We start from the raw sequence: 90577 nt of genomic DNA, 5'->3' as shown, positions 1-90577 counted from the left end.
GTAAATACTGCTTCAGTTCCTGCTGTCGCTTCATAAGTGTAGCTACCGTCGCCGTTTGCGGTTTCAGTCAGCGTGACGGCCACACCTTGTGATGTTAGACCATCAACTGGCGTTGCAGCAGCATCCAATTGGTAGCTTACTACCCCATCAGAGCCTTGCGTTGTAGTGAAGTTGCCATCGATCGAAATTGGATCTGAGCCGTCGGAGCCAATCGTCGCTAAGTCATCTTCATCCACGCGGATTGCGTCTACGTCAGTGATGGTTGGTTTATCATCAACGATGGTGACAGGTAACGTCTTCGATGAGGTGTCGCCATCAAAGTCTGTTGCGATAATCGGGAAGTCGATTTGCAGACTGTCGCTATTCACCGCATGGTCTAGTGGGCCCTGCAGAGTAAAGGTGTAGCTGCCATCTGGCTTCACCACCAATTCAAATACGGCATTGCCATCTGCTGTGGCAGTGTAAGTAAAGCTGCCATCACCATTTGTTGTCTCAGCAAGTACGACAGGCTCACCGTGAGAGGTTAACCCTGCTACTGGATCTGCTGTTGCATCAAGCTGGTATTTAACAACGCTGTCCGAGCCTTCAGTTGTGCTGAAAGAACCCGACATGAACGCATCATCGTTTTGGTCTGAGCCAATTGTAGCGAGATCATCTTCGTCTACTGTCAGTGGAACAACGTTATTAATGGTTGGAACGTCATCAGTAATCGTGACTGGAATGGTCGCGGTCGTCGTATCGCCATCAAAGTCTGTTGCAATGATTGGGAAGTTCAGTACTAACTCGTCGCTGTTTAACGCATGATCCACCGGACCTTCTAGACGGAAGTTGTATGTGCCGTCTGCATTCACGTTCATGGTGAAGACAGGATTGCCATCCGCGGTAGCCACGTAAGTAAAGCTGCCATCGACATTCGCAGTCTCTACCAAAGTAACAGGCTCACCTTGGGAGGTTAATCCCGAAACAGGATCAGAAGTTGAATCAAGTTGGTAACTCACCACTCGGTCTGAGCCTTGAGTAGTAGTGAACGCGCCTTCAACAAACACAGCGTCAGTTTGGTCTGAGCCAATGCCTGATAAATCATCTTCATCCACAGCCAGAGGCACAACATTATCGATGATTGGTGCATCATCCGTAATTGTAACTGGAATGGTTGCCGTGGTCGTATCACCATCAAAATCGGTGGCAATAATAGGGAAATCAATCGTCAGGCTGTCGCTGTTTGCTGCATGGTCAATCGGGCCTTGCAGCGTAAAGTCGTACGTACCATCTGTTGCTACATTCAACGTGAAGACAGGATTGCCGTCAGCGGTCGCAACATAAGTAAAGCTGCCGTCGCCATTCGCGGTTTCCACCAAGATAATCGCCTCACCTTGAGAGGTCAGCCCCGCAACAGGATCTGCGGTTGAATCCAGTTGATAGCTCACCACTCGGTCAGAGCCTTGAGTGGTCGTAAACGCCCCTTCTACGAACAGATCGCCGCCTGGATCTGAGCCCACACCGCTAAGGTCGTCTTCATCAACACTTAACGCATCCACCGCTGTGATGGTCGGTACATCATCAACAATCGTAACTGGAATGGTTTCAGTAACGGTGTCGCCATCAAAGTCGGTTGCGATAATTGGGAAGTTCAGTGTCAGCTCATCACTATCCACCGCGTGATCAATCGGCCCTTCAAGCGTGAAGTTGTAAGAGCCATCAGTATCTACTGTCAGAGTAAATACTGGGTTACCACCCGCAGTCGCTTCATAAGTGAAACTACCATCACCATTTGCGGTTTCTGTCAGTGTGACAGCCACGCCTTGCGAGGTTAAACCGTCCACTGGTGTTGCTGAAGCATCGAGTTGGTAGCTCACCACTCGGTCTGAACCTTGTGTGGTGGTGAAGTTACCATCAATAGAAATCGGGTTGCTTTGGTCTGAGCCAATTGAGGCTAGATCATCTTCATCAACCGTGATTGCGTCGACGTCAGTAATCACTGGCTTATCGTCCACGATCGTCACAGGGATAGTGGCATTTGTGGTGTCGCCATCAAAGTCTGTTGCGATGATTGGGAAGTTGAGTGTCAGCTCATCGCTATCTACCGCGTGGTCGATTGGCCCTTCAAGCGTGAAGTTATAAGAGCCATCAGTGTTCACTGTCAGTGTAAAGACCGACTCGGTGCCTGCTGTTGCTTGATAGGTAAAGCTGCCATCGCCGTTTGCGGTTTCAGTTAGCGTGACTGCCACGCCTTGTGATGTGAGTCCAGCCACTGGTGTTGCAGAAGCATCGAGCTGATAGCTCACTACTCGGTCCGAGCCTTGTGTGGTGGTGAAGTTGCCATCGATTGAAATCGGGCCAGTCTGATCTGAACCAATCGTACCTAAGTCATCTTCATCAACGGTAATCGCATCAACATCGGTAATGGTCGGTTTATCATCCACGATGGTGACTGGGATCGTTTCTGTGGTGGTATCACCATCAAAATCCGTTGCTATGATTGGGAAGTTCAGTGTCAGCTCATCACTGTCTGTCGCATGGTCGATTGGACCTTGCAGCGTGAAGTTGTATGAACCATCCGTATTAACGGTCAGCGTAAATACTGCTTCAGTTCCCGCTGTCGCTTCATAAGTGTAGCTACCGTCGCCGTTTGCGGTTTCAGCCAGCGTGACGGCCATACCTTGTGATGTTAGACCATCAACTGGCGTTGCTGCAGTATCTAATTGGTAGCTTACTACCCCATCAGAACCTTGCGTTGTAGTGAAGTTGCCATCGATTGAAATTGGATCTGAGCCGTCAGAGCCAATCGTCGCTAAGTCATCTTCATCCACACGGATTGCGTCTACGTCAGTGATGGTTGGTTTATCATCAACGATGGTGACAGGTAGTGTTTCTGTCGATGTATCGCCATCAAAGTCTGTTGCGATAATCGGGAAGTCGATTTGCAGGCTGTCGCTATTCACCGCATGGTCTAGTGGGCCCTGCAGAGTAAAGGTGTAGCTGCCGTCTGGCTTCACCACCAATTCAAATACGTCATTGCCATTTGCTGTGGCAGTGTAAGTAAAGCTGCCATCACCATTTGCTGTCTCAGCAAGCACGACAGGCTCACCATGAGAGGTCAACCCTGCTACTGGATCTGCCGTTGCATCAAGCTGGTATTTAACAACGCTGTCTGAGCCTTCAGTTGTGCTGAAAGAGCCCGACATAAACGCATCATCGTTTTGGTCTGAGCCAATTGTAGCGAGATCATCTTCGTCTACTGTCAGTGGAACAACGTTATTAATGGTTGGAACGTCATCAGTAATCGTGACTGGAATGGTCGCGGTCGTCGTATCGCCATCAAAGTCTGTTGCAATGATTGGGAAGTTCAGTACTAGCTCATCGCTGTTTAACGCGTGATCGATTGGCCCTTCCAGACGGAAGTCATATGTACCGTCTGCATTCACGTTCATGGTGAAGACAGGATTGCCATCCGCAGTTGCCACGTAAGTGAAGCTGCCATCGGGATTCGCAGTCTCTACCAAAATAACAGGCTCACCTTGAGAAGTTAAACCTGAAACAGGATCAGAAGTTGAATCAAGTTGGTAGCTCACCACTCGGTCTGAACCTTGAGTGGTCGTAAATGCGCCTGCCACAAACACTGCGTCAGTTTGGTCTGAGCCAATACCTGATAAATCATCTTCGTCTACAGCCAGAGGCACGACATTATCAATGATTGGTGCATCATCCGTAATCGTGACTGGAATGGTTGCCGAAGTCGTATCACCATCAAAATCGGTGGCAATAATTGGGAAATCAATCGTCAGGCTGTCACTGTTAGCTGCATGGTCAATCGGGCCTTGCAGCGTAAAATCGTACGTACCATCTGTTGCGACATTCAACGTGAAGACAGGATTGCCGTCAGCGGTCGCAACATAAGTAAAGCTGCCGTCGCCATTCGCGGTTTCCACCAAGATAATCGCCTCACCTTGAGAGGTCAGCCCCGCAACAGGATCTGCGGTTGAATCCTGTTGATAGCTCACCACTCGGTCAGAGCCTTGTGTGGTTGTAAACGCCCCTTCAACGAACAGATCGCCGCCTGGGTCTGAACCCACACCGCTAAGGTCGTCTTCGTCGACACTCAACGCATCCACCGCTGTGATAGTCGGTACATCATCAACAATTGTGACTGGAATCGTTTCTGTGACGGTGTCGCCATCAAAGTCGGTTGCGATAATTGGGAAGTTCAGTATCAGCTCGTCACTACCCACCGCGTGATCAATTGGCCCTTGTAGCGTGAAGTTATAAGAGCCATCAGTATTCACTGTTAGCGTAAAGACTGCTTCAGAGCCCGCTGTTGCTTCGTAGGTGAAGCTGCCATCACCGTTTGCAGTTTCAGTTAATGTGACAGCCACGCCTTGCGATGTTAAACCGTCAACTGGTGTTGATGTGCCATCGAGTTGGTAGCTCACCACTCGGTCTGAACCTTGTGTGGTGGTGAAGTTACCATCAATAGAAATCGGATTGCTTTGGTCTGAACCGATTGACGCTAGATCATCTTCATCAACCGTAATGGCATCCACGTCAGTAATAACTGGCTTATCGTCCACGATCGTCACAGGGATAGTGGCGTTTGTGGTGTCGCCATCAAAGTCGGTCGCGATGATTGGGAAGTTCAGTGTCAACTCATCGCTATCTACTGCATGGTCAATTGAACCTTCAAGCGTGAAGTTATAAGAGCCATCAGTGTTCACTGTAAGCGTAAAGACCGCTTCAGTACCCGCTGTCGCCTCGTAAGTAAAGCTTCCATCGCCGTTTGCGGTTTCAGTTAGCGTGACTGCCACGCCTTGTGATGTGAGGCCGTCAACTGGTGTCGAAGAAGCATCGAGCTGATAGCTCACTACTCGGTCCGAGCCTTGTGTGGTGGTGAAGTTGCCATCGATTGAAATCGGGTCAGTCTGATCTGACCCAATCGTGCCTAAGTCATCCTCATCAACGGTAATCGCATCGACATCGGTAATGGTCGGCTTATCATCCACGATGGTAACAGGCAGTACGATTTGGCTTGTGTCACCATCGAAATCAGTAGCAATAACATTAAAATCGAGGGTTAAGCTGTCGCTATTTGCCGCATGGTCAATTGGACCTTGCAGCTCAAAACTGTACGAGCCGTCGGTATTCAAAATTAATGTGAAAACTGCACTGCCATTTGCCGTTGCGCTGTAGGTGTAACTGCCATCTGCATTTTGCGTTTCGGCAATGGAAACGGTTTGACCTTGAGATTGCAGGCCATTTAAAGAATCAGCGTTTACATCCAACTGATACTGTACGACGCCATCAGAACCTTGAGTTGTCGTAAACTGACCTTCGACCAGCGTTGACTGTGATTGGTCAGAGCCTACCAAACTTAAGTCATCTTCATCGACGGTAAGAGCGACAACGTCATTAATGGTTGGCACATCATCGGCAATGGTTACCGGTAGAACAAGTGAACTGGTGTCACCGTCAAAGTCCGTTGCGACAATAGTGAAGTCTAGAGTTAAGCTATCGCTACCCACAGCATGATCGATTGGACCTTCAAGGGTAAATGAATAAGAACCGTCAGGGTTCACTTGTAAGGTGAAGATAGCGTCCCCTTCTGCCGTTGCAGAATAGGTAAAGCTGCCATCTGAATTGGTTGTTTCCGTCAGAGAGATAGATCGCCCCTGCGATTCCAACCCATTGAGTGGATCAGTGCCGCTCTCTAATTGATAACTTACAACACGGTCTGAGCCCTGAGTCGTCGTGAAGCTACCTTGCGCGAACACAGAGTCGCTTTGATCGGAGCCAATGCTTGATAAATCGTCTTCATCGACGGCTAGCGCATCAACGCCATCAATCGAAGGAACGTCATCTTGAACTTGAATGACAATTTGCGCAGCTTCTGGTGTGTTCGAACCTTCGGTAATAGAGGAGCGGTCACCATCCGCATCTACCGCGTAAACTGGCAGTGAGAAAGTGAGCGAGTCATCGTTAGCACCCGTATGGTCAAGTTGTTCATACAAGTTGAATTGGTATTCGCCCAATGCAGGTGCATCAATCGCCACATCAAATACGGTAATACGCACACCATCCAGCTCGATGAAGCCTTCGTAAGTACGTACGCCGTTACTCTCGGACGCTAGTTCTAGTTGAACAACCTGCCCTTGAGATTGGAGTTCTCCACCAACATTGAACTCTGTAGGTTCCAACTCATAGTGATCAATGATGTCACTTCCGACCGCTGTCGTGATCGACCCAGTACCACTTGTTACTGCCGCGCCTGCCTGTGAACCTTGGTCAACCCCCGCCTCATCTAAAGACAAGCCCGTCACGTTCTCAATCACTGGGTTATCGCCATCGAGGATGGTCATCGTAAAGGTGTTGCTTGCCGTATCTTGGTCGAAATCGACGATTGTGGTTGGCAAAGAGAGCTCAATCGTATCTTCACCGTTTGTTTGTTCTAACGGCTTAAATTGCTCAAATTGGTAGGTACCATCAGTATTCAACCTGATGGTTAAGACGGTCTCATTCGAGCCCGCAATGGACAAGGTGATAGTACTGCCGTCTTCAGAGAGTACCGCTTCTGTCGCCTGATTATCACTCAGTAGGCCATCGAACTGACTAAGTCCTTCTTGATTAAACGTGACCGTTGCCAATTGATCACTACCAATATCAACAAAAGTGCCAGTAATTGGTGTAGAAGAAGATTCAACGTTTTCAAAAGTAACGTTCTGCGGCGCAGGATCATCGCCATCAATAACGGTTGTCGTAAAATCGATAGGCGCTTGAATGCTATTACCACCAATATCTGCGCCTGTAATGTCAAAAGCGATATTGATTTGATCACCGACGATAGATACTTGGCCATCAGCGATGGACGCCACATGGTCAATACCCTGGCTAATCGTGGTAACGACCTCTAACTCTAAATCACGGCCTAAAGATGTCGCTTCGATCTCGATACGAAGCACTTCGTTACCACCTTGAGTGCCGATAATGGCATTTTGCGCTTCGTCGTAAACAAACGCCACTGGCTGACCACCAGAGGTAATGTCACTATTTAACTCGGTTAACAAAGACTCTAATGAGGACGTTTCAGGTACAAATGAAGCAGTATCAAGTGCGAGATCCCCTGCTTCAACCAGCACACTAGAAGAAATGGTTTGCGGGTAGCTAGATAGAGAAATTGAGCCTTCTGTTACGCTAGATTGCAGTGACTGCCCACCATCAGCAAAAATCGTGACATTCAAACCGTCATCTTCGTCGCGATCATCTTCTCCGCTGCGAGTCGCAGACGTTTCAAAAAAAGTAGAAGCGAGTACTTCCGGGTTATTATATTCAACCGTCACGTAGCCAGCATTAGCCGAGCCTTCAGCACCTGCGCCAGCAGCTGTTGCTTCTAAGATAGCGGTAGGGTCAGCTCCGTCTAAAATAGCTTGCTGGATAGCGGCAATATCGTTGGCGTCGAAGTCAGCACTTCCAATAGCCGTTGGGTCAAAAGTCACTAAGCCATTAACTGGAGATTGTACCAATACTGGTTCTAACGGTTCAGAAGAAGGCACAGGAAGACAAGCAACACAATTTGCATCGACCAGATAAAGCTCATTATTTATCTGTACGTCGAGAGAAGCATTATTTTCTGTGATAATAATCTCGCCAGGTCTTAACTCATCCCCCGCTTTTATGACCTTAACGTTTCCATCCAGGCCCAAAACCAAAACTTCACCTTTGACAGCATTTACAATCGCGCTCTGCGGTACCGTGTGCGTACTCATCTGACCTCCGCTAATGGCTTACGTTTCCCATTAACCTTTTTAGATAATTTCTTATTAATTTAGTGCGGCATACTGCACACCTTTATACGATTAAACTAAGTATTGAATCATTAAACAATCGATAAATACCCTACTACCAAGCAACATAAGTAAAACTTACTCGTAGTCACAGAAATGTGACACATGTGCTGACGCGTAGATATCGAATAATTATATGAAATTGATACCTTATTCTGATTAAGTGTAGTTGTTTTAAGAAAAGAAGAGAGATGAAATCATTCAGCTAAACGCCAGACTGCCGGTTGCGATCAATAATGGAAGAAAAGCAATGAGAATGTTGTATACACCGGAGCGTGATGACAGCTTAATCAATATCGGTGACGAAAAAAACGTAACGATTAAATATTGAACAACATAAATTGCAGGACAAAATGCAACGATAAAAAAGTGGCTTACGATATGAATCCCCGCACACCACGAGTTCGGTTTTGTTCTGATATACAGCAAAAAAAACACGAGCAAGCTAATAATAAAATACATAAACACAGCACTTGAAAATAATTATCATTTTCAATGATATGTAAATATTCCCTTACTTTCAATGGTGTTTGAGCTATTAATGTCATCGTTATTATCAATCAACACAATAAGTAAAATTATCAGTAATTCCAGTCCTAAACGTTTGCGTAATCGCTAACCTTCTCTTAACCTTGATTTGAGGCTTTTATCACGGTTTTTCCATTGATATAGTGCGTCCTTACAACAAAAAAAGACCATTCGAGGCATGGAGCTTCCTCATTAATCTCAAGATGAGAAGAATTGGTACCGACAAAATTCGGCAGATTTTAAGAGGGTCAAAAAATGGACATGAATATGGTTGAGATTTTAGGTTATGCAGCTTCAATCATGGTCGCTATTTCGCTAACTATGAAAGATATTGTTAAGCTTCGTATCCTTAACTTTATTGGTTGTGCGCTATTTACCGCTTACGGACTAATGATTGATTCTTGGCCTGTAGTATTAACTAACGGTTTTATTGCTTGCGTTAACATCTACTTCCTAGCAAAAATGCAGCAGGAAAAAAAAAGCCTAGAGCCTGAGAAAGCGCAATAGCATTCAAACAATAAAAGCCCGCAAATCATAAGATTGCGGGCTTTTGCTTTTAATATTCCACTTCTATCACAGCATCCCTAAACGAGCGCTAACGAACCCAGCTAAGTGCTAATGTTTCTCGACGAGAAAACATGTCCACATGCGATGAAATGATCGCCTTAACCGTATTCAGTTTCTCTTCTGAATCCGCCTCACAGGTTATAGTTAGGCTAGATGCACAAAGGTTAAACTCCGCTTTTCCCGTCGGAAATGTCACCAAACCGCTATTTTCATTCCAAGTAGCAGGAACCTTTCGTCCAAAATGCCGACAAAGCGTCACTAAGTATTTGTCAGCGTGTTCACTATCTATTCGGGTGCTTTCTTTAATCATGAACTTACTCGTTACTTTGAAACGTCCTATGAAGAACCTTGTTAGAATTGATAAGCTGCAGAGAGCTTGAAGTTGCGACCCGGCTCGTAGTCATCAAGCGTGAAGCCACGTGCAGTACCCGAACGAGACGCATGAGAGCTGTACAACTCGTCAAATACATTATCAATACCAAAGGTCACCGACAGTCCATCAATATCAGACGGCACCCATTGAGCGTATAGATTATGCACATCATAACTTGCTTTCTTTGGCTGACCATCAAAGACGTTGTCTTCCTCTAGAACAAACATTGAGTTCCACCCGAAGATCGTTTCTAAAGCGTCTGACTGGTAATCCAAAGTTAGAGCAATGCTATCACCCATATCAATGCTACGCCCATTGCCCCCAGCAACAGGACCACCAGTATTCTTGTTTTTGGTGTCCGACTTAGAGTAAGAAAGTTTGCTGTTAAACTTGTCGTAACCATAAGAAGCACTTGCCTCAAAGCCTTTAATCTCAACATCACCTAAGTTGTAAATCAGGTAAGTTTGAGTCGCGTTTTGGTACTGGTCTGCAATGTAATCATCAATTTCCGTTTGGAATATCGTAATATTCGCCCCAAAGAAATGCTTATCAAAGGTTTTATCAAAACGAACACCACCCTGCGTGTTCAATCCCGTTTCTGGCTTTAACCCATCCTCTAAAAATGCAACGTCTTGGTAAGCAATAAAGGTTTCCATTAGCTCTGGACCTTTAAATAGAGAGCGTGCACTCGCAAACAACGTCCAATCTTGCGTCACCGCCCATTCTGCTGCTAGAGCCCAAGTCACATCATCATAATTACTGTTTCCTGTCTCAGCTTTGCGTTTGTAATCATCAAAGCGCATACCTGCAGTAATAAAGAAGGCATCAGAGAAGAAGAACTGATCTTCTACAAACAGTGCGGTTGAAATCGCCGATTCGTCCATAAACTTACGACTACCGTAGTAACTCGAAGACGTTTTATCCATGTAGTCGAAGCCATAAGTGACTCGATTATCAAACTCACCTAACATAACATCTGACTGGAATTTGCCATTCAAACCAAAGTTTTGGTTTTTGGCGGTGTTCTTTGATAAACGGTTCGAGGGCCAACGAGGGGCCATCACCGTTTCGTCACGTTTAATTTCTGTCTCGGTATTATAAAGAGTGACGTTTCCTTGGTGTTGTTCGCCTCGCAACTCGTAACTCAAGGTAACGGTATCGCGGTCATAATCCGTAGGGATAAGTAACTTGCTCGACAGGCTATTATTTGCACTACCCGACATATCAGGACGCGGACTGTAATCTCCACTGTCTCGGTACATGTCATAAGAGAGCTCAAAACGATGGATGTCATTTAGTTCATACCCCAGCTTAGCCAGAATGTTGTAAACATCACCTGCAGCACCATAGGTTTTATTGCCATCACCATCTTCAAAATCATCACGCGTAACGTAATGGCCATAGACCATCGCATCAATGTTTTCGGACAAAAGTCCGTACAGTGTCAACGAACCTTGTTGGTTGTCGTTGGATGCATAGCCGCCATAAACACGCGCACCAAACTTTTCATCGTAACGAAGTAAGTCACGAGCGTCTTTCGTTTCAAAGTAGACCGAACCGCCTAACCCGTTTTGAGTCACAGAGTTATTACCTACCTGAATGTCCGCAGATTTGAGAATGTCAGGGTTCAACGTCAAGTTACCAATATGATGGAACATGCTCGCATGCTGAGAAGCACCGTCAAGACGAATGTCCAAATCGGTTTCGCTCAAACCACGAATCGTAATACGTTGATTCACAGAGTGTGTGCCACCAACATCCACACCGGGAATATCGCGCAGTAAATCAGACATATGATCCGCTTGCTTCAGTGACATGTCGTCCGCAAACATCGACTCAGTGTTGCTGGAAACTTTCGTTCCCCATACAACGACCTCTTCAAAATGTGACTCAGTATCTTGAGCTAAAACAGGGGTTGATAGCGCCATTCCCACTGCAAGGCAAAGGCTTGAAAGCTTGATAGGTGAACAAGCAGGGCTTTCCATAACTTAACTCCTAAATATTAATGATAATAATTCTCAGGTATAATAAGCATGAGTTTTATAAATACAAAGGCGATTCGGTTATGCGAAATCGCACAAGTGTTATGAGGAAGTGTCAAATGCAGGAAGTCACAACAAAACGAACTAAAATTGCCAAGATAGCTTTAACCCAAAGACTAGAGGCGACAGAGAAACAATGGATTGTCACGCAAGGCCAACCTTGTCAAACTCAACTGGCCGAAGGTAAGTTCCTATCATATCAGTACAATGATCAAATTTTTGTTCATGGCGGGTGTTGTCTAGAACTTATTGATTCGAATATTGTTTCTACTGCACACGCCTCACTGCTGGTCACTATTCTTTTAGAAGGTAGACTCTCGTTTGGCTACGACGATTTGCAATTTGATTTAGACGCGAGCGACGGCCCTAAGGGTGTAGTGGTGAACTTACTCAAACCTGCAAATTTTCGTCGTTCACTGCTCAAAGATAACCTCATTAATAAGATCAACATATTGGTTAAGCCCCAATGGCTAGAGGCCCGCCTTGAGCAAAATTGTAGTCATCGAGCCTTTTTTAACTCTCATCAGGCGTTTCAACAGTTGGAGCCTAACCAGACGCTATGCGAGCTGGCCGAAACGTTAACAAATAGAGAAACACCGCAAGAGTTCCAAGAAAAGCTAGAGGTCGAAAGCTTGATCTATCAAATATTACATCAAGCCACCAAGCAAATTCCTAAGAATTTCAGTGCTAAAAACAGCAATATTGAACGACACATTGATGGTCGAATTGAGGATATTGTCAGCTATATTGAAACTCACCTTGATCAAGAACTACGCTTGGAAAAGTTGGCGAGCCAATTCTCAATGAGTGTTTCAAACCTGCAGCGTCGATTTAAACAATCACTTAATATGACCATAAACGGCTACATTCGTTTTCGACGTCTTGAGATTGCTAGGCAACATTTGGAACGTGGCCTAGTGACGATAACAGAAGCCGCCTATGAAGCCGGATACCACCACCCTTCTAACTTCACTTATGCCTTTAAAAAGGCATTTGGTGTGCCACCACATGAAGTGATTAAAGAGTAAGGGGACTCTAGGTAACTGACTGTTATTTAGGAGTGTCTTATCCACAACATCGGTATATACTCGCCTTAAACGTTATGGAGGTTAAACATGAATATTGGTGCCGTCGCGAAGCTCACTGGGCTTTCATCTAAGTCGATTCGATTATATGAAGACAAAGGGATCATATCTCCACCAGCGCGTAGCGACTCTGGCTATCGCGAATATTCAGATAATCATATTCAAGAGCTTAACTTGGTATCACGCGCAAAAAGCGCAGGCTTTTCGTTGCAAGAATGCAAAGAGTTCGTACAACTTGCTCATAACCCCAATCGCAAAAGTAGCGAAGTAAAAGCAAGAACCATGGACAAACTGAGAGAGGTTGAAGAAAAAATTGCACACCTCATGGAGATCAAAACGCAACTTGAAGGTTGGGTTTCTTCTTGTCCTGGAGATGCAGAGAGCCGATGCCCAATCATAGACGAGCTCACCAAGTAAGCCCGCCTATCTATTGATCTCGTTAAAAACGAACTAGCTCGCTTAATGATAAGTACACATGCGCTTACCGTTTAACTCTATGATGTTAAATGGCGTTTCATAGATGTCCTCTAGCGTAGACGCTTGAATAACATCTTCAACCGCACCACTCGCCACAACTTTACCTTTCTTAAGCGCCAATATGACATCTGAGTAACACGCCGCGAAATTAATATCATGAATCACGACCACCATGGCTTTATTCATGTCATGGGCTAACTGCTGCACAACTTTCATGATCTGAAGAGAGTGTTTGATATCTAAGTTATTAAGAGGTTCATCAAGAAAGACATAATCTGTATCTTGTGCAATCACCATAGCAATAAATGCAAGCTGTCGCTGACCACCACTTAATTCATCCAAGTATTTGTCTTGAATATCTTGCAAATCTAAGTAGTCGATCGCTTGTTCTATGACCTCATGATCTTCTTTAGTCAGATTTCCTTTAGAGTATGGGAAACGACCAAAAGAGACTAACTCTTTTACGGTAAACCGCATTGTAATCGAGTTAGCTTGGCGAAGTACTGCCAGTTTTTTCGCTAGCTCTTTTGTGTCCCATTCCGCGATTTCCTTGCAATCAATGATAACACTACCGCCATCTCGCTCCGTTAAGCGCGAGGCCATAGATAACAGCGTGCTCTTTCCCGCGCCATTTGGACCGATAATCGATGTTACCTTGCCCTTTTCAAACTGAGTATTGGCCTCGTCTACGACTTTGTTTGAACCGAAAGCCTTCGTTAATTTGTCTATTACTATCATATTTATACAACTTTGTTTTTCAGCAGCAGGTATAAGAAATACGCACCGCCGATAAAGTTAATTACGACACTCAACGTCGTCTCAAAACTGAACACGTTTTCGATTATCCATTGCCCAGCAAGTAATGAACTGATGGATAGAAACGAACATCCGACCAATAGCGTTTTATGTTGGTAACTTCGGAACATTTCTCGGCTTAAGTTGGTCACTAGTAAACCAAAGAACATGATTGGCCCTACCAAAGCCGTAGAAATAGCAATCAAAACCGCCGAGATAATAAACACATTTCTCGTCACTTTAGGTACATCAACACCCAAACTTTTCGCATTGTCTTGGTCGAGCCAAAACACATCTAAAGTGCGATGCATCCTAAACAACAACCAACATGCAAACATCAAAGCCGGAGCACTAAAGTAAACCAAGTTCACTTTGACATTATTGAAACTGGCGTACAGTTTCGACTGAACAATTGCATATGTGTTTGGGTCCATCAGCAAAGAAAAGAATGACGCCGCATTGGAAAATAGCTGACCAAAGATCAAGCCGACCAATAGCAACGTAATCAAGTTCTTGCTGCCTTTTGAAAAGTAAAACCCAAACAGCAGTAGCGAAAACGACACCATTACAATTACTGCAATCGCGAAATTGACGTACAAGTTAAGCACTAAGGTACTCAACCCACCAAAAATCAACACGATCAAAATTTGGGTTAACACATACAGCGCATCAAAACCCATGATACTTGGCGTTAAAATTCGGTTGTGCGTAATGGTTTGAAATACAAGTGAAGACTGAGCAATGGCCACACCCGCTAGCACTATCGCCAATACTTTAGGAACTCTACGAGACAAAAAATATTGGTAGTTGTCAGCCGTTAGCCCAATACCAATAAACAGACACGCGAAAAGAATCGCAATGCCACCTAGCAGCAGGATTTTCGTTGAATCACGCATGTTGCTTACCTCGCAACAACATAGCGATGAATACCACGCCACCCAATATGCTGATCACGATAGAGATTGGCATTTCATGAGGGAAAATAATTAAACGACTCACCAAGTCGCAACACAACACCAAAATCGCCCCATACATGGCCGTAAGCGGAATGTTCTTTTTGAGATTATCGCCATAAAAGTGACTCACGAGATTCGGTACAATCAGCCCTAAGAATGGCAACTGGCCAACAATCATCACGACACTTGCTGACATGATGGACACCAATAGCACGCCAATCGTCACAACCTGCTGATAATTCAAACCCAAGTTAATCGCGAAATCTTTTCCGATACCTACGGCAGAGATCCTTGCGGCAAAAAGATAGCTGAGGATAACCATTGGTACCGCGATGTACAGCAGTTCAAAATCACCACGCAAGATGTTAGCGAAGTTTGCGACTGTCCAAGCATTCAGACTTTGAAGTGCATCATATTTGTAAGCGATAAACGTAGTCATGGATTGGATGACATTGCCGAAAATAATCCCGACAAGTGGCACAAAAACCACGCTCTTAAATTGAATGCGCTGAATAAAGAAAACAAACGCCAGCGTCCCAAATACCGAGATGCCGAACACGAGCCAAAGGTGATTATCATTACCAAAGAAAACCACGCTCAGTACGTAGCCCAGCATGGCACATTCGATCGTACCAGTTGTAGAAGGTGCCGCAAATCGGTTCTGGCTGATTTGCTGCATGACAAGACCCGCAATACTCAAGCCAGCACCAGCAAGCAATATGGCAAATAAACGTGGTATACGGCTGGTAAAGAAAAGTTCTAATGCTTTCTCATCACCTGAAAAGAGTTGTTGGGGTGTCATGTTTGCCACCCCAACAAATAACGAAACCGTGCTTAAAACCACAAGGGTTAGCAATAACTTCTTCAAAGTTAACCTCTGCTATCTTGGATTACAGTTCAACGGTTTGCTTTATCTCACTGACCATTTTTTCTGTTGCTGTCACACCAGACATCGACAAGTACCAAGCGTCCACATCTAAATAGGTGATTTTATGATTTTTATATGCCGCAGTCGCTTTGACTAAGTCGTTATCCATGGATTTACGAATATCGTTATCCGGCGTACCTGTCAGAGAATTTCGGTCAACCACGAGAATATTTTTCGGGTTAGCTTCACGAATAAACTCATAAGAAATGACATCTCCGTGAGTGCCCGTTTTCACGTGCTCAACCGTTTCCAAGAAGCCAAAGTCGTTATAAATGACGCCAAATCGCGACTGGGCACCAAACGCGCTGATGTTGTCACCCATGCTCAAAATCGTTAATGCATCATTTTTGTTCGATTGGTTGTAGTCACGGATTGCTTTGAATTGAGCATCTAGCGCTTCAATTTTCTGCTCTACTTTTTCTTCGATATTGAAGATCTTACCAATATTGCGCCATTGCGCTTGCGTGCCTTCCCAATAGCCTTGGTTCTCTTTCGCCGCAAAAACAACTGTAGGGGCAATTTCACTCAGCTCTTCATATTTCGCAGACGCTCGCGGACCAACCAAAATCAAATCCGGCTTTTGCATGTAGATAGTTTCAAAATCAGGTTCAAACAAACTACCCGCAGAGGTGTAGTTATCTTTGCTGTATTTTGAAAGGTAACTAGGAAGATTAGAAGAGTTAGATACTGCAACAGGATCGATACCAAAGTTGTCCAGCGCATCTAGCGGGCCAAAGCCAATCACAACCACACGCTCTGGGGATTGTTCTAGCTCTGTTTGACCCATGTAGTGGTCAATCACAACTTTAGCAGCGAAAGAAGGAGAAACAGTAAATAACGACAGCATAGCCGCACCGACGAATTTTTTCATTTTGTTAAGCCTTAATGAGATATATTATCATACGCGTTCGCAATATAACGCTACTCTTTAATGCATTCAACAAAATTTAAGGTACTTTACATTAGTTACGTTTACTCAAGACCTAGATATATCAAAGACTTATAAAACCCATCAGTTCCAATACCTGGGCGTATCATTCATGCGCTTCAATAAACGCTTTGAGTGCCAGCTCATCAATAATCTCCAAACCGTTGTCCGTTTTTGTAATCAATCCCTTTTCAATCAAGTCCTTAACTGCACGTCGATAGACTCGGCCTGAGGTACCAAACCGCTCAGCCTCTTGGTTCACTTTATCAAAACCACCAAGCAGCTTATCCGTCTGATTACGGACGAGAAGATCATAGGCAATGTTGTAAGTAATGGGATGCAACAAACGATTAGTGTAGATATCCATGGAGTCTTGATAATCCTCAGCCAATGCTGAAGCGAAGAACACCATCATTTGGGGATGATTTTGCAGTGCTTCGGTTAGTTTTTGGATACAGATAACATCAACCTGCATATGTTCATCTGCTATCACATTCCATTGACAAGGAGTCTGAGTGAAGAACTCCATTTCACCATAAATATGATAGTCGCAGTTAGCTTCCCCTAATTGAAAACGTCGTCCATTTGCGGCCAATATGTTCATCGAGACTCGACCTACTGGCACAACATACAAGTACTGAAGTTGCTCACCTTGGCGGAGAATTGCTTCCCCAGCATCAAAGTAACGCGAATTTATTTGGCATTGATAAATCAAATCGCGAAAGGTGGCACTCTTTTCTTCAAGGTATGTTTTGAAGCGACCAGTCGGATAAGGGCTGATTTTCATTTTCTGCTCTCTCAGAAAAAGTTACGGACAACTATTTAAGGTGGATTGTACCCCGTAACTCCAAATAAAAAAGCGACAGTGACCTGTCGCTTTACATCTATTCTGTTTATGTGACTTACTGAGATAGAGACTGGCTAACGCTGAGCAACCAAGGCTTCTAATGCCGTAATCGCGGCGCTCTTCTCACCTTGCATCATTACTTTGGCCTCATCAACGTACTGACCAACCCCTTCTTTCACATCTTGTTGATACAGCACCACGTTGTTTAATATCGAAGCCACATGAAGGCCTCGTAGTCGACCGACCGTAAACAGCGCAGAGGTTTCCATATCGGCACCTAAGATGCCTTTCTTGTTCCAATGTTGGCATATTGCATCCTCGTCATCGGTATAGAAACTGTCGTGAGAACGTACCACACCAAAATGATAATGCACTTTTTGCATCGACAAGTAACGCTCAACTTCCTTTAACAGTAAAAAGCTTGCGTAGGCTGGATAAGACGAATCGACATACGCTTTAGAGCCGCCCTCATCTCTTACCGCGCCTTCGGCAATGATCAACTCGCCAAGATGAATGCCTGATTGCATTGCCCCCGCAGATCCAACGCGTACCACATGAGTCACACCGCACTGTTTTAGCTCTTCCACTGCGATGATCATCGATGGCGCACCTATACCTGTACTACACACTGAAACAGGCTTGCCTTTGTAGTTGCCGGTAAACACACGATACTCGCGGTTTTCCGACACCATTTCTGCATCATCAAATAATGCCGCGATACGATTCGCTCTATCTTGCTCGCCGCATACAATAACGAGGGGAGCGATTTGTGTTTCATCCACTCCGATATGAGGTTGTTTGGCCATTTTTCGTTCCTTACGCAGCAGCGTGCGCTAAGGTTTTATCGCCATTGCGCTTAGCGCTACGAGCCCACTCACGCGTGCCATTGGCAGCGATGAACATAAGAATCGCGTACTGAACAGACATTGCGTAAACACCTTGCGTCGCGTAGATACCCACACTGATAATGTTAATCACAACCCATAGAATCCAGTTTTCGACGTATTTACGTGTCATCAGAATTTGTGCAACAACAGACAGTACTGTCATGGTTGCATCCCAGAACGGGAACGCATCAGGTTCAAGCACCGGTTCAGCCAAGCCAGCACCAAAGAGATTCAAGCTATCAACAGCAATGTTTGCTAGCGCAAAGAAAAATGGGTCGATATAGATCGTTAATAATGCGATACATGCAACGTTAATAGAGGCAGTAGTAATAAGTTTCTGTTTATTTAACCAGCGAACTTCCAGCGTTTCACCTTGTGCGTTTGGACGGGTCCACGCATACCAGCCGTAAATGTTCGCACAGAAGAAAAACAATTGAAGAAGCAATAATCCGTATAACTGAATTTGAAAAAAGATAACGGCAAAAAGCGTGACATTCAGCAAACCGAATAAGTAGTTGATGGTTTTTTCTTGGCTGGCAAACCAAATGCAAAGCAGTCCAAAAACGGTACCGAAAGCTTCGATCCAACTCATTGCGTAGCCGTCGCCGATCGGAATGTTAAAGAGGGTATTATTAATATCGAGTAAAGCAAAGAGGTCCATGGTGATGTCCTTTATTATTTTGTTTGGAATACGCTTATATTAGAGCGTGATCCCCAACAAAAAGGAGGACATTTGTCCTCCTCTTGATGCACTCGATCATAATTCAGATTCATTACTTACTTGAAAGTACCTATTTATCTCAATTATTCATTCCAAATGAACTAGGACTCGTGTCCTAGGTAGCGCTTTTTGAACGTCGATGCTGACGCGAACAGTAAAGTCGAAGCAAATGTAAACACCACGCCAGCCAAGTATACATACTCTTCATTCGCAAGTAGTTCATAAACACTCACGACAAACACCGTTAATACTAGTGAAATATTGAAACGGTGAAACCACGGCCTCTTTACTGAATACTGTGCATATCTCTTAACTAACATAAAGATTTTCCATTCATCTCAATAATTTATAAATCTAATTATAGGCTTTATTAATAATAAGCTTTTTAAGCACTATCGACACGAAATCTTTCGAGTTACTCGCAAAAAATCACACTTTTCAAATGTTGAGTTAATAAATTCGAACATCTGTTTTGCATGCTTATTTATTTTTTAGCCCATTTTTTATAAATTATATGCACTAAATTTGTTAACCATGCGTTTGTTTTTAATTAAGAGAAATTCGTCACACTGTTGCGTACAACCAATGTTGGTTCCAGTTGAACGACTTGAGCGTCGTTAGATTTGTCGTCCAGTCTTCGGACAAGAGTCTCAACGGCAGCCTGCCCCAAACGGTACTTAGGCTGATGAATGGTAGTTAGCGATGGCGACATAAATTTCGCGATATGGATGTCATCGTAACCAATAATGGACAGGTCGTCCGGCACTTTAATATCGAGCTCATTTGCGGCGTTAATCACCCCCATCGCCATCATATCGTTAGAGACGAAAATCGAACTAGGTAATGCGCCACGCTGAGCCATTTTTTTGAACGCTTGATACCCACCCTCACATTCGAAGTCCGATTCAATGATCCAATTGGCATTAAATTCCAAGCCCGCTTCGTTCATTGCTCGCTTATAACCTTCGTATCGCATTTGCGCTTGGTGTTTAATCAAAGGGCCAGTGATGCACCCAATTTCAGTATGGCCGCAATCAATTAAGTATTTCGCTGCTAAGTAACCGCCACGAAGTGAGTTGTCTTGGATTTTATCACTTGTAAATAGCATCGGCCCCCAGTCCATTACCACTACTGGGATATCTGGGTAACGCTCAAATACATCGATACGCTCTCCTTCTAGCGACGAACACATCAAAATCAAACCATCGACACGCTTTTGCAATAGCGTATTAATGGATTGACGCATACGTTCGTTATCACCCTCGGTGTTACATAAAATGAGGCTGTAGCCTTTTTGGTAACAGCTACGCTCTACGCCTTTTACGACTTCGCCAAAGAATGGGTTGGTTGAGGTTGTCACGAGCATACCAATGGTTTTGGTACGATTGACTTTGAGGCTACGCGCCAATGCAGAGGGCGCGTAGTAGTTAAGCTCTTTTGCGGCATTGTTAACGCGTTCAGAGATCTCTTCGCTCACAAAACGCGTCTTGTTAATAACATGGCTCACTGTTGAAGTGGAAACCCCTGCCAGTTTTGCGATGTCTTTCATCGTCGCCATGTTACTACTCCTATTTTAATGAGGCGTTGTGCGCCTTATTGTTCAGCGAGAAACGCGTCCACCTCTTCGCGGGTTGGAATCGACGTTTGCGCGCCAAAGCGGGTCACAGAAATTGCAGCCGCCGCATGTGCAAACTTAATCGCTGATTCTAAAGGTAAATCTTCTAGGAGACCAGTGACGAATGCCCCATTAAATGTATCGCCCGCAGCGGTAGTATCCATCGCTTCAACGCGGAAACCCGAGATGATTTCGCCTCGACCGTTTTGGCTTAGCCAAACGCCTTTTGCACCGAGTGTGATCATGACAATTTCTATACCTTTACCATGTAGCACATTCGCCGCTTCTTGCGCGCTTTCGTTGTCTGTTACAGTAATACCTGTCAGAACTTCAGCTTCCGTTTCATTTGGCGTAATCACGTCAATGTAAGACAGTAATTCATCTGACAATTCACGAGCTGGCGCAGGATTCAAAATGACATTGGTTTTGGCATCTTTCGCGATTCGCGCGGCTTTCTCAATGCCGCACATCGGCGTTTCCAATTGCATTAGCAAGTAATCTGCTTGGTGAATACGCTCTAAATCTGGCTCAATCGCTTCTGCTGTCAGTTTGGCGTTTGCTTCAGCTGAAATGCAAATGCTGTTCTCACCACTGTCCGACACTTGAATCATCGCGATACCTGTCGGGCAATTTGGCTGCATCTTCACACCAGTGATATCGATGCCGTCCATTTTGAAGTTTTCGCGAATGTTAATGCCGAATGAGTCGTCGCCCACACAAGCGATAAAACCTATGTCTGCATTTAATCGCGCCGCCGCGACGGCTTGGTTGGCACCTTTGCCACCTGGGATAACTTGATAGTTGCGACCATGCAGCGTCTCGCCTGGGCGAGGGAAAGAAGGCACTTGAAGAACATGGTCAGCGTTTACACTACCTAACACCACTAACTTATTCATACGGTTATCCTCGGTTCTGAATGAACCCTTTTTAAAAACTGTTTAGGAAAATACATTAGATGACTTTAACTTCTCTTCCTGATGAAGGAGTCTCGATAAAAAGCCAAAGGCATCTATACCCCACACTTTGCAGTATTTTGGGTAAGTTTGCCCTCACCTCCTAAACGACAGATATAAACGGAGGAGAGAGCAAAAATTAGGATGATTTATTGAACTTAAAACTTACTTAGTGACTACTTTTAGTGGTACTGGGATGTACTCTTCTACTTCTTCACCTTTCAAAACTTTGTCAGCCGTTTCAACACCTAAAGCACCGATAAGGTCTGGTTGCTGAGCAATAGTTGCCGCTAGTTTGCCACGGTTAACTGCTGCAATGCCGTCTTCCGTACCATCAAAACCAACGATAACGACATCTTTGCCAGAAGCTTGAACTGCGCGAAGTGCACCTAGCGCCATTTCATCATTCTGTGCAAATACCGCTTGTACATCCGGGTTAGCCGCTAGCAGGTTTTCCATTACGTTTAGACCTTTCGTGCGGTCAAAGTCAGCCGGTTGGCTAGCAAGAAGATCCATATCGCTGCCCTTCACGGCATTCATAAAGCCTTCACCGCGCTCACGCGCTGCCGATGTGCCCGCAATACCTTCAAGTTGAATGACTTTTGCTTTTTCGCCGACTTTTTCCATGATGTAGTGGCCTGCCATTTCACCACCAATTACGTTGTCCGACGCGATGTGACTCACGACTTCACCACGGCTTGCACCACGGTCTAATGTCAACACAGGGATCTTAGAACGGTTCGCCATACGAATTGCATTAGACACTGCATCAGAATCCGTTGGGTTGATAAGAATTGCTTTTACGCCGCGAATACTTAAATCCTCGATGTTCGACAGTTCTTTACTCGGGTCATTTTGCGAGTCCAGTACAATTAAGTCGTACCCCAATTCTTTCGCTTTTGCTTCCGCACCGTCTTTCATCGTTACGAAGAACGGGTTGTTTAGCGTCGAAACCACAATCGCCATGGTATCTTGAGCTTGCGCCGCTACCGATACGGTTGAAGAAAGAAGTGCAGCAGAGATAAGAGTTGCAAGTTTTTTCATCGTTCTAGTCCTTTGTGTAGGGTGAGCCAGTACACGTCCCCTGACTCGGTTTGTATTCACTGTTTTATATATACAGATTGTTATGAATTACTTGTTTTTGTTGTCTACCAATACCGCCAGCAAGATAACCACTGCTTTTGCAATCATTTGGTAGTAGGAAGAAACATCAAGTAGGTTAAGTGCATTGTTCAAGAAACCGATGATCAGCGCACCAATCAAGGTACCCATGATACGACCTTTACCGCCCATCAAGCTGGTACCGCCAAGAACAACCGCTGCGATAGCGTCTAGCTCGTAGCCCATACCCGCTGTTGGCTGCGCCGAAGAAAGACGAGACGTTACAATAATGCCTGCAAGCGCTGCTAACATACCGCAGATGGCGTAGACACCAATCTTCACTCGGTCTACATTGATACCTGATAGGCGAGTCGCAGACTCATTGCCGCCTAGTGCGTAAACATAGCGACCAAAGCGCGTGTGGTTAAGTAAATACCAAGCCGCTGCAAACACAACCACCATTAACCAAACAGGAACCGGAATGCCTAGCGCGTAGCCAGTACCAAACCATGCGAACGCATCCGCGGTGTCAGTAAAGCCTGTCGAGATTGGACGACCTTCGGTGTACACCATGGTCACACCGCGTAGTAACGTCATGGTAACCAGCGTAGCGATAAATGCCTGCACCTTACCCTTCGCAATAATGATACCGCTGATCGCACCTAACGCTGCACCTGCGACTAAAGCAGTTGGAACCGCCACCAGCACCGGAACCTCAAGCGCAATCATGCTTGCCGCAAAGGCACCACACAATGCCAATACCGAACCAACACTTAAGTCTATGCCTGCTGTTAAAATAACTAATGTCATACCCACTGCGATAATGGCATTCACGGAGGTTTGACGAAGAATGTTGAGAATGTTGTCGACCGTAAAAAAGTTCGGGTTCAAAAATGACACAACAACGATCAGAAAGATCAAAGCTATCAGTGATTTTTGTTCAATCAGCCACTCTTTTGTGAACAACTTCTTGTTGCCAGTTTCGGTTGGTTTGCTCATGGTATTCGTACTCATGCTGCTTCCTCATTGATCTCTTTGCCCACGGCACAGGCGAGTAGTTTTTCTTGATCGGCGTCTTTCGCATCGAATTCGCCAGTGATACGACCTTCATGCATCACTAAAATACGGTCGCTCATGCCAAGCACTTCAGGCATCTCGGAAGAAACCAAGATGATGCTCATACCTTCGGCCTTAAACTTGTTGATGAGCTGATAAATCTCTTTTTTTGCTCCGACATCAACACCACGTGTCGGCTCATCCAGAATCAGAACTTTAGGTTTCGTCATTAACCCTTTCGCTATCGCAACTTTTTGCTGGTTACCACCAGATAAGTTGCCGATGATTTGATCTCGCGTTGGGGTTTTAATGTTGAATAACTTAATAAAATCTTCCACAGCAATCACTTCGTCGCTGTGTTGAATCTGGAAGCCTTTGGTCAGCTGGTTTAGCGAACAAAGTGACATGTTCTCCTTAACCGAAAGACCTAAAACCAAACCATCGCCTTTGCGGTCTTCAGAGATGTAAGCGATACCATTTGCCAAGCCATCTTGCGGGCTAACCGGGTTAATAGTTTTGTTATCAAGATTGATAACACCATGCTCACTAGGTAATGCGCCGTAAATGACTTTCATGAGTTCAGTGCGGCCTGCGCCCATCAAGCCAGAAATTCCGAGAATCTCACCGCGCTTGAGAGTAAAGCTCACATCCTGAACGCCAGACCCAGTCAAACCAATGACTTCAAGACAGGTTTCGCCATGTTGTACATCAATACGTGGATATTGCTCTTCTAATTTTCGGCCAACCATCATTTCAATTAGGCCATCTTCATCAGTGTCGGACACCTTGCACTCACCGATAAACTTACCATCACGAAGCACCGTAATATCATCACAGATTTCAAAGATTTCTTTGAGACGATGCGAAATGTATACGATGCCGCATCCTTGCTCGCGGAGCTCATTAATCACTTTAAACAGTGATTCCGTTTCGGTATCGGTCAATGCGTCCGTTGGCTCATCCATAATGATGACTTTCGACTCAAACGAAAGTGCCTTTGCAATTTCCACCATTTGTTGTTCACCAAGGCTTAAATCGCCAAGCAATGTTTTTGATGAATGCTTTACATTGAGACGTTTTAAAAGCTTGTCAGCTTCGTCATACATTTTGCCCCACTGGATACACCCTAAGGAGCCAGTGAACTCTCGTCCCAAGTAAATATTTTCGGCAATCGTCAGTTCAGGAATCAGGTTCAGCTCTTGGTGAATAATGCTAATACCAGCTTCCTGTGAATCGCGTGGACCTTTAAAGGCCGCCGGCTGACCTTGATATTGAATGCTCCCCGCATCCATGTGGTAAATGCCTGTCAACACCTTCATTAACGTTGACTTGCCTGCTCCATTTTCACCCATCAGCGCCATAACACGGCCTGGATAAACATTCAGGCTTGCTTTGTCGAGTGCTTTTACGCCCGGAAACGCCTTCTCAATTTCGCTTAGTTGTAGAATGGCTTGAGTCATAATCTGTCCTCAATATCTCTGGCTTAAAAAACCACGCCCGCTTGGAAAATAACGTTCGCATATGGCGAGCATTCGCCGGTTCTTACGATAGCGCGACTTTGCGCCGTACGTGCTTTAAACGCTTCATGTGACACGTAGCTCACTTCAATAGATTTGCCCGTTTCTTCACTCTCTTTGCTCAGTTCGTTGAGCAACGCTTCATGCAAAACTGGGCTTGCATCAGAGAACTCTTCCGCAATGATGACCCCTTCGATTTGGGACTCAGATAGAATTACGCGAACAGTATCAAGAAAACTTGGTACCCCATGCGTTAGCGCCAAATCGATTCGCTGAACATGCTCTGGGATTGGTAGACCAGCATCACATATCGTGATCTCGTCGGTGTGGCCTAGCGTCGCCACCAAGTAAGAAATATCTGAGTTAATTAGGGTACTTTTTTTCATCTCATCGACCTTTCGGTTACACGTTCATACAACCATGAGCGCCTGTTTTAAAGTGTTTTCGTTATTAACAGAAAACTCATCGAAACGTTTCGATGAAATAATAATTCGTCATCGCAATTTGACCAGTGTGAGATCGATAAGGTGTGAGAATGATCTGTAATTCAATTGTCATTGAATAGGAAAAGTGCACTTGAGTCACACTTTACCATCGAAACGTTTCGATGACGGTATTTCCCTGTCATTACGGTTAGGTTTTATACAGGGAGGAAGGAAAAGGGACGTCCAACTACTGAGAAAACCTCTAGTTAATAAGTTCGAAACCTTTCACGTCATCACAATTCTTAGATAGCTGCCTGATTTTGGAGAACGCTCACCTTACAATCTGGTTACAATTTGCCAAAACACATCATCCGTTCAGTACCTTACCTGGTACGCGACGTTTGTAGGGACACAAACGGAAACTAAGAACCATAATGAAGTTAAGCAATAGAGTCATTTTGCTTGTCGCGCCAGTGATCTTATTAAGCGCGTTAGTATCTAGCTATATTATTTATAGCATTCAAAAAGTGACGCTCATCAAGCGGGAAGACAGCTATATTCAGTTGCAAATGGAAAAGCTCGCCGGGCAGTTTCGACAAGCGAATATTTTTCTTAATAGTTATGCCTATACGCTCAGTAAAAGTGATGTATTACAAGACTATTTGGTAAATCATAACAACCCCTATCGTGAACGAGTCTTGTTTAACCGATTAGACGAGACCGCTGAAGTATTGAGCCATGGTTACAAAGGCGATGCGAGCATGGCGATCCTCGACGGCAAACAAAACCTTCTCTACTACACAGAAAACAAATATTACGAATCATCAGGCGTGGTCGACCCAAAGGTGTTAGAGTACATATCACGAAGTTTCAATGAGAGAGAGGCTTTCAGTCACACTGGCTTTATTTATAACTCCAGTGGACAAAGCATTCTTCTTCAATATGAGGTCGTCGACAAAAGAACGGGGACTCACCCTTTGAGCTTTGACTCGAAAAATGTGTTTTTTGTGATAGTTTCCGTATCACTTGAAGCCTTTAACGAGATTAAGCATGAAATCGAGTTTGACACACACAGCGTGATTACTTTCGCCGACAAACCCATTTATCTTGATATTCCTCTCGCTCAAACCATTGAGCTGCTGCCGCACTTTTATGCCGTGCTTTCTCCTGCCGAATATTTAATGTGGAACAAAGTCGATAAAGTGTGGCTAGAACTTGCTTTCTCCTTTGGCGTAGCGGCGTTTTTCACCATCACATTAATCATTTTGGTGTTGTACCGCTATGTGTTGCGCCCTGTTTCTCGCCTTGATAAGCAGCTGAACGAACTTGAATCTAATCAACGTGACAATATTGAAAAGCTAGAAACAAACGATGAAATAGGACGCCTCTCTGCACGCTTTTTTGATATGTATGAGGAACTTAATGTCATCTATAAAAAGACAAAACGCCTAGCTGAAACGGATCACCTGACGCAACTCGCCAATCGCCATCGTTTTCATGAGCTTGCCACTCGTGAACTTATCTCCCCTTCGCAGTTTCTGTGGGTTGTTTACGTCGATCTTGATAACTTTAAATACGTGAATGATAAATACGGGCATGAATTGGGAGATAACTTATTAAAAGTGTTCTCATCACACATCAAGAATGCCTGTCAAAAGTTCTCGCACGATTACAACAGCCCCTGCTTTGCCGCCAGGTTATCTGGTGACGAATTTGCAATTTTGCTGAGCTCAAATCAAGAGGTAAAACGCTTGCCTGATTTGCTTGCATCAGAGTTACTAAAACCAATTAGTAATCTCAGTTCATCTTGGAGTAATTCATTTCCCGTTACGGCAAGCGTAGGTATTGCACAATATCCTCAAGACGGTACTGACATCGCGAAGTTACTCTCCAGTGCCGATGCGGCTATGTATCAAGCAAAACGGGCAGGGAAAAATCAATACGCCTATTATTCAGCCGCTCTCAATATTGAGTCTCAAAGACGAAGTCAGCTTGAACGTGCGCTCCGAAAAAGCAATGTAGAGGAAGAATTCCACCTTGTTTTTCAACCCTATATGAACAATCGAAGCAACGAAATTGAGGGGTTAGAAGTCTTGTTGCGCTGGGAAGCCGAAGGTATCGGCCCTATCCCCCCAAAGGAGTTTATTCCAATTGCAGAGCAAGCCGGATTATTTGATAAAATTGACCGCTGGGTTTTCGCCAATGCAACGGCGGAATACCATCAATTAAGGAATATTTTCGGTAAGGATATTGTTCTTTCGGTCAATCTTTCATCAGCAGAGCTAAACTCGATAGAAATGGCAAACTACATCCATGAACAAGCGACACTGCACAGTGTTAAACCAGAATGTATTGAGATAGAAATAACCGAAACCTTTGCCGCAGAACAACAAGGCACGGCTCTACTTGATGAGCTATCAAAACGTGGCTACCGTCTTGCAATTGATGACTTTGGTTCTGGTTACACATCGTTAACTCAGCTCGTTCAGTATCCGGTTCAAAAAATCAAATTTGATCGAGAGTTCCTCGTTACATTGATGAACACCAACAACGGCCATGTGATCAAACCTATTATTGAGCTATGCCATGCCCAAAATAAAACGGTTACAGCAGAAGGTATTGAACACAATATGATGCATGAATGGCTATCGGCATACCGCTGCGACTATATGCAAGGCTATTTATTTGGCAAACCAATGACTAAAGAACAATTGAGCTTGTGGTGGCAATCGGCAAATGACGACAGTCGATTTGATGCGTCCATGGTCAGCTCAATTAGGGTTTCAAGAACATAAGTTAAGGGGAGACGTACAGCAGTCACAACTGTGGCGGCTGTATTTAGCTGTATATGAGCTTCATTGATAGATGCTCAGCTTTTGTTCCCCCATACCTATATCTATGACTTTAGTTGAGTAAATCACTATTTATTCGTTTTTAAACCAGCACTTCCTTGAAATCCAAACCGGTCAAATTCAGCGCTTTGACGCTATCGTACAAGCCACCTTTTTTGTCCGTGCAAAACGTTCTAAGCCCAGCACCTTTTACTCTGAACAAGTCAGATTCATTAACGGCTTCTCTATTCAAAACGAGTTTCTTAAACGGTCTAGCACGACTTAGCTTACCATGACGAAGATTATACTCGGTAGCAGAGGTATCAATGGCATCAATTTGAGTGACAATGTTTAATGCTCGCCAAGGCTTTCCTTGTAGATTTAATGGTAAAAATTCGACATTCTCGCTCAACACATCGAGCTTATCCGCAATAGAAGCGGATACAGCAAGAGTAAAAGATCCCCATGCTGCAATATCAGGCCTGGGCAATGGCTTTTCACCCATAACGTCTAACCATTCAATATCAATACTTTTCCAACTGGCTTTAACAGACTCTCCATAGAGTTGGATAGGTTTGCTTGCCGTTACTTGAAGAGACATTTCCAATGGCGACTCTTGCAACATTGCAAAATCATTAACATTGGGAGTGACAATAAACACTTTATTAAATGCTGTCATAACCGTCCTTAAATAATTTTGAGCGTTTTTCTTAATGAGACGAGCGCTTTCACACCAAACCAAACCAAACCAAACATAATAGATAGAGTTTACTTTCATGTTCAAAAATTTAATGAATTAATATCTGGCGCTCTTATCTTTTAATTTCGAAGTTTTATTATTTATATACTTTAATCCACACGATAGAATTATTTTTTCAATTTTTACTATGTACCCTTCCTTATGTAATCGAATAAATTAGAGAATAAACAATAGCACGCGTCACTTCACTTTTGTCGAGCTCATCACTCTCACTTAAACGACACATTCACAAGTTCAATTTTTGAACGACTTAGACTTAGCTTTGTCAATCGTGAATTAAAAACAACCGATTCACCGCTGTTTTACTGCCTTTTCTTACCACCCTGTTGTTTATTCATACATTATAAATGCACTTATACACATAACGATTCGGCGTTACGATTTGTTACGAGTTAAGTCACAAACTTTTGAGGTATTGGATAAAGTGTAGAAAAAGAAAACACATTGAAATAAAAAGAGTTTCTAAAGTACGAAAAATAAAACGCCGTTTTTATAAATTAGCAACTTCACAAATATCCTTAAACACAGTTTTATTAATTACATATATCAGATATTATTTACGCCGAAGTTTATAGAAACCATCGTTAAACTTCATATTTTATATAAGTTTCAATCAGTTAGTTTTTAACTCGAAAACTTATCGTCAACCCAATATCAAGCACCTAAGCGTGCAATAAGAAACATTGGGAATAGAATTATATTGATGTGCATGTTGTTTTAACGAATGCATGAAGCAATCGGTAAATTTGTAACACCATAGAGTTTTATTTAGCCAAGATGAAAAAATTAATTATATTATTTACATGTGCGCTGTTGTCTGTATCACCTTTTGCTTTTGCAAAACAATCAGATAACGAACCCAGGGATCATTTACGACCAAAGCAAGTTGAACATGTGTTTAAACAAGCCAAGCTAGATGGCATAGTAGACTTTAAGTTGTTCAGTGACGCTTACATCGCTTATCAGAAGACACCCGATAGAAAGAAGTCGGTACTAACGATCATCGACTATAGTAAACCATCAACTGAAAAGCGTTTTTATGTGGTTGATTTAGATAAAAAGAAGCTAATCTACAATACGTATGTTTCTCACGGCGTGAACAGCGGAAAGAAAACAGCGACACAGTTTTCAAATGTCGTGAACTCGCGAAAAACATCATTGGGCACTTTTTTGACTGATACCACTTACTACGGCTCAAATGGCTATTCACTTCGATTAGATGGGCTAAGCTCTGGATTAAACGACAAAGCTCGCGAGCGTTACATTGTCGTGCACGGTGCCGATTACGCAAACCCTTCCTTCATCAAGAAGAATGGATACCTCGGACGCAGCTGGGGTTGCCCTGCTTTGCCAGAGAAGTTGTCTCGCGAGATCATTGACACCATAAAAGGCGGCAGCGTTATTTACGCAAGCGCATAATATCGATGCGACGAATATGGGGAAGAAAAAGAAGATTCTATTTCTTCCCCAGTAATAATCCTGTTAGCTTAATCGTCCTTGTGCAACGACTCTCTTTCCATTTTCGCTTACTCGAAAGCGAAAAATTATTGTGTTATTCGCTGATATACCTAAGTGCGATCAGAAAACTCTGTTCATCCCCCTTCCATCTCGTTAGTATACGCGGAGTTCATCAGACACTGGCTTTCATCGTTATCATAGTTCCACTAAGATTCCTTAATCATGGTGGGTAACTGTGGCTTTATATGTTTAGGGTTACTTCTTGCGTTATCTACACCGTATATTATTGATGCTTTCTTTGTCCCTGCTTTCAGGGCTCATCACAGCTTCATATGCGCATGAGTGGCACCACACCAAACATTACACTTCCGAGCGCCTACTTAAACTCTCTCAACAAGACGATTTTGAGCTAGCACACACTGATTTTCATGCCTCAGCTTCTCTGAGCTCTTGGGGTTCAGAAAGTTACTACCTACATATAAAGCGCGAGTTGTTCGGGCTTGTCTCCTGTCGCCGAACATCAGCTACTGATGGCGTTTTATCATCAGATTTTACTCCTGATTATTTTTTACTTATTGCTTTCTCTTCTCCACCACTACTGGAGTTGGCAAAACAAGCATCTCGCTTACCTCTAGACAGTTATGGCGGACTCATGAGTCAACGCTCTCTTTATCGCCTCTCAGGAAGAAAGGAAGCGAACTTAATGTACGTCTTTACTCATGGTCGCAACGCCTTCTCTGTTGTTTAACTTTTTATGACATACAGAGAACACGAAAATGTAACGATAAGAACCAATATGCTCATTGTTACTAGAACCAATTTGAGGTCCATATAATGACAAGAATCGCTACAACCATCGCACTAGCATTACTATTTGCAGCGGGCTCAACCTTAGCAAACACAGAAACTAAGCCAGAAGAAATGAGTAACGACACTCTGTTAGAGTGTGCCAACGTTTCTAACGCACGTATTGCAGTTCCGGAACACAGAGCGATGTTCAGACACTACTTAATGTCTGAGAGAGACTACAGCTTTGACCAGCTATCGTCTGCCGAACTTGAATTTAAAGCAGCAGATAAGAATGAGTCTGAAGTAGAGAACATCTACAAGTCTCAGTGCAAAGAAGTTGGCGAATACTTATATAGCATTGGCTATTAAATTCGAAACCCTAACGACACTCAAAAAGAAAGGCGCAATGTATGCGCCTTTCTTTTTACTGATAAAAACCTGTCGATTAGATGTCTAATCTGCATACAAGCTTAAAAGTGCAAATCAAGTAAACTTACTGAGAAAACTCAGACACATCCTTGGGTTTACAGAACGCTCGACGTGCTTTAACAAACAAGAAACTAAGCACTCCAATCACAAGAGTAATTATTGGTGCCGCCATTAATAGCATTGTGATTGCTTTGCTCATATTTTCCGGTAGCAAAGGAAGTAATGAACCAAAACCGCATAATATCAGCGTCCATAAAATCGCACTCAGCCACGCAAAGTAATGGAATTTACTAATACGTTTCACTCGCAACCCCATCATTAATGGCAATAGGGAACGAACAACCGGAATAAACCGCGCGCACAAAAGCGCAACCAATCCATGTTTACTGAGTAATACGTCGACTTGTTCCAAACGCTTTTGAGGAACCGCACTCACCCAGCCTTGGACCTTAGGTAAGCGATTTAGCCACTTGCCTTGTAAATAAGCCGCCCAACTTCCCAACCCCGCACTAACAGCTATCACCAACATGATCATAATTGGGTCAAGGACGCCAACCGCCGCCAGCGTACCGGATAATACGACGACACTGTCGCATGGGAAAGGTGCAGCAGGAATAAAACCACTTTCCAAAAAGATAATCACAGCAACAACAAAATAAACCAAACCTGCACTGCCTGGCGCCATTAACGCCGTGAAATCTTGATGCCAAAAAGCACTCAAGACCTGAATGATCGAATCAAACATAAACCGCTCCTAAGCATAATTAACCAAAAGTTGCAAAAACATGGAATGTGTTAGCGAGCATGTATAAAGCGGTATATGAAATTCGATTCTTTTCTCACGCCGATTCTGTATTTAAAGTGAGTAAAAATACTTTTAATACAACAACCTAAAGTCTCAATGCCGATGCGTTTTAGCCGCTTCATCGAGTAAATTGCCGAACGATGCGCCCACCATGCTACATCAAGCATTTCAAACCATTCGGGTTCTACATCGTCGTTCGAGCTCATTTCCTTAGCATGGCTAACCCTCAATATGTTCCGGCTGTTTAAACTCGGATAGTCTTGTTGTATTGGAGAGATAGGATGTTCTGAAAAGCGCTTCGACTTAGCGTCAACAGCGATATTCTGGTTATGAACGGAAAGAAAATTTGGGTGTGAGTGCGCCAGGCTCATGCTCGGAGCCAGCAAGCAGAAAAGTAGTCCGAGTAAAGCAATCAGAGTCGTACGCACAAAGATAACCAAAACCAAAATAATAAGTTCTTTTAACCCTGTGCGTAACTATTGGCAATTAGTATTCTTAATCGTTAAGAATACTAATTATTTTTCACCGTAAGGGTAGCTTTCAAACATCTTCGCGATTTCTTCTTGGATGAGAGATTCTCTTTTCTCAGAGCTCATTGACTCAGACAGTTTACGACTTGAAACGCCTTTCCAAACGACTTGATTAGCCTTTGCATCAACCAGTTCAACCACCAACTTCCCATACTTACGTTCTTTATATCTTTCTGGGCTTGAAGTGATCACACCAAAGCTATTCCAGCCATAGCCAAAGCTCACCGACGATCCTGAAGAAACAAGCTCGGATTCTTCTACGATATCATGATGTACGTAAAGGTCACCGCCACTATTTACCTTAATTAAACCCTTACTCTCAAGCTGTTCAGCAAGCCCTTGCTCAATACGTCGACCATCAATACTGGTAGGAGCTTCCGCCTGAGCACCGAAGTCAAACGTTCTGTAAGCTGAAAAGTCGGCTTGTTTATCTACATCGGTTGTAACGGTAGTACAAGCAGATACCAGCATCACCACCAGCCCTAATATCAAACCTCTCATCATGTTAAATCTCCTTTGGTTAAGCTGACTGTTTCAGCAGAATTACCCTGTGTTATACATACGCATCAACAGTAAAAAGTAATCATTTCAATATCTAGTCTTGACCATGAAACGTGACTGTTCAATAAACGAGATTAACCTTTACACAGAAAATCTTGAATATCATCAACATCTAAACACCTAAGAATTCGGTGTTTACGACCTAATTGGAAGCCCCTAGGCTTAGTAGCGGAATCGCGAGTGCCACAAAAAACCAGAGACAATGAACACTTTAACATCAGTCCGCTACTTTTTTAGGCAACTGACAAACATTTGATGAGAAAAGACTTTTCTTTTTCGTCCAGTGTGGCATATTAACTGAGTCCTATCGATGCGCGGGCATCGTATAATGGCTATTACCTCAGCCTTCCAAGCTGATGATGCGGGTTCGATTCCCGCTGCCCGCTCCAATCTCTTTATCCCAATTTACTCATAAAAATCCGATGGCGGAGCGAACAAACGGCGGCAGCGTTGTTTCCATGATAAGTTTGGTCGAGTTACGTCATAAAACATGTCTTTCCATTCTGCAAACGTCACGCGGATGGGATTAAAGCTGTTTACAGGTTTAGAAACCCCATATCGAACCGTTTCCACCTCTGGTTCAAACGTTCCGAACATTCGATCCCAAATAATTAATACACCCGCATAATTTTTGTCGATGTACTGACGGTTCACACCATGATGAACGCGATGATGAGACGGCGTGTTAAATACCCACTCTAGTGGCCCGAGCGAACGAATTGATTGGGTGTGAACAAAAAACTGTAAGCCCAGATTAAACAACACAACGAAGACAACCCATTTTGGCTCAAAACCAATAATCACCAAGGGCAACCAAAAAATCCACATCCCCGCTAGCGGATACATTAAACTTTGACGAAATGCGGTACTGAAGTTCATTCTTTCCGAACTGTGATGAACAACGTGCGCGGCCCACATCCAACGAATACGATGGCTAGCCCGATGAAACCAGTAATAGAAAAAATCTTGCAGGACAACAAGTAAAAGAAAAGCTGAGACGCTCATTTCGATATCAAACAAACGCCAATCAAACCACCACAAATACAACTGAGCAATCAGTAAACCCGTGAGTATGTCTGTCGCTTGGTGTAAGCCCGCAAGAACAAAATTACACGCTACTTCAGGGAAGTAATACGTCGCGCTTTCAGGCAAGCGTCCCCTTCTTTGTCCGAACCAATATTCGGCAAGCATGCAGAAAAAGAAAACTGGAGCCAGAATCATCAGAAGTAATTCTGGGCGGTCCATCAACTGCGTCCAATCCATTATGTTTCTACCATTTTGCATAGTGATCTTCAGTAAGACCCATAACTTCTTCTAACTGATGTTTGATGCCATTTCCATCGATAAGATAGCCAGAGAAATAACCGATGTACTGACGAAAGTTACTTTTGAGAAGCCAAAAATTTTTCTTCTCTGAGCGTCGATTCAAAGGCGTGAACTGTAAGTTAACTCGTTTATCTTCAGACGTAATATGCCACTTTTGCCCTTCATCACTTCGTGAAAACTGAAACTGCACAGGTTGCAAAAAGTGACGCTGACCATTAATCCACAATACATTTTCGCAATAGCCAGTTTCATTAACGCCAGCTGCCAAATTCAACCCCAGACGCCTGTCATCCTCAAAGCAATTGATACTCGCCCAGCGCCAACTTGTTTCTCGCCGCATGTACCCAGCGGAAAAATCGTAACCAGCAGCCACCTCTGAAAGATCTTGCTCTTTTCCTAATATGAACAAGTTACCGTCTACTGCTAACGCATTGTGCTTCTGAGTATATGTCCAACCCGCATAACCTGTTGGCGTACACAACATTAATGGCAAACTCATATTTTCTGGACGTAAATAGAGATCCGCATTGACTGACTCTGTCACAAAGTGGACGTGCCAAATACCATCCTTAATAGAAAACTGAACTCTTTTGTTAGCAAGATGGGCAAGACTGCACCAACTGGAAGGCTGAGTTTGATAACCTATATTAAAAGGTTTCAACCATTGTTGCTCAATCAACTTATTCTTTTTAATATCAAACAGGTAGAAAAAGCCGGATGCTAAATACCGTATATCAGCAATCGCTACTCCAATGACGTAATCAGGTGTGACCAAATTGACGAACTGAAACTGCTTATAATCGCGGTAACGGCGCCACTTAGACACTGGCTTATCCATCTCATCAAGGTAGGTAAATTTATCTAGCTGTAACGATGTTGGAATTCCATCAAGGTGGCCAAACGCTGGTAGACCATTCTGCTGAATAAACGAGTTCAGAACCTTAAGCTCATCCATATAGTTGTCTTTTCACAAGTTATCACACACACAAACTTTAACATGACGTTAACATAAACAATTTGCGTAACTGCACAACAACATCGACTAAAGTGATTTCTGCTTGTTATATGTGAAACTGATCACTCAACCACCCGCTTACTTAGCTCGCCCTACCTATCTCAACCAACACTGCCCGGGTTAGAAGCTGCACATTCTCATCCGCAGGAAATACCACTACAACCATTGAATCTTGGTCAAAATCACTATTTAATGGAAATACATTCATATAAATTGATTGCTTATTCACATCAAGGAAGAAACCTATGTCATACATACACGATACTATTGTTGCGTTGCAACACAGTAGCCCTGCGCAAAAAGAATTTTACCAAGCGGTAGAAGAAGTATTAACTTCTCTCGCGCCGGTAATAGAAGGCAATAATAAATATAAGGAACAAGCGATTATCCAGAGGATCGTCGAGCCAGAACGTCAAATCATGTTTCGAGTTCCTTGGGTTGATGATGCTGGAAATGTACAAGTAAACAAAGGTTATCGAGTTGAATTCAACTCTGCTTTGGGGCCGTACAAAGGAGGATTGAGATTCCATCACTCAGTCAATGCGAGCATCATAAAATTTCTCGGCTTTGAGCAAATCTTTAAAAACGCACTGACTGGCCTTCCTATCGGTGGCGGCAAAGGCGGTTCAAACTTCGATCCTAAAGGAAAATCCGACGGCGAGATCATGCGATTTTGCCAATCATTTATGAACGAGTTGTACCGTCATATCGGTCCTGCCACCGATGTTCCCGCAGGCGATATCGGCGTCGGGGCGCGCGAAATTGGCTATATGTTTGGTCAATACAAACGATTGACGGGGCGCTACGAAGGTGTGCTTACAGGCAAGAGTCTGCTTTGGGGGGGCTCACTCGCCAGAAAAGAAGCGACAGGATATGGCGCCGTCTATTTTGCAGAATGCATGCTCAACGACCGCAACGATTCATTGAAAGGGAAAACTTGCCTCGTTTCTGGTGCTGGCAACGTGGCTATCTACGCCATTGAAAAACTGTACCATATGGGAGCAACGCCGGTTACATGCAGCGACTCTCGAGGTACGATCTATCATGAGCACGGTATTGATCTTAAGCTCCTCAAACAACTGAAAGAAGTGAAAAGAGCAAGCTTAGAAGAATATTTAGAAACTTACCCTGAAGCAGAATACACACCAGAGGGCGACTATCCTAATGAAGGGCATGCTGTTTGGCGATATCAGGCTGATGCTGCCTTCCCTTGTGCGACTCAAAATGAATTAACGTCAGACGACGCACTGGCTCTTATCGAAAACGGATGTATTTTGATTAGTGAAGGGGCGAACATGCCAACCACCCGTGATGCTGCCAATATTATCGTGGACTCAGACATAGCTTATGGGCCTGCCAAAGCAGCCAATGCAGGCGGTGTTGCAACCAGTCAACTTGAAATGGCGCAAAACGCCAGCATGCAAAACTGGACGTTTGAACAAGTGGATAGTCAGTTGCAAACCATCATGAAGAATATTTTCATCAATGCAAACGAAACCAGTAAAGAGTTTGGCCAACCTGGAAATTTAGTTTTAGGCGCCAACATTGCAGGCTTTAGAAAAGTCGCTGATGCAATGATTGAGCAAGGTGTCGTCTAGGTGAACGAGCCAGCAGGATGACTGCTGGCTTAATATAACTCTGTAATAGGCCGCGCTTTCGATAAAGAGCTTCACTTAATTCGCAATAAGCGTTGTCACTTCTGTTTTAACGGAGTTGGCGATAAAGCAATTCTCATGGGCCATGTGGTGCAGTTTTTCTAATTGAGATGGTGTCGGTTGTTTTTCACCTGAAAATGTTATCTCAGGGTTTAACGTCACCTTTGATACCCACTCTTTTCCGTTTTCGCCTTTTTCAAGCTCCCCCACCGCTTCATCTAAGTAACTGTCCACAACATAACGTCGCTTTGCTGCAATAGACAGGAAAACGAGCATATGACAACTAGAAAGTGCCGCGACAAACGCTTCTTCTGGATCAACATTTTCTTCTACGGATAGTGGTAATGGTACTACGTGGGGAGATGGAGATGCTGGGACTTGCAACCCTCCATCAAATTGCCAAATGTGTGCCCTACTATACTTATTATCCTTAAACTCTTCGCCAGCTTTACGATGCCATTTGATTAAAGCGGAATGCTTACTCATTCTAACTCCCTGATTTTCCGACGACGAATCAACACTATCCGTCCTTGCCACAGTAAACCACAACAAAATGAGTTAAGGAAAGCATCGCACTCACAGGGACTATAAAATCTGTTGAGGATCGGCATTGTTCCTCTGGATATCATCCAAAAGTCTATGAGACTGATGGATGTTGACCTGTAACCGATTGATCAGCATCTGCAACTGCTCAATCTCGGGACTTTGGTTGGCTTTAAGTTGAGTTTCCAGGGCCTCCGTTTGGCTCGCCAAAATAGGTAAACTTAGGTTCAGTGCCATCCCTTTCGTTTTGTGCAACGTCAGCTCTAATGAAGCAAAGTCTTCAGCCATAAAGTATTCAATAAGCTCATCAACAGATGTCTCAAAATCGACAATAATGCTTTTTAGCAGCTCGTCGAGCGCTTCTGGCTCATCTCGTAAAGAAGCAAACATGCCTGAGCGGGAGAGTTCTTCCTCTGTTAACCTTAAGTTCTCGATTGGCTTACGTTGCAACTGAAGCACATTGCTGTCAATCGTTAGTGGCGGATTCTGTTTCGGTTCGAGTCTGGCTGCAAACTGTTTGAGAGCGTCTGAAAAGCTCTCATGCTGTAGCGGTTTTGTAAGCACATGGTCTGCTCCTGCTTCAATAAAGCTATCATGGGCTTCACGAAATACGTCTGCCGTGTACGCAAAGAGTAATGTCTTGATACCTAACTCTTGTCGGATAACGCGTGTCGCCTCAACGCCATTCATCTCGGGCATATGGTTGTCCATCAAGATCAGGTCGTACTCGTTCTCTTTCGCCTTTTTAACCGCGATTAATCCATTTTCTGCAACATCCACTTCATGCCCGAGCTTTTCGCAAAACCCTTTTGCCACAATGGCATTCACACGGTTATCATCAGCAAGTAGTATCTTTAAATGGTGTGATTTTGCGCGAGGTTTCGGTGCTTCTTGCTGCTTTTTCGGAGCAGATTCTACCCAAGGAATCGGCAACTCAACGATAAATTGACTTCCAACGCCTTCTATACTCTTGAGAGTAATATGGCCACCCATCAAATCGGTTAGTTTTTTGACGATGGCTAACCCAAGCCCTGTTCCGCCGAACCTTCGAGTCGTTGATGAGTCTGCTTGCTCAAACGAGTTAAAAATATGCTCGTGCTTGTCTGGCGCAATACCAATACCGGTGTCGCTCACGCGCATGACCAACAACTGATTCGATTCATCTAACTCGGTTCTAACCAGCACATGCCCTTCATTGGTAAACTTCACCGCGTTACCGGCGAGATTAAATAAGATCTGTCGTAAACGCGCACAATCCCCAGTAAATTCAGTATATTCAGAAACCTCGTTTTCCAAGATTAGCTCGATATTTTTTTCATCAACAAGTGGTTTTATTGCGCTACACACCGGAGAAAGCACTTGATCGAGCTTAAACTTAGCTTGCTCAAATTCCAGTTTGTTTTCTTCAACTTTAGAAAAATCCAAAATATCGTTGAGGATAGTCATCAGATGCTGGCCAGAGTCAAGAATAACCCTAATGTGCTCTTTCGTCGTCGGCTCTTTGGTCTCTTCTGCAATCATTTGAGAAAGCCCTAGTACGCCATTCATCGGCGTTCTCAGTTCGTGACTCATTGCAGCAAGAAAATTTGATTTCGCTTTTGCCGCTCGCTCGGCTTTGTTTCTCGCCTCTTCAATTTCAAGATTCAACTGTTTTAAGTTATGCATTCGGTGATGTGACTGATAAACAAACGCGCTAACTAGAAACATCACCGCGATAAATACAAACAACCACGTAAAACGCGCCTCACTTTGAGCAATATTGAGTAACCGATGCTCTGAGCTTTCGACAAACTCAATATAGGTGTGATCAAGCAGTTCATTCGTCAGCAATTCAATTCTTTTATCACTCGTTTGAAGCCGCTTAAGGAAGTTCGCTTCCTTTTCACTCTCAACTTCAGTTTGTGTTAGAAGCAACTGGTTGAGAAATTCAAAATAACGACTGCCACCCAATGATTGGCCGCGCTCGGTAGAAACATCTTGCTGATATAAATTGAACAACATGAGTAATGCATACCGATTTTCTACCTGAACACCAATTAACATATCAAGCTTCAACGTTGTTTGAAGCACTCGCTCCTTAAACTGTTCAAGCGTATCCCTAACTTTTATACGATTGGGTGTCACGGGAAACCAAACAGATGCCTTTGATGATTCCAACAGTGCCTGTGCTGCGATTTCTATCTCTACTAAAGATGTTGTTAACTCATAGTTTTTCCTATCTTCAACGGCATATCGGTTCACGATAACATCACGCTCTTCAATCAACTCATGTCCGATATTCATTAGCCCTGCATGAAATTCTTGAGCGTTTTTTGAATTCATATACGACATATACGCCAGTGTGCAGCACGTCAGTATCCCAATAAAAAAGCAAAAGTTGATCAGTTTGAATTTATTCATTTTCCAACACCTCTAAAATTATGGGTCTAGGTGCTGTCAACGACTGCAAGAATGCTTCAATGTCCGCGACATTCTCATCGTTCATCGTTATACCGAGCTGGGTTTTAGCCATGATTTGTATCGCGTCGGATAACTTATCGACTTGCCCATTATGAAAATAAGGACTCGTTAGCGCGACATTGCGTAAACTGGCTACTCTAAAATAGAATCGCTCTTCATCTTCTATCGTAACGAGTTGCCTGCCCGAGTCCTCTACTACTGGCTTATCCTTGAAATAGGCGAACCTTTGGATCATCGCTCCGCCGATATTTTTGCCCTGATGACACTGCACACAACCTGAAGTCTGAAATGTTTTCCAACCTCTGATTTGCTGTTCACTCAGTACATGCGTGTAACCCAATAAGTAAGCATCGAATGGTGCGCCAGGCGTCTGCAGCCCTTCAACAAACTCCACAATAGCGGACTTGATATTATGAACGTTAATCGGCAATTCATCGTCACGACTAAATAGCGCTTGATAATGTTCACTCTCTTTTACATATTGCTCTATTGTTTGCCAGTTTGAGTCCATTTCCATTGGATTATGGATTGGACCATCAATCTGAGCCATCAAGGTGTTTTCCGTTCCATCCCATAAAAAACGATAATTTAACGCCGCATTAAACACTGTTATAGAATTTCTAATTCCATCACCTTTCACCCCCGTAGAGACTGGTGTATTTTCAGCGCCATTGGTTTGCAGATTGTGGCATGTCGCGCAGCTGACATTACCATTTGACGATAATTGAGGATCGCGGAAGAGATGCCAGCCAATTCTCGCTAGCTTAATATCCACATTAGGATCACCCTGTATGGGCTGAACTAGGGAGATATCACCTAACATCTTCGCGTTTCTTGCGGTTGTTGTTTGGCTCAAAATGAGTGTTACAACAGCTAGTGCGATTGCGCTGAATTGCCTCATCAACTACATACCTTAAACTTGTCATTGATATGAATTTAGTTGCATTTTGGCGTTTTTTCCACCGACAGGAAGTTGAAAAAACGAGTTAAGTATTGCTTTGTTTAAGGCTTTGGTTGAAGAGGGAGTAATAAGGCGAATAGGAAGAAACCTATCGCCTTATGAGTAGCTAACGTATTGAAATCTGAGTTTAGTGTAGAAAAGCCAAAAACCGTTGAAACCAAGTCACCTCTCCATAGGAGATCAGATCGAAAATAGTAAAGAAAACGGCACAGATAACGGCCAACTTAATCAAACGCTGAACAATAAACATAAACATCACAATTACCAATAATTTGCTTTAGTTTACTATCTCACACAGCGTTTATATATAAAAAAGTAGTCTCCTAATTAGCCTCGGCAGCTTATTCATTAGAACCTATACTCAAGCATCTCTAAGTTATTTGGATATACTTGAATTAGGATTTCAAAAAGTCCCTGTGACCACACAAGGAGGACTGCATGAAACGACTATGGATATGGTTCTTACCTTTACTCTTGATGGCCAGTCAAGCACTGGCGAATACTGTTTGGATTGTTCCTGTCAAAGGCGCTATAGGGCCTGCTACTAGCGACTATTTATCTCGTGAAATAGAAGAAGCTCAACTAAACGGTGTCAGTTTAGTGATCTTAGAGATGGACACACCAGGCGGCTTAGATAGCGCAATGCGAGATATTATTCACGCGATTACCACCTCCTCCACTCCAATTGCGACTTGGGTTGGCCCGTCAGGATCTAGAGCGGCTAGCGCAGGGACATACATTTTACTCGCCAGCCACGTTGCCGCCATGGCTGAAGCCACCAACCTTGGCGCGGCAACGCCCGTCGCGTTAGGTGGTGCCCCTCAGCCCCCTTCATCGGATGATGGCAAAGATCAAAACGCGGAAGAAACGTCAGAAGGAACCAACGAAGGTTCAGAGAAAGTTCCCGCGAAAACCGCAATGGAGAAAAAGGTGATTAATGATGCTAGAGCCTATATTAAAGGCTTAGCAAAGCTTCATGGCCGAAATGCAGAGTGGGCAGAGAAAGCAGTGAGCGAAGCAGCGAGTTTGGACGCCACAGAGGCATTGGAATTAAACGTTATTGATTATATAGCCAACTCACCAGAGGATTTAGTCAAAGCCATTGATGGACAAACTGTTAAAGTTAACAATCGTGATGTGACATTGTCACTGGAAAATCCCGTATGGATTGAAAGAACACCCGATTGGCGAGCAGAAATGCTAGCCGTTATAACCAATCCAAACGTTGCCTACATTCTAATGCTCATCGGCATCTACGGTTTACTTCTTGAATTTTACAACCCAGGAATTGGCTTACCCGGTGTGCTAGGTGGGATTTGTCTGCTTCTTGCCATGTACGCACTACAAATGATGCCCGTCAACTACGCAGGTCTTGGTCTGCTGTTACTCGGTATTGCACTAATGATAGCGGAAGCATTCAGCCCGAGCTTTGGTATTTTGGGCTTAGGCGGCGTTGTCGCCTTTGTACTCGGTTCGATATTTCTCATGGACAGTGAGTTACCAGGATTCCAGATCGCCCTTCCTTTGATTTTTGGTATTGCCATATTTTCCGTGGCTCTAATCGTGCTGACCGTCGGCCTGCTGCTCAAAATTCGTCGCCGGCGTGTAACGACGGGTTTAGAGACTTACCCTGGGAAGGTCGCCGTGGTAAGCGATGACTTTATCGATGGCGAAGGACGCGTTCAACTCAACGGTGCGTTATGGCGAGCTAAAGCCAAAGACCATCAACAATTCAAACAAGGTGATCACGTCACCATTGTTAATGTTAAAGGGCTGACCTTAACTGTGATGCCTGATGACCGCCAAAATAAATAGGAGGCGCTTTATGATGCTCTATACCGTTGCGGTGATCGTGGTGCTGCTGTTCGCACTAGCGACCCAAATGTTCAAGGTTTTGAGAGAATACGAACGTGGGGTTGTGTTCTTTCTTGGTCGATTTCAAGAAGTCAAAGGACCTGGTTTGATCATCCTTATCCCATTTATTCAGCAAATGGTGAGGGTTGATTTACGTACTGTCGTTTTGGATGTGCCGACACAAGATTTAATTACCAAAGATAACGTTTCTGTGCGCGTCAACGCGGTCGTTTATTTTCGCGTAGTCGATCCTCAAATGGCGATTAACAATATTGAAAGCTACAGCGATGCCACCAGTCAGTTAGCACAAACCACGCTGCGCTCGGTATTGGGTCAGCATGAACTCGATGAATTGCTATCAGAGCGAGAACGCCTCAATAAGGATTTACAATCCATTCTCGATCAACAGACTGATGACTGGGGAATCAAGATTGCTACGGTTGAAGTCAAACATGTTGATTTAAATGACAGCATGGTCAGAGCCCTAGCCCGTCAGGCAGAAGCAGAACGTAACCGTAGGGCGAAGATCATTCACGCTACTGGTGAGTTAGAGGCTTCAAATAAATTAAAAGAAGCAGCGCAAATGCTCAACGAAGCACCGAATGCACTGCAATTACGTTACATGCAGACACTCACTGAAATCACTACAGACAAAACATCCACTATTATTTTTCCAATGCCGATCAATCTTGTCGAAGCTGTCAGTGATATCGCCGAAGCGGTGAAAAAGAATAAAGAGACACAAGATAAGTAAGGTTCTGACCCTAGGAAGTAACGACCACTCACGTTACTTCCTTATTTGGAACTCGCTTTAAGGATGTGCCCATCTTCTTTATCACACTCTTGTTTCATTACTTCTAAGCCCGTTTTAAAGCATGTTCGCCAAGCGGTTTCAACATCGGCATCATACCCGGAATCACACTGTCGAACCGTTTCTAACAAACTCTCAAGCCAAACATCAAAATCCTGCGGCTCTATACCAATATCTGCACTTGCATGCTTTTTCCCATACTTTTCCACCATTTTGTGCGCTTCGGTCGAGGTATCTGCCATCATAAAAAATACGATAGACCCTCTAAGCATTCTCACTTGTTGGTGCATGTCTATACCGTCAAACTTCTGTCTAAAGTTGGCACTTTTCGACCATAAATTTTTGTAGAACAAGTCGAAAAACTCCTGATCTGAAGTACAACGTTCATAGCTATCATTAAAAACTTCAATCACGTTCATGTTGCTTTCCCCTACGCCTTAATATGAGTTTAATTTAATATCAAATAAAAGCTTCCAAATAAGGACTTTTAAGTTTCAAACCGATCAACCCACATCGATTTTCAACAAAAAGTAAAAAGTGATTTAAATAAACACCCTCTTATCAATGAAAAAATATCCATTATCATGAACCCATATTCGAGGTACGCATGGTTGTCGATGCTAGTGCATCCTCATCTGTCATCACATAAAGAGGATATAAACGTGTCCCATCAAATCATTACCGATCTAAATAGCCGTTACACTGCAAAAAAATATGATGAAACCAAGCGCGTTTCTCAAGAAGACATGGCGATAATCAAAGAAGCACTGCGTTTGTCGGCGTCTTCTATCAACTCACAACCATGGAAATTCATCGTTATTGAAAGTGATGAAGCGAAGCAACGTTTCCACAATACGTTTGCAAATATGCATCAGTTTAACCAACCACACGCGAAAGCCGCATCACATACGATTCTGTTTGCTTACGATCCTAAATTTACTAAAGAGAAATTTGCGAAGCGTGTGGATGCAGAAGTAACATCTGGCCACTTGCCAGCGGAGATGTACAACAACTTTATGGGTGCTTACGCTTTTGCCGATGCAAATACGGACGAAAATGGCTTCAACGGAAGCTGGACAAAAGCACAAGTCTATTTGGCACTAGGTAACCTACTACACACATTGGCTCGACTAGGCATTGATTCAACACCGATGGAAGGTGTCGATCCGGCTCTGATTGGAGAAGAGTTTAAAGAAGAGCTCGAGGGCCATATTTGTGAAGTTGCGCTAGCGATTGGCTATCATAAAGATGGGGAAGATTATAATCATGGTCTTCCAAAAGCGCGCCTTGCAATGGATGACGTAATTACGACTCTATAGTCGACCATTGTCTTAGCTTAGCGACTTAAATCATTGTTTAAACTAAAAAGAGCCGCACATTAATGCGGCTCTTTTTTACTTGGTTCTGCGTCAACTTTACGCAACTTGCTCTGACTTAAAATTACCAAGCAATGCATCGTAAAGCTCATTGTCGCTTAACACACCAACCAGCTTATTATCTTCAACCATAAGCAGAGGCTGATTGCTACGCTGTTTAAGTTCAATCGCTTCTCGCATACTGATTTCTGGACTAACCTGAACCAGAGAGTTTTCATTAACTTCGTCAAGGTTCGAAGAATCGCTCTTCCATTGAATCAACGATTTATCTTTATCCGCTAAACTTAACCCCTTGCTCTCTTGTATCACCCAAATATCTTTATCAGGGCAAATCAGAACACGCGTATCTTCGCGAACCAAATCGTCACGCATTAAGGAACGTCCCTTCAGCACATTTAATGGATTAGTGTGAGCAACAAAGTCCGCCACATAATCGTTTTCTGGAGCAAGAATGATCTGTTCTGGCTTGCCATGTTGAATCAGCTTTCCTGATTCCATAATGGCGATGTTGTTACCGATTTTAAGTGCTTCATCCAAGTCGTGACTCACAAAAAGAATGGTTTTGTTTAGCTTTTCCTGAAGCAGAATCAATTCATCTTGAAGCTGAGCACGAATCAATGGATCAAGTGCTGAAAACGGTTCATCCATTAACAAGATATCAGTGTCCATCGCAAACGCTCGCGCTAGGCCAACACGCTGCTGCATACCACCAGAAAGCTCGTGCGGGAATTTGGTTTCCCACTCAGATAAACCGACCATTTCGAGCTGTTCACGCGCCTTTTTACGACGCTCTGCTTTACCAATGCCTTGCATCTCTAGACCAAACGCTACATTGTCTAACACCGTTAACCAAGGCATCAATGCAAACTTCTGAAACACCATGGACACGCGGTGCGTACGAAGGTGGCGCAGTTTCTGTTCGTCACAGTTAGAGAGCTCAACCATGTCGTCGCCGTCTTTAATTTTCAGAGAGCCACGAGAAATATCGTTCAATCCGTTAACCGTTCGCAGCAAACTTGATTTACCCGAGCCTGAAAGCCCCATCAAGACACAGATCTCACCCTGTTTCACGTTCAGCGAAACATTATCAACCCCAACCACTTGGCCAGTTTCATCAATGATTTCTTGTCGAGACTTCCCTTGATCTAGTAGTGCTAGCGCCTGTGCTTGTTGCTGACCAAAAACGACATCAAGATTTTTAATAGTAATAGCGTCCATGATTATGCCTCCTTCTGGTTTGGTGCTTTACACAAGCGATCAAGAATGATGGCAACGAGTACAATCGCTAAACCAGCTTCAAAACCTTGCGAGATGTTTACCGTATTCAGTGCGCGTACGACTGGTTTACCAAGTCCATCAGCACCAACAAGCGCCGCAATGACTACCATAGACAGAGACAACATAATGCACTGCGTAACGCCAGCCATAATACTTGGCAATGCCGCAGGTAACTCCACCTTAAACAGTAGCTTCATGCGGCTGGCACCAAATGCTTTACCCGCTTCAAGTAGCTCCTCCGGCACTTTAATAATGCCGAGGTACGTCAATCGAATTGGCGCAGCGATAGCGAAAATGATGGTCGAGATTAGACCAGGGACAATACCTAAACCAAACAGAACCAAGGTTGGAATTAGGTAAACGAATGTCGGTACGGTCTGCATTAAATCGAGTATTGGCCGCAACAAGGTGTATAACCAAGGACGGTGCGCCGCCATAATGCCCAACGGCACGCCAATTAATACGGAAATCGTTGTCGCTGCAAACACAAGGACAAAGGTTTCCAGCATTTCTTGCCAGTAACCAAGGTTGAGAATTGCGAGTAAGGCCAACACGATAAATACGACAAGAGGAATGCTGCGATGTAAGAACCAAGCAATTGCCGCCGTCATAATGATTGGCGCTGCAGGTGGCATCCATTTAAAAATGTCCACCACGAAAAGAATGATCGTTTCAAGTGTAATAGAGATTGCATCGAAAAAACCCGATGCATTGATGGTTAACCAATCGACGCCAGTTTCCATCCATTGGCCCAACGGTAGTTTGTTGTCCGTAATAAAATTCAAAATAAAACCTTTGTGTTAATGAAGCGGGCAAAACTCTGCCCACTTTCTTTTAAAAAAACGAGCTCAAATACTGCTTATTAAGCGTTTGTTTTTAAGTAGTTTGTAATAGCTGTTAGCGCATCTTGGCCATCTACCGTTTTCACGCCCTCTAGCCACGCTTCAATTTGCTCTTGGTTTGCATTCAACCATGCTTGCGCTGCTTTTGATGGCTTCTGTTTCTGGTTAAGAATCGCTTCCATCAGTTCATTTTCCATTTCTAGGTTAAACTCTAGATTTTTCACTAGCTGACCTACATTTGGACACTCAGCGAGGTAATTTTTACGTACGTTTGTGTAGACGTTCGCGCCGCCGTAGTTAGGACCGAAGAAGTCATCACCACCCGCTAGATATTCCATTTCAACGTTACTATTCATTGGGTGCGGCGCCCAACCTAGGTACACAATCCATTGATTGCGGCGTGCGGCACGTGATACTTGAGACACCATGCCAGCTTCACTGGACTCAACTAGGCTGAAATCTTTTAGGCCGAATGCGTTACTATCAATCATTGACTGAATTAAGCGGTTGCCATCGTTTCCAGGTTCAATGCCGTAAATGCGGTCTTTAAATTTGTCGGCATGTTTTACTAGGTCAGCGAAGTTGGTTACGCCTGCGTCATAAACGTATTTTGGAACCGCTAGCGTGTACTTTGCGCCAACGAGGTTCGCGCGTACGGTTTCAACAGTACCTGCATCACGGTATTTCGCGATATCACCTTCCATCGTTGGCATCCAGTTACCTAAGAAAATGTCGATATCGCCATTAGCCATAGAGGAGTAAGTTACAGGCACAGACAGAAGATCGGTCTTCGTTTTGTACCCCAACCCTTTAAGTAACTCTGATGTAACGGCAGTGGTCGCTGTGATGTCAGTCCAACCTACATCTGCGAAACGAACCGTTTCACATTGGTTGGCGTAAGCGCCTGTTGCTAAAGTACTTAGTGCAATTGTTGAGAAGATTTTTGTCATCTTAGACATGTTGAATTCCTTGTAATGATTACTGACTTTTTCATTTTATGAGATCGAATCGAGATCTCTTTTTGGCGGATGCATTCGTTGCATCTCTTGCCAGTCCGGTGCAATCCAAACTGGTACGTTGTTCGACGTTTCTAGGGCGTTATCCAAAATCATATCCGCGGCGCGTTCTGCCACCATAATCGTTGGCGCATTTAAATTACCGTTCGGAATGGTTGGGAAAATAGAAGAGTCCACCACACGCAAGCCTTGAATACCGCGTACTTGGCATCGCTCATTTAAGACGGCTAATGGGTCATTATCTGCGCCCATTTTGCAGGTACAAGATGGATGGTAAGCACTCTCGACGTTTTGCTTCACCCATTCATCAATCTGTTCATCCGTTGTGATGTTCAGACCGGGTTGGATCTCATCCCCACGAAACTCATCCATGGCTGGCTGATTGAGGATCTCGCGAGTAAGGCGAATACAATCACGCCAATCCTGCTTATCTTGTTCAGTGGAAATGTAGTTAAACTCAATCTTCGGCTTATCATTCGGATTCGCAGAGACAACTTCAACCGACCCGCGACTTTCTGGCTTGTTAGGTCCAACGTGCACTTGGAAACCATGACCATCAAAAGCAGCTTGCCCGTCATAGCGCATTGCCGCTGGCAAGAAGTGATATTGAATATTTGGCCACTTTAGTCCTTCACGAGAGCGGATAAACGCACACGATTCAAAGTGGTTAGTAGCCCCTAGGCCTTTGCGAGTTAATATCCACTCAGTGCCAATCAAGCCCTTGCTCACCAAGCCTAATTTGCTGTTGAGCGTGATAGGTTGCTTACAATGATATTGGAAGTACACTTCTAAGTGATCTTGCAGGTTTTTACCTACCCCTTCCAACGAGTGTTTCACCTCAATGCCCGCTTTTTCTAATACTGCCTTAGGGCCAATGCCTGAAAGCTGCAACAGCTGAACGGAGCCAACCGAACCCGCACTCGAAATCACTTCATTATTCGCAAAACATTGCTGAATTGAACCTGACTTTTCAAATTCAACGCCTACCGCTTTCTTACCTTCTGCACCAGTTTCTTCTAATAAAACTCGATGAACCGTCACCCTCTTCATTAGGGTGAAGTTTTTGCGTTTTTTAGCGCGGCTTAAGTATGCATTAGAGGTCGAAGCGCGTACGCCTTTGTCGACGGTCATATGCATTGGGCCAAAGCCCTCTTGCTGATAACCGTTGTAATCTTTTGTTTCTGGGTAGCCAGCTTCTTTGCCTGCATCAATAAAAGCTTGGTACAGTGGATTGAGCTTCATATCGTTGCCGTTACATGTGCCGACTGGACCGTGATCGCCCCGATATTCATCAGCACCACCAATCCAAGACTCTGCTTTACGGAAATAAGGCAAACACGACTGATAATTCCAGCCTTTCGCGCCTTCCTCTTCCCACTGGTCAAAGTCACAAGCGTGTCCGCGAACGTAAACCATGCCGTTGATAGATGAGCTACCGCCCAGAACTTTTCCGCGAGGACAATGAAGTTGGCGACCATCCAACCCTTGCTCTTCAACCGTCTCAAACTGCCACGCGTATTTTTCAGTGTTCATCGGGTAAGAAAGCGCTGTTGGCATTTGGATAAAAATACTTTTATCCGACCCACCCGCTTCGAGTAATAGGACCGAATTTTGACCACTTTCACTTAAGCGATCCGCTAACACACAGCCGGCCGAACCCGCACCGACGATGATGTAATCGTAGTGTTGTTGCATTTTTATTCTCCTAGGAGTTAATACTAATCACCCTAGATAAGTGAACGAAATTAGCGTAGGAAAAATGCTTGAGAACAAGGCGGAAATTTTGATAAGTAGTTAACCTACAATCAAAATTGACAACGTAGTTATCGAGCATTTTAACAAGCTAAAGTGGTCAGTTATCTACTATGAGTAGTATCATTTGTAAGGGCTTTCGAAGTCGCTTAGCTGAACCAGAACACTCTTCGTTTGTGTGTAATGTTTAAGGGTTTCGACTCCGTTTTCACGGCCAACACCTGATTGCTTGTAGCCGCCAACTGGCATTTCCGCAGGTGAGTCACCCCATGTGTTCACCCAACAAATACCCGCTTGAATTTGATGGATCACACGGTGCGCACGAGATAGGTTTTGAGTAAATACACCTGCCGCTAAGCCATAATCGGTGCCATTTGCACGCGCAATCACTTCCGACTCATCGCGGAATTTCAGAACTGACATTACCGGGCCAAAGATTTCTTGTTGAACGTGGCTCATGTCATCATCGCAATCGACAAATACGGTTGGAGCAACAAAGTTACCATTGGCTAGGCCATTGTCTGTTACTTTGTAGCCGCCAGTCAGTAACGTCGCGCCACTCGCTTTCGCGGCTTCAATCGCTCCTAGAACTTTCGATTCATGATCTTTAGAGATTAGCGCGCCAATTTGCGTGTTCTCATCAAGCGGATCGCCGACGACTAACAGCTCGGTTCGGGCCTTAAGCTGTGCGATAAAGTCGTCATAAATACCTTCATGGACAAATACACGTGTACCGTGCGTACAAACCTCACCTTGGGTGTAGAAGTTCGCCACCATGGCCGCAGAAACGGCATCGTTTAACTTCGCATCATCAAAAATAATCAGTGGAGACTTACCACCAAGCTCCATCGTTACTTGTTTTAGTGTCTTAGCGCTGTCACTCATGACGACTTTACCGGTGCCTGACTCACCCGTGAATGACAATTTTGCGATATCAGGATGCGCCGTTAGCATCTGTCCTACTCGGTAATCCCCTTGCACGACATTAAATACGCCATCTGGCATGCCCGCTTCTGAATAAATTTCGGCGAGCTTAAGCGCCGTTAATGGTGTTTCTTCTGATGGCTTGAAGATCATTGCGTTGCCCGCAGCCAGTGCTGGCGCCGATTTCCACATCGCAATTTGAATTGGATAATTCCAAGCGCCAATACCCGCGCAAATGCCCAATGGCTCACGACGTGTATAGAAAAACTGATCGTCGCTGAGCGGCTGCTGTTCACCTTGTAGACTTGGAGCAAGGCCAGCGTAGTACTCAAGAACATCGGCACCTGTTGTGACATCAACCGCGATAGCTTCTTGAATGGGCTTACCAGTATCTGCCACTTCCAATGCAGCCAACTCGTCATTACGCTCACGTAAAATGGCAACGGCTTTGTGTAAAATACGGCTGCGCTCAATCGCAGTCATCGCCGACCATGCAGCAAAACCTTTTTTTGCCGATTCAATCGCTGCTTGAAGATCGTCTTGGTTCGCTTGTTTAATGTTGGCCAATGGCTCACCATTCGCCGGATTGTAAGTGGTGAAGTGTTCATCTGAACACCCGTCGTACATCGCACCATTGATATAGTGTGCTTTCATTTCCATTTTGAAGACCTGTAACTTTTATATTTTTTCAGAATAAAACGTAAGTTGTTTTTCGAGATAATCGTTGATGATGATTCTCGCTCTTTCTGCATCAATGCCTTGCGGGTTGAGCGTTCCGCGCAGCCAAATTCCATCAATAAGTGATGCAATACCATGAGCAACCAATTCAGCCTGCTCTGCATTTAATAATGCTTTGAGTTCTTTTCTTAGGTGGGACAATAGACGTCGTTCGTTGACACGCTGTAAACGCTTGAGCTGCTCGTCATGCATTGAGTACGACCAAAACGCCAGCCAAGTCTTAGCAACTTGGTTTTCTGCCTGATAGCCGACAAAGTTACCGTCAATGATTGCATTAATTCTTTGGTGATGAGCATCACTTGGCAGCTCACGTAACTTCTGTGTGATAGTGGACGAAAGCTGACGCAAGATTTCTCGCATCGTTTCCTCCAGCAATCCGTGCTTACCACCGAAATAGTGGTTGATAATCCCCGTTGATACACCGGCTTCTTTGCTGATTAACGAAATACTCGCCGCGTGTAAACCGACTCTATCAATCACTGACATTGTCGCTTTCACAAGCTGCGGTTTTCTGATTTCAGGCATCCCCACCTTTGGCATTTTGCGTCCCTGTTATTTTTAATTGAACGGTTAGTTAAATATAAAATGCCTGAAAATTAATTCGAACTCAAATTATTTTTAAAGAAAAATGTTAGTAAAAAAGGATGAAAAGTTGAGGGTGTACGAAAAATTGCTCGGCAAGAACTTGTCGGGACAACTAGATTTCAGTTTAAGAAAAAACAAATAAGATAAACAAAATCAAATAGTTAAATATCAATTTATTTTTAAAACGATGATGAACGAGTTGATTTTTGAACAACAAAAATCTGTGCCACAAAAAATTTATATCGACCACTAATCATTTCACCTGTACACGGTTTGTTTGCACAAAGAATAGACACACTAGTTTGTTATAGTTTTGTAGACACAAGTGGCATTCGCACTTTGAAGGTGAAGAAGGCAAAGAGAGGTTATATTGAACGCCATGAATATGCGATTCGATACCCTTAAGCCATTTTTAAGTAATATCGCCAAGTGACTTTAAGATGTTAGATTCAGCGTTTTATATTCGAAGCAAGGATCTCAAAGTCACTTGGCTATCAAAGTAAATGGGAGGGATAAGTTCAGATTCATCGTGCGATGAGCCTGAACTCTTGATTTCTGTTAGGCTAGCGAGCGACCTTTCACGCAGTTGCGTCCGTTCGCTTTCGCTTGATAAAGCAATTTATCGGCCTGATCGCAAAGTGATTTAAAACTCATCTCATTATCTTCAGTGGTAACGACTCCAAAACTACAGGTCACTCTCACTTCTTCTTTCTGTTCCGTAACAAAGCCATGTAGGGATAAAGCGCTACGTAAACGTTCTGCAGTAATAAGGGCGTTTTTATGGTCTGTATTGGGCATAACAACAACAAACTCTTCACCACCAAAGCGAGCAACAATGTCGTTCTCACGTACAGTTTCCTCCAACACTTTGGCAACGCCCGTTAGTACGGTATCTCCAAACACATGCCCATAGGTATCATTTACCTGCTTGAAATAATCCACATCGATTAACGCTAAAGTTACTGGCCCCGATTGTGGTTTATTTGGCACCATTTTCTGTTTATCGAGTTTGCTATCTACCCATTTATTTAAAGCTAGATAACCGTACTTAACTTGCTCGACTTGCTCAAAAACAAAGTGTTGTATCTTTTCTTGCTTAGATTGAGGTACCGGTTTCTCTTTTCGCTCACGCTTCACTTCTACTGGCTTAGTGAACCAGTCCTCTAAAAAACGGCGATTGAACAACCCTGTCAATGTGTCTGTCTTTGCGAGGCGACGCATTCTCAAACGCGAGCGATTGACGACGAGAAATACTACCGCCATCAAAAATAGAACACCGATGAGCGCAAGTAGCGCTTCACCCAATAAGTAAAAAGTACGACGGTTATTTTCTAGCTCCATACGCTGCAAAACATTGTTCCAGTTGAGATCTTCGTTCTCATATTCAAGTCGTTCCAACTCAAATAACGTCTGCTGGCGCTCAAGATTTTCAACTTCTCTTTGATTGCTAAATTGGATAAATTTATCGTGATAGTTACCGTAAGTTTCGAATGCTAGTTTAAAGTCATTGCTTCCCGCATAGGCCATAGCGGCGACTTTTAGTAGCTCCATTTGCTGTTGCTTGACGTATCGACTCTCTATAATCTCCGGCAGCATTGGCGCGATCATCGCTAAAAGTATTTCAAATTGCTGCTGCTCTAACATATATTCGGCTTGTAACAACTTAAATGTTGCCAAATACGCGCTAGACGTTTCTCTGTACTGTAAATTCTCCGCCAGCTTCAAGTGGTTAACCATCTTCTTTTCTTGTTTCGTCTCGCGATATAAAGCTGCAAGTTCAAGGTTAACTCGAAATCTAAAGCGTCCATCACCGATAATTTGAGCCAGCTTTAACGCTCGCTGATATGACGCTATCGCCTCTTCGTATTGGAACTGTGCTTTATGAAGTTTCGCTATCGTCAAAACGCTCAACAACTCATTGAACGACATACGCCTATCCCTAAAATAGCGATATGCTTGTTCCAAAAGCGCCTCAGATCGGTCGTAACCCTGAATTTTGACAAGTACGTCACCTAGCTCTAGTGCTGCACGTTCGACCAGCCCGTGAACACCTGAAGATTCAGCCGCATCCATGGACGACATAAGTGCAGCATAGGATTTTTTAAACTCACCTTGCTCATCGTAATAGCGTCCTTTTAGCAACAGGATTTCTGATTCAAGTTGCTTATCACCATTCTCACGCGATGTTTCCAACAAGCTATCCAACGCAGAAAGCGCGGTATCGATATCGCTCTTTCCAACCATAGTTCGCATCTGAATCAACTTAAACAGGAGATACTCATGGCTCTGTGGACGCACAAGCTCCAATCCTTTTTGAACGACACTCTGACTCTCTTCTACGCGCCCTAGCAGCTCTAAAACCGTGGCCTTGGCAAGCCAGTAACGCACCAACAGCGCTGTTGGTTGTTTTTGTAGTAAAGACTCTTCTTCTAACGCTTCAATCAAAGCTAAAGAACTCTGAGGTAATGCGTAAATTTGATTTTCGATGCCTTCTAACGACTGTAAAAACTTACCTTCCTGTTCCACCTTTTCTGTGGAGGCCTGAACAGAAAAACACAGACACCCCAATAATAGCGGCATCGTCCTAAGCGAATGAAATAGTGACATTATTGCTCTTCCCTAATGGGTAGTTACTTCAGTGTAATTGAGAATTCTGATTATTTATTATTAAGACAACTGAAGGTTATTCAGTCAGCCTCATATTCCCATGTATTTTGCGCTGAATAATAAATCACCATCTTTAGATGCCGAAATAGTTTTCGGTTACAATATAACCAATAAGAATGTTTTTTACACACCAAGAATAACGATCTCGTTAGTGAGACAAAAGATCGTCTTAGTTGTGAGTTAATACATTTACATGACAAGCAATATAGAACTAACCATTCACATTAGAAATAGAATCAATTTTTATACCGTTCGATGAGATAGCAGTCGACCATGCATCCAATACATTTTTCAGATAGAAGCAATAAAAGAAAGAAGAAAGTGGAAGGAAGCGGACAATCAAACTCGCTCCCCTTTTTTATGTTGCAGAGGGGGTTACATTCGCATTCCGCCATCGACTTCGAACACTCGTCCGGTCACGAATTCGTTGGTTAACACGTATTTTATGGTCGATGAAATTTCATCCGCCAAACCTAAACGTCCAACCGGAATCATTCCGATTAAACGTTCCATCGCTTCAGGTTTTATTTGGTCTGTCATGGCAGTTTTGATGACACCCGGAGCAATCGCCACTGAGCGAATTCCGAAACGCCCTAACTCTTTCGCCCACACCGTTGCCATGGTGGCTACCGCCGCTTTAGATGCTGAATAGTTGGTTTGACCAATATTCCCGGCACGCGCAACGCTGGATATGTTGATCAGAACCCCTTTGCTATCGGTGTTCAGCATTACCTTGCTCGCTTCACGGCCACACAGGAAAGTGCCTGTTACATTCACATCTAGAACAGACTGAAATTGTTCCAGCGACATCGTGTTAACCTGACCATCTTTGACTTTAATGAACATACCATCACGCATAATACCTGCGTTATTGATAACGCCATTGAGCTGCTTGAAATCTGCCTCAATTTGCTCAAAAGCAGTGCACACCTGCTGTTCGTCAGTCACGTTCGTCACATAAAAACGAGCGGTAACGCCGAGAGATTCACATTCCGCTTTCGTTTCAGCCAGTTGCTCTGAATTGAGGTCGATAAGCGCAAGATGAACGCCATTTTCCGCCAGTGACAGTGCCATTTGTTTACCCAGCCCCTGCCCTGCCCCCGTGATCGCAATGACCTTATTTGCTAACTCCATAAGCGCTCCTTAGGCCTGATTTTGCTTTTGGTAGAACTCAAACAAGCTTGAAAAATCTTTTTGCCCGTTGCCCTGACCGTTGTGAAAATTAAACAGATTACGAGCCAAGCTGCCCATTGGCGTTGATGTTTGACTGGCAACCGCCGCTTCCATCGCAAGACCCAGATCTTTAGCCATTAACTGGCTCATAAAGCCGCCTTGATAACCATTGCTTGCAGGCGTATTTTCCATCACACCTGGACAAGGGTTATAAAGCTCTAGCGCCCAGTTACGCCCTGAACTTTGCAACATGATGTCGGAAAGCACTTTGGGATCGAGTCCGTTTTCCATCCCTAAATTTAGTGCTTCACAGGTGCCGCTCATCAAAATGCCCAACATCATGTTATTGCAGATCTTCGCGACCTGACCAGCTCCAACATCGCCCGCATGGAAGATGTTTTTACCCATGTGGCTAAGCACCGCTTTGGCTTGAACAAAGTTCTCTTGCGAGCCGCCAACAATGAAAGTTAACGTACCTGCTGCTGCGCCCGCAACGCCACCAGATACTGGTGCATCAACAAAACTTATACCAAGTTGCGATGCTTTTTCGCCAACCAAACGAGCAGTCGCAGGATCGATGGTGGATGAATCAATCAGCAAGGTGCCTGATTCGACGCTATCTAATATGCCATCTTGACCAAGATAAACGCTTTGAACGTGTTGGCTCGCTGGCAGCATAGTGACAACCACATCAACACCTTGTACTGCCTGCTGAACGGAATCGGCACTTGAAGCGCCCAATGCGGTCAACTCCTCAACTGCGTTTGGGTTCAAATCAAATACTTCGACGTTCAAGCCCGCTTTAAGTAGATTCTTAGCCATAGGCGCACCCATGTTACCAAGGCCAATAAATGCAATTTTGTCCATATCGTATTTCTTCCTTGTACTAAAGTGCCGCTATAGCTACCGACGATGCGGTCAGTGGGTATTCTGCTGAGTCAATTGGCGAGAAGAAGCGCTCCAAAACTTGTGGCGTTACGTCAGAAACCGTGCGATGTTGCCAAGTCGGTTGATTGGTTTTATCAATAATCAGCGCACGAACCCCTTCTCTAAAATCACCTTCTAAGCCACAACGTAGTGTTAGGTTAAATTCCATATCAAAACACGCTTTCAAAGAGAGTTTTTGATACTGCGTTAACTGCTGATAAGTGATACTGAGCGACAACGGACTGCCATAGTTCAGTGCTTTTTGCGCATTGACGAACCACTTGCTATCAACGTTAGCACGGCTGATTGCATCAACAATTGACGCTAAGTCACCCGAACATAACTGCTCAATCAATTCCGCATAGGGCATCAACATCCCTTCGGTTGGCTCGTCCACGTGTACCGAACGCAGCGTAGTGGCGATTTTTTCGTTGATGTTCGCTTCACCTTTCCAACTTACCGATGCAAGCAGATCCAGCAGCACTTGCTTGTTTTCTGGCTGTGCAATCCATTGGCTTAACCCCAACGCTTTCATATCTGTTGCGTTAATTTGGCAAGCTGTCAAACTCAGGAAAAGTGCCAAATGTTTTGGCAACTGGTTTAGGAAGTACGTCGCGCCTACATCTGGGTAAAGGCCAATTTTAATCTCTGGCATTGCAAAGCGTGTGGTGGTTTCTGCTACGCGATGGCTGGCACCCATAAACAGGCCAACTCCCCCGCCCATCAAATAACCATGTCCCCACGCGATGATCGGTTTTGGATAAGTATGAATAAGATGGTCACAGCGATATTCGAGGTCAAAGAAGGTTTCCATCGCTGAAAACGCAGAATCAAAGTCTTGCTCTTTGTTTTCAAGTGCACGGTAGATCGCTTGAATATCACCACCAGCACAAAACGCTTTTTCACCTTGAGCATGCAAGAATACCGCGATGACGCTGTCGTCCGTTTGCCATTCATTAAGCTGTTTGTACAACTTCTCAATCATCACGTAACTCAACGCGTTGAGAGCTGCTGGGTTATCAAGCTCTAGCACACCAATAACAGAGCCATCAGCGCACTCAAGTTTTGAAACATTTACTGTACCTGTCATTTGGCCTCCGCTAGCTGTTTGTCCATTGTGGCTTGCGCTTTTGCAAAAACGCATTCACACCCTCAGTCTGATCTTGTGTATTGAACAGCTGCAAAAACAGTTCACGCTCCAAAACCAATCCAGCTGCATGAGTTTGGCTGCGTCGACCTTGAATTAGCGTTTTGCACGCAGACACAGATTTCGGTGATTGACCTGCAACACGCTGTGCTAGCTCCATAGCCGCTTCGAGTGCTTGACCTTTCGCCACCACCTCTTCGACTAACCCAATTTTTTCCGCTCGCTCGGCCGTCACACGCTCGCCACACAGGATCATACGCTTCGCCCAACCTTCACCTACCAACGCGGTCAGGTTTTGCGTCCCTCCCGCACACGGCAACAAACCTACCGATGCTTCAGGAAGTGCCATTTGTACTTGTTCTTCTGCGATACGAATGTCACACGCCATCGCCACTTCCAGACCGCCGCCCATCGCGTAACCATTAATCGCTGCGATAGAAACCCCATCGAATGCAGAAAGCGCTTCAAACGCTTCACCAAATGCGAACGCCATGTTTGCTGCTTGTGATTTATCACCCGATGCAAAGTTATTAAGATCTGCTCCAGCAGAAAAGAATTTCTCGCCTTCGCCTGTTAAAACCAACGCATAAATAGAGCGATCATTACTAAGTTCAATTGCCAACTCTTTTAGCTGATTCAAAGACTCAAGCGTCCAAGTGTTCGCTGGCGGATTACTAATCGTGAGCTTGGCAATATGCGCTTCGCGCTCTAATTTGATTTGTGCCGTCATAATCTTTCAGTCCTTTTTAATTTCTTTAGGTAAGGCTGTGTCTCGCTGACTAAAGCAGCTCAACGCCTTCCGTTAGTAATCGTCTTGCGACGATCAGACGCATGATTTCGTTGGTACCTTCAAGGATTTGGTGAACACGAACGTCTCGGAAATGGCGCTCGACTGGATATTCTTTGATGTAGCCATAGCCACCGTGAATTTGCAGCGCCTGATCGCAGACTTTAAAGCCCACATCAGTAGCAAAGCGTTTTGCCATGGCACAGTACGCACTTTTTTCTGCGTGCTGGGCATCGAGTTTAGCGGCAGCGAGTCGCACCATTTGACGCGCAGCGACCAGCTCAGTCGCCATATCAGCAAGCTTGAACTGCAACGCTTGAAATTGCGCCAGTGAACGGCCGAACTGTTTGCGTTCGTTCATGTATTGCTTGGCTTCGTTCAGTGCTTGTTGCGCAGTACCGACGGAACAAGTAGCGATATTGATTCGACCACCATCAAGGCCAAGCATGGCGAACTTAAAGCCTTCTCCCTCTTCACCCAACAGATAGTCAGCCGGAATACGAACATTTTCGAAGGTAATCATGCGAGTTGGCTGGCAGTTCCAACCCATTTTGGCTTCTTTTTTACCGTAGCTAATGCCTTCGCAATCAGCAGGAACAACGAATGCAGAAACGCCACCCGCTCCTTCGCCGCACGAACGCGCCATCACGACAAGAACGTCCGTATCACCCGCACCAGAGATAAACACTTTTGCGCCATTCAGGACAAACTCATCGCCGTCACGCACTGCACTGGTCGTCAGTGAAGCGGCGTCAGAGCCTGCATTAGGTTCGGTTAAACAGTAGGAAGCGAGCTTTTCACCCGAAATTAGATCCGCGCTAAACTGCTGCGCCACTTCGGCTTTGGCAAAGCTGGTGATCATCCACGTCGCCATGTTGTGAATGGTCATAAACGCAGTAGTCGCGGTACAACCCATAGCCAACTGCTCGAAAATGATCGCCGCATCCAAACGAGATAACCCCAAGCCACCATGCTCTGGCGGCGTATAGATGCTCAGAAAACCAAGTTCACCAGCTTGACGCAGTACATCTTTAGGGAAATGATGGTTTTCATCCCACTCGGCCGCATGAGGCGCTAACATTTGGTCTGCAAACTGCTTTGCTACTTCGGCAAACGCGAGTTGATCTTCGTTTAATTCAAAATCCATCTTGAAGTCCTAAGGTCTAATTCGTTGCATTTGTATCCGAGCCAAGCCCACTTAAACGGTGGCGCTTGGCTAGAGGTGTCGCTAATCCAGTAATTAGCTAAGTTGAATGGTCATGTTTGGACCGCTTGGAATGTCATCTTCAAACCAACGCGCGGTGACAGTTTTCGTCTCGGTGTAGAAGCGAACCGCTTGTTTACCGTAAGCATGCAGGTCGCCGTAGAAGCTGCCTTTCCACCCAGTAAATGAGAAAAATGGCAATGGCACCGGAATCGGCACGTTGATGCCTACGTTACCTACTTCGATATTGTGTTGATACTTTCTCGCGGCAGCGCCGTTCGCCGTAAAAATAGACGTACCATTACCAAAGCGGTTTGCATTGATCAGTTTAATCGCTTCATCTAGGTCATCCACTTCCATAGTTAACAGCACAGGCCCGAAAATTTCTTCCTGATAAATCGACATGTCTGTGGTCACGTTGGTAAACAGTGTTGGCCCCACCCAGTTACCGTTCGGGAAGCCAGGCACTTGGCAGTCTGTTCCATCCAGAACACAATTCGCGCCTGACGCTTTGCCTTCATTAATCAGATTCACCACTCGCTGCTTCGCTTGAGGGCTAATCAGCGGACCATAACCAGCGGTTTCATCATCCCACGCGCCAGGCTGAACCTGAGCTAACGCCTCTTTAAGCTCTGGAATCCATTCTTTGGTTTCGCCGACAAATACGGCAACCGAAATCGCCATACAGCGTTGGCCTGCAGCACCAACTGACGCGCCAACTAGGTTATTGATGACTTGCTGTTTGTTTGCATCCGGCATGATGACCATGTGGTTCTTAGCACCTGCAAATGACTGCACGCGTTTCAGGTTGTCTGTACCTGTTTTGTAGATGTACTCACCAACGGGCACAGAGCCAACAAAAGAGATCGCACGAACAACTGGATCAGTCAGAATGCGGTCGACTTGCTCTTTGGTCCCGTGAACAACTTGCAATACGCCTTTTGGTGCGCCAGCTTGTTCAAACAGCTCCGCCAGTTTCATTGCCGTTAGTGGCACTTGCTCTGACGGCTTCAAAATAAAGGTGTTGCCACAAGCGATCGCCATCGGGAACATCCACAATGGGATCATCGCAGGGAAGTTAAACGGTGTGATGCCAGCACAAACACCGAGCGGTTGAATGTAAGAGTAACCATCAATATTGGTTGCGACATTCTCAACCGTTTCGCCCATCATTGAGCTACAAATGTTCGCCGCTTGTTCTACGACTTCAATCCCACGCCAAATGTCACCCTTTGCATCCGCGAGGGTTTTGCCTGTCTCACTTGAAAGCAGTATCGCCAACTCATCGTGTTGCTCTTTTAGCAAATGTTGGTAGCGCAACATCAATCTAGCACGCTCCGGCGCTGCAACTTCTTTCCAGCGTTTGAACGTTTCTGTTGCGCTGGCAATCGCCGCATTCATTTCCGATTCCGTGGCACAAGGTACTTGTGCAATCACTTCGTTGGTTGCCGGGTTGGTTACATCTAGCCATTGTTTTGAATCGGAGATGGCAAATTCACCACCGATATACTGCTTTACTTGTTCTGTCATGATGACATCCTTGTATTTTTCAGCTTGTTACTAACTACTGTTATGTAAGTGAAACTTTGTTGAGAGTGATTTAGCAGATTTCAATCGCGATAGCGGTAGCTTCGCCGCCGCCAATACAAAGCGATGCAACGCCACGCTTACCACCAGTTTGTTTTAGCGCATGAATCAAAGTGACAAGGATTCGATTGCCACTTGCGCCTATTGGATGCCCCAGCGCACAAGCCCCTCCGCGAGGGTTCACTTTGCTCTCGTCCAGTTCGAGAGCTTTCACCGCGTATTGAGTCACGACAGCAAAAGCTTCATTGATTTCCCAAAGGTCCACGTCTGATTTGTCCCAGCCCGTTTTTTCCAGCAGCGATTCAATCGCGAAGACTGGTGCGATGGTGAACTCATCAGGCTGTCTTGCATGCGTGCTGTACGCGACAATTTTGGCTAGAGGCTGAAGGTTTTCCTGACGACCAAACTCACTATCGACTAAGATCATTGCCGACGCACCATCCGAAATGGAACTAGAGTTTGCTGCGGTTACGCCGCCATCTTTGGCAAACGCAGGGCGTAAGGTAGGAATTTTAGTGACGTCGAGTTTGCTCGGTTGCTCATCATCTACAACCAAGGTTTCGCCGCGTCGACTTTTTACGTTAACAGGCACGATCTCTTCTTTGAACAAACCTTGTTCGATTGCTTGCTGCGCACGAGTCAACGACTGTTGCGCCCAGGCATCCATACTTTCACGGCTGAACTGATACTTTTGCGCCGTCTGTTCTGCAAAGACACCCATCAGCTCGCCTTGGTAGGCATCCTGCAACCCGTCATAAAACATGTGATCAAGCACTTGCTCGTGACCTAAACGGAAACCATCACGCGCTTTCTTTAATAGATAAGGAGAAGACGACATGTTTTCCATGCCACCAGCGATGACAGCATGCGCATTACCAGATTGAATAAGGTCATATGCCAGCATCACGGTTTTCATACCCGATCCACAAACTTTGTTCAGTGTCGTACAACCAATCGATTGTGGCATTTCAGCTTTAAGGCTTGCTTGTCTTGCAGGCGCTTGCCCCACACCGGCGGGTAAAACGCACCCCATCAACACTTCGTCTATTTTGTGCACATCGAGTTGGCTTTCGGCTAGCGCCCCTTGAATGGCTTTCGCACCGAGTTCCGTGACATCTGTTGAAGCTAATGCACCTTGAAAAGAGCCGATAGGCGTTCGCTTAGCGGCAACAATCCATGTTTCATTTTTCATTCCATTAACCTTTTGTTGACGTTTACGTCATAACTATACTAACATTTACGTTAACGTCAAGTTTGAGGTTATTGTTTGTTCGAGTGATTCTTTGATTTCGAGTAAATGCGAGTGATATCAAGGCTCAAGAGTGGATGTTGTTTGTTTACTTTAACGTTAACGAATTGTATATTCATGTAAATGTTATACGAAAGTCGTAAGGTTAAGGAATGAACACATTTAAGATCAGCGAGCTCGCGAAAGAGTTCGACATTACTACTCGAAGCATTCGCTTCTACGAAGATTTAGGTCTCCTAACTCCAGAACGTAAAGGCAACACTCGAATCTACAATGGTCGTGATCGAATTCGACTAAAACTGATTTTGCGAGGTAAGCGATTGGGCTTTTCTCTTGCAGATATCAAAGAGTTATTTGAACTCTACGATACCGATCAAAGTACTGAGCAGTTGAACTATATGATTCGGTTGATCGAAGAGAAGAAGGCAGCATTGCAACAGCAAGCAAACGACATTCAAGCGGTAATGATGGAGTTAAATGCTGCGCAGTTGCGATGCCAAAACACACTGAGATCCATGAAAGGCGAAAAAGTCACCTAACACCTCAACTCTGGGATGTAGGTGACGTAAAGGCAAGGACACGCAATGAAATCTACCTACTCTTCCCTGAACTTTGTTTATGACGAAAATACCGATTTGCTTCGCGAGCAAATCAATAGTTTTGCTGCAAGAGAAATTGCGCCGCTAGCGCAATCTATCGACCAAACTAACGACTTTCCAAACCATCTTTGGTCCAAATTAGGTGACATGGGTCTTTTAGGTGTGACCACCAGCGAAGAGTTTGGTGGTGCAGGCATGGGCTATCTCGCCCACGTTATCGCTATGGAAGAAATCAGCCGAGCATCCGCTTCGGTTGCGTTAAGTTACGGCGCTCACTCCAACCTTTGCGTCAACCAAATCCACCGTAACGGCACACAAGCGCAAAAAGAGAAATACCTACCTAAGCTCATCTCCGGTGAACATATCGGCGCCCTTGCTATGAGTGAACCCGGCGCCGGCTCTGATGTGGTCTCTATGCAGCTTAAAGCCGAACGTAAAGGCGATATTTTCCTATTAAATGGCAACAAAATGTGGATCACCAACGGCCCTGATGCACACACCTATGTTGTCTACGCAAAAACCGACCCAAGCCAGCACTCCAAAGGCATCACGGCATTTATTGTGGAACGCGGATTCCCTGGATTTACTCAAGCACAAAAACTCGACAAGTTGGGTATGCGCGGCTCGAATACGTGTGAGCTGGTCTTCCAAAACTGCGAAGTCCCTGCGGAAAATATTCTCGGCGAAGAAAACCAAGGCGTGAAAGTATTGATGAGCGGCCTCGACTACGAACGTGTGGTGCTTGCAGGCGGCCCACTTGGCATCATGCAGGCGTGTATGGATATCGTTGTGCCTTACATTCACGACCGTAAACAGTTCGGTAAATCCATCGGTGAATTCCAGCTAGTTCAAGCAAAAATTGCGGATATGTACACACAAATGAATGCCGCTAAAGCGTATGTTTACGCCGTCGCTGCCGCTTGTGATCGGGGTGAAACCACCCGTAAAGATTCTGCTGGCGCGATCCTCTACAGCGCAGAGCTGGCAACCAAGATGGCACTGGATGCGATTCAACTACTTGGCGGTAACGGCTACATCAACGAGTTTGATACGGGCCGTTTGTTGCGAGATGCCAAGCTGTATGAAATCGGTGCGGGCACTTCAGAAATTCGCCGCATGCTTATTGGTCGCGAATTGTTTAACGAAAGCGCTTAATAGTCATACCTAGGCGTTCTAACTCGAAACAACTTCCTTATTCAATCTAAATCTTATTCAACCTAAATAAAGACGGGTAGTGACACCCGTCTACCGAATGGAGATCGGCTATTTATGGCTTGTTTGACGACCAATATTAATACCCATTCCGAGCAGTATCAGGAAAACTACCGCTCTATGGCGTCGCTTGTAGATCAACTTTATACCGTGACTGCGCAAATCGAAGATGGCGGCGGTGAGAAAGCCCGCGACCATCAGCAGAAGAAAGGTAAACTTCCGGTTCGTGAGCGCATTCTTGCCCTACTCGACCCTGGTTCATCCTTTCTAGAAATCGGTCAGTTTGCTGGCTGGGATGTGTATCCAGATTACGTTCCATGCGCGGGCGTAGTAGCGGGTGTTGGTGTGATTGATGACACCGAGTGCATGATCGTCGCGAACGACGTGACGGTAAAAGGCGGCAGTTACTACCCACTCACCGTGAAAAAGCACTTAAGAGCACAAGAAATTGCAGAAAAATGCCAACTGCCATGTGTTTACTTAGTCGACTCTGGCGGCGCTAACCTACCCCGCCAAGATGAGGTATTCCCAGATAAAGACCATTTTGGCCGTATTTTCTACAACCAAGCCCGTATGTCGGCCAAAGGCATTCCACAAATTGCGGTGGTCATGGGGCTATGTACCGCTGGCGGCGCTTATGTTCCTGCCATGTGCGACGTATCCATCATAGTCAAAGAACAAGGCACGATTTTTTTGGCAGGTCCACCTCTTGTAAAAGCAGCGACAGGTGAAGAAGTCAGCGCGGAAGATCTTGGAGGCGCAGACGTTCATTGTCGCACCTCTGGTGTGGCGGACTATTACGCAGAAAATGATCACCACGCGTTAGAGTTGGCAAGACAAGCCGTTTCTCAAATTAACCACTTGAAACCCGTTCAACTCAAGCAAAAAGCACCACAGGAACCACGTTTTCCTGCCCAAGAGCTGTACGGCATCGTCGGAACCGATCTCAAAAAGCCGTTTGATGTTAAAGAGGTCATTGCCCGAATTGTTGATGATTCCCAGTTCGATGAATTTAAAGCCCTGTTCGGCGAAACCTTGGTCTGTGGCTTTGCCCATATTCACGGTATGCCGATTGGCATTGTCGCTAACAACGGCATTCTATTTTCAGAATCAGCACAAAAAGGCGCGCATTTTATTGAGCTGTGCGCACAACGCAAAATTCCTCTGCTTTTCTTGCAGAATATAACGGGCTTTATGGTCGGTCAGAAGTACGAAGCCGAAGGCATCGCCAAACATGGTGCGAAAATGGTAACTGCTGTTGCGTGTGCAGACGTGCCGAAGTTTACCGTGGTTATTGGTGGATCGTATGGCGCAGGGAACTACGGCATGTGTGGCCGCGCTTATGATCCAACCATGATGTGGATGTGGCCAAACGCGCGCATCTCCGTCATGGGTGGAGAGCAAGCGGCTGGCGTGATGGCGCAAGTGACCCGCGATATCAAAACTCGCAAAGGTGAAAGCTGGAGCGTAGAGGAAGAAGAAGCGTTCAAACGTCCAATTGCGGAGCAATATCAGACTCAAAGCCATGCATACTACGCCAGTGCTCGTTTGTGGGACGACGGCATTATTGATCCCGCCAAAACCCGTGATGTTGTCGGCATTGCTCTGTCTGCTGCGCTTAATGCGCCAATATCAGACAGTAAATTTGGCATCTTCCGCATGTAGTCGGATGCAAGGCAAGCCTTAACTCCTCGCGAATACCGATGTTTATACAAGTAACGGTTAGCGAGTATTGGAATACAGACTGAAATGTCAGACAAAGGAAGTCACATGACCGGACTACTGCTCGAAAAAGACAACAATGGCGTTGCTTGGTTGAGCCTCAATCGACCAGAGAAACATAACGCGTTTAATGATGAATTAATTGCTTCACTTATCGAAATCTTGGAAAAACTTGATAGAGACGACTCTCTACGTGCATTGGTACTAACGGCCCAAGGTAAACACTTTTCTGCGGGTGCGGATCTTGGCTGGATGCAGTCAATGGCAACCAAAACCGAGGGTGAAAACCTGCAAGATGCACAGCAACTAGCAAAACTTTTGCATACGCTGGATACCTTTAGCACACCGACTATTGCTATGGTGCATGGCGCTGCATTTGGCGGCGCACTTGGGCTTATCTGCTGTTGCGATATCGCTATCGGTACACCTGAAAGTCGCTTCTGTTTGAGTGAAGTGAAGCTCGGTTTGTTACCCGCCACCATCGGACCTTACGTAATCCGAGCGATTGGACAAAGACAGAGCCGACGCTACTTTTTAACCGCGGAACTGATTGATGCCGAAACCGCGCTATCGATGAGTATTCTTCATCAGATAGACGCTCAACCACGTGAAGCCGTCAATCGCACCATTGATCACCTGCTCAACAACGGTCCACAAGCCATGCAGGCAGCAAAAACGCTCTGCTTACGTTGTGACAATCAACCTATCGAGCATTCATTAATTGAATACACCAGCCAAGCTATTGCAACCGCCCGCGTGTCCGCAGAAGGACAAGAAGGACTGAGTGCATTTTTTGAAAAGCGCGCCGCCAATTGGAGGAATCATGTTTAAAAGAATACTGATCGCAAACCGCGGTGAAATTGCCTGCCGAATCATTAAAACCGCAAAAAGCATGGCTATCGAGACGGTTGCCGTCTATTCCGAAGCGGATCGCAGCAGCTTACATGTTAAACAAGCGGATTTCGCTGAATTCATTGGCCCCGCTCCGGCGAGTGAATCGTATCTCGATATCGATGCGATTATCGGCGCTGCGAAAAAATGGCAAGCCGATGCTATCCACCCTGGGTATGGTTTTCTTTCCGAGAACCCGAAACTGGCGAAAGCGTGCAGCGAAAATGGCATTGTTTTTATTGGCCCTTCCACCAGCGCAATTGAAGCAATGGGTTCGAAGTCGCAAGCCAAAGCCATCATGTCTGAGGCGAACGTGCCCTTGGTTCCCGGCTATCACGGCACAGACAACAGCGTAGAGCACTTATTAGCGGAAGCGGAAAAAATCGGTTACCCAGTGATGCTTAAAGCAACACAAGGTGGCGGCGGTAAAGGCATGCGAGTGGTCAATAGCGCAGCCGAAATGCCTCTGGCCATCGACGGTGCGCAGCGTGAAGCACTTTCAAGCTTTGGCGATAAGCAGCTTCTAATCGAAAAATGTATATTGCAGCCTCGCCACGTTGAAGTTCAGGTATTTGCTGACCAACATGGCAACTGTGTCTATCTTTCTGATCGCGATTGCTCCATTCAACGCCGTCACCAAAAAGTAGTCGAAGAAGCACCAGCTCCCGGTCTTAGTGATGAACTGCGTAAACAAATGGGTGAAGCTGCGGTTCAGGCCGCTCAAGCGATCGACTATGTTGGCGCTGGCACGGTGGAGTTCTTACTCGATAGCCGAGGTCAATTCTACTTCATGGAGATGAACACCCGTCTGCAAGTTGAGCACCCTGTCACTGAATTGATCACCGGCGTTGATTTGGTGGAGTGGCAATTCAAAGTCGCAGCTGGCGAGCATTTACCTATTTCGCAATCTGAAATCACCCACGACGGCCATTCAATTGAGCTGCGAATTTACGCAGAAGATACAGACAATGACTTTATGCCGTCGACTGGCCGCATTGACTACTTAAAAGAACCCGTATCAGACAGTAATGTGCGCCTAGCGCGCGTACGCGTTGATAGTGGTGTTACCCAAGGCGATAGCATCAGCGAATATTACGATCCAATGATCAGCAAACTGATCGTCTGGGGGCAAACTCGTGATATCGCACTAAAGCAGCTTAAGCAGGCGTTAACTCAATATCACGTACGTGGAGTAACGACAAACATTGGTTATCTGCACAGTATTATTTCGCAGCCAGCCTTTGCCGAGATTGAGCTCGATACAGGTTTCCTCGTAACACATCAACAAGGCATAAATGAGCAGCAAGACGTGTCGGATTCAATCTGGCTTACATTGGCGGCGGTTGCTCACCGGAATGATCTCATTTCAAAATCAGACAGCTCAACGTTACCCGCGCCAACCAGACGAGGTTTTAGACTGTCAGTTGACAACGTTTACCGATTTAACTTCACGGATGCCAATGCCAACCATCAGGTACGTTTGCAACAATCATCGCAAGATACAGGATCTCACTTCACTGTCCGATGTGGTGAGGAGCTGCATCAGGTCATCCTGCTTGAAAGTGACAACCAGATTATCGTCGATATTGATAATGTGCGTTACACCTTTAATGCACTTAGCGATGAACAAAGAACAACACTATTTTATCTTGGTCAGCAGCGCACGTTCGCTCATCAACCTAACTTTGACTCTGCAAAAGATGTAGATGATGAACTAAGTCCAACCGCACCACTCAACGGCATAATTTCAGCAGTTATGGTGGCTAAAGGTGACGAAGTGGCGGCGGGCGATCCGCTTTTGGTACTCGAAGCAATGAAAATGGAATACACCATCACGGCTCCGGTCGCAGCAACAGTCGACGAATTGTTTTATCAGCACGGGGACCAAGTACAGCACGGTTCCATACTGCTGAATTTGTCTTTGATATCGGATAACGTCAGTGAAGATAAGGAGCGCGAATATGCTACCAGCGAAGGTTAATATCGTCGAAGTCGGCGCTCGTGATGGTCTGCAAAATGAAACGGCAGTGACGCTGGTTGATAAAATCCGTTTGATTAACCAACTAAGCAGCAGTGGCTTAAAGCATATTGAGGCGGGATCTTTCGTCTCTCCAAGGTGGGTGCCTCAAATGGCCGATTCCGATCAGGTGTTTGCTGGTATCTCAAAAAAGCCTGACGTGGTTTATAGCGCGCTCACACCAAATCTCGCAGGGTTAGAACGTGCGCTGGAAAGCGGTGTAAAGCGAATTGCGGTGTTTGGCTCCGCTTCAGAAACGTTCAGCCAGAAGAACATCAACTGCAGCATTACCGAAAGTCTCGCTCGATTTGAACCCGTTATCGAATTGGCGAACCAGCACAACATTCCTGTACGCGGGTACTTGTCTTGTACCATGGTGTGTCCATATGAGGGAGTAATCAAGCCAGAGCAAACTACCAAGGTCGCCAATACGTTGTTTGATATGGGATGTTATGAGATTTCGCTCGGTGATACTGTCGGTAAAGCAACGCCTAATCGCGTTGTCGCCATGCTGGATTCGTTGTTAACGCTACTACCAAAAGACGCGCTCGCAGTACATTTTCATGACACTTATGGACAAGCATTAGCCAATATCTACCAAGCCTTGTTAATGGGCATCAACACCATTGATAGCGCAGTAGCGGGGCTCGGCGGCTGCCCTTACGCGAAAGGAGCCAGTGGCAATGTTGCAACGGAAGATGTACTTTATCTGTGTGAGCAACTTGGGATTGAAACAGGCGTTGACCTTGGCGTCATCAATGAAGCGGGTTGGCAAATTTGCCGTGCGTTAGGAAAGTCTCCTGCTTCTAGGGTCGCATTAGCTCTGGGCGATCCGTATAGCTTGTAAATCATCAACAACCAATCAGGTAATGTATTTCATCGGGCATGCAGACGTACGTGCCCGTTTTTTATTGTTACTCATAAAAACCTTAACGCTCAACGGTCTTCATCACATTAATTAGTGTCTGATTTCAGCTACAATTTAGTTTCAAAGCGAACATATAAAACAGGATCAGGTAAATGCTCATAACATTTCGTTGTCGAAGCCACTCAAACGTCACAATGTTTGGTGATATTGCATTAGATATGCTCAAAATGATGGGTCACAGCGGCACGGTGCCGGGATCAATTTCCGCTCAAGATGTTCCTGACGCGCTATCAAGATTAACTTCTGCTCTATCTGCGAAAAATGCAGCTGAAGAAAACCTCCCTACTGATGTAGACGAAGAGGAAGAACAAGCAGAGCCCGCGGTAAGCCTAGGACGCAGAGCGTTTCCACTGATTGAGTTGCTAAAATCAGCAATCAAAGAAGAATGCGAAGTCATGTGGGACAACCAATAACGCCTTCAAACTGGTTTCTAGCGAGGTGAATCCGTGTTGTGACCGCCTCGCTATGGTTACTCGACACCAAGATAAGAACACCAATACCGCTTATCGCCCTATCCGTTTCTCTCCCTAGACAACTTGATTTGCCCATCAATGTGCACATCTCGTTGTGGAAACGCGATTTCAATGCCGTGCTTTTCGAAAGCTTCGTAGATTTCAAAACGCATGGCACTTGCGACCGAGCGAATACCGCCCTCAACCGTTGAGTTAATCCAAAAATAAGATTCGAAGATCAAAGCATTGTCACCAAAGTCTTGAAAAAACACATCTGGCGCTGGCGAACTCAGAACTTGCGCTTGCTGCGAAGTCACTTCCGCCATTAAGGCTGCAACCTGTTTGACATCGCTCCCATACGCGACACCGACGACGACCGAGCCACGAACTAATCTGTCGCATAACGTCCAGTTGATCACCACGTTCTCAATCAACTGACTGTTGGGTATGAGCATATGAACACCATCGGTTCGTCTGATTCTCGTTGAGCGTGTATTTATTTGCTCGACAGTGCCTTTGGCGCCCTCAACCTCTAAAAAGTCCCCAATTCGGATTGGCTTTTCACCAATCAAAATCCAGCCACTTATGAAGTTGTTAATGATGTTTTGCGCACCAAAACCGAAGCCGATAGCGATGGCACCAGACAGAAAGGCAAACGCGGTAATTGGCACATTTATCATCGAAAGTGTGGTCATAAAAATAATGGCGAGAGCGATGACAAATAATATCCGTTTAACCAAATGAATCACGTTTGGGTCTTTCCCCGATGAAGACATTCTTGACGTAACGGTTTTGATCAAAATTTTGGATAACCATAAAGCGACAATGACCCATGTCGGCACCATCAATATCGCCCACAACGTGATAGGTTGTTCGTTAAAGGTAAACAGTGTTGTTTCTAAAAATGAAATGACCCGTTCGAACATAAAGTGCTCACTCTTGATTCATCGTTGCCAGCAAGCCAGAGCGCATAAGTCTTATAATTTTAGCCCAATCGATAGCGCAAGCGGCTCAACTAAGTTCTTCTTATTAACTATATTGTAATCTACGTAAAACGCTTCGAGTGGTTTCCCACTTTGGCTTCAACCGATTAAGCCATTTAGGGAGCACGTCTTTGTGAACTAAACGAGCCAATCAACCAACTGGATACGCAAGGCAAATCAGTGATAACTTTCTGATTTTTAAGCGTCAAATTTTCACTTCGAATCACTCTCACTTATTATTATGCACCTTATTGCAATTTATATTGATGGAATGATTGTTATGTCAGAACTGACTCGGATGCGCTCTGGAGAAACCTATAATTGTCTGGATGAAGAACTAAAGCTAATGCGCGCCAAAACTGCGCAGCTTGTCTTCCAGTTTAACCACGAACCAAACCCAGATATCCGTAGACAACTATTGGCGGAAATGGGCGTCCAATTAAAAAATAGCGCCTGTATAGAGCCACCGCTACAACTTACCTACGGTTGTCACTTGTCCATCGGAGAAAACACCTACATCAACTGGGATGCCATTATTCTGGACAATGGACAGGTTGAGGTTGGCGCGAACGTCATGATTGGGCCTAGAGTGCAAATTTACACAGCCGCTCATTCACTCGATACGCAAAGACGCTTAGCCGGAGATGAGATCGCCAAACCGGTAAAAATTGGCAATAACGTTTGGATTGGTGGGGGCGCAATCATACTGCCAGGCGTGACCATTGGCGATGAGGCCGTCGTCGGCGCTGGCTCTGTCATAACCAAAGACGTTGCGCCGGGCGATCGAGTCGTTGGAAATCCGGCGCGCTCCATTAAACCAAAAAACTGAAGAAAGTCGCTATTTCGCCAAATGATCGCGAATAATGTTGGCAAGCAGATTGAGAGCATGAACGTATTTGTCATTGAGCTCAAAAGAAGCGTTAAGACGAATACAGTGATCGTATTGTTCTGTCAGGCTGAACATCTTTCCCGGTGCGATGCTGATATTACCTTTTAGCGCTTCTCGATATATCTGCAAGCCGTCGATATGCTTGGGAAGCTCTAACCAAATAAAGTACCCGCCGCTTTGGCTTAACACGTTGACTTCTTCAGGTAACAGCTCATTAAGCAGATCCGTCATCTTACTTTTACGTTCAAACAGCTTTTTCCGTAACTGCTTCAAATGCGATTCATAATTGCGGCTTGTTAAATAGTGCACCAATGTCATTTGCACTGGTGCACTCGTCGCTAATGTACTCATTAACTGTAACTTTTGTACCTCTAGCGCCCGCTTTCCCGCCGCAACCCAACCAATACGTAGCCCTGCGATTAATGATTTTGAAAACGAGGAGCACAACATGGTATTGCCCGTGTCATCAAACATTCTTAGTGGATAAACCGAGTCATTCCCTGCATGCAGTTCGCTGTACACATCATCTTCAATTACTGGCACGTTATATCGCTGTGTCAGTTCAATCAGCTTTTGTTTTTTCTCGTTGGAGAGCGTAAAACCCAGAGGATTCTGGAAGTTCGACATAAGCCAGCACGCTTTCACATCGTGTGTTTGCAGCGCTCGTTCCAATGAGTCTAGGTCAATACCCGTGACTGGGTCTGTTCTTACTGAGAGCGCTTTCAAACCTAACCGCTCTAAGGATTGCAATGCGCCATAGAAGGCAGGCGACTCCACAACCACCCAATCTCCCGGTCTTGTACAAGCTTGCAAACTGAGCGTTAACGCCTCCAGCGCGCCTGCCGTAATGACAATTTCATCGGGTGAAATTTCAATGCCTTTCGCAGCATAACGCTTCGCGATGATGGTGCGTAATTGTTCGTTTCCCGGCGGTAAGTTATCAAAGGTGGTGGAAATCGGCATATTGCGAGCGGCTGCGCTCATCGCCCGATTCACGTGATAGCGTGGGTACAAACTTGGGTCTGGATAGGCAAAGCCAAAATTGATCATGGATGGATTTTTACTCGCCTGCAGAACATCAAAGATAAACTCATTGATGTCTACCTGCTCTGTCCACGAAACCGCGGCTGGCGCTTGGGGTTCATTTGAGCTCTTAATATTGGGCGCGACTCGATAACCAGATCGCGGCTGTGACGTTACCCAGCCTTGAGATTCCAGAATTTGATACGCGTGCAACACCGTCATCAAGCTCAAACCCGAGTGTTCAGATTGGCGACGCAGCGAAGGCAGCTTGTCACCCGGATGCCATATCCCCGATTTTATCTGCCTTTTAAGCTGTTCCACTAACTCTTGATACTTCGCCAAACGCAAATCCCCTTCCCTAAAGCCGAATTCAAAATAATAACACTTCAATATTTAATCTGTTATAGGTTTATAGTCACTGTCTGTACCTACTTCCCTCATTCCGCTCCTCTTAAAATAGCTCTCTCATAAAACTTAAAAGATCAAAGGAAGTTTAATGTTTGGCCTCGACGCATTTATGCTTGCACGGATACAGTTCGCCTTTACGGTATCCTTTCATATTATTTTCCCCGCTATCACCATAGGTTTGGCCACCTATCTCGCCGTGCTGGAAGGCTTATGGCTAAAAACACGCAATCCCGATTACCAAAAGCTCTATCACTTCTGGTCGAAAATTTTTGCGGTTAACTTTGGAATGGGTGTTGTATCTGGTCTTGTCATGGCCTATCAATTCGGCACCAACTGGAGTGGTTTCTCCGACTTCGCTGGTTCTATCACTGGCCCATTACTGACTTATGAAGTGTTAACGGCTTTCTTTCTCGAAGCCGGATTTCTTGGCGTAATGCTGTTTGGGTGGCGTCGCGTCGGCGAAAAGCTGCACTTTTTTGCAACCTCGATGGTGGCGTTAGGCACGATCATTTCGACGTTCTGGATTCTCGCCTCCAACAGTTGGATGCAAACGCCACAAGGCTATGAAATTGTCGACGGACGTGTGGTGCCAACTGACTGGTTTGCTATCGTTTTCAATCCTTCATTTCCTTATCGTTTGGCGCACATGAGCGTCGCAGCTTTTGTCAGTTCAGCACTCTTTGTAGGCGCGTCAGCCGCTTGGCATTTATTGAGAGGCAATCAATCGACTTCGGTAAAAACCATGTTTTCGATGTCGCTCGGGATCTTAGTGTTCCTTGCGCCACTCCAAGCCGTGATTGGCGATGTGCATGGGCTAAACACTCTGGAACACCAGCCCGCCAAAATCGCTGCCATCGAAGGACATTGGGATAACAGCGATGGCAAACCAACCCCATTGATATTGTTCGGCATGCCAAACATGGAACAAGAACGCACAGACTATGCCTTAGAAATTCCTGTTTTAGGAAGTTTGATCCTACGCCACAGTTTAACTGAGCCAATCCCGGCGCTGAAAGACTTCCCGAAAGAGGAACGACCGAACTCACCTATCGTCTTTTGGTCATTTCGAATCATGGTCGGGCTAGGACTTCTGATGATTTTTCAAAGCTTCTACAGCATATGGTTACGAAAAAAGAACACGCTTTATACTTCGCGTTGGTTCCTCAAGTTTTCATTGTTTATGGGGCCATCTGGTCTTATCGCAATACTCGCTGGCTGGTTTACGACAGAGGTTGGTCGGCAACCTTGGGTCGTGTATGGCGTACAAAAAACGCGTGATGCGGTTTCTGCACACGGAGACCTACAAATGAGCATCAGCCTGCTGTGTTTCCTTGTTGTGTACAGCTTGGTGTTTGGTTTTGGGTATTACTACATGATCCACCAAATCAAGAAAGGCCCCGATGCAATCGAGCACGATGAGCACGACATGACGACCGTTTCAGGCCGCATCTAGAATTTGTCACAAAGTTAAGGTAGAGAATATGCATTTTGATTTATCCGTGATTTGGTTCGCGATCATCGTTTTTGCCACTTTGATGTACATCATCATGGACGGCTTCGATTTGGGTATTGGAATACTGATGCCCTTCATCAAGGATGAAAAACAAAAAGACGTCATGGTCAACAGTGTCGCGCCAGTTTGGGACGGTAACGAAACTTGGATTGTGCTTGGAGGCGCATCTCTATTTGGCGCTTTTCCGATGGCTTACGCGGTGATTATTGAAGCGCTAACCATCCCTTTAACGTTGATGTTGATTGCTTTGATCTTTCGTGGAGTCGCATTTGAGTTTCGCTTTAAAGCATTGGAAAGCCACTTAAAGTTCTGGGATCGCTCTTTTATGGTCGGATCGATTTTAACCACGTTTTTCCAAGGCATCGTTGTTGGCGCGGTAATTCAAGGCTTTGCGGTGGAAAACCGCGTCTTCGTAGGTAGCCAACTAGACTGGCTTACCCCTTTTCCCATCTTTTGCGGTTTGGGTTTAGTCGCAACGTACGCGCTGCTCGGTAGCACATGGCTCATCATGAAGACGGAAGGTGCACTGCAAAACACGATGTACCGCTTCACTAATAAAACACTACTGGCGATGATCTCCGCATTAGTCATTGTGAGCGCTTGGACTCCACTTGCTTACCCTACCATTGCGGAAAGATGGTTTTCTCTGCCGAATTTGTTCTACTTACTGCCCGTACCAGTCATTACTGGACTGGTATGTTTGAAGATTGCTGACTCCGTTAAAAAGCGTAAAGAGCGCAGCCCTTTCGTGATGGCGCTAGTGATCGTGATTCTCGGGTTCGCAGGGCTTGGCATCAGTATCTGGCCAAATATCATTCCTCCTAGCATATCAATATGGGAAGCAGCGGCTCCTGCAAGCAGTCAGCGCTTTATGCTCGTTGGAGCGGTGATCATCATCCCGATCATTCTGGCTTACACCTTTTGGAGTTATTACGTCTTCTCTGGAAAAGTGAAAGAAGACGAAGCGTACCATTAACGAGTTGATAAGGAGTGAGTATGAAAGTCAAAAATTGGTGCCGCCAATGGGCGTGGATGGTTGGAATTTGGGTCGTTAGCGTCGCTGCATTAGGGTTAGTGTCTATGTTATTTCGCGTCATGATGACCGCTGCAGGGTTAAAATCTTAGCGCGGCATTTTTAAGTCAATAAAAAATGGATGCCTCTAGATCTTGTGTAAGAGCTAGAGGCGTTGAACCTAATACTCAATCTTAATGAAAAAGCCAAGCGTTAAGAATCTACTCAAAACATTCTTTCATAAGTCTACATTGCCTGAAGTCGTTCATGCATGCTTACGAGATCAAAAGGTTCAAGCTTTTTCGCAATGCTCAGTAATGCTTCCTTTTTATCTTGCGGTAAACTTTGAAACTTCGACTCTAAACGTAAATCCACTTTGCTAAAAAGTAGCTTTCTAATTTGACTAGCTTTTGCCTTTGATAATTGCAATCCATCATTATCGGAGGTTTCAATTATCATGATAATTCTTGCTAAATCACTGAATTCATCATCAGAGCATAAATAAAGTGATTGTTTGTATAAATAGCCAACCGAAATTTCAAAATCAATATTAAGCGCTTGAATCTGACTGACAATGTTTTCACTCATATCACTTTGAGAAGCAGAGTTGATACAATCATCAAATCGCCTTTCAAATGTAACAAATCGATTATTGAGCTCGTCCAACATAGTTGTATCTTTTGCGAATGATTCTATAGGTAAAACCAATAAGAACATTGGCAGTAGGTATTTTTTCAGCGACCGGCTATTCACAATCAAGTCCTTCTTCTAAAAAACTTTCATGCGGTGTTGGTGCAAGTGTTGCTTTCAAATTCAAGTCCATTAAACTCGCCAAATGGCTTTCATTAAACTCTGATAGCTTTTGCAGCTTTAGACTGGCTTCATTAAACTCTTGGTAGAACTTATCAGGTTGAGGTATCACGACTGTTTTTATGTTTGCTCGTGTTGCCGCAAGCATACCCGAATAAGAGTCTTCAAAGGCAATACAGTTACTTGAATCTACACCTAGTTTATTGATTGTTGAAAGGTAGACATCTGGCTCTGGCTTACCCTGCTCTACATCGTCTGACGATGATATCGCGTCAAAGTAACTGGCAATACCGAGTTTGTTCAAAATGATGGGAATGAGTTGATAAGGTGAATTAGTAGACAACCCTATCTTAAACCCTTTTTCCTTAAGCAATTTGAGTGTTTCTGTAACACCCTCTAATTCGCATCCTTTTTCAATTATTAATGCCTCCACTTTATCCACAACAGCATTCTCTACTTCCTCTAGGCTCTTTTCTTGCCAAGGATTACGTTCATACCAAAACCTTGTTACTTCACCTGTCGTCATAGTTGCAGTCTGCTTTGACAGCACTTCGGTCACTTGGACACCAACTGATGAAAACACCTGCTTTTCCGCTTCCTTCCACAAAGGTTCTGAATCAATCAGCAACCCGTCCATATCAAAGACCGCAGCGTATATCATTGGTACATCCTCAGTAAGTTCTATTCGTTGAGTAAGATTTGTCTATTCAACCAAAGCATAGCTTTGCATATAACGAGTGAGAGTATCACATTTGCCTGTGGCTATCAGAGCCAATTCGATGACTCATCTTTAAGCCTCTACATGACCGATGTGCATGGCTACTTTTAACGCTTGTTTATTGAGATTAGATGCCTCCCAAGCAACAACAACACGACTAGTGAGAGGGATATCATCAATCTCGGCGACTGTCGCGGAATCATCGAGATGTTCAGCCAGTGAGCGCGGTACGAGAGCGATACCTAACCCGGCCTGCGCCATGGCAATCGTCGTACGAAGTTGCGGTGCTGCGAACTGTGGTTCGAGCCTTACTCCTGCGTCGGCAAAAAGTGTGCTCATGCCATCAAACAATGCGGGTCCCGTCTCTCGTGGAAACAGTAAAATTTTATGGCCTCTCAACTGTTTCATCTGGATACAGGGATATTTTGCCAGTTCGTGGCCCGCCGGAATCACTGCGACAAACGGGTCGTTAAACAACACCTTATGCTCAAAAGGCTCACTGGCGTAACAGGGTAGCCGCATGATTGCGAGATCAAGTTGTTTGCTTTTTAACTGAGTGGCAAGCTCTGGCATTGATAGTTCCGCCGTCTGTAAATGAACCCCATTCTCTTGAATACGCCCAATCCTCTCCAATACCTTAATGCAGGTTGATGTTGACGTCGCGAACCCAATTTTAACCTGCGTATTTTCACCACGGGCAATCTGTCGGGCTTTTGCTTTAGCGCGTTCCACATCAGCAAGAATATTTACCGCATCCAAATAAAAGACTTGCCCTGCATGGGTCAGTTCTACTCCTCTAGACAAGCGCTTAAATAAGTCCACGCCAAGCTCGTGCTCTAGCTTTTTGATTTGTTGACTCAAAGGAGGTTGCGCAATCCCTAACTGTTCAGCTGCTCGGGTAAAGTGACGAGTCTCGGCGACCGCGACAAAATACTTCAGGTAGCGAAATTCCATATATTTTCCATATCAAAATAAATCTTTTTTATATTGGATTTAGCACCGTGTAGAAGTCAATCTAAATATACTCTTCATTGCATAACTGGTCTTACTCATGCGTGGATTTTATAACCCTCTATGCGCTTGTTCGCTTGAAGTAGCGAAAGAATTTTCTGAATACCATCATGTTACCGGAGATGGTGAGATTTATCAGACTTCGTTAATGAGTGCTTTGATCGCTGGTGTTTACGAAGGCTCGACAACCATAGAAGAACTGCTGAAACATGGGGATTTTGGTTTAGGTACGTTCAATGAATTGGATGGTGAGTTGATTGCGTTTGATAAGGAAGTTTTTCAACTCAAGTCGGATGGCTCCGCAAACCCGGCAGACCTGGCGCAAAAAACGCCCTTTGCTGTCATGACTTTTTTTAAGCCTGATATCGAGCTGCCACTGACATCGCGCATGTCACGTCATGAAGTCCATAGCCTCATAGACGACCTGGTTCCAAGCGATAACCTATTTTGCGCAGTGCGCATTGATGGCGTTTTCGATTCAGTTCGTACTCGTACCGTACCTAAACAAACACGCCCTTATCGGCCAATGCTTGAAGTGGTCAAAGAACAACCAACATTCCGCTTCACGCATAAGCAAGGCGTGGTCGCCGGCTTTCGCAGTCCTAAATACACGACTGGCATTAATGTGCCCGGCTATCACGAACACTTTATTACCGATGACCGCCAAGGAGGTGGTCATATCCAGGATTACAGCATTTCGTCAGGGTTCCTCCAGATTGGCAAAGTCTCACGGCTAGTGATTGATACCCCAGTATCGACAGACTTCCTCAACGCCAATTTGGCTCCGGAAGATATAAATACCGCCATAGAAAAGGCGGAAAAGTAACAAAGTCAGGCAAATAATAAGGACAACAAATGCAATCCAAACCTTCAAATAAAAATGGAGCTCAGTTGATCGCTCAACAGCTAGAGTCTCTCGGCATTAAGTACATTTTCGGTATTCCTGGTGCAAAAATCGATCGACTGTTCGATGCGATTGAAGACACTAACATCCAAATGATTCCGGTACGTCACGAGGCTAACGGCGCGTTTATGGCTGGCGTTATGGGAAGACTAACCGGTAAAGCAGGCGTCACAATGGTTACGTCAGGCCCAGGCTGTGGAAATCTAGTTACGGGGGTGGCAACAGCAAACTCCGAAGGCGATCCGCTGATTGCTATCGGTGGCGCGGTGAAACGAACTGACCAGCAAAAACAAACACACCAGAGCATGGATACCGTCAGTATTTTTCGCTCTATAACCAAGTTCAGTGCTGAAGTGCAGCATGTGGACGCCGCAAGCGAGATCATGGCGAACGCATTTCGTATCGCAGAGTCAGGTCGCCCTGGGGCTTGCTTTTTGAGTCTCCCCCAAGATGTTTTATCCGAGGAAACCCAAACGGACATTATTGTCCCCTCGCCTTACACACAGCCTGGTTGCGCAGACATCGCAGCAATCGAAGAAGCGGTCAGTCGAATCAGTAAAGCAAAGCGCTGTGTGGTTTTACTTGGCCTTCACGCGAGCCGCAGTCAAAACGCTGCTGCTATCGCTCGGTTTCTTCAAAATACGCAGCTACCCGTTGTCGGCACTTACCAGGCCGCCGGCACGGTAGACATCAATTACTATCATCACTTTGCTGGGCGTGTCGGTTTGTTTAATAACCAACCTGGCGATGTTTTACTGCGGGACGCCGATTTAATTCTCACCATCGGCTTTAGCCCAATAGAGTATGACCCTGAGCTTTGGAACAGCCACCGCAACCCAGTGATTCACCTCGATATTGAACCAGCAGAATACCAACTTAATTATCAGCCTTGTGTTGAAATCGTCGGAAACATTGCGCAGTCATTAGACAAGATGGGCAGCTATATCTCTGAATATGCTCGCCTTTCCCCAACGGCACTTTCAGTACTGGAAGAGGTAGCACTGCAACGGCAAGTGATCAAAACCTATCCCAATGTCTATAACAAGCAAGGATTTCATCCACTGGCGCTAATAAAAGCTATGCAATCTATCATCACACCGGATACCACGCTATGCCTTGATATGGGGAGCTTCCACATCTGGATCGCTCGTTACTTAAGCTGTTTTCGAGCTCGCCAAATGCTGGTGTCTAACGGCCAACAAACGATGGGCGTTGCACTACCATGGGCCATTGGTGCCAGCCTACTAAAACCTGGTAGCAAAGTGGTATCGATATCAGGAGACGGCGGTTTTATGCAATCGAGCATGGAGTTAGAAACCGCGGTTAGACTGAACTGCAATATCGTCCATATTGTGTGGGTTGATAACGCCTACAACATGGTAGAAATGCAAGAGATCAACAAATATCAGCGCTGCTCTGGTGTGAAATTTGGACCAATTGATTTCAAGGCCTACGCCGAATCATTTGGCGCGAAAGGCTTCGCAGTGACTAGTCAACACGAATTGCTACCGACATTGAATAAAGCCATGGACGTTGAAGGGCCAGCAGTGGTGGCTATCCCCGTAGATTACAGCGACAACGACAAACTGATGTTGCCGCGCACAGAGAAAAATCAAGATCCCGTTTTTGTAGGTTTCGAAGGAGAAATCGCATGAGAGGATTAAAAAATAAAGTCGCACTCGTGACTGGCTCTGCCAATGGCATTGGTTTGGCCATCGCAAAACGTTTGTATGAAGAAGGCGCAAACGTCGCTCTTGCCGATTGGAATGAAGAGCAGTTGGCAAACGCCGTTGAGGGCTTTGATAAACAGCGTGTGTCTGCGCATTCTATTGATGTTTCTGACCCAGACAAAGTCGCAGCACTGATTTCTGGTGTTGTTACCCGTTTCGGTAAACTGGATATTTTAGTAAACAATGCTGGCGTACATGTCCCTGGTTCCGTGATTGAAGGTAGTGTGGAAGACTGGAAGAAGATCTCTGGTGTAAACATTGATGGTGTTGTTTATTGCGCGAAGTTTGCTTTGCCTGAACTCTTAAAAACGAAAGGTTGTATGGTAAATACCGCGTCCGTTTCCGGTTTGGGTGGCGACTGGGGTGCCGCATTCTATTGCGCGAGTAAAGGCGCAGTGGTGAACCTTACCCGAGCGATGGCATTGGACCATGGTGCGGATGGGGTAAGAATTAACGCCGTATGCCCAAGCTTAGTAAAAACCAACATGACGAACGGCTGGCTGCAGGAAATCCGCGATAAATTCAATGAGCGCATTGCGCTTGGCCGAGCAGCCGAACCTGAAGAAATTGCGTCTGTCGTGACTTTCTTGGCAAGTGATGACGCATCTTTCATTAATGGCGTAAACCTACCTGTAGACGGCGGTGCCACCGCATCAGATGGTCAACCTAAAATAGTATAAGCATTAACACTGACTGAGCAGAATTTTTAACTGTAAGGTATCCACGCCAAAAAAGAGCCGAGTTTGTACTCGGCTCTTGTGTGTCTGTTCTTAAGCCTGCGACGTTGCTAAACCTGCCGACGCGCCGCCTAATAACACATGATTAAACTCCATTCGAGATTCTTGGGCTTGTTCAGACAGTTCTTGCTTCTTCTGTTGAGCCAACTCAAGCGCTTCGGTTAGTTGCTGTAGCTCTGCTTGCATCTCTTCTGGTAAATGATGGTCCGAAAATCCAGATTCACAGCTGTGTTCTAAGGCAAATGCGCGAATTCTCTTACGCATGCTCATCAGGGCCGCCATTGCTTCGCGCTCTTCTTCAGCCGCCTGTTGAGCTAAGTCTTTAAAGCGCTCAAATTTCGCCAAAGCCATTCCCTCTGTTGACCAAGGGTCAATTTCCGGCAGTTCTTCAATGTTAATGGTTGGCTCTTCGTATTCTGCTTGATGTTTAATATCTAGGCTCGCCGCGCGAACAAAGGACACCATCAACATCACCGAGATAACTAACAACGGTAAACCGCCCACGATCGCAGCGGTTTGTAATGTCGATAAACCTCCCATGAACATTAGAACGGTTGGCAGAAAAGACAAAGTAAACGCCCAGAACAAACGGTTCCAGCGCATCGGTTCTTCCGTCACATCATTTTGAACCACAGACGCAAGAATGTACGAGATAGAGTCAAACGAAGTCGCCGTAAAAATGATACACAATAGTGTAAAAACACCAATAACGATTGGCCCTAACGGTAATGTGTCTAACGTTGCAAAAATAGCCGCTGGCGCGCCTGATTCGTTGAGGATTGCGATGACATCAAGCTCACCCGTCAATTGCAACGATAAACCATAGTTACCTAAAACAATGAAGAATAAGAAACAACCTAAAGAACCGTAAAATATAGAACCTACGACCATCTGTTTGATCGTTCTTCCACGCGAGATACGCGCAACAAACAATCCCATACAAGGAGCAAAGACTAACCACCATGCCCAGTAGAAAATAGTCCAGTCTTGCGGGAAGTGTGTATCTGTAAACTCACCATAACCACCAAACGGCTCCGCCCAGGTAGCCATAACAAAGAAGTTAGACAACATACGACCAATAGAATCTAAGCCTGTTTCTAACATGAACACGGTTGGCCCAAGGGCGAGTACAAAGAGTAACAAGCCCATCGCACCCCAGAAGTTAATGTTACTAAGGAATTTGATCCCCTTCTCAAGCCCTGCATACGCGGAGTAACCAAAAATCGCAGTACAGAGAAGTAATACAGCCACTTGGCTGAAGGTATTGTTTGGAAGACCGAAGATATGATGTAGACCACCGTTGATAAGAGGCGCTGCTAAGCCAAGCGTAGTCGCCGCGCCACCCAACATACCAAAAATAAACAGCACATCAATAAACTTGCCAATACCACCGTTTGCGCGCTTTTTTCCTAATACAGGCATTAACGCACTAGAGATTTTCAAAACAGGTTGTTTGCGTACATAAAAGAAGTAAGCGATAGGCAGAGCAGGAATAAGGTAAATTGACCAAGCGATCGGTCCCCAGTGAAACAGACCATAAGTCGCGGCCCAGCGAATGGCTTCTTCACTGCCTGCTTCCAACTGAAATGGTGGTGATTGATAGTAGTATGCCCACTCGATACACCCCCAATACAGAATACTTGCGCCAATACCTCCACAAAATAGCATTGCAGCCCATGAGGCGTTACCAAATTCTGGTTGCTCGTCGGCTTCACCAAGTTTGATTTGGCCAAGATCGCTGAACACGGTGTAAATCATAAAACACATTGCTGCGATACCCAGTGCGAGGTATAACACACCAAGCTTATCGGTCATGAAAAATTTGGCCGAAGCTATCCAATCCGCACCTTGTGTGGGAAATAAAATTAAGGGTATAACGACGCTGAGTAAAAGAAAGAGTGAGCCTAAGAAGGTAGGCTTATCGATGAGAGAAAATGATTTGTCCATATTATATATCCTTATGTTTTCAAAGGACATGATCTACACTTCTCACAACTTCGCCAATTCACAACACTTATCGTTACCACAAGAATAATTGTCTTTAAAAGATGCATTATGTGACGCTGATTTTGTATTCATTATTTGATGCCATAGCGTTTAAATACGGCAACTTTTCTGCCACACCATCCAGCGCTCTCTACCTTTAAAAACCTCAACAATGTTTGCCACCACTGAGGCTTCCACAAGCTTAAACGTCGGTTCTAGATAACCCTCCAACTCCCCACTTCGCAAACAAAATGGAGGGAAGCGAGAGTGGTACTTATCATCTATAACGAAATAACCAATTAACAAACCGTCTCTTGGCAGCAATTTATCCACCATAGCAAAGTAATCTGGCCACTGGTCTCTCGGTAGTTCAGCGAGAAAGGATTGATTTTGGCGCAACATGGATGGATGCAGAACTCGCAGCCCCAGCCAATGACAGCGCTTGGCAGACGTTCAACGCCAAAGTGACATTCCCCAAAGCGGGCTACTACGAAGTTTGGGCAAAAGCGACTGATGACCAAGAGGTGGGCCAACCTTTTGCTATCGCATGGAACCCGAAAGGTTACCTCAACAACACCTTCCACCGAATCGCGCTGATTGTTAAGGGTTAAACATGAAGGGGGAATAACAGTGAAAGCAACATTCTTAAATAAGCGGGTTTTCCCGCTCTCGTTTACTTTTCTCGCGCTGTTAAGTTACTCAGCCTTAGCAAACACTGACGAGTTGATAGCCGCAGGCGAACAGCAAGCGATGGTGTGTAAAGCTTGTCACCAGTTTGAAAAATGGAGGAAGTGTTTGTGGGGCCGCCGCCTCTTTGGGGCTTAGCAGAGCGTGATATTGCCGGCGTCAATTACAGCGAAGCCATCAAACAGCATCAAGGTCAATGGGACGCAGAAAAACTGGATGCTTTTTTTGGCGTCACCACCGGAGTTTGCTCCGGGCACAAACATGGTCTTTCCCGGCGTAAAAGACCCGGGTGCGTGAGCCGCAATCATTGCATGGCTAGCAACCCAAAACCCTACGCCACCAGATTGGAATACTGTTTCATCTGAAGTGGAGGTCAAATCAGCTGGTGATGGGATATTAGCGCCAGGAGAGAATATGGAACTCGTCGCGGCAGTCTGCTCAGCCTGTCATTCGTTACACATGGTCACACAACAATGACTAAGCCATTCTGAAATACCTTTCGACCTATTATGGGGGGTAACTCCCGCCTTTAAAACTAACGCTTATTGATATTTTACATACGTATTCTTCCTATGTGAGTATCCCCTCAACAGGAATAGATTGAAGTAACCTCTGTTATTTCACAGTATGTATCGATGAGGTTTAAAAGATTGAAGGCAGAAGAGTTTTTTGACAACCATTACCTTTCTATTTGGGTTTTTCTTGTTGGCGTGGCAGTCATTACCTTGATTATGATGGGAGGCGGCATTGCAGTAACGTTGCTGGCAATATTGATTGACCAGTCGTCTGAGCACTTAACTACTGATACTTTCTTGGCTCTAAACTTTTCTTTTGCTGGGGTCATGACTCTACTGCTTGTTATCCCAAACATGATGATTGTTAGAGGCAAACCTAAAGCGGCAGAAATCAACTTAATCAATATTTACTTTCAGTTCCTTGTTTACGCTCTTGGCCTATTCCTTCTTGAAGATGAACATAAACTTTTTTTTGTTAGTTTTGTACTTTTTCCTATTATCGGTCTCTGGCTCATGGCATCGACCAAATATCATACATTTGTGACTTACTTTTCAGCGATTAAAAAAGAACCAGACAGTTTCCGCGAATACTTTCTAAAGAATTCTCATTGACGACTAACGTTTCTGCCACACCATCCATTGCTCTCTGCCTTTAAAAACCTCAACACTGTTTGCCACCACTGAGGACTTCACAAGTTCAAACGTGGGCTCTAGAAAAGCTGCCAACTCCCCACTTCGCAAACAAAATGGAGGGAAGCGTGATAGGTAATTATCATCAATGACGAAAAAACCAATTAGAAAACCTCCGCTTGGCAATAATTTATCCACCATCGAAAAGTATTCTGACCACATATCTCTCGGTAGTGCTGCGAGAAAGGCCCGCTCGTAAATGACATCAAACGAGTGAGAAAAATCGGCATTAAATACATCACCCAATACGACTTTATCTTTGTAGTTACCTAACGTTGATTGCGCCATTTTTACCGCTTCTTGGCTGTAATCCATCGCGATCACGTCATGCCCATATTGAATAAAAGTGCTCAGTTCATAAGCGGCACCACACCCAGGAATAAACACTGACTGGCCTACATGAAGTGAATTGTCGAGATAATCCTTGAGTTCTTGAGGTGTCGATTGGGCATCCCAAGGCATAGTGCCTCGGATAAACAAATCATCCCAGAATTGTGTGTTAATCATTGGTGCCTGTTTCATTTACCCGCTCCCTGATTGCGGTAGTAAAAAATAAAGGGATACGCAGCGCAATGTGATATCCCTTTTCTAGCCTTTTGTCTGACGTTGTTAGTTTTTTATGACAACCACTTTCTACTGCACTTATGCCACCAATGAGTTAACTGCGAAGATCATTGATTAACGGCTGCTCCGCTTGGTTCGGTACAAACTGGACATTGCCTTTCAGTTTAGTGACAGACTGGAGTGTTGCTTGAATGTCCTCTGCTGATACATGCACATCATGACAACAGAAAGTAATGGCATCGTTGAAGCCATCGCGCTCAATTTTCAAGGAGCCTTTAATATCGTGGCGACGACAGACTTCTTGGATCTGATGCGGATAAACAAACAGCCCTTTTACTTTCACCGCGGAGTCTGCTCGTCCCATCCAGCCCTTAATTCGTGCATTCGTGCGTGAAGAATCAGAACTTGTCTCTAGATATGCCGATAAATCTCCCGTTGCGTAGCGAATCAGCGGGAACTTCTCATCAAGCGAGGTTACAACGACTTCACCGACTTCTCCCGGTTGTACAGGAACACCATCAGGATCAACGATTTCAACAATAATATCTTCGGCAATCACTAATCCTTGTTCACCAGACACTTGATAAGCAATCAAACCAAGCTCTGCACTTGCGTAGGCTTGAAAGACTGCAATGCCTTTTTCCTCAAACATCTGTTCCATGTCTGCTGTAACCGCTTCACCAGAGACCAGAGCTTTCTCAAAGCTAGGCAGCTCATTGTATTTCTCTTGGTACTTTTGTAGCAACGTCAGCAAATACGAAGGTGTGCCAGTGTAACCATTAGGTTGAAGCTGTTTAATTGCCTCTATTTGCGCTTCGGTATTGCCTACTCCAGCCGGAAATACCGCACAGCCACAAGCCCTTGCGCCACCATCCATAATAAATCCGCCAGGAGAGAAATGGTAAGAGAGCGTGTTATGCACTAAATCACCCGCACAGAACCCAGCAGCGTGAAACGCGCGCCCCATACGCCAGAAATCGGCCTCATCCGTTTGAGCCTCATACAACGGCCCAGGAGATTGGAATACGCGCGCCATTTGACCAATGGCAACGCTATTTAAGCCACCAAACGGCGGTTTAAGTTGCTGCTGATTAGGTACATTGAACTTACGTGTAATCGGGAACTGAGCAAGCCCTTCACGATTGTTTGCCAATGTAGGATCTAACTCAGAAAAATGCGCTGCGTAATGTTCGCTATTGGCTTTCGAATTCTCAATCAGTGCTGGCAAACGTTGAAACAGCGACTCTTCTCGCGCCTGTAGAGACAACGATTCTTTCGCATCAAATAGTTCGTTCATCCTTGCTCCTTACAACCAACGCTTACGACGTTTGTAAGATTTCAGATTCTTAAAGCTCTTGCGATCTTCATCGCCGCCGCCAAGGTAGAATTCTTTTACGTCTTCATTGTTTAGCAATTCGTGCTTGCTGCCATCTAGTACGATTTTGCCTGATTCCATGATGTAACCGTAATCGGCCGCTTGAAGAGCGAAGTTGGCATTCTGTTCAACCAAAAGCATGGTAATGCCTTGCTCTTTGTTGATCTTGTTAATAATGCTGAATACTTCTTTAACTAGCAGCGGAGAAAGCCCCATAGACGGTTCGTCCAACAAAATCATCTTCGGTCGAGCCATTAACGCTCGGCCAATCGCTAACATTTGTTGCTCACCGCCAGACAAATAGCCCGCCAGGCCAGTGCGCTCTTTGAGTCGCGGGAAATAGTCAAACACCATTTCGATGTCTTGTTCAACTTCGTTGTCAGTGCGTGTATAAGCGCCTAAGCGAAGATTTTCTATTACCGTCATATCTTCAACAATTCGGCGCCCTTCCATAACTTGGAAGATGCCCGAACGGACGATCTCTTCCGGGCTTTTGTTGTCTATACGCTCGCCCATGAAGTTGATTTCGCCGCGCGTCACTTCACCATCTTCGGTTTTCAATAAACCAGAAATGGCTTTCAACGTTGTGGATTTACCCGCACCGTTGGCGCCCAGTAAGGTCACAATCTGCCCTTTTGGAACTTCTAAACTCACACCGCGAAGTACTAGTATTACTTCGTCGTAGACGACTTCAATGTTGTTCACTGAAAGCAGTATTTCTGCCGGTTCGATATTCGTTGCTAATTCAGCCATCAAGCTACTCCTTGCTAGGGTGAGAGTGTTCTCTCACCCATCCTTATTTTCAGTAAGCTTTGTTATTAATAAGTCGTAGATTAGTAACCTAGCCAATCGTCACGACGTGACAATGTCACCTGAGATACTTTCTTAATATCAACTGCGCCGCCATCGTTGTTGCCCATAAAGACGTTCACGGTTGTTGTGCCTCGGTGATCTTCCGGTTTCCAGTTCGCAGGGACACAAACACCTTCTAAGCCTTGTGGTACCCAGTTGTCATGGACATACATGCCCTTCTTGATGTTTTCACCTGTGATACCACCGTTGTCTTTCGCCCACTCCATTGCTTCTTTCATATAGAACGCAGAACAAATACCGCGAATGTAATGGTGAGTTCTGAATTCGCCCGGCTCTGATTCAGACTGCTTAGAAATCTCACGAACCAGCTTCATGCCTTCGTTATCGTCTCCCCAAAACGCCGTCATACCTGGGAAAACGTAATCTTTAAGGCCATCGCCTGCTGCTTCAAGCACTGGCTTGTCGCCGCCCCAAATGTTTGCCATGTACTGGAACTCTGTCCCAACCGTGTTACAAGACTTCACTAGTGAGATAACCGAGCTACCGATATTGGCAATGTAACCGTAGTTGGTGCCTGACTCTTTCAGCGACAAACATTGCGCTTTGAAGTCCCCTGGTTTTAGTGACACAACGACTGGGTTTTGCACATCAAAACCAAGCTCTTTGGCGTACTCTGCACACGCTTCTTTTGGCGCATTCGGGAATGGATGGTTAT

78 protein-coding genes, 1 tRNA gene and 2 pseudogenes are annotated in these 90577 nt (G+C 45.0%); 29 read left to right on the top strand and 52 right to left on the bottom strand.

All coding sequences use genetic code 11. The features are described from left to right. Nucleotides 1-7754, bottom strand: a 7754-nt coding sequence (locus IQP38_RS20650; RefSeq protein ID WP_193837997.1) for a retention module-containing protein, incomplete at its 3' end; no start/stop codon positions are given. An 861-nt stretch (nucleotides 7755-8615) separates the two neighbouring features. Here IQP38_RS20650 and IQP38_RS20645 point away from each other — a divergent pair. Beyond that, complete coding sequence (locus IQP38_RS20645; RefSeq protein WP_005376619.1) at nucleotides 8616-8867, top strand: YgjV family protein; 252 nt, start codon at nucleotides 8616-8618, stop codon at nucleotides 8865-8867. An 88-nt stretch (nucleotides 8868-8955) separates the two neighbouring features. On the opposite strand, the gene IQP38_RS20640 is transcribed toward IQP38_RS20645, so the two are convergent. Together IQP38_RS20640 and IQP38_RS20635 are read right to left on the bottom strand one after the other, a co-directional pair. Then, entirely contained in the window at nucleotides 8956-9237 is a 282-nt protein-coding gene (locus IQP38_RS20640) for a DUF2218 domain-containing protein (RefSeq protein ID WP_005376622.1), read from the bottom strand. A gap of 41 nt (nucleotides 9238-9278) precedes the next feature. Then, complete coding sequence (locus tag IQP38_RS20635; RefSeq protein WP_005376624.1) at nucleotides 9279-11285, bottom strand: TonB-dependent siderophore receptor; 2007 nt, start codon at nucleotides 11283-11285, stop codon at nucleotides 9279-9281. A 116-nt stretch (nucleotides 11286-11401) separates the two neighbouring features. Between IQP38_RS20635 and IQP38_RS20630 the strand changes: the two genes are divergently transcribed. Together IQP38_RS20630 and cueR are read left to right on the top strand one after the other, a co-directional pair. Then, nucleotides 11402-12370, top strand: a complete 969-nt coding sequence (locus tag IQP38_RS20630; RefSeq protein WP_193837971.1) for a helix-turn-helix domain-containing protein — start codon at nucleotides 11402-11404, stop codon at nucleotides 12368-12370. A gap of 87 nt (nucleotides 12371-12457) precedes the next feature. Then, on the top strand, nucleotides 12458-12844 hold the full coding sequence (gene cueR, locus IQP38_RS20625; RefSeq protein ID WP_005376627.1) for a Cu(I)-responsive transcriptional regulator: 387 nt from the start codon (nucleotides 12458-12460) through the stop codon (nucleotides 12842-12844). A gap of 42 nt (nucleotides 12845-12886) precedes the next feature. Here the strand turns inward: cueR and vctC are convergent, their stop codons facing one another. From vctC to rbsD, 14 genes are all read right to left on the bottom strand, one after another. Beyond that, complete coding sequence (gene vctC / locus IQP38_RS20620; protein WP_025767868.1) at nucleotides 12887-13642, bottom strand: iron chelate ABC transporter ATP-binding protein VctC; 756 nt, start codon at nucleotides 13640-13642, stop codon at nucleotides 12887-12889. 2 nt (nucleotides 13643-13644) lie between these two features. Further along, complete coding sequence (gene vctG / locus IQP38_RS20615; RefSeq protein WP_005376631.1) at nucleotides 13645-14595, bottom strand: iron chelate uptake ABC transporter permease subunit VctG; 951 nt, start codon at nucleotides 14593-14595, stop codon at nucleotides 13645-13647. Further along, nucleotides 14588-15523, bottom strand: coding sequence for an iron chelate uptake ABC transporter permease subunit VctD (gene vctD, locus IQP38_RS20610; RefSeq protein WP_017820306.1), 936 nt, complete (start codon nucleotides 15521-15523; stop codon nucleotides 14588-14590). Before vctD ends, vctG begins: the two co-directional genes overlap by 8 nt. A gap of 22 nt (nucleotides 15524-15545) precedes the next feature. Continuing rightward, entirely contained in the window at nucleotides 15546-16454 is a 909-nt protein-coding gene (locus IQP38_RS20605; protein WP_005376635.1) for a siderophore ABC transporter substrate-binding protein, read from the bottom strand. Between the two features lie 163 nt (nucleotides 16455-16617). Further along, complete coding sequence (locus tag IQP38_RS20600; RefSeq protein ID WP_005382613.1) at nucleotides 16618-17298, bottom strand: Crp/Fnr family transcriptional regulator; 681 nt, start codon at nucleotides 17296-17298, stop codon at nucleotides 16618-16620. A gap of 134 nt (nucleotides 17299-17432) precedes the next feature. Continuing rightward, the gene (locus IQP38_RS20595) at nucleotides 17433-18164 is read right to left on the bottom strand and encodes a nucleoside phosphorylase (protein WP_193837970.1); all 732 of its coding nucleotides are present in this window, start codon (nucleotides 18162-18164) and stop codon (nucleotides 17433-17435) included. A 10-nt stretch (nucleotides 18165-18174) separates the two neighbouring features. Next, nucleotides 18175-18906 (bottom strand): nicotinamide riboside transporter PnuC, encoded by a 732-nt coding sequence (gene pnuC, locus IQP38_RS20590; RefSeq protein ID WP_193837969.1) that lies wholly within the window; start codon nucleotides 18904-18906, stop codon nucleotides 18175-18177. 161 nt (nucleotides 18907-19067) lie between these two features. Beyond that, entirely contained in the window at nucleotides 19068-19286 is a 219-nt protein-coding gene (locus IQP38_RS26695) for a hypothetical protein (RefSeq protein WP_005499106.1), read from the bottom strand. Between the two features lie 230 nt (nucleotides 19287-19516). Beyond that, complete coding sequence (locus tag IQP38_RS20585) at nucleotides 19517-20524, bottom strand: substrate-binding domain-containing protein (protein ID WP_033906467.1); 1008 nt, start codon at nucleotides 20522-20524, stop codon at nucleotides 19517-19519. Nucleotides 20525-20559: 35 nt separating this feature from the next. Then, nucleotides 20560-21477, bottom strand: coding sequence for a ribokinase (gene rbsK / locus IQP38_RS20580; RefSeq protein ID WP_017635385.1), 918 nt, complete (start codon nucleotides 21475-21477; stop codon nucleotides 20560-20562). A 222-nt stretch (nucleotides 21478-21699) separates the two neighbouring features. Further along, nucleotides 21700-22578, bottom strand: coding sequence for a ribose ABC transporter substrate-binding protein RbsB (gene rbsB / locus IQP38_RS20575; RefSeq protein WP_005373143.1), 879 nt, complete (start codon nucleotides 22576-22578; stop codon nucleotides 21700-21702). 87 nt (nucleotides 22579-22665) lie between these two features. Continuing rightward, nucleotides 22666-23649 (bottom strand): ribose ABC transporter permease, encoded by a 984-nt coding sequence (rbsC, locus tag IQP38_RS20570; protein ID WP_005382618.1) that lies wholly within the window; start codon nucleotides 23647-23649, stop codon nucleotides 22666-22668. Next, nucleotides 23646-25151 (bottom strand): ribose ABC transporter ATP-binding protein RbsA, encoded by a 1506-nt coding sequence (gene rbsA, locus IQP38_RS20565; protein WP_017635386.1) that lies wholly within the window; start codon nucleotides 25149-25151, stop codon nucleotides 23646-23648. Before rbsA ends, rbsC begins: the two co-directional genes overlap by 4 nt. Before the next feature lie 23 nt (nucleotides 25152-25174). Beyond that, nucleotides 25175-25594 carry a D-ribose pyranase gene (rbsD, locus tag IQP38_RS20560; RefSeq protein ID WP_005382620.1) on the bottom strand — a complete coding sequence of 140 codons (420 nt, stop codon included), beginning with the start codon at nucleotides 25592-25594 and terminating at the stop codon, nucleotides 25175-25177. Nucleotides 25595-26067: 473 nt separating this feature from the next. Here rbsD and IQP38_RS20555 point away from each other — a divergent pair, with 473 nt between their 5' ends. Continuing rightward, the gene (locus IQP38_RS20555; RefSeq protein WP_193837968.1) at nucleotides 26068-28428 is read left to right on the top strand and encodes an EAL domain-containing protein; all 2361 of its coding nucleotides are present in this window, start codon (nucleotides 26068-26070) and stop codon (nucleotides 28426-28428) included. A 139-nt stretch (nucleotides 28429-28567) separates the two neighbouring features. Here IQP38_RS20555 and IQP38_RS20550 read toward each other — a convergent pair whose 3' ends face one another. Next, nucleotides 28568-29143, bottom strand: coding sequence for an imm11 family protein (locus IQP38_RS20550; protein ID WP_017635389.1), 576 nt, complete (start codon nucleotides 29141-29143; stop codon nucleotides 28568-28570). A gap of 858 nt (nucleotides 29144-30001) precedes the next feature. Between IQP38_RS20550 and IQP38_RS20545 the strand changes: the two genes are divergently transcribed. From IQP38_RS20545 to IQP38_RS20535, 3 genes are all read left to right on the top strand, one after another. After that, nucleotides 30002-30643 carry a murein L,D-transpeptidase catalytic domain family protein gene (locus tag IQP38_RS20545; protein ID WP_017633652.1) on the top strand — a complete coding sequence of 214 codons (642 nt, stop codon included), beginning with the start codon at nucleotides 30002-30004 and terminating at the stop codon, nucleotides 30641-30643. A 328-nt stretch (nucleotides 30644-30971) separates the two neighbouring features. Continuing rightward, nucleotides 30972-31430, top strand: coding sequence for a hypothetical protein (locus IQP38_RS20540; RefSeq protein WP_017633653.1), 459 nt, complete (start codon nucleotides 30972-30974; stop codon nucleotides 31428-31430). 86 nt (nucleotides 31431-31516) lie between these two features. After that, on the top strand, nucleotides 31517-31840 hold the full coding sequence (locus IQP38_RS20535; RefSeq protein ID WP_005373158.1) for a hypothetical protein: 324 nt from the start codon (nucleotides 31517-31519) through the stop codon (nucleotides 31838-31840). A gap of 124 nt (nucleotides 31841-31964) precedes the next feature. Here the strand turns inward: IQP38_RS20535 and IQP38_RS20530 are convergent, their stop codons facing one another. From IQP38_RS20530 to IQP38_RS20520, 3 genes are all read right to left on the bottom strand, one after another. Continuing rightward, nucleotides 31965-32645, bottom strand: a complete 681-nt coding sequence (locus IQP38_RS20530; RefSeq protein ID WP_115386592.1) for a DedA family protein — start codon at nucleotides 32643-32645, stop codon at nucleotides 31965-31967. Nucleotides 32646-32695: 50 nt separating this feature from the next. Next, a complete protein-coding gene (locus IQP38_RS20525) occupies nucleotides 32696-33133 on the bottom strand; it encodes a hypothetical protein (RefSeq protein WP_322621761.1) in 438 nt (145 codons plus the stop codon). An 87-nt stretch (nucleotides 33134-33220) separates the two neighbouring features. Beyond that, on the bottom strand, nucleotides 33221-33739 hold the full coding sequence (locus tag IQP38_RS20520) for a DUF4136 domain-containing protein (protein ID WP_005373165.1): 519 nt from the start codon (nucleotides 33737-33739) through the stop codon (nucleotides 33221-33223). 371 nt (nucleotides 33740-34110) lie between these two features. Between IQP38_RS20520 and IQP38_RS20515 the strand changes: the two genes are divergently transcribed. Then, nucleotides 34111-34185: transfer RNA gene (locus IQP38_RS20515), tRNA-Gly, on the top strand. Between the two features lie 16 nt (nucleotides 34186-34201). On the opposite strand, the gene IQP38_RS20510 is transcribed toward IQP38_RS20515, so the two are convergent. Both IQP38_RS20510 and IQP38_RS20505 read right to left on the bottom strand, forming a co-directional pair. Then, nucleotides 34202-35059, bottom strand: a complete 858-nt coding sequence (locus IQP38_RS20510; protein ID WP_005373167.1) for a sterol desaturase family protein — start codon at nucleotides 35057-35059, stop codon at nucleotides 34202-34204. 7 nt (nucleotides 35060-35066) lie between these two features. Then, complete coding sequence (locus IQP38_RS20505) at nucleotides 35067-36077, bottom strand: DUF2804 domain-containing protein (protein ID WP_064354710.1); 1011 nt, start codon at nucleotides 36075-36077, stop codon at nucleotides 35067-35069. Between the two features lie 305 nt (nucleotides 36078-36382). Between IQP38_RS20505 and gdhA the strand changes: the two genes are divergently transcribed. Beyond that, nucleotides 36383-37735: an NADP-specific glutamate dehydrogenase gene (gene gdhA / locus IQP38_RS20500; protein WP_017633658.1), complete on the top strand. Its 1353-nt coding sequence runs from the start codon at nucleotides 36383-36385 to the stop codon at nucleotides 37733-37735. Between the two features lie 75 nt (nucleotides 37736-37810). Here the strand turns inward: gdhA and IQP38_RS20495 are convergent, their stop codons facing one another. From IQP38_RS20495 to IQP38_RS20485, 3 genes are all read right to left on the bottom strand, one after another. Next, complete coding sequence (locus tag IQP38_RS20495) at nucleotides 37811-38278, bottom strand: OsmC family protein (RefSeq protein ID WP_193837966.1); 468 nt, start codon at nucleotides 38276-38278, stop codon at nucleotides 37811-37813. Between the two features lie 99 nt (nucleotides 38279-38377). Beyond that, nucleotides 38378-40735, bottom strand: a complete 2358-nt coding sequence (locus IQP38_RS20490) for an ATP-binding protein (protein WP_193837965.1) — start codon at nucleotides 40733-40735, stop codon at nucleotides 38378-38380. Next, nucleotides 40728-41696 (bottom strand): cytochrome-c peroxidase, encoded by a 969-nt coding sequence (locus IQP38_RS20485; protein ID WP_005373180.1) that lies wholly within the window; start codon nucleotides 41694-41696, stop codon nucleotides 40728-40730. The genes IQP38_RS20490 and IQP38_RS20485 overlap by 8 nt, the downstream gene beginning before the upstream one ends. Before the next feature lie 498 nt (nucleotides 41697-42194). Here IQP38_RS20485 and IQP38_RS20480 point away from each other — a divergent pair, with 498 nt between their 5' ends. Both IQP38_RS20480 and IQP38_RS20475 read left to right on the top strand, forming a co-directional pair. Beyond that, nucleotides 42195-43571 (top strand): NfeD family protein, encoded by a 1377-nt coding sequence (locus tag IQP38_RS20480; RefSeq protein WP_005382635.1) that lies wholly within the window; start codon nucleotides 42195-42197, stop codon nucleotides 43569-43571. 10 nt (nucleotides 43572-43581) lie between these two features. Continuing rightward, nucleotides 43582-44364, top strand: coding sequence for a slipin family protein (locus IQP38_RS20475; protein ID WP_005373196.1), 783 nt, complete (start codon nucleotides 43582-43584; stop codon nucleotides 44362-44364). A 41-nt stretch (nucleotides 44365-44405) separates the two neighbouring features. Here the strand turns inward: IQP38_RS20475 and IQP38_RS20470 are convergent, their stop codons facing one another. After that, the gene (locus IQP38_RS20470) at nucleotides 44406-44840 is read right to left on the bottom strand and encodes a globin (protein ID WP_193837964.1); all 435 of its coding nucleotides are present in this window, start codon (nucleotides 44838-44840) and stop codon (nucleotides 44406-44408) included. Nucleotides 44841-45083: 243 nt separating this feature from the next. On the opposite strand from IQP38_RS20470, the gene IQP38_RS20465 reads away from it, so the two are divergent. Then, complete coding sequence (locus IQP38_RS20465; RefSeq protein WP_053304732.1) at nucleotides 45084-45740, top strand: NAD(P)H-dependent oxidoreductase; 657 nt, start codon at nucleotides 45084-45086, stop codon at nucleotides 45738-45740. 96 nt (nucleotides 45741-45836) lie between these two features. On the opposite strand, the gene choV is transcribed toward IQP38_RS20465, so the two are convergent. The 14 genes from choV to IQP38_RS20395 all read right to left on the bottom strand — a co-directional run bounded on the left by choV (nucleotide 45837) and on the right by IQP38_RS20395 (nucleotide 63616). Further along, nucleotides 45837-47015: a choline ABC transporter ATP-binding protein gene (gene choV, locus IQP38_RS20460; protein WP_042523602.1), complete on the bottom strand. Its 1179-nt coding sequence runs from the start codon at nucleotides 47013-47015 to the stop codon at nucleotides 45837-45839. A 2-nt stretch (nucleotides 47016-47017) separates the two neighbouring features. Next, the gene (gene choW / locus IQP38_RS20455; protein WP_005392552.1) at nucleotides 47018-47860 is read right to left on the bottom strand and encodes a choline ABC transporter permease subunit; all 843 of its coding nucleotides are present in this window, start codon (nucleotides 47858-47860) and stop codon (nucleotides 47018-47020) included. Between the two features lie 77 nt (nucleotides 47861-47937). Then, nucleotides 47938-48876 (bottom strand): choline ABC transporter substrate-binding protein, encoded by a 939-nt coding sequence (locus tag IQP38_RS20450; protein ID WP_005382646.1) that lies wholly within the window; start codon nucleotides 48874-48876, stop codon nucleotides 47938-47940. 36 nt (nucleotides 48877-48912) lie between these two features. Beyond that, nucleotides 48913-50628 carry a choline dehydrogenase gene (gene betA / locus IQP38_RS20445; RefSeq protein ID WP_005373209.1) on the bottom strand — a complete coding sequence of 572 codons (1716 nt, stop codon included), beginning with the start codon at nucleotides 50626-50628 and terminating at the stop codon, nucleotides 48913-48915. Between the two features lie 180 nt (nucleotides 50629-50808). Further along, a complete protein-coding gene (betB, locus tag IQP38_RS20440) occupies nucleotides 50809-52269 on the bottom strand; it encodes a betaine-aldehyde dehydrogenase (RefSeq protein ID WP_193837963.1) in 1461 nt (486 codons plus the stop codon). A gap of 18 nt (nucleotides 52270-52287) precedes the next feature. Continuing rightward, entirely contained in the window at nucleotides 52288-52887 is a 600-nt protein-coding gene (gene betI, locus IQP38_RS20435) for a transcriptional regulator BetI (protein WP_017820329.1), read from the bottom strand. Nucleotides 52888-53490: 603 nt separating this feature from the next. Further along, nucleotides 53491-55512 carry a diguanylate cyclase gene (locus tag IQP38_RS20430; protein WP_416222592.1) on the bottom strand — a complete coding sequence of 674 codons (2022 nt, stop codon included), beginning with the start codon at nucleotides 55510-55512 and terminating at the stop codon, nucleotides 53491-53493. A gap of 462 nt (nucleotides 55513-55974) precedes the next feature. Continuing rightward, nucleotides 55975-56733 (bottom strand): SDR family oxidoreductase, encoded by a 759-nt coding sequence (locus IQP38_RS20425; RefSeq protein WP_033906450.1) that lies wholly within the window; start codon nucleotides 56731-56733, stop codon nucleotides 55975-55977. Nucleotides 56734-56742: 9 nt separating this feature from the next. Beyond that, nucleotides 56743-57639 (bottom strand): 3-hydroxyisobutyrate dehydrogenase, encoded by an 897-nt coding sequence (gene mmsB, locus IQP38_RS20420; RefSeq protein ID WP_033906449.1) that lies wholly within the window; start codon nucleotides 57637-57639, stop codon nucleotides 56743-56745. Between the two features lie 19 nt (nucleotides 57640-57658). Further along, entirely contained in the window at nucleotides 57659-58789 is a 1131-nt protein-coding gene (locus IQP38_RS20415; RefSeq protein ID WP_171343166.1) for an enoyl-CoA hydratase/isomerase family protein, read from the bottom strand. Nucleotides 58790-58799: 10 nt separating this feature from the next. After that, the gene (locus IQP38_RS20410) at nucleotides 58800-59576 is read right to left on the bottom strand and encodes an enoyl-CoA hydratase (protein WP_017633670.1); all 777 of its coding nucleotides are present in this window, start codon (nucleotides 59574-59576) and stop codon (nucleotides 58800-58802) included. Nucleotides 59577-59625: 49 nt separating this feature from the next. Continuing rightward, nucleotides 59626-60780, bottom strand: coding sequence for an acyl-CoA dehydrogenase family protein (locus tag IQP38_RS20405; RefSeq protein WP_005373226.1), 1155 nt, complete (start codon nucleotides 60778-60780; stop codon nucleotides 59626-59628). Between the two features lie 93 nt (nucleotides 60781-60873). Then, nucleotides 60874-62367 (bottom strand): CoA-acylating methylmalonate-semialdehyde dehydrogenase, encoded by a 1494-nt coding sequence (locus tag IQP38_RS20400; protein ID WP_047101355.1) that lies wholly within the window; start codon nucleotides 62365-62367, stop codon nucleotides 60874-60876. Nucleotides 62368-62437: 70 nt separating this feature from the next. Further along, nucleotides 62438-63616 carry a thiolase family protein gene (locus IQP38_RS20395; RefSeq protein ID WP_025767891.1) on the bottom strand — a complete coding sequence of 393 codons (1179 nt, stop codon included), beginning with the start codon at nucleotides 63614-63616 and terminating at the stop codon, nucleotides 62438-62440. A 209-nt stretch (nucleotides 63617-63825) separates the two neighbouring features. On the opposite strand from IQP38_RS20395, the gene IQP38_RS20390 reads away from it, so the two are divergent. From IQP38_RS20390 to IQP38_RS20360, 7 genes are all read left to right on the top strand, one after another. Next, complete coding sequence (locus IQP38_RS20390) at nucleotides 63826-64212, top strand: MerR family transcriptional regulator (protein WP_005373242.1); 387 nt, start codon at nucleotides 63826-63828, stop codon at nucleotides 64210-64212. Between the two features lie 45 nt (nucleotides 64213-64257). After that, nucleotides 64258-65427: an isovaleryl-CoA dehydrogenase gene (locus IQP38_RS20385; protein WP_005373245.1), complete on the top strand. Its 1170-nt coding sequence runs from the start codon at nucleotides 64258-64260 to the stop codon at nucleotides 65425-65427. Nucleotides 65428-65541: 114 nt separating this feature from the next. Further along, nucleotides 65542-67149: a carboxyl transferase domain-containing protein gene (locus tag IQP38_RS20380; protein WP_171343164.1), complete on the top strand. Its 1608-nt coding sequence runs from the start codon at nucleotides 65542-65544 to the stop codon at nucleotides 67147-67149. A 105-nt stretch (nucleotides 67150-67254) separates the two neighbouring features. After that, a complete protein-coding gene (locus tag IQP38_RS20375) occupies nucleotides 67255-68037 on the top strand; it encodes an enoyl-CoA hydratase-related protein (protein ID WP_169628738.1) in 783 nt (260 codons plus the stop codon). Further along, nucleotides 68030-70078, top strand: a complete 2049-nt coding sequence (locus IQP38_RS20370) for an acetyl/propionyl/methylcrotonyl-CoA carboxylase subunit alpha (protein WP_171343163.1) — start codon at nucleotides 68030-68032, stop codon at nucleotides 70076-70078. The genes IQP38_RS20375 and IQP38_RS20370 overlap by 8 nt, the downstream gene beginning before the upstream one ends. After that, nucleotides 70059-70961, top strand: a complete 903-nt coding sequence (locus IQP38_RS20365; protein ID WP_171343162.1) for a hydroxymethylglutaryl-CoA lyase — start codon at nucleotides 70059-70061, stop codon at nucleotides 70959-70961. Before IQP38_RS20370 ends, IQP38_RS20365 begins: the two co-directional genes overlap by 20 nt. 173 nt (nucleotides 70962-71134) lie before the next feature. Then, nucleotides 71135-71455, top strand: a complete 321-nt coding sequence (locus IQP38_RS20360; RefSeq protein ID WP_005373256.1) for a DUF1840 domain-containing protein — start codon at nucleotides 71135-71137, stop codon at nucleotides 71453-71455. Nucleotides 71456-71553: 98 nt separating this feature from the next. Here the strand turns inward: IQP38_RS20360 and IQP38_RS20355 are convergent, their stop codons facing one another. Further along, a complete protein-coding gene (locus IQP38_RS20355) occupies nucleotides 71554-72420 on the bottom strand; it encodes a mechanosensitive ion channel family protein (protein ID WP_005373258.1) in 867 nt (288 codons plus the stop codon). Nucleotides 72421-72757: 337 nt separating this feature from the next. Here IQP38_RS20355 and IQP38_RS20350 point away from each other — a divergent pair, with 337 nt between their 5' ends. Beyond that, nucleotides 72758-73306 (top strand): sugar O-acetyltransferase, encoded by a 549-nt coding sequence (locus IQP38_RS20350; RefSeq protein ID WP_193837961.1) that lies wholly within the window; start codon nucleotides 72758-72760, stop codon nucleotides 73304-73306. Between the two features lie 9 nt (nucleotides 73307-73315). Here IQP38_RS20350 and IQP38_RS20345 read toward each other — a convergent pair whose 3' ends face one another. After that, on the bottom strand, nucleotides 73316-74731 hold the full coding sequence (locus IQP38_RS20345; RefSeq protein WP_193837960.1) for a PLP-dependent aminotransferase family protein: 1416 nt from the start codon (nucleotides 74729-74731) through the stop codon (nucleotides 73316-73318). Nucleotides 74732-74885: 154 nt separating this feature from the next. Between IQP38_RS20345 and IQP38_RS20340 the strand changes: the two genes are divergently transcribed. Genes IQP38_RS20340 through IQP38_RS20330 form a run of 3 tightly spaced genes read left to right on the top strand, consistent with a single transcriptional unit; the run spans nucleotide 74886 to nucleotide 77435 of the window. Next, nucleotides 74886-76250, top strand: a complete 1365-nt coding sequence (locus IQP38_RS20340; protein ID WP_193837959.1) for a cytochrome ubiquinol oxidase subunit I — start codon at nucleotides 74886-74888, stop codon at nucleotides 76248-76250. Between the two features lie 28 nt (nucleotides 76251-76278). Then, nucleotides 76279-77286, top strand: coding sequence for a cytochrome d ubiquinol oxidase subunit II (gene cydB, locus IQP38_RS20335; protein ID WP_033906439.1), 1008 nt, complete (start codon nucleotides 76279-76281; stop codon nucleotides 77284-77286). 20 nt (nucleotides 77287-77306) lie between these two features. Next, a complete protein-coding gene (locus IQP38_RS20330; protein ID WP_017447407.1) occupies nucleotides 77307-77435 on the top strand; it encodes a DUF2474 domain-containing protein in 129 nt (42 codons plus the stop codon). 133 nt (nucleotides 77436-77568) lie between these two features. On the opposite strand, the gene IQP38_RS20325 is transcribed toward IQP38_RS20330, so the two are convergent. The 3 genes from IQP38_RS20325 to IQP38_RS20315 all read right to left on the bottom strand — a co-directional run bounded on the left by IQP38_RS20325 (nucleotide 77569) and on the right by IQP38_RS20315 (nucleotide 79804). Further along, nucleotides 77569-78075, bottom strand: a complete 507-nt coding sequence (locus IQP38_RS20325; protein ID WP_054574663.1) for a hypothetical protein — start codon at nucleotides 78073-78075, stop codon at nucleotides 77569-77571. After that, nucleotides 78068-78793: a hexitol phosphatase HxpB gene (hxpB, locus tag IQP38_RS20320; RefSeq protein WP_054574664.1), complete on the bottom strand. Its 726-nt coding sequence runs from the start codon at nucleotides 78791-78793 to the stop codon at nucleotides 78068-78070. Before hxpB ends, IQP38_RS20325 begins: the two co-directional genes overlap by 8 nt. Nucleotides 78794-78922: 129 nt before the next feature. After that, a complete protein-coding gene (locus IQP38_RS20315; protein WP_193837958.1) occupies nucleotides 78923-79804 on the bottom strand; it encodes a LysR family transcriptional regulator in 882 nt (293 codons plus the stop codon). 97 nt (nucleotides 79805-79901) lie between these two features. Here IQP38_RS20315 and budA point away from each other — a divergent pair, with 97 nt between their 5' ends. Genes budA through IQP38_RS20300 form a run of 3 tightly spaced genes read left to right on the top strand, consistent with a single transcriptional unit; the run spans nucleotide 79902 to nucleotide 83175 of the window. Continuing rightward, a complete protein-coding gene (budA, locus tag IQP38_RS20310; RefSeq protein WP_053304714.1) occupies nucleotides 79902-80687 on the top strand; it encodes an acetolactate decarboxylase in 786 nt (261 codons plus the stop codon). Between the two features lie 29 nt (nucleotides 80688-80716). Beyond that, the gene (gene alsS / locus IQP38_RS20305; RefSeq protein ID WP_170890149.1) at nucleotides 80717-82420 is read left to right on the top strand and encodes an acetolactate synthase AlsS; all 1704 of its coding nucleotides are present in this window, start codon (nucleotides 80717-80719) and stop codon (nucleotides 82418-82420) included. Next, nucleotides 82417-83175 carry an SDR family NAD(P)-dependent oxidoreductase gene (locus IQP38_RS20300; protein ID WP_170890150.1) on the top strand — a complete coding sequence of 253 codons (759 nt, stop codon included), beginning with the start codon at nucleotides 82417-82419 and terminating at the stop codon, nucleotides 83173-83175. The genes alsS and IQP38_RS20300 overlap by 4 nt, the downstream gene beginning before the upstream one ends. Before the next feature lie 90 nt (nucleotides 83176-83265). On the opposite strand, the gene IQP38_RS20295 is transcribed toward IQP38_RS20300, so the two are convergent. After that, nucleotides 83266-85179 carry a BCCT family transporter gene (locus IQP38_RS20295; protein WP_193837957.1) on the bottom strand — a complete coding sequence of 638 codons (1914 nt, stop codon included), beginning with the start codon at nucleotides 85177-85179 and terminating at the stop codon, nucleotides 83266-83268. Nucleotides 85180-85329: 150 nt separating this feature from the next. Continuing rightward, a complete protein-coding gene (locus tag IQP38_RS20290) occupies nucleotides 85330-85620 on the bottom strand; it encodes a hypothetical protein (protein WP_193837956.1) in 291 nt (96 codons plus the stop codon). Between IQP38_RS20290 and IQP38_RS20285 the strand changes: the two are divergent. From IQP38_RS20285 to IQP38_RS20280, 3 genes and pseudogenes are all read left to right on the top strand, one after another. Then, nucleotides 85605-85829, top strand: a pseudogene (locus tag IQP38_RS20285) (molybdopterin containing oxidoreductase); the annotation flags it as partial. The gene IQP38_RS20290 and the pseudogene IQP38_RS20285 sit on opposite strands and share 16 nt — an antisense overlap. 76 nt (nucleotides 85830-85905) lie before the next feature. Beyond that, a pseudogene (locus IQP38_RS26690) lies at nucleotides 85906-86379 on the top strand (c-type cytochrome); the annotation flags it as partial. Between the two features lie 176 nt (nucleotides 86380-86555). Next, nucleotides 86556-87032: a hypothetical protein gene (locus IQP38_RS20280; protein WP_193837955.1), complete on the top strand. Its 477-nt coding sequence runs from the start codon at nucleotides 86556-86558 to the stop codon at nucleotides 87030-87032. A gap of 3 nt (nucleotides 87033-87035) precedes the next feature. Here the strand turns inward: IQP38_RS20280 and IQP38_RS20275 are convergent, their stop codons facing one another. From IQP38_RS20275 to IQP38_RS26685, 4 genes are all read right to left on the bottom strand, one after another. Beyond that, on the bottom strand, nucleotides 87036-87632 hold the full coding sequence (locus tag IQP38_RS20275) for a methyltransferase domain-containing protein (protein WP_193837954.1): 597 nt from the start codon (nucleotides 87630-87632) through the stop codon (nucleotides 87036-87038). Between the two features lie 136 nt (nucleotides 87633-87768). Then, nucleotides 87769-88971: a phenylacetate--CoA ligase family protein gene (locus IQP38_RS20270; protein ID WP_033906431.1), complete on the bottom strand. Its 1203-nt coding sequence runs from the start codon at nucleotides 88969-88971 to the stop codon at nucleotides 87769-87771. Between the two features lie 9 nt (nucleotides 88972-88980). Continuing rightward, nucleotides 88981-89802 (bottom strand): ABC transporter ATP-binding protein, encoded by an 822-nt coding sequence (locus IQP38_RS20265; protein ID WP_005373283.1) that lies wholly within the window; start codon nucleotides 89800-89802, stop codon nucleotides 88981-88983. Nucleotides 89803-89882: 80 nt separating this feature from the next. Next, nucleotides 89883-90577 (bottom strand): ABC transporter substrate-binding protein (locus tag IQP38_RS26685; protein WP_228010137.1); only part of this gene is annotated, 695 nt, incomplete at its 5' end.

This window comes from Vibrio sp. OPT41 (genome assembly GCF_015163595.1).
GTDB classification, from domain to species: domain Bacteria; phylum Pseudomonadota; class Gammaproteobacteria; order Enterobacterales; family Vibrionaceae; genus Vibrio; species Vibrio alginolyticus.
Note: the sequence above shows the minus strand (reverse complement) of the source record. Positions and strands in the feature narration are given on the sequence as shown.

Excerpts from the sequence above, each read along its gene's own strand:
- IQP38_RS20425 (WP_033906450.1), bottom strand. The coding sequence starts at position 56,733 with ATGGAGTTAGCAAATAAGGTCATTGCGATCACGGGGGCAGGGCAGGGG.
- budA (WP_053304714.1), top strand. The coding sequence starts at position 79,902 with ATGCGTGGATTTTATAACCCTCTATGCGCTTGTTCGCTTGAAGTAGCG.
- IQP38_RS20485 (WP_005373180.1), bottom strand. The coding sequence starts at position 41,696 with ATGAGGCAATTCAGCGCAATCGCACTAGCTGTTGTAACACTCATTTTG.
- IQP38_RS20585 (WP_033906467.1), bottom strand. The coding sequence starts at position 20,524 with ATGGCGACGATGAAAGACATCGCAAAACTGGCAGGGGTTTCCACTTCA.
- IQP38_RS20395 (WP_025767891.1), bottom strand. The coding sequence starts at position 63,616 with ATGAAAAATGAAACATGGATTGTTGCCGCTAAGCGAACGCCTATCGGC.
- IQP38_RS20340 (WP_193837959.1), top strand. The coding sequence starts at position 74,886 with ATGTTTGGCCTCGACGCATTTATGCTTGCACGGATACAGTTCGCCTTT.
- IQP38_RS20385 (WP_005373245.1), top strand. The coding sequence starts at position 64,258 with ATGAAATCTACCTACTCTTCCCTGAACTTTGTTTATGACGAAAATACC.
- IQP38_RS20530 (WP_115386592.1), bottom strand. The coding sequence starts at position 32,645 with ATGTTTGATTCGATCATTCAGGTCTTGAGTGCTTTTTGGCATCAAGAT.
- betA (WP_005373209.1), bottom strand. The coding sequence starts at position 50,628 with ATGCAACAACACTACGATTACATCATCGTCGGTGCGGGTTCGGCCGGC.
- mmsB (WP_033906449.1), bottom strand. The coding sequence starts at position 57,639 with ATGGACAAAATTGCATTTATTGGCCTTGGTAACATGGGTGCGCCTATG.
- IQP38_RS20355 (WP_005373258.1), bottom strand. The coding sequence starts at position 72,420 with ATGTTCGAACGGGTCATTTCATTTTTAGAAACAACACTGTTTACCTTT.
- pnuC (WP_193837969.1), bottom strand. The coding sequence starts at position 18,906 with ATGGACCTCTTTGCTTTACTCGATATTAATAATACCCTCTTTAACATT.
- rbsD (WP_005382620.1), bottom strand. The coding sequence starts at position 25,594 with ATGAAAAAAAGTACCCTAATTAACTCAGATATTTCTTACTTGGTGGCG.
- IQP38_RS20490 (WP_193837965.1), bottom strand. The coding sequence starts at position 40,735 with ATGAATAAATTCAAACTGATCAACTTTTGCTTTTTTATTGGGATACTG.
- choV (WP_042523602.1), bottom strand. The coding sequence starts at position 47,015 with ATGGACGCTATTACTATTAAAAATCTTGATGTCGTTTTTGGTCAGCAA.
- IQP38_RS20550 (WP_017635389.1), bottom strand. The coding sequence starts at position 29,143 with ATGACAGCATTTAATAAAGTGTTTATTGTCACTCCCAATGTTAATGAT.
- IQP38_RS20630 (WP_193837971.1), top strand. The coding sequence starts at position 11,402 with ATGCAGGAAGTCACAACAAAACGAACTAAAATTGCCAAGATAGCTTTA.
- IQP38_RS20415 (WP_171343166.1), bottom strand. The coding sequence starts at position 58,789 with ATGACAGGTACAGTAAATGTTTCAAAACTTGAGTGCGCTGATGGCTCT.
- IQP38_RS20330 (WP_017447407.1), top strand. The coding sequence starts at position 77,307 with ATGAAAGTCAAAAATTGGTGCCGCCAATGGGCGTGGATGGTTGGAATT.
- IQP38_RS20645 (WP_005376619.1), top strand. The coding sequence starts at position 8,616 with ATGGACATGAATATGGTTGAGATTTTAGGTTATGCAGCTTCAATCATG.
- IQP38_RS20430 (WP_416222592.1), bottom strand. The coding sequence starts at position 55,512 with ATGCCGCTATTATTGGGGTGTCTGTGTTTTTCTGTTCAGGCCTCCACA.
- IQP38_RS20640 (WP_005376622.1), bottom strand. The coding sequence starts at position 9,237 with ATGATTAAAGAAAGCACCCGAATAGATAGTGAACACGCTGACAAATAC.
- IQP38_RS20410 (WP_017633670.1), bottom strand. The coding sequence starts at position 59,576 with ATGACGGCACAAATCAAATTAGAGCGCGAAGCGCATATTGCCAAGCTC.
- IQP38_RS20535 (WP_005373158.1), top strand. The coding sequence starts at position 31,517 with ATGACAAGAATCGCTACAACCATCGCACTAGCATTACTATTTGCAGCG.
- IQP38_RS20370 (WP_171343163.1), top strand. The coding sequence starts at position 68,030 with ATGTTTAAAAGAATACTGATCGCAAACCGCGGTGAAATTGCCTGCCGA.
- rbsA (WP_017635386.1), bottom strand. The coding sequence starts at position 25,151 with ATGACTCAAGCCATTCTACAACTAAGCGAAATTGAGAAGGCGTTTCCG.
- vctG (WP_005376631.1), bottom strand. The coding sequence starts at position 14,595 with ATGCGTGATTCAACGAAAATCCTGCTGCTAGGTGGCATTGCGATTCTT.
- vctC (WP_025767868.1), bottom strand. The coding sequence starts at position 13,642 with ATGATAGTAATAGACAAATTAACGAAGGCTTTCGGTTCAAACAAAGTC.
- rbsC (WP_005382618.1), bottom strand. The coding sequence starts at position 23,649 with ATGAGTACGAATACCATGAGCAAACCAACCGAAACTGGCAACAAGAAG.
- cueR (WP_005376627.1), top strand. The coding sequence starts at position 12,458 with ATGAATATTGGTGCCGTCGCGAAGCTCACTGGGCTTTCATCTAAGTCG.
- IQP38_RS20375 (WP_169628738.1), top strand. The coding sequence starts at position 67,255 with ATGACCGGACTACTGCTCGAAAAAGACAACAATGGCGTTGCTTGGTTG.
- rbsK (WP_017635385.1), bottom strand. The coding sequence starts at position 21,477 with ATGAATAAGTTAGTGGTGTTAGGTAGTGTAAACGCTGACCATGTTCTT.
- IQP38_RS20270 (WP_033906431.1), bottom strand. The coding sequence starts at position 88,971 with ATGAACGAACTATTTGATGCGAAAGAATCGTTGTCTCTACAGGCGCGA.
- IQP38_RS20350 (WP_193837961.1), top strand. The coding sequence starts at position 72,758 with ATGTCAGAACTGACTCGGATGCGCTCTGGAGAAACCTATAATTGTCTG.
- hxpB (WP_054574664.1), bottom strand. The coding sequence starts at position 78,793 with ATGATATACGCTGCGGTCTTTGATATGGACGGGTTGCTGATTGATTCA.
- IQP38_RS20540 (WP_017633653.1), top strand. The coding sequence starts at position 30,972 with ATGCTTTCTTTGTCCCTGCTTTCAGGGCTCATCACAGCTTCATATGCG.
- IQP38_RS20380 (WP_171343164.1), top strand. The coding sequence starts at position 65,542 with ATGGCTTGTTTGACGACCAATATTAATACCCATTCCGAGCAGTATCAG.
- betI (WP_017820329.1), bottom strand. The coding sequence starts at position 52,887 with ATGCCAAAGGTGGGGATGCCTGAAATCAGAAAACCGCAGCTTGTGAAA.
- IQP38_RS20360 (WP_005373256.1), top strand. The coding sequence starts at position 71,135 with ATGCTCATAACATTTCGTTGTCGAAGCCACTCAAACGTCACAATGTTT.
- IQP38_RS20405 (WP_005373226.1), bottom strand. The coding sequence starts at position 60,780 with ATGGATTTTGAATTAAACGAAGATCAACTCGCGTTTGCCGAAGTAGCA.
- IQP38_RS20555 (WP_193837968.1), top strand. The coding sequence starts at position 26,068 with ATGAAGTTAAGCAATAGAGTCATTTTGCTTGTCGCGCCAGTGATCTTA.
- IQP38_RS20275 (WP_193837954.1), bottom strand. The coding sequence starts at position 87,632 with ATGAAACAGGCACCAATGATTAACACACAATTCTGGGATGATTTGTTT.
- IQP38_RS20315 (WP_193837958.1), bottom strand. The coding sequence starts at position 79,804 with ATGGAATTTCGCTACCTGAAGTATTTTGTCGCGGTCGCCGAGACTCGT.
- rbsB (WP_005373143.1), bottom strand. The coding sequence starts at position 22,578 with ATGAAAAAACTTGCAACTCTTATCTCTGCTGCACTTCTTTCTTCAACC.
- betB (WP_193837963.1), bottom strand. The coding sequence starts at position 52,269 with ATGGAAATGAAAGCACACTATATCAATGGTGCGATGTACGACGGGTGT.
- alsS (WP_170890149.1), top strand. The coding sequence starts at position 80,717 with ATGCAATCCAAACCTTCAAATAAAAATGGAGCTCAGTTGATCGCTCAA.
- IQP38_RS20480 (WP_005382635.1), top strand. The coding sequence starts at position 42,195 with ATGAAACGACTATGGATATGGTTCTTACCTTTACTCTTGATGGCCAGT.
- IQP38_RS20635 (WP_005376624.1), bottom strand. The coding sequence starts at position 11,285 with ATGGAAAGCCCTGCTTGTTCACCTATCAAGCTTTCAAGCCTTTGCCTT.
- IQP38_RS20505 (WP_064354710.1), bottom strand. The coding sequence starts at position 36,077 with ATGGATGAGCTTAAGGTTCTGAACTCGTTTATTCAGCAGAATGGTCTA.
- IQP38_RS20520 (WP_005373165.1), bottom strand. The coding sequence starts at position 33,739 with ATGATGAGAGGTTTGATATTAGGGCTGGTGGTGATGCTGGTATCTGCT.
- IQP38_RS20545 (WP_017633652.1), top strand. The coding sequence starts at position 30,002 with ATGAAAAAATTAATTATATTATTTACATGTGCGCTGTTGTCTGTATCA.
- IQP38_RS20390 (WP_005373242.1), top strand. The coding sequence starts at position 63,826 with ATGAACACATTTAAGATCAGCGAGCTCGCGAAAGAGTTCGACATTACT.
- IQP38_RS20470 (WP_193837964.1), bottom strand. The coding sequence starts at position 44,840 with ATGAACGTGATTGAAGTTTTTAATGATAGCTATGAACGTTGTACTTCA.
- IQP38_RS20450 (WP_005382646.1), bottom strand. The coding sequence starts at position 48,876 with ATGTCTAAGATGACAAAAATCTTCTCAACAATTGCACTAAGTACTTTA.
- IQP38_RS20600 (WP_005382613.1), bottom strand. The coding sequence starts at position 17,298 with ATGAAAATCAGCCCTTATCCGACTGGTCGCTTCAAAACATACCTTGAA.
- IQP38_RS20365 (WP_171343162.1), top strand. The coding sequence starts at position 70,059 with ATGCTACCAGCGAAGGTTAATATCGTCGAAGTCGGCGCTCGTGATGGT.
- IQP38_RS20265 (WP_005373283.1), bottom strand. The coding sequence starts at position 89,802 with ATGGCTGAATTAGCAACGAATATCGAACCGGCAGAAATACTGCTTTCA.
- gdhA (WP_017633658.1), top strand. The coding sequence starts at position 36,383 with ATGTCATACATACACGATACTATTGTTGCGTTGCAACACAGTAGCCCT.
- IQP38_RS20475 (WP_005373196.1), top strand. The coding sequence starts at position 43,582 with ATGATGCTCTATACCGTTGCGGTGATCGTGGTGCTGCTGTTCGCACTA.
- IQP38_RS20295 (WP_193837957.1), bottom strand. The coding sequence starts at position 85,179 with ATGGACAAATCATTTTCTCTCATCGATAAGCCTACCTTCTTAGGCTCA.
- IQP38_RS26695 (WP_005499106.1), bottom strand. The coding sequence starts at position 19,286 with ATGTTAGTTAAGAGATATGCACAGTATTCAGTAAAGAGGCCGTGGTTT.
- IQP38_RS20495 (WP_193837966.1), bottom strand. The coding sequence starts at position 38,278 with ATGAGTAAGCATTCCGCTTTAATCAAATGGCATCGTAAAGCTGGCGAA.
- IQP38_RS20290 (WP_193837956.1), bottom strand. The coding sequence starts at position 85,620 with ATGTTGCGCCAAAATCAATCCTTTCTCGCTGAACTACCGAGAGACCAG.
- IQP38_RS20300 (WP_170890150.1), top strand. The coding sequence starts at position 82,417 with ATGAGAGGATTAAAAAATAAAGTCGCACTCGTGACTGGCTCTGCCAAT.
- IQP38_RS20605 (WP_005376635.1), bottom strand. The coding sequence starts at position 16,454 with ATGAAAAAATTCGTCGGTGCGGCTATGCTGTCGTTATTTACTGTTTCT.
- cydB (WP_033906439.1), top strand. The coding sequence starts at position 76,279 with ATGCATTTTGATTTATCCGTGATTTGGTTCGCGATCATCGTTTTTGCC.
- IQP38_RS20400 (WP_047101355.1), bottom strand. The coding sequence starts at position 62,367 with ATGACAGAACAAGTAAAGCAGTATATCGGTGGTGAATTTGCCATCTCC.
- IQP38_RS20510 (WP_005373167.1), bottom strand. The coding sequence starts at position 35,059 with ATGGATTGGACGCAGTTGATGGACCGCCCAGAATTACTTCTGATGATT.
- IQP38_RS20595 (WP_193837970.1), bottom strand. The coding sequence starts at position 18,164 with ATGGCCAAACAACCTCATATCGGAGTGGATGAAACACAAATCGCTCCC.